Below are 115,343 nucleotides of genomic sequence, written 5' to 3' on the forward strand. Positions count from 1 at the left end.
TGGTCGGCATGTGGCATGCGGGCCTGCCCCAGGTCACCCTCGTGCCGTCGACCGCCACCGACGCCCAGGTCTGGCCGGTCATGTCGGCGGTGGGTACCCGGATCCACGACACCTCGGACGACAACTGCCCGATCCACACCGGCTGGTCGTACGTCGGCGGCAACCACGGCTACAACATCGGCACCCAGATCGCGGTCACCAGCCACGGCAAGACCACCGCCGACCTGGGCTCCCGGTGGACCGACGGAATCCGGATCTTCACCCTGCTCGGCGTGCCGAACGGCAACAGCCTGCTGTTCGGCAACCCGTACACGATCGTCGACGGCGTCGCCCAGGGAGTGCGGGTGCGGCCGGCGGCGGCGCTCACTCACGTCGCCGGGGCGACGAACCGGACCACGGTACCGATCACCTGGTTGACCCCGGACGTACAGATCCGCCCGGCCACCCACTCGCACACCGTGGTCGTCGACCTCGACGGTCGGCCACTGCCCGACGGCCGGTCCGCCGGTGACCAGTTACGGATCCGGGAGTCGTACGTCATCCCCTCGTACCGGGGCATGATCGACACCGCCCAGGCCAACATCGGCACACCGCTCGCCACGATCATGACCCGGATCCCGCCGATGTGTCGGATCGACAACGACTACCGCTGGTCGCCGGGGGGCCTGCTGGTCACCCAGCGGGTGACCGCCATGGACCGGTTCTTCCTGAGTACCGGGGTCACCCAGTGCTCGGCGCTGACCGTCCCGGCGGGCGGCAGCCGCCGGCAGTTCATGCCGAACGTCGAAGTCGCCGGGACACTCAACTGGTCGACCTGGGCGCGGATCGACACGATCACCGCGATCACCGACATCACCCCGGCGAGCCTGCGGGACCCGACGATGCCGGCGACCGGCATGACCCAGTGGGCGGTCAGCGGCGGCGGGGCCCAGCTGTGGGGAATCGCCGCCGGGCTGCTCCCGGTCGACGACGGAGAACCGGCGACCAGGGTGCGGCACACCACGGCGAAGAGCTGGTTCGTCTCGTCCAGTCTGAAGAAGAACTACCCGCAGCTGGTGTGGGGCCGCGAGCTCTGGCCGGGGCAGACGGTCACCGGTACCGCGTACCGCCGCTACCTGGCACCGCCGTCGGCCGCCACCGAGCTGGTCGTCTCCGACGGCGACCACGACTTCGTGATCATCGAACGGGTGGGCACCGTCGCCGCCGCCCGGATGGCCGTGCCGGAACTGTTCCACCGCCGGCTGGTCCCGGTCGGACCGACGAACCTCGCCGTAGCCGAACGGGTCGCGGCCGACGGCATCGCCTACCAGGTACCGGTCTCCCCCGGGTACGGCATCTGGCGGGCGGACCCCGACCAGGCCAGCCCGCAGCCGCTGCCCGGAGCCACCTCCGGGATCGGCAGCTATTTCCTGCCGCTGGCCGGCCCGACCGGCACCACCAGCTGCACCGGCGCGTTCCAGCGGCTGCTGCTGCACCCGATCTACCTGGCCGAGGCCGTCCGGGTCGACCGGGTGTGTGTGGAGGTGACGGCGGCCGGCAGCGGATGGTTGCGGCACGGGGTGTACGCCCACGATCCGACGACCGGCCGACCGGCGGCGCAGGGACCGATCGCCGACTTCGGCGCGCTCGGCGTGGCCACCGCCGGAATCCGGGAGTACGTGCTGGCCGCGCAGGTGACGCTGCCCGCCGGCTGGCACTGGTACGCGGTCGTGTGGCAGGGCTCCGCCACCACCCCGCCCACCCTGCGGACCAGTCAGGTCGGTGGTGCCACGGCGTTGAACATCGGCACCGGCCCGGCGGCGATGACCGGTGACCGGTTCGGCTACGACATGCCCGGCGTGGCCGGTCTGCTCGGACCGGTCACCGTCGTCGGCGTGCACCAGTTCCCGCCGCCGCGGATCGCCTACCGACGGGCCTGATCAGCGGGCCGGAACGCCGTAGATCCGCTTCATCTCCGCGTGCTTGGCGGCGACCGGAAGGTGCCCGATGCCCAGCGACTTGGCCTGCAGCCGGCGCAGGTACTCGTCGGTACTGCGCAGTGGCCGGGCCGGCACCCCCGCAGCCACGGTGTTGTCCGGGATGTCGCGGGTGACGACCGAACCCGCGCCGATGACGCACCGGTTGCCGATGGTCACCCCGGCCAGGATCATCGATCGCATCCCGATGTAGACGTCGTCACCGATGACGATCGGAGCCGTCCAGTCCAGCTCGGGATGCTCCTTGCGGAGGATCAGGGTGCCCCCGTCATGGGTGACGAACTGCACCTCGGAGGTGATGTAGACGTTGTCACCGATCGTGATCAGCCACGGCTCCGAGCCGAACATCGCCCGGTTCACGCCGTAGAACCGCACCCGGCCGGTCAGGTTGACCCCCAACGATCTGACGAACGCCTCAGGGTCACGGCTGGCCGCCAGATGGTCCCGCACCCGCCGGACGATGGTACGAAGACGACTGGACACACCCAGTCCAACGAGCCTGGCGCGGCACCGGTTACGGCGGGTCACCGGCAGAAGTGGCGGGCGTGGTCGAGGACGTTGAGTTCGCGGACCTGCCGCCGCCAGAGCCGGTACCGCCGCCCCGCCGTCACCTTCGCCGCAGCCCGCTCACCCGCCGACCGGACAGCCAGCTCGTTCACCACCTCGGCCAGCGCCGACACGGTCATCGGCCGGACCACCGCCCCGCCGGCACTGGAGATCAACTCGCTGAACGGGGTCCGGTCGGAACAGACGACGGGGCAGCCGGCCGCCAGGCTCTCCAGGATGACGTGTCCGAAGTTCTCGCCCAGGGTCGGGAACAGGAATGCGTCGTACCGGGCGAAGGTTGACAGCACCTCGTCGGCCGGCAACTCGCCGTGGTACCGCACCCGGACGTGGTCGGGCATCGTCGCGATGAGCTGGCCGCAGCGCGCCCAGTACGGCTCGTCCTCGTCGGGCCCGAAGATGTCGAAGTCGACCGGCCGGGTCGCCCGGGCCACCGCTGCCAGCGCCGTGACCAGGTTCTTCATCGGTGAGATCCGGCCGATGAAGACCAGCCGCAACGGACCGTCGTGCGCCACGACCGGTGGCGGCGGACGGTCCGGGATCGGGCACTCGTTGCCGTTGACCATCACCCGGGCCCAGGGCAGGGCCGACGTGATCTGATCCGCCTCCAGCTGGCTGCACGCCTGCCACCGCACGCCGAGGCGCCGCAGCACCGGCGCCCACGCCGTCAGGAAGAGCCGCTTCTTGCCGCCTTTGATGGCCAGCGCGGCGGGGGCCAGTTCGCCGCGTGGGGCGATCATGATCGCCGGTATCCGCAGCAGTCGCAGGGCCACTGCCAGGACCGGGACCACCGAGAACATCGACCACAGGCTGTTGACGTACAGCAGATCGACCGGCCGCGACCGGATTTGCCGCAGCAGCCGCAGCCACTGCCGGGGACGCACCGGGTCGAGATAGAACACCGCGGACCGGGCGTCGCGGTGGACCAGTTCGCCGGACAGCCCCGGGTACCGCTCGGTGGCGTGCAGGTCCCGGTCCCGGGTGACCAGGGTCACGGCAAGGTCGTCGGGCAGGGTGTCCAGGATGAAGCGCAGCGACCGGATCGGGCCGCCGCCACGGAATCCCGGCTCGAACACCGCGGCGGTGGCGAGGATCCGGAAGGTGGTGGTCGCCGCGTCGGCGGTGTTCTGCCGGGTCGCCGGCCCGCCGGCGGCGGGCCGGACTGGGGTCGTCGTTTCACGCACTGTCGGCTCGGCCTTCGATTCGTCCGGCTGCCGCGCTCAGCGACGCAGCCCGGCCCACTCGTGGTGGCGCCGCACGGTGGACAGGATGAAGTCGACGACCCGCCGTGAGGTGTCAGGCACCTGGTAGTCCGCCGGGCAGGGCACCCCGGCCGAGGCGACCTGCTCGACGGTCGCCCGGACCGCTTCCACCACGCCGGCCGGGTCCAGCCCGGTCATGATGATGCCGCCGGCGTCCAACGCCTCCGGCCGTTCGATCGACTCCCGCAGCGTCACCGCCGGGAAGCCCAGGATCGCCGCTTCCTCGCTGATCGTGCCGCTGTCGGACAGCGTGCAGCGGGCGGCGCACTGCAGGCGTACGTAGTCGAACAGCCCGAACGGTTCGTGGAAGGTGATCCGGTCGAGGCTGGTCGGGTCGGTGGCCAGCGCCTCCAGCCGTTTGCGGGTACGTGGATGGGTGGAGACCAGCACCGGCAGCGCCCACTCGTCGCGTACCGCCCGCAGGCAGTCGAGCAGCCGGTGCAGCCGGTCCGGCCGGTCGACGTTCTCCTCCCGATGGGCGCTGACCACGAAGTACCCGCCGGCGGTCAGCCCCAGCTGGTCGAGCACGGTGGACCGGGCGATGTCCTGCCGGTAGTGCTCCAGCACCTCGCGCATCGGTGAGCCGGTGTGCAGGATGCGCCGCGGATGCAGACCCTCGGCGATCAGGTTGCGGCGGGCGTGCTCGCTGTAGACCAGGTTGAAGTCGGAGACGTGGTCGACCAGGCGACGGTTGGTCTCCTCGGGCACGTTCAGGTCGAAGCACCGGTTGCCCGCCTCCATGTGGTAGACCGGCACCCGCATCCGGCGGGCCATCAGGGCGGCGATGGCGCTGTTGGTGTCCCCGAGCACCAGCAGGGCGTCCGGCCGGCAGTCGTCGACGGCTGCCTCGATACCGACCAGCACGCCGCCGAGCACCCTGCCGAGCGACGTGGTGTCCACCTCCAACGACCGGTCCGGCGGGCGCAGCCGCAGCTCGGTGAAGAAGACCTCGGAGAGGAACGGATCCCAGTTCTGCCCGGTGTGTACCAGGACATGGTCGACGGTACGGTCCAGTCGGTCCATCACCCGGGACAGCCGGATGATCTCCGGCCGGGTGCCGACGACCGTCATCACGCGGGTCATGACCGACTCCATTCATTGCCGACTCGGGGCGCACACCTACTACCAGCACAAAAACGGGCAATCTCCGCATACCATAGCGGACCATCGGGGCAACGGTGACGGCCCGGCCGAATCCGAACCGTGGCACCCTGGCCCGTTCGTACTGTCATCCACCTGACAGCAGAACCTGTTGGTCAGAGCGGACCGCCGCTCTCCCAGTTGTTGTCCGACAACCGTCGGGCACATCGAGAGGAGCAGCGGACAATGAGATCCGAATCCGTACGCGGCGCGCGAAGCCGCGTACTCGCCGCTCTGGCGGTCGTGGCGACGGCGGCCTCGCTCGCCGGTACGGCGACGACCCCGGCGGCGGCCCACCCGGGTCCACCCTCGGCCGTCTTCGACCCCGACGAGGTGGGCTGGGCGTCGGTACGGGACATGACCCCGGCCGACTTCCAGGTGCGGTTCGACGAGTACGCCGCCGCCGGTTACCTGGTCGTCGACCTGGACGTGGACGTGGCCGACGACGGACGGCGCATCGGCGCCGCCTTCCAACGCAATCTCGACGGGCGGGGCTGGCTGGTACGCACCAGGCTGACCAAGGCCGAGTTCGACACCGAGTTCGTCAAGTCGGCGGACGACGGGATGCGGCTGGTCGACTTCGAGACCTACGTCGAGGGCGGTGACCGCTACTACGCCGCCGCCTGGGTGCGCAACGTGGAGGGCTACGGCTGGTCGATGAAGTACAACCTGACCGCCGCCGAGTTCACCGCGTACTACACGGAGCAGCGACGCACCCGAATGCCGGTCGACGTCGACATCTATCCGACGGGTGCCGGCACCAGGTACGCGCTCGTCTGGGTGGACAACGCCGAGAACCTGGACTGGCGGCTACTCGGCGGCATCACCCGCACCGAGTACCAGGACGCGGTCGACGCCTACCAGATCGTCTACCGGTCGCTGGTGGTCGACTCGGCGCTCACCACCGTCGGCCAGCGGTACGCCGGCATCTGGGTGGAGAACACCAACCACCGCCGCTGGTGGGTACGCAGCGATCTGACCCGACAGGAGTACGTCAACTGGTGGCACCGGTACGCCGACGAGGGATACCGGGTGATCAACTTCGAGCGGTACGAGACCGCCAAGGGCACCCGGTACGCCGGGGTCTGGCGGCAGAACTCCGACCGGCCGGGCTGGAAGCTGCGCCGGTCGGTGGACAACCTGGTCCAGGGCGAGGCGAACAGTCTCAACATGCCGGGCATCGCCGTGGCGGTGATGCAGGACGGTGAGTTCCGCTACCTGCGCGGGTTCGGGCACGCCAACGTCGACGACGACGTGTGGCTGGACTCCGGGCACGTGCTACGGATCGCATCGGTGTCCAAGGGGATCGGCGGGGTGCTCACCATGCGGGCGGTCGAGGACGGGCAGATCGACCCGGCCGACGACGTCCGAGACCACGTCGCCGGGCTGCCCGCCCACCACGCGTACACGGTCGAGCAGGTGGCCAGCAACCGGGCCTGTGTGCGGCACTACGCGGGCACGGAGGCCGCCGACGGCGCCGACCCGGCCGACGTCGCGCAGTGGCAGGCCGAGGACACCGATCTCAGCACCACCTGGTACGCCAACGCCACCGCGGCCGCGGCCGAGTTCTGGGACTCCGACCTGGTCTGCTCGATCGGTGACGGGCACTACAGCACCCACGGCTACACCATCCTGGGCGCGGCGTTGGAGGGCGCGACCGGCACCCCGGTGGCGGAGCTGACCGAGTCGGAGTTGACCGCCGCGTTCGGCCTGGGCACCCTGCGGCCCGAGGACCTGTCGGACACCTCGGTGCGGCGCAGCACCTTCTACGACGGCGCCAACGACGAGTACGGCGGCGACGAGGTGAGCTGGAAGGTCCTCGGCGGCGGGATGGAGTCCTCAATCGCCGACCTGGCCCGGTTCGGCGACAAGCTGATCGACGGCGAGATCGTCGGCCCGGACTCGCTCGACGCCATGTGGGTCGACACCGGGTGGAGCTACGCGTACGGGTGGTCGATCAGCACCGAGGACGGACACCGACGGATCGGCAAGAACGGCGGCGCCGACGGGTCCACCGCGTACCTGCAGATGTACCCGGACGACGGGATCGTCGTGGCGGTGCTGATGAACCGGGCCGACGGGGTCGCCGGCGAGAACCGGGCCGAGGAGCTGGGTTCCGAGATCGGCACGCTGGTGCTGAACACGCTGCCCTGACCGGTGCCGGATCCCCGGTCCGCGAGATGCCCGAGCGGCGTCCGGCGGGCCGGGGATCCGGCGTCGCCGCCGGTACGCCGAGCGGCCGGTGACCGGCGACTTTCCCTCGATCAACGTTTAGGGTAGCCTCACCTAACATGATCGCGACGGCGTTGCACGGCGACGACCTGGTGCTCGGATACCAGCGCACCACGGTCGTCCACGGCGTGTCCGTCGCCATCCACCCCGGCGTGGTGACCGCCCTGATCGGCCCCAACGGCAGTGGCAAGTCCACCGTGCTGCGCTCGCTCGCCCGACTGCACCGGGCATCGTCCGGCCGGATCCTGCTCGGCCGCGAAAGCGGCGACCTGGAGGACGCGGCACCGCTGTCCGCCCGCGACTTCGCCCGCCGGGTGACCCTGCTGTCCCAGTCCCGACCGCACCCGTCTGGCCTGCGGGTCCGCGACGTCGTCGCCTTCGGGCGCCACCCGCACCGACGCCGGTTCAGCCCGCTCACCGACACCGACCAGGCGATGGTCGACCACGCCATGGAGCTGACCGGGACCACGCCGATGGCCCATCGCGCGGTCGACCAGCTCTCCGGCGGTGAGCTGCAACGGGTGTGGCTGGCCGCCTGCCTCGCCCAGGACACCGGCGTGCTGCTGCTCGACGAGCCGACCAACCATCTCGACCTGCGCTACCAGGTCGAGATCCTCGACCTGGTCCGTGACCTCGCGGACCGGCACCAGACGGCGCTCGGCGTCGTCCTGCACGACCTGAACCAGGCCGCCGGCGTGGCCGACCAGATCGTGCTGCTGAGCCAGGGCCGGGTGCGGGCCGCCGGCCCGGCGGCCGAGGTACTGACCACGGAACACCTCTCCGAGGTCTACGGGTTGCCGATCGACACCACAGTGGACCCGACCACCGGTCTGGTGCGGGTCGAGCCCCGAGGGCGACACCACCGGCGCCACTGAGCGCCCGGTCAACCAACGAGTGAGGAATCTGATGAGAACCCGATCGATGACGGCTGCCCTGGCCGCCGTCCTGTTGATCCCGTCGGCGCTGGCCTCCTGCGGCACCAGCGATCCGCAGACCGCGGACGAGACGCCCACGGCCAACGCCTCCGGTGAATGCGCCGACGACACCACCGTGACCTCTACCGGACCGGTGGAGGTCACCGACGCGCTCGGGCGCACCGTGACGTTGGCCGAGCCGGCGCAGCGGGTGGCCGTGCTGGAATGGCAGCAGATCGAGGACGTCCTCACCCTGTGCCTCACCCCGGTGGCGGTGGCCGACCCGGACGGCTACCGCACCTGGGACACCGCCGAGGAGCTGCCGGACGGCGTCGCCGACGTCGGCCTGCGCGGCGAGCCCAACCTCGACGCGCTGTTCGCCGCCGATCCGGACCTGGTGATCGTCGAGGCCACCGCCGAGGACGACCCGGTCATCGCGCAGCTCGCCGAGTACGACGTCCCGGTGCTGGCCACCCGGGGGGCGGATGCCGCCGACCCGGTCCAGAACATGCTGGACACCTTCGCGATGATCGCCGAGACCCTCGGCCGCTCCGAGCGAGCCGACTTCGTCGCCGACGAGTTCCAGGCCAGCCTGGACGAGGCGAAGCAGCAGATCGCCGGTGCTGATCTCACGGGCACCGAGTTCGTCTACTTCGACGGCTGGGTCCAGGGCGGCAACGTCGCCATCCGGCCGTTCGGCCAGGGATCGCTGGTCGGTGAACTCGGCGAGGCGATCGGCCTGACGAACGCCTGGACCGGCGAGGTCGACCCGGCGTACGGCCTCGGCCAGACCGACATCGAGGGGATGACCACCGTCGGCGACGCCACGCTGTTGTACACCGGCACCACCGACCCCGCCGGCAGCGTCCTGACCGAGCTGGAGAAGAACGAGATCTGGGCATCGCTGCCGGCGGTCGAGCAGGGGCGGGCGTACGCCTTCCCGGCCGGCATCTGGACCTTCGGCGGCCCCCGCTCGGCGCAGCAGGTGCTCGACGCCTACGTCGACGTCCTGGCCAGCTGACCATCGTGAACGACGGTCCACGGGTGCCCACGGGGATCCGTCCGACGCCGGGCGCCGTCGCCACCCGACCGGTTGCGGCGTCCGGTGTGGACCGCCGGGCCGTGGTCGGCGGGTTGGGCACCCTGCTGTCGCTCGGGGTGGCCCTGGTGGTCGCCGCCGGCTGGCACCTGACCCAGGGCACCTCGGGGGTGGGGCTCGCCGACCTGCTCGCGGCGGCGGGCGGCGGGGAGACGGGTGCCGACGAGGCGGTCCGGGAGATCCTGCTCGGCTCCCGGCTCCCACGGCTGGCGGCCGGGATCGCGGTCGGCTTCGCCCTCGGCGTCGCCGGCGCGCTGTTCCAGTCGCTGGCCCGCAACACACTCGCCTCACCGGACACCCTCGCGGTGACCGCGGGGGCGTACTTCGCCGTCAGTGCGGTCGCGGCGTTCGGCCTCGGTGTGCCGCTCTGGGCGTCGGGCGTCGTCGCCTTCGTCGGCGGGCTGCTGGCCGCCGGTCTCGTTCTGGGTCTCGCCGGCGGCGCGGGCAGCTCGACGACTCGTCTCGTCCTGGCCGGCTCCGTCGTCGCGATGGCGTTGCAGTCGGCCACGGCCGCGGTGCTGATCGGCTTCCAGCAGGAGACGACCGGGCTGTTCGCCTGGGGCAGCGGATCGCTGAGCCAGCTCGGGCTGACCGCCTTCGGGCAGGCCGCACCGGTCGTGGTCGGCGCCACGGCGGTGGCCGGGCTGCTGGCCCGCCGACTCGACCTGCTGGGTCTCGGTGACGACACGGCCGGGGCGCTGGGCGTACCGGTCCGGGCGACCCGGGCGGTCGGGACGGTGCTCGCGGTGCTGCTCACCGCGGCGGCGGTGACCCTGGCCGGCCCGATCGGGTTCGTCGGTCTCTGCGCGCCGGCGGTGACCCGGATGTCGGCACGGTTCGTACCGGCGCTGCACCGGCACGCCGTACTGGTGCCGGCGGCGGGTCTGGTCGGCGCGCTGACGGTCGTCCTGGCCGACGGGGTGATCCGCGCCCTGCTCGGCGCGGACCGGGCCGGCCAGGTGCCGACCGGGGTGGCCACCACCCTGGTCGGAGCGGTCCTGCTCATCGTGCTGGCCCGCCGGGTACGCGACTCCGGCCCGAGCCGGCAACCGCCGGGCAGCCGGATGGGGCCCCGGAGTCGCCGCCGGTACTGGACGGTCCTGGCGGTCGTCGGCGTGACCGCCGCCGGCGCCGGGCTGCTCGGCCTGCTCGCCGGCAACACCTGGCTGCTCACCGGCGACATCGCGCTCTGGCTGTCCGGTGAGGGACCGCCCGTCATCCGCTTCGCGCTGGACGAACGGGCACCACGGGTGGCGGCGGCGCTGGCCGCCGGGGGTGCCCTCGCGTTGTCCGGCTCCCTGGTCCAGGCGACCTGCCGCAATCCGCTCGCCGAGCCGGGAATCCTCGGCATCACCGGTGGTGCCGGGCTGGCCGCGGTGATCGTGGTGACCGGCGGCGTCGGCGGCAACGCGACGATGATCGCCGCCGCCACCGGCGGCGCGCTGGCCGCCTTCGGTCTGGTCTACTCCGTGGCCTGGCGAGGCGGGCTGCACACCGACCGGCTGGTCCTGATCGGGGTCGGGGTCTGGTACGCGGCGACCGCCCTGACGACCTATCTGCTGGTGCGGTCGAATCCGTGGGACACGCCGATGATCTACACGTGGCTGTCCGGCACGACGTACGGCCGCAGTTGGACCCAGGTCGTCCCGGTGGTGGTCGCCCTGCTGGTGGCGCTGCCGGTCGCCCTGGCCTCCCGCCGCGAGCTGGACCTGATCGCGATCGACGAGGACACGCCCCGGATCGTCGGTGTCGGTCTGGAACGGATCCGTCTCCTGGTGCTGGCGGTCGCCGCCGTGCTGGCCGCGTTGAGCGTGACCGCGATCGGTGTCGTCGGCTTCGTCGGACTGGTCGCGCCGCACGCCGCCCGGGCGCTCGTCGGCGGCCGGCACGCCCGGATCATCCCGGTCGCGGTGCTGCTCGGTGCGGTCCTGCTCGGACTGGCCGACACCGTGGGCCGTACCGTCGTCGCGCCGGCCCAGCTGCCGGCCGGCCTGGCGGTGGCGTTGATCGGTGCCCCGTACTTCGTCTACCTACTGGCCCGTTCCCGGGCCTGATCCCGGCGGCCCGGGAACGGGTTCGTCCACCACTGTGGTCACGGCTGGTCACCCACGGCGTTCCACACCTTCTGTCGACATTGGCAAAAGTCTGGGATGAACCACCGAAAGATGTAGACACCTCGATCCCAAGTCCGCTAGCCTCCAGATCACCGAGGCATTCGGTTAGGTAACCAAACAGTTTGGCTGCCTCGACCGGACGCCGTCGGGCGGGCACGGCACCCGCCCGACGGCGACAACCTCGCCGGGGCCGTGGCACCCCCCGGAAACACTGGACGCATCCGATCGGCGCGGCGGCGCGCGCCTCCACCTCCGTCGCCCTACTCACCCTGGCCCGCCAGGGCAGTCGTCACCTGTCGGACCCGCCCGGACGTTTCCCGTCACCCACCACCCGCACACCCGGTATCACCACGCACCCGCCTGGTATCACCACGCACCCGCCCGGCGTCGGCCGCCGAGCTCGGTTGCCGGTGAACCGTGACCGCCGCGCCCGTTCCCACTGGTGCAGCTACCACGCGCCCGGATCACCCCAACCTCTGACCGACCATGCGTCAACTCTGTCCGAAACAGACCGTTATGTGATGAAAGGTAGCCGGACATGGCAGTCAACCCTGACGATCGCGGCGGGCCCGTCCGCCCGAGCAGACCGCCGACCAGGCCGAGACGATCGCTGACCGCGCTGGCGGCCGTGCTCGCCATGGTCCTCACCAGTACCTTGGCCGCGGCTCCGGTCAACGCCCGCCCGACCCACGGCGGTCCACCGGAGTACCGGGCCGCCCAGGTGCTGACCTGGACCGCCGGCAACGACGTCACCGCGTACACCTCGGCACCGACCATCGCCGAGCCCGGACCGGCGACGCTGGTCTTCGAGAACAGCGCCGCGACCGGCAACACCAGCGGCATGCAGCACACGCTCACCTTCGAGACCGGGGACCCGACCTACAACCAGGACGTGAACGTCAACATCCTGGCCGACCCGTACGACGCCAACGGCGGCCTGTGGACGGTCGACGTGGTACTCACCTCGGGGACGTACCGGTACTTCTGCGCCATCCCCGGCCACGGCCTGATGAACGGGCTGCTGGTGGTCAGCGACGACAGCACCGAGGACACCACCGCGCCCCAGGTGACCGCGGCACTGTCCGGGCCGCGCGACGACGACGGGGCCTACCTCGGTGCCGCCACCGTCACCCTCACCGCCACCGACGACATGTCCGGTGTCGACACCATCGAACACTCCCTCGACGGCGGCGGGTTCAGCGAGTACACCGCACCGGTCACGGTCAACGAGCCGGGCCAGCACACGGTCGCCTACCGGGCGACCGACATCGCCGGCAACACCTCGGACCCGCAGTCGGTCACCTTCACCGTCGCCCCGCCACCGGACCCGGACACCACCGCACCCACGGTGACCGCGGCCGTGTCCGGCGCACAGAGCGCGGACGGCTCCTACCTCGACACCGCAACGGTCACCGTCACCGCCACCGACGACGACTCCGGGGTCGCCAGTGTCGAGTACTCCCTCGACAGCGGCGCCTACACCGACTACACCGCCCCGGTGACGGTGAACAGCCCGGGTACGCACACGGTCAGCTACCGCGCCACCGACGAAGCCGGCAACACCTCCGACCCCGGATCGGTCACCTTCACCGTGGTCGCCGGCGGCGGCGACCCGCAGTGCCCGGTGCTGGACACCCGCCCGACGGTCTGGCTGGGCACCCGCAACAGCGGGGTGACCAACCGGCAGGTGGGTCCGGGCTGCACCATCAACAACCTGATCGCCAGCGAACGGATCTGGCGTAACCACAACGAGTTCATGCAGCACGTCCGGGCGGTGGTGAAGAACCTGCGCGAACAGGGCGTGATCAGCCAGGCCGAACGGGTCACCCTGATCGACACGGCCAAGCTGTCCGCGGTCGGCAAGTCGGACGCCCACACCGGCTACCAGTCGATCCTCAACCGGTCGGGCGCGTCGTTCGATCAATGGGAACAGGTCGGTGCGGGCGGGTTCACCCGCAACGCCGACGGCTCGGTCACCAGCCGGCCGGTCGCCGGACTCGGCCTGCTCTGGTTCCCGATCCGCAGCTACGGCGACTTCTCGATGAAGCTGCAGTGGCGCGACGACGCACCGGGTGACGCCCGGGCCAACAGCGGCGTCTTCGTCCGGTTCCCCGCCGTGCACCAGCACCCGCAGGAACCCCGGCCGGAATGGGTGGCCATCAAGTACGGCCACGAGGTGCAGATCTTCGACAGCCCGGACGGCGACCGCTACAAGACCGGTTCGGTGTACGGGTTCGACGGCGTCGACGTCGACGCCGCCGGGGTCACCCCGAAGGGCACCTGGAACGACTACGAGATCCGGGTGGTCGGCCAGCACTACTCGATCTTCCGCAACGGGGAGCTGGTCAACGAGTTCGTCAACACCCCTGACCTGGTGTTCGACCCGCCCCGGGCCGACGACCCGGGCGGCGCCGGCCGGCAGCGTACCGAAGGCTACCTCGGCCTGCAGGTGCACGGCGCGGACGACATCGTCAGCTTCCGCAACGTCCGGATCGCCCCGCTGACGCCGTGAACGGACCGGGACCCCGACGGACACCCCACACCCGGCCGGCGATGACCGGCCCGACGGACAGGAACGGACGTTGAACGAGACGACACATCTGAGCACCGACCCGATCGACGAACCAGCCAGACCGGGTGGCCGGCGTGGCAACGGCGTGGGCCGGGCCCTGGTGGTCCTGGCGGTCCTGGCGGTCACCTTCGCCAGCGCCGGCACCGCGTACGCCGTCAACCAGCGCGCCACCGACCCGGTGGCCGCAGCCGCGCCGGCCGACGGCGTGGTGCCCGAGGGCTGCGTGGCACCGGACCGGGAGCTGCAGCTGTACGCCGTGGAGCTGCCCCGCGACCCGGTGACCAACCAGATCCGGCTGGGCTACGGCCTGACCCCGGAGACCGCCTCCTACCCGGGCCCGACGATGGAGATGATTGAAGGCGAGTGCCTGGCGATCACCCTGCACAACCAGGTGACCGCCGAGACGCTGGGGCAGCTGCGGACCGATCCGGAGCACCCGCTCGGCGTCTCGTTGCACGCGCACGGGGTGAAGTACACCCAGGACTCCGACGGAACCGTACACAGTGGCTCCTATGTCGGGCCGGGTGAGTCCCGGACCTACACCTGGTACGCGAAGCCGCGCAGCTCCCGGACCGGATCGCCGGGCACCGCCGGCTACTGGTGGTACCACGACCACGTGGTCGGTGGCCCGCACGGCACCCAGGGCATCGGCTCGGGCCTGTTCGGTGGCCTGGTGGTACGCCGGCAGGGCGACCCCCGGCCGGACCGGACCTACGTCACGGTCTTCGGCGACCGCCAGTCGATCAACCTGCGTCGCGGGGCCGCGACCGACGACTGCGACCTGGACAACCCGGTGCCCGGCCCGGCCTGCTTCGTCGCCAAGGTCGGCGAGCGGGTCGAGTTCATCGTGGTCGGCACCGGCGACGACATGCACACCTGGCACGTGCACGGCCACTCCTGGGCGGACACCCGCACCGGCGTGGTGGCTGGCGACAACAAGGCGATCGTCGACTCCATCCCGGTGATCGACAACAAGACCCTCGGTCCCGGCGATTCGTTCGGCGTGACCATCATCGCCGGCGACTCGGTCGGACCCGGCCACTGGATGCTGCACTGCCACATGCAGTTCCACTCCGACCTGGGCATGGCCACCACCCTGCACGTCCTCGACGAGAACGGACAGATGCCGCCCGGCGGTCACCAGCACCGTGCGGTGCTCGCCCAGTCGGGTGTCGACGTCGGCGGCGAGCCGGCCACCGACATCCAGGCCGGTGCCGGACACGACGGCCACCAGAACTGAACCGTCCCAGCCACCCCACCCCGGCGCATCCCGCGCCGGCCGCCCTAAGGAGCAGGAATGGCCGACAGACGCCATTTCAGATTCCCCCGACTGCGCCACCGATCAGCCGCCGCGGCCGCGGCCGTCACCCTGCTGGCCGGTCTGCTGACCGCGCCGGTCTCCCCCGCCCAGGCCGACCCCACGCCACCCACCTGGGGCAACCGGGTTGTCAACGTGCTGGTCTTCCACGGGCCCGAGGCCGAACAGAGCGACCCGGTCCGCCGGGCCACCAACGTCATCCGACGGCTCGGCAACGAGCACGGCTTCTACGTGCACTCGTCCGACGATCCGAGCGTGTTCAACCCCGACAACCTGGCCCGCTACCGCAGCGTGGTCTTCCTCTCCACCGCCGGTGTCACCCTCGACGACGCGCAGGAGGCGGCGTTCCAGGCGTACGTCAAGGGCGGCGGCGGCTTCGTCGGCGTGCACGACGCGGCGTACGCCCAACCCGGATCGGAATGGTTCACCGGCCTGCTCGGCACCCGGCCGGCACCGACCCTGCCACCGGCGGAGACGGTGGTCGAGGCGAGCGCCAGCGGCAACAACCCGCCGAACGAGACCGCCAGCCACGCGTTCGACCGCGCCACCGGCACCAAGTGGCTGACCCGCTCCCCGACCGGCTGGTTGGCCGGCGAGCTGGCCGAGCCGACCGTGGTCAACCGGTACGCGCTGACCTCGGCCAACGACTTCGCCGGCCGGGATCCCCGGGACTGGACGCTGCAGGGCTCCAACGACGGCGAGAACTGGACCGACCTGGACCGCCGGACCGGGCAGAGCTTCCCGCAGCGGTTCCTCACCCGGCAGTTCGCGTTCGACAACACCGAGGCGTACCGGCACTACCGGCTGGACATCACGGCGAACAGCGGCGAGCCGCTGACCCAGCTCGCCGAACTCTGGCTGATCGGCGCCGACGCCGGTGCGGCCCCGGAGACCCAGGTCCAGCAGGCGAAGGTCGACGTCACCGACCGGAACCACCCGGCGACCCGCGACCTGCCGGTGCACTGGACCCGCGACGACCAGTGGATCAGCTGGGATCCGAGCCCGGTGGGCCGGGTGCACGTCGTGGCCCAGGTCGACGAGACCAGCTACGACGCGGGGCTCAGCGGCAACGGTCCGTTCCACCCGGTCGCCTGGTGCCACGACTACGACGGTGGCCGGTCGTTCTACACCGGGATGGGCCGCACCGAGGCGAGCTGGGCCAAGGACCTGCGGTTCCGCGACCACATCCTCGGCGCGATCCGGTGGACCGCCGGCACGGTACGCGGTGACTGCCAGGCGACGATCGCCGCCAACTACCGGGTCGAGCGGCTCACCGGCGCCAACCAGCAGGGCGAGATGGACCAGATCGGTGAACCGCACGGCCTGACCATCGCGCCGGACGGCACGGTCTTCTACATCGGCCGCGCCGCCTGCGCCTCCGGGGCGATCCCCGACTGGTCCAACCCGGACATCGGCAAGGGCTGCGGCACCATCCACCAGTGGGATCCGCAGACCCGGGAGGTGAAGCTGCTCACCACGCTGGAGGTGATGGGCAACCGGGGCAGCGGCAGCGAGCTGGTCAAGAGCGAGGAGGGTCTGCTGGGCATGACCCTGGACCCGGCGTTCGCCGACAACGGCTGGTTCTACGTCTACTGGATGCCGCACGAGTCGATCGACCGGGAGAACCGGATCGGCCAGCGGACCGTGTCCCGGTTCACCTACGACCACGACACCGCCAGCATCGACCAGGCCACCCGTGAAGACCTGCTCAGCTGGGACACCCAGATCCACAGCTGCTGCCACGCCGGCGGCGGGATGACCTTCGACGACGCGGGCAACCTGTACGTCAGCACCGGTGACGCCAACTCGTCCGGTGGCTCCAGCGGCTACTCCGGCAACAACTGGACCCAGGAGTACGCCGGCACGTCGTTCCAGGACGCCCGGCGTACCGCCGGCAACACCAACAACCTCAACGGCAAGATCCTGCGGATCACGCCGGAGCCGGACGGCACGTACAGCATCCCGGACGGCAACCTGTTCACCGGTGACGAGGAAGGGGGCGGCAAGACCCGCCCGGAGATCTACGTGATGGGGGTACGCAACCCGTCGCGGATCGCCTGGGACCCGGTCAACGACTGGCTGACCGCCGCCTGGGTCGGCCCGGACGCCACCAACCCGGACCCGGAGCTGGGTCCGGCGAAGTACGAACACGCCACGATCATCACCTCCGCCGGCAACCAGGGCTGGCCGTACTGCATGGGTAACCGGCAGCCGTACCGGGACCGCAGCAACACCGACGCGTCGGTGCTGACCGGCTGGTACGACTGCGACAACCCGCGGAACACCTCGCCGCGCAACACCGGTCTGGTGGACCTGCCGCCGGTGCGCGACAACATGATCTGGTACTCGCCGCAGGGCGGCGGGCCGGTCTTCCCGACCCGCACCGACGGCAGCGGGCTGCCGACCTACGAGCCGGGCGAGGAGACCTTCACCCGGCCGTACCTGCGCGGCGGCGGCCAGGCCGTGATGAACGGCCCGACCTACCACCGCTCGCAGGTCGACACCGACAGCGGCGTGGCGTGGCCAGCGTACTGGGACGGCAAGTGGTTCATCGGCGACCAGTCCAACTCCGGCAACCGGGTGGCGGTCACCGTCGACCCGGCGGTGGTGCCCGACCAGGGTGCCCCCACCTACGCGGAGGACCTGCGGGCGATCATCCCCGGTGGTGGCGGCGGCTCCCAGCTGCAGTCCTGGATGGATGCCAAGTTCGGCCCGGACGGCGCGCTCTACCTGCTGGACTACGGCGGCGGCTTCTTCACCCTGCACGGCAACCAGAAGCTGATCCGGATCGTCTATGACGGCGGCGCGCCGACCCCGGGACCGGAGTACGCCTCGGCCCGGGTCCCGGACCCGAGCGACCCGCGTACGGTCACCTTCTCCAGCCACCGGGTGGGCGGGGTGGCCTGGGAGTGGACCTTCGGGGAGGGCAACCGGGTGTCGCACCTGCCGCACCCGACCCACACCTACCGCAAGCACGGGCGGTTCGAGGCGACGGTGAAGGTGACCTACGCCGACGGCGAGGTGGCCGAGCACACCGTCGTGGTCGACACCGGCTGCGACGCACCGGACGCCCGGGAGACGGTCTGGCTGCTGGACACCGACACCGGCGTACCGAATCACGACGCCGGTGCCGGGTGCACGGTCAACGATCTGATCGACGACGAGCGGCAGTGGCCGAACCAGGGCTCCTTCACCAGCCACCTCGACGAGGTGCTGGCGCAGCTCACCGACGCCGAGGTGCTCGACGAGCAGGAGGCGGCGACGTTGCGTACCGCCGGTGCCGACTCCCCCGTCGGCCGGACGGCCGGCTACCGGACGTTGTTCGACGGCACCAGTCATTCGCTGTCCGGCTGGCGGCAGGCCCCCGGCGGCACGTTCAAACTGCTACCGGACGGGTCGATCAGCAGCTCCGGCGGGCTGGGCATGCTCTGGTACGGCGAGGAGGAGTTCGCCGACTATTCGCTGCGGCTGCGGTTCAAGGACGTCTCGCCGGGTGACACCCGGGCCAACAGCGGGGTGTTCGTCCGGTTCCCGGATCCCCGGGTGCCCGTGGACGAGCGTCCGGAGGGCAGCTGCGGCACGGTCGGCTCCGCCCGCAGTTCCCAGGCCTGGGTGGCGATCTTCTGCGGCCACGAGATCCAGCTCTACGACGGGGCAAGCGGGGAGCCGCAGAAGACCGGGTCGATCTACAACTTCCAGCCCAACGACCTGGACCAGGCGCTGCCCGCGCCGAAGGGCGAGTGGAACGACTACGAGATCCGGGTGGTCGGGCAGCACTACACGATCATCCGGAACGGGGTGACGATCAGCGAGTTCGACAACGTGCCGGGCAAGCAGTCGTCCCGGGCCGGTGACCCGCCGACCGATCTGCGCCAGTTCGTCAGCGGATTCATCGGTCTGCAGAACCACGGTAACAGCGACGTGATGGAGTTCCGCGACGTACGACTGCGGACGCTCTGACCGGTGACGTGCCGGGCCCGGACGCATCGTCCGGGCCCGGCACGTCAGGTCGTCGGGGCCCGGCAGGTCAGGTCGTCCGGCCGCCGACCTTCGCCCAGAGTTCGGTGACGACGACCCGCCGCAACGACGGCACCAGCACCGTGTAGCCCGACCAGACCAGGCCGATCGCGGCGCACGAGGCGGCTGTGCGGAGCAGTCCGTCACCGGCCAGTGCCCGACCGACAACGGCCGCCACCGCCACCGCCGGGGCCAGCAGCGACAGCAGCCGGACCAGTTGGCGGAGCAGCTGCAGCGACAACGCCGAGCCGACCAGCATCACGAGGCTGGCGACCGTCGCGGCGACACCGATGGTGACCGGACCCCAGTAGCGCCACATGACCAGGTTGACCACGGCGGCGGCGCCGAACGCCAGCCCGTTGACCACCGCCACCCGCCGGTTTCGGCCCCGGGCGTTGAGCACCTTCACGAAGGTGTATCCGAGCACGTGCGCCCAGATGCCGAGGGAGAAGCCGAGCAGCATGACCGACGTCACGTCCACCGCCCGGTCGTCGAACGCACCGCGGGCATAGAGCAGCGAGGTGATGCCGCGGGCGTTCACCGTCAACGCCACGGACAGCGGGATCGTCACCAGCAGCACCGGGGCGATCAGCCGCTCCAGCCCCGCGACGACCTCGTCGCCGCGCATCCTGGCGAAGGCGGCGAGGCTGGCCAGGCCGAGCGGGGCGGCGATCAGCGCCATCAGCGAGTCAACGACGAACCGGGAGTACTCGGTGGCGGCGACCACCTCGATGCCGAGCAGCGAACCCACCGCCCGCTCGACGGCGATCGACCCCTGCAGCAGCACCGGAAGCAGCAGCAACGGGCGGAGCCGACGCCAGAACATGGTCAACGCCACCTCGTACTGCGCCCGCGACGTCGGCGGCAGCGACCCGTCACCGCCGTCGGCACGCAGATACCCCTTGTGCCGGACCCAGAACGCCCCCCAGAGGAAGAGCACCACGTACGGCACGGTGAAACCCCAGGCGAGCAGGACCACGTCGCCGGTGAGATAGGCGAGCAGCGTCGCGCCGATCAGGCCGACGCTCTGCACGCAGGCGCGCAGGTTGACCAGGCTGACGTCGTCGCAGGCCAGGGCAACCAGCGTGTACAGCGCATACTGCACGTAGAACGGCACCGAGAACGCCGCGATGGTCAGCATCGCAACGGCAAGCGTGGCGGCGGCGGCGTCGAGTCCCGGCCCGAGCAGTGCGATCCACAGCTCTCGCAGCAGCAGCAAGGCGACGACCAGCAGCATCGAAAGTCCACCCAGGATCGTCCGGACCGCACGGTAGAGCGCCAACGCCAGCGCCGGGCTGTCCTGCCGGTAGCGCACGTAGATCGGCAGGAATCCAGCGGACAGCGCGTCGGCGGTGAAGAAGTTGACCGGCACCATGGTCGCGGTCTGCGCGACCCGGTTCGCCCCCACCGCCCGGCCGGCGCCGAACAGCGCCGCCAGCAGCACCTCGCGGACGATGCCGAGGAGCTTCCCCGCTATCCCACCAAGTACGAGACGGAGAAAGGTGCTAGCCACGGCTCGTCGCCAGCCCGGTCACACCAGATCCCGGTAGAGTGACTCGAGCTTTGCGGTCTGTCTGCTCAGGTCGAAGCGGTCCTCGACGAGTGTCCGTCCACCGGTCCCGAGCCGCTGGCACAGGTCCGGATCACCGAGCAGCGCGACCAGACGCTCAGCGAGCGCGGCGGGATCGCGCTCCGGCACCAGGTAGCCGGTGACGCCGTCGACGACGGCCTCAGGGATGCCGCCGTGGCGGGTGCCGACGACGGGTCGACCGGTGGCGGCCGCTTCCAACAGCGCCATGCCGAGCCCTTCCTGGTCTCCGTTGGCCGCCGTCACGCTCGGCAGGCACAACACTCGAGACTGCGCCACCGTGGCCAGTACCTCGGCGTGTGGACGGACCCCGAGGAACCGCGCCGTCTCCGCTACGCCCAGTTCAGTGGCGAGCGCACCCAAGGGCCCACGCAACGGGCCGTCGCCGATGATGACGAGTTCTGCCGCCGGCACGGCTCGGCGCACGACGGCGAAGGCGCGCAGCAGGTCAGCGGTGCCCTTCTTCTCGACCAGCCGGGCGACATGCACGATCCGGGGTGTCTCCGGCAGCGGCACCGGGGTGACGACCTCGGTGTCCACCCCGATCGGAAGCATCAGGGTCCGCTCAGCCGGGTAGCCCCACTCGATCGCGCACCGCTGGATGTGCCCGGATACGCAGATGAACTTCACACCGGTGTCGAACAGTGAGTCCCGCCGGGCCACATAGTTGATCCAGGACGGCTTCCGCGATGCCAGGAGTTGCCTTTTGGTGACGGTCACGTCGAAACCGTGCAGTGTCGTCACCAGCGGCACTCCGAGCGTACGGGCCGTTTGGACACTGTAGACGCCCTCGACGCCGAAGTGTGCGTGCAGAATCCGCACGCCCCGGTCACTGATTTCCTTGACCATCCGGTCGGAGCGGCGGGTCAGCAGGTACGAAAACGTCGCCGCCCGGCCGTGGGTGGCGAGACTGACGACGTCAGCGCCGGCCGGCGCCCGCAGCGCCGGGTCCCGACCGACGAAGACCGGATGGTACGTGCGCATCGCCAGCGCCTGCGCCTGGATGAACGTCTCGGACGGTTGGAACAGCTGGTGGCGCACTATCCCGACGCTCGGCCTGCCGGACACGTCGGACCTCCTCGGGAAGCGGATGGACCAAAAAGCACAGGAGCAGGGCGATCACCGGGATCGTATGGATGTCGCCGAAGACGTCGGTGTTCTCCCCCATTGCCTGGATGCAGACCCAGGCGACGGCCGCACCGGTCCAGGCGACGAACATCGCGTTGCGCGGAGAGCCACCGGCCGCTGCGCGGGCGACGAGCCGGAACTCGGCGACGAGGAACCCGATCGTCGCGGCAAGACCCAGCAGGCCGGTGGACGCCCAGGCCGCCAGCAGGATGTTGTGCGGTGGGAAGGTGCCGTCGTAGATGTGGTTGCGGCGCGCGTAGTCGGCGAAGCCTTCGAACCAGCCACCCCAGCCGAGCCCAAGAAACGGACCGTCCCGGAACGCCTCCACGGCGTACCCCCAGATCTCGGTCCGCTGGCCGAACGCCGTGCGGACCGCGCCGAGGAAGCCGCCGCCATCACCGAGGGTGACCAGTAGCACCGCCGGCACCGCCGTGACACCCACCACGACCAGCAGAAGGCGGCGGGCCCGGACGGTCATCCGGGTCTGCCAGTGGTACGCGACGACCACGGCCAGCGGCAGCAGCACCGCGAGCACCCGGCACGCCTTGGAGCCGGTGAACCAGACCCCCAGGTAGCCGACGAGCCCGCAGATCAGCACGATCCGCTGCCGGGTGACCGACCAGATGGCGAACGCCGCCATCGCGCAGACGCCGAGGAACAGCCCGGCGACGTTGCCGTTGACGAACACGCCACCGGCCTTCGCCGGGTCAAGAACGTTGTTCCGGTTCACGTCGAACAGCCCGGCGACGGTGTTCTGCCCGGCGAAGTATCCCGCGATCCAGCGGAGGTAGGCGTCCTCCACATCGGGGAAGAGCTGAAAGACCGCGACCAGGCCGGACTGCGCGACGACGAACGGCCACAGCAGGTAGTGGGCCCGGTAGAGCAGCCACGGATCCTCCCGGGCCGCGTTGTCCATCAGCACCAGCGTGACCAGGAACTGCACCAGCAGCATGGTCGGCAGCCGCCCGTCCGCCGGCTCCGGTGACCAGGCGAACGCCGCCAACCGGGCCAGCAGCAGCACGAGCACGCTGTGCACCAGGGCGGTGCGCAACAGTCGGCTACCGGGGGTGCGGCACGCCCCGGCGGCGACGACCGGCGCCAGCGCCAGCGCGGCGACCGTCGACAACGGGATGTCGATCGTGCCGGCCGGCAGGAGATACAGCTGCGGTACCGCGAGCGCGAAGACGATCATGACGCCGGTCCGTTGCGGTACCTGCGCCGCAGCGGCCGTGATCCGGTTGCGCATTTTCGGGCCTCGATCGGGGGTCGGAGGAGTCGGAGGAGCCGGTGAATTCGGTCATCCGGCGGCGGTCCGCCGGGCGGTGAGCAGCGCGGCCAGCAGCTGACGCAGCAGCTGACCACGCTCGCCCCAGCCCTGCCGCCCGGCGCTGTCGATCCGTTCGGCGATCACCTCGTCGGTGACCGGGGTCAGCAACCGGCCCAGGTGTTCGGTGAATTCGTCGTCCCCGGCGGTGACGACGTGCGGGTTCGACGCCGCCACCCGGCGCACCGATGGCAGCGCGGTGCTGAGCACCGCGAGGCCGGACGACAGGTACTCGAAGCACTTCAACGGGCTGACGCCGACGGTGTACTCGTTCAGCGCGTACGGGACCAGGCCGACCGCGCAGCTGCCGGCCACCTCGGCGAGCTGCGACGGGGTGAGCAGGCCGACGTGGCGGGCACCGAGCCGTTCGAGCCGGCGCAGCTCGGCGGTGAAGCTGCCGCCACCAGCGGCGAGTGGGCCGGCCAGGATCAGCTCACCGCCCAACTCTCCGACGGCGGCGGCGACCCGCTCCAGCAGCGCGACGTCGAGCTTGGCGGTGGTGAGGTTGCCGGAAAAGATCACCGCCGGTCGACGCTCGACCGCCGGACGGCTGCCCCGCTGGAACACCGTGGTGTCCGCGACGTTCTCCAACAGCTCGATCCGGGAGAAACCGGACGACGCCAGGTGTTCGCGTACCGCGTCACTGGTCGCGATCGCCACCACGCCGGGCCGGGCGGCGAGGTCGCGCTCGCCGTTGGCCACGGCCACCGGGTCGACGCCGGGGAACCTGGCCAGCAGGTCGACACAGTGGTAGACGACCACGTCCGCCGCGTCCTCAAGCCCGTAGGTCACCGGGGCGAACGTCCACAGCACCCGGGGCCGGTCACCGGTGAGCCAGTCCGCCGTCGCCCGGCGCAGGACGGCCCGGTTCAGTCGTCGCGTCGGTGCCCGGTGCACCGGTACCACCAGCGGCGAGACGATCGTGGTGTTCGCCGGCCTCACTCTGGCCGGCTGGCGAGGTACCGGACCGGCCGACGCGCCGAAGGCCCGCCGGGCGCGGCCGACCATCCGGGCGATGTCGTCGGGGCGCAGCGTCGGTCGACGTAGACCGAGCGATTCCACGAAGGTGACCCGCGCACCGACCGCCAACTCCCGGGTGACGTAGTGCTGGTTGGTGGCGACGGCCGAATCCCATTCGGCCGTACCCAGGATCAGCACGCTGACCGCAGATTCTCTCGCACCGCCCGGTGTACTCAGCATCGTCCATCCCAACGAGTCCGCCGGGCAGAGGAATCGACAGTTGCCCGACCCACGGTCGGCCTTCGTCGCACCACGGCCCGCCGACTGCGACAATCGCGCCATGGGTGACAGCGATGAGAGCCTCGACCGCGCCTCGGCGAGCGCGGACTTCCTGGAGTGGAGCTTCTCGCTGAAAGGAGAGAGTTCCCCGTGGTCGGTGGAGCAGAGCATGACCCAGTTGCTCGCCCACGAGAGCGCCGAAGGGATCGGCCTGCCACTCGCCGACGCCGTACCGGCCGACGCCGCGGTCATTCACGAACTTGGCCGGCGGCGGACCCCGACCGCGGTCGCCGCGCTACGCGGTTTCCAGGCGATGAGCACCATCGACACCCAACGGGAACTCGCCCGGCTCAACGCCGACCGGCTCGTCGGGCACGGGCTGCCGGAACCGCCCTGGGCCGGCACCATCGGCCGGGTCGACGTCGACTGCTGCCGGTGGACGCACGACCCGTACGGCGAGACGGCGGTACTGCTCTGCGGCTTCTCCTACGGCGGCGCCGACGAACACGGCATCCTCACCGTGATCGACCAGGCGATCGGCGGTGGACGGATCCGGGAGATCCTGCTCGGCACCCGGGTCGACTCGCTACGGCAGCTGCTCGACCGGACCCACGGGGGCGAGGACGGTTTCGTGACCGAACCGCTCGATCCGGCGCTGGCCCGACGACTGCTCGAGGACGCCGTCGCCACGTCGGACGAGCTGATGGAGAACCCGGAATACAAGCTGCGGCCGATGCCCGACGCGTACCGGAAGATGCGGGCGTTGACGCTGGCCCGGGCCCGCGCGCTCAGTGACGTCGCGGCCCCGCCGGAGCCGTTTCCGACCACCGTGGAGATCGAGCTGCTGAAGCGGGCGTTCCTGGCTTCCGAGGCGGCTGCCGGGTTCCCGACCGACGGCACCGCCAGCCGCGCGGTCGACCTGCTCGTCGAGCAGTTCGTCGAGCAGGCCGCCTGCCATCCACTGCAGCTGGGTCCACGCCGGGTGCTCGCCGTACTCGGCCTGCCGGCGCTCGCCGCCGAAGCCGGTGCCGACCCGGTGGCCGGACCGGTCCTGCCCGACGTCGCCGCGGCCTGGGTCGGCTGGACCGCCACCGAGCGCGGGTTGAGCACCGACGCGCGCGAGCGACTCGCGCGTACGGCGGACCAGGCCTGTGCTCAGCTGCGGTCGGCGATCGCCGGTGGCGACCCGCCGGTCTGACCGCCGGTGCGCCCGCACCGGCGGGTCGTTGACAGAGCACACCGCCGCCATCCAGGATGATCAAATCCGTACTGGTCGATCACTCCTCGCCTACCCGTGGCGGTGCCGCACCGTGCGTCGTCGCGGATCGTTGCGGCCTCCGCCCTGCTCCCACCCGTCGATCAGCGGCACCGCGAGTGAAAGGTCCCCACATGGTCCCCACACCTGCATCCCAGTGGCGACGACAGCTCGCGGCGGCCGTGGCCGCCGCCGGTGCCGTCGTCCTGTTGGCCGGGCCGGCCACCGCCGGGCCGGCCACCGCGCCGTCCGCCGACCGTCCGCAGGTTACCGACCGTGCGCGGATCCAGGCCCCGCTCGAACGGCTGGCCGACGAGCAGGCCAGCGTCGTGGAGGTCGTCGTGACCGACCGCGACGAACTCGACGATCTCGTCGCCACCGGAGTCGACCTGGATCACCACGTGTCGCAGACCGCGGCCGGGATCGTCGTCCACGCCGTCGTCACCCCGACCGAGATCGACGGTCTGCGGGCCGGTGGTTTCCGGATCGGCCAACTGCTGCACGAACCGGCCGACACCCGGGCACGCGTCGCCGAGCGGGAGGCGACGATCGCCGACCACCGCGCCGACAATCAGACGTTCACCGCGCGGGTGCGGCAGGACGCCGCCGTTGCCGACATCAGGATCATCCGGGCCGACTACTACACCTCCGGCACCGACCAGGTGCTGTCGGTAGAAGCGAAGTGGGCCCAGGGACAGAGCTCACCGAGCACGTTGACCGTGTCCCGGGACAGTGGCCCGGGCACCGCCATGGGTTCCGGTGGCACGCAGGTCATCACGCGGTTCGTCGACGCCGGCGTCTACCTCTACCACCGGGGCGCGAGCACGGTCGGCGTCCGGCCAAACCGGATCCAGATCGTCAGCCCGACCGGCGACGTGGCGGTGGCCCAGGTCGAGCAGTGGCTGCCGGTCCCGGACGACTCCCCCGAGGGACCCGGGTACCAGAAGGACTTCGTCACCAGCTATCTCACCCCGACCGAGCTGTACGACCGGATCCAGCGGCTGGCCGACGAGTTTCCCCACCTCGCCGAGGTTGTCGAGCTGCCGTATCGGACCAACGGCTACCGACGCAAGGCGCAGGTCGTGCTGGGTGCCACCACGGCGAACCGGGTCGCCGTCGACTCCCACGCATGGGGCCACCGGGGCGGCAACGACATCACCGTGGAACTGGTCGACCCCGGTGCCGGCGACCGGCCCCTGTCGGTCACCGTCGACGGCAGCGCCATCCGGGTCGAGCTGGGCACCGACGGCGGTGGCGTGGTGGTCAGCACCGCCGCGCAGGTCGCCGCCGCGATCAACGCCTCGGCGGGCGACCTGGTCAGTGCCTACACCTACCGGGGCAGCGCCGGCGACGGCGTTGTCACCCCGGCCCCGGTGACCCCGTTGAGCGACAACCTGACCGCGCCGGCCACCGTCTCCCGCGACCCGCACCCGGTGTACGCGCTGCGGATCGGCAAGTACCGGGACGGCTCGCGCACCGGGGTGCTCGCCTACGCGCAGGAGCACGCCCGCGAATGGGTTCCCCCGCTGGTCGCCATCGAGACCGCCGAACGTCTGCTGCGCAACCACCGTACCGACGAGAACACCAAGCAACTGCTCCGTACGCTGGACATCTGGATCGCGCCGTCGATCAACCCCGACGGCGGCCACTACTCCTTCTACGATTACGGATTCCAGCGCCGCAACATGACGAACCACTGCGCCGCCGGTGGCGCGACCGACGCGCTGGCCCGCAACTCGTGGGGTGTGGACAACAACCGCAACTACACCGAGTACAGCCTCTTCGACGGGTACTCCGGCGCGTCGACCAGCTGCACCAGCGACGTGTACGCCGGCCCGAGCGAACTGTCCGAGCCGGAGAACAAGAACCTGGACTGGCTGGCCAGCCGGCCGAACATCAAGTTCTCGATGAACCTGCACTCGTCGGGGAACTACTTCATGTGGTCGCCGGGTTCGTACGTCACCCCGGGCCGGATCACCGCGCCACGGCCGACCCTGGCGCAGGAGTCGTTCTTCTGGGGCGCGTCGTCGCGGATCCTCACCGCGATCAAGCGGCACCGTAACCTGGCGGTGACCCCGGCCAGGACCGGCCCCATCTCCGACGTGCTCTACTCCGCCGCCGGCAACTCCGGGGACATGCTGTGGTACAGGTACGGCATCTACGCGTGGAACTTCGAAGTCGGCACCTCGTTCCAACCGGCCTGGGACGAGGCACACCAGCAGACCATGGAGTACGCCAACGGCCTCGTCGAGCTGATGCGGGTGGCCCGCGACCACGACAAGGACCGCAGACGGCCGACGAGTGCCTTGGTCACCTCGCCGGGGCCGGACGACACCCTGGTCGACGTCCGGTTCGAGGTCAGCGAACCGGCGGCGGTCTTCTACACGTTGGACGGTAGTCAGCCGACCTTCGGGTCGACGCTCTACGCCGCCGGCGGGGTACGGGAGGGCGGCGAGACCCTGACCGTGCCGTACGGGACGAAGGTCTTCTGGTTCTCGGTGGACGCCGCGGGCAACATCGAGAACAACTACCAGCCGGACACCGACGCCAAGAACTGGCGGCGTGGGTTCGCCATCGTATCCGACAGTTGACCTGCCCGGCCGGCGGCGGTCACCAGCGCTTGCGCCGGTAGTGCCCGTGGTAGCCGTGGTGGCCACTGCCGTAGTGACCGTAGTGGCCGCCCCGGTGCCGGCGGTTGAGCCGGTGGTCGACCTCACGGAGCAGGCTGTCGACGGGCGAGCCGTGCCCCCGCCGCCGGGCGTGCCGGCTCAGCTTCGACGCAAGCATCGACAGCAGGAAACGTTTGATGAAGCTGCTCATCGTAGGCTCCTCCAGCCCTGGGTCCCGACGCCCGCCACGGTAGCTCGTGGTGTCCAGGTCCAGCTGGGCGGAAGCTGACGGTCAGCTGGCAGTACGACGGCCCACCTCCCGGCATGGTGCCGACGTCTGCCATGCTCGCAAGGGTGACCACCGGGTTTCCTACCGGCCGCCGCCTTGGCCGACGTCGCGGCCGGACCCTGCGTACCCTGCTGATCCTCGTCGCCGTCGCGACGGTGCCGGCCGTCGTCGCGCTGGGTGTGGTCGTGGTGCCGTGGCTGCGGGAGCCGGGACCGCGGCCATTGTTCCAGCTCCCGGTCGCCTGTGGCGAGACCTGGCAGCTGGGCACCTACCCCGGCCACGACGACTACGACGTCGACCTGTTCCCGACCGAGGGCGACCCGTGGGGTCGACCGGTGCTCGCCTCCTCCGACGGCGTGGTCACCGTGGCCGGCGTCAACGGCTCGGTAGGCGGTCGGAACCCGCAGGATCCGGACGGCCCCCGGGGCCGTGGTGGCGGTTACTGGGTCAAGATCGACCATGGCGGTCGGTGGGAGACGCAGTACCTGCATCTGCTCGAACCGCCGATGGTCCGGGAGGGTCAGCGGGTGGCGCGCGGCGAACCGATCGGGCTGCTCGGCAGCACCGGCAACTCGGGCGCGCCACACCTGCACTACGAGCAACGGCGCGGCTGGCAGAAGGTGGAGACCTACTTCGACGGCCTGCCGTCGGGCATCACCCACGACGACTACGAGTACACCGTGCGGCTGACCAGCAACAACTGTTGACCCATGCCGCTCGGCAGGCCGGAGTCTCTCGACGTACCCGCTCCGCCCGGCTAACATTTCCGCCGTCTGGATCTGCTGGCGCGATTCACCAGGCACCGACCACACGTACGTACGTCCGTGCAGGAGCCTTCATGCGCCTCAGATACCACTCACCCCGTCCCCCTGCGCGACTGGCCGCCCTCGCCGCGGCCTGCGCGGCCGCGCTGGTGGCCACGATCGCGACCGCCCCGGCCGCGACGGCGGACACCACGGTGCTCGCCAACGACTTCGAATCCGGCTCGTACGCACCGTGGGGCCCTCGCGGTGACGTGACGCTGGCGATCGCCGAGGAAGGTCGGGACAGCGCGAGCAGTCTGTCGGTCACCGACCGTACCGCCGACTGGCAGGGCCCCGCGACCAGCGCGACCGACCTGTTCTCGCCCGGCGTCGCCTACTCGGTCACCGCCTGGGTGAAGCTGCCGGCCGGCACCGACGGCACGGCCGGCGTCCACTTCACCGTCGCCGCCACCCCGGCCGACGGCGGCGACGACACGTACACCTGGATCGGCGACGAGGCCGAGACCACCGCCGACAGCTGGGTGCGGATCGGCGGTGAGTACACCATGCCGGCGGGCCTGGCCTCGGCGACGTTGTACGTCGAAGCCGCCGGGACCACCCCCTTCCTGCTCGACGACGTTCTCGTCACCGGCCCCGACGAGACTCCCGGCGTGGTCACGGTGAGCGCGGTCGACTTCGAGGACGGCACCACCGGCACCTGGTCCGCCAGCGGTGGCCCCACCCTGACCGTCGTGGACACCGAGGACGGCCGGGCGCTGCGGGTCAGCGACCGTGTCGAAGGGTTCGACGGGCTGCAGAGCCCGACCGGAATCTTCACCGCCGGCGTCACCCACACCTTCTCGGCGCGCGTCCGGCTGGCCCCGGACGGGCCGGCGTCGTCCGGATTCCGGTTCGTCATGAAGCCGGACTACGACTGGATCGGCGACACCACGGTCACCGCCGACGACTGGACCACGGTGACCGGCGAGTTCACCGTGCCGGCCGACGCCGACCCGGCCACGTACCAGGTCTACCTGGAGGCCGCCGAGGCCACCGCCACGTACCTGGTCGACGACATCCTGATCACCGCGCCGGACACCGGGCCGGGCGGGCCGCCGCCGGGCACCGTCGTCATCGACAGCGACTTCGAGGACGGCCTCGACGGTTGGGGGCCGCGCGACGGTGGCCCGGGAGCACCGACCGTCGAGTTGACCGACGTCGCGCACGGCGGCGCGACGGCCGCGCTCGTCACCGACCGGGTCAACCAGGGCGCCGGAATCGGGCGGGACGTCACCACCGCGTTCGAGCCGGGCGTCGGCTACGAACTGTCCGGCTGGCTGCGGTTCGCGCAGGGTCAGCCGACCGACGCCATCTGGTTGAGCATCGCCGCCACCACCGCCGACGGCAGCGAGTCGTTCAGCACCCTCGCCCAGTTCGACACGGTCACCGACGACGGGTGGACCGAAGTGACCGCGAGCTTCACCGCGCCGACCTTCACCAGCGCGTTCCTCTACTTCGAGACCAGCTGGCAGGGCGCGGACGTCACCGGCAACACCAGCGACTTCCTGCTCGACGACGTCGTGGTGCGGGTGCCCGAGCCACCGGTCGTCGAGGACCTCACCGGGATCCACGAGACCACCGACTTCCCGGTCGGCGTCGCGATCGACAGCCGGGAGACCGTCGGGTCCGCCGCCGAGCTGCTGACCCGGCACTTCACCAACATCACGCCGGAGAACCACATGAAGCCGGAGGCGTGGTACGACGCGGACCGCAACTTCCGGCCGCACGAGCAGGCGATCGCGATGATGGACTTCGCACAGGCCAACGAGCTCGGCGTGTACGGGCACGTGCTGGTCTGGCACAGCCAGACCCCCGAGTGGATGTTCCAGGACGCCGACGGCGAGCCGTTGAGTTCGTCGGCCGCCGACCAGCAGGTGCTGCGCGACCGGCTGCGCGGGCACATCTTCGCGGTGGCCGAGTCGCTGAGCGACCGGTACGGCCGGTTCGGCTCCGACACCAACCCGCTGAACGCGTTCGACGTGGTCAACGAGGTGGTCAGCGACAGCGGCGAGTACGCCGACGGCCTGCGCCGCAGCGAATGGTACCGGATCCTCGGCGAGGAGTTCATCGACCTGTCGTTCCAGTACGCCGACGAGGCGTTCAACGACGTGTACGCGGTGGCCGACACCGATCCGGTCACCCTGTTCATCAACGACTACAACACCGAGCAGAGCGGCAAGCAGACGCGCTACCACGCGCTCGTCGAGCGGCTGCTCGACCGAGGCGTGCCGCTCGACGGGGTGGGGCACCAGTTTCACGTGTCGCTGTCGACACCGGTCGGCAGCCTCGAGACCACGCTGGAAAGGTTCGCCGGTCTGCCGGTGGTCCAGGCGGTCACCGAGCTCGACGTCACGATCGGGACCCCGGTGACCCAGGCCAACCTGATCGAGCAGGGCTACTTTCTGCGGGACGCGTTCCGGATCTTCCGGGCGTACACTGATGAACTGGCCGTCGTCACCGTGTGGGGGTTGACCGACGGTCGGTCGTGGCGCTCCGACAGCGGCGCCCCGCTGCTGTTCGACGACGGATATCAGGCCAAGCCGGCGTACTACGGCGCGGTCGACGCGGAGCTCCCGGCCCGGCTGCGCACCGCGAACGTCTTCGCCGGCGACGTCGCGTTGTCCGCCGGGGTCACCTCGGATCTCACCTGGCGCAAGCTGCCCCTGCACCCGGTGGAGGAGGCGGCGGGGTTCCAGCTGCGCTGGTCGACAGACCGGCTGACCGCGTACGTCTCGGTCACCGACCCCACCCCGTCGTCGGACGACCGGGTCGAGTTCGTGCTCGACGGCGAGACGTACCCGGTGGCCCGGGACGGATCGGGGGACGTACCGGCGGTGGCGACCGAAGGGGACGGCGGTTACGCCGTCGTCGCGCAGCTGCCGCTGACCGATCCGGCCGAAGGCGGCACCGTTTCCTTCGACGTACGGGTCACCGACGACGACACCACGACCGGCTGGGCCACGGCCGGCACCGTCGGCACCCTCACCCTGGTCGAGGAGCTGTCCTACCTGGAGGTGGTGCGGACGCCGAGCGCTCCGGTCATCGATGGTACGGTCGACGCGGGCTGGTCGCACGCGAACCAGGTCACCACCGCCAAGCAGGTGTCCGGCACCGACGGGGCGGTGGCCACCGTCCGAACCCTGTGGCAGGACCAGACGTTGTACGTGCTGGCCGAGGTGGCCGACCCGGTGGTCGACGTCACCGGCTCCGATCCGTGGACGCAGGACTCGGTGGAGATCTACGTCGACGCCGGCAACGCGAAGAACGGCCCCTACCGCTACGACGACACGCAGATCCGGATCAACGCCGACAACGTCGTCTCGTTCGGCACCGGTGACGAGGCGTTCCAGGCCGGGCGGCTGACCAGCGCGGCGGTGCGCACCGACACGGGCTACACCGTCGAGGCGGCGATCAGTCTGCTCGAGTACGGCGGTCTGGACACCTTCCACGGGCTGGACTTCCAGGTCAATGACGCCGCCGACGGTGCCCGTACGGCGATCCGCAACTGGGCCGAGCAGAACGGTGTCGGCTACCAGACGACCGCGCGGTGGGGGGTCGGCCGGCTGGTCGACGGCACCAATGTCGACGTGACGTTCGAGCCGATCACGCAGTGGGACTCGGACAGCGGTGGCGGGTACTGCACGGAGATCGTCGCGAGCAACGCCACCGATCAGCCGGTCGACTGGCGGGCGGTGGTCGAGCTGCCCGGCGACGTCTACACCGCGTGGAACTTCGAGCGGGAGTCGTTCGGCGACGGAACCTGGCGGATCACCGGCGTGGACTGGAACCGGACGTTGAAGCCGGGTGCCCGGACGTTCAGCGTCGGTTACTGCGCCACCTGGTGACCACCGCCCGGGGGTGCGCCGACGGCCGTCGGCGCACCCCCGGGCGCCACCGGGTCGCCCCGGGTCTGCGTCGGCGGGTGGGTTGCCGGGCCGGGGCATTGCCCGGTCGACCGGACCGGGCATACCATCAGGTCAACCAAGCACTTGCTTGGCGGGTTCTCGGGTTCCGCCCGGGCACCCGCCCGCCCGCCGATCCCCCGGGAGCTCCGATGGCCCGCAGCTACCTCGGTCACGTCCTGCCCGACCGCCTCGACCTCAAGATCGAACCGACCCGTACGGCGCTGCTCGTCGTGGACATGCAGAACGATTTCGTGCACGACGACGGATACTGCGCGAAGGCCTTCGGAACGGCGATGGTGGCCGGCTTCCAGGGCGTGGTCGCGCCGATCGCCCGGCTCGTCGCCGCAGCCCGCAGGGCCGGCGTCGCGGTGCTCTACTGCCGGGTGGTACAGCATCCCGACGGGTCCCTGGCCTCACCGGTCTGGCTCGCCGACAACCTGCGGCACGGCTTCGAACCGCTGCACTGCATGCGGGGCACCTGGGGTTGGGAGATCGTGGACGAGCTCGCCCCGCAGCCGGGCGAGGTGGTGTTCGAGAAGCTGCGGCGCAGCGCATTCGTCGGCACCCAACTGGAGAACCTGCTCCGCAGCCGGGACATCCGCAGCCTGGTGGTGACCGGTGTCGCCGGCACCGGATGTGTCGAGTCCACCGTGCGCGACGCGATCGAACGGGACTACTTCACCGTCGTGCCGGCCGACTGCGTCGCCAACAACAATGCCGAGCTCACCGCCGCCTGCGAACCGGCCTTCCGGGCCCTGCTCGCCCCGGAGGACTGGACCACCAGCGATCAGGTCGTCGCGATCTGGTCCGGCTCCTGACCCCGCACCGGCATGCGAGCACGGCGTCACTGTCGCGGGACGGGGTACCGGTCGGGCTTGATGCCACAGGTGCATCAGGATGCACCTGTGGCATCAAGCCCGGGGAGGGACCTCGGGTCTCCCGGGAGCCGACACCGGCCGGTCAGCCGAATCGGTTCGCGGCGTCGGCCCGCAACCGGGCCTTGTCCGCCTTGCCGCCCGCGCTCAGCGGCAGCTCGGCCAGGGTTACCAGCCGTTCCGGCCACTCGTACTTGGAGACTCCCCGGGCGGCCAGCTCGGCCCGCAGCTCGTCGAGGGTCAGCTCGGCTCCGTCGGTGGTCACCACGTACGCGCAGGCCCGCTCGCCGAGCACCTCGTCGGCGGCCGGCACCACCGCCACCTGGGCGACCCGCTCGCAACCGCCGACCGCCTCCTCGACGGCCAGCACACTGATGTTGTGTCCACCCCGGATGATGAAGTCCGCCACCCGGCCGGTGACCGTCAGATACCCGGCCGGGTCGATCCGCACCAGGTCACCGGTGAGCATCCAGCCCTGCGGGTTGACCAGTTGCCGGTTGGCGTCCGGGTCGTCGTAGTACCCGGGGGTCAGCCCGGGCCCCCGGGCGGCGCACTGCCCGGGCCCGCCGGACGCGGTCACATCGGTGCCGTCGGCGTCGAACAGCCGGACCCGCATCTGCGGGATCACCCGGCCGGCGGTGCCGAGCCGGTGCTCCCGGGAGTCGTCGACCCGGGTCACACTGATCGGTCCGGCCTCGTTGGAGCCGTAGAACTGCAGCACGGCGCAGCCGGTCTCCTCCTCGAACCTCGCCGCCCGCTGGGCCGGCACCCGCTCCCCGCCGGTGAACAGCACCCGCAGCGACGACACGTCCCGCCCGGCGTGCCCACCGGCGTTGAGCATCATCACGAACTGGCTGGTCACCGCAGCGAGCACGGTGACCCGGTGCCGTTCGATCAGCTGCCAGGTCTGCTCCGCGTCGAACTCCTCGGCCAGCACCGTCGGGTAGCCGTACATGGTCGGCACCACGTGCCCGCTCCACTGCCCGAAGCCGTACGGGGCGGGCAGCACACTGGCGAACACCTCGTCCGGACCGAACCGGGCGGCCTCGGCCGCGAGCGGCCCGAAGTACTTGCGGGTGTTCATCGTCTGCATCACACACTTGGGCAGCCCGGTCGTGCCCGACGTGGAGTTGAGGAAGAACAGGTCGTTGGCGCCGAGGCCGCGGCCGGCGAGGGCGGCGGCCGCCGTGGCCACGTCGGGCAGTGGGAGTGGTTCACCGTCGCGCAGCAGGCTGACCTCGCCGGCCGGGGTCAGCCGTACGGCCAGGTGCGCCGGCCGGTCCGGCGCCGGGTCTCCGGCGCGCAGTTCGGCGGCCAGGTCGGCGGCGGCGCGGCCCCGGTGCACCGGCCGGGTGAGCAGCGCGGTCGCCCGGGTACGCCGGATGAGGTGCCGTACCTCGGCCGCGCCGGCCCGGGGGCCGATGCCGACCGTCACCAGGCCGGCCTTCTGCGCCGCGAGGTAGGCGACGTGCACCAGCGCGCCGTTGGTGAGCAGGGTGGCGATCCGCTCCCCCGGCCGCAGGCCGGCCAGCGCGTAGCCGCCGGCCAGCCGGGTGCTCAGCGTGTCGTACGCCGACCAGCTCAGGGTGGCGTCGGTGGCGATGAACGCCGGGTCGTCGGGGCGGGCGGCGGCGTGCCGGGCGACCATCGACGCGATGGTGTCGTCGTCCCAGTGCCCGGCCCGGGTGTACTCGTCGATGGTCGCCCGGTCGAAGACGGCCGGTCCGGTGGCTGCGGTCATGCGTTCTCTCCTGCGGGGTGGCCGGCCGATGCCGGGTCGGGCCACAGCGGCGCGAGCCGCTCGGCGACGGAGTCGAGGGCGGCCAGCCGGTCCGCCCGGGTGGCTGCCGGTGGCAGCCGGGTGAACGGCGCGACGACCAGGTGATTGAGTCCTGCGTCGCGGTACGCCTCGACGGCGGCGACGCTGATCTCGCCGGAGAGCCGGACGTGGTGGGTGAAGTCGTCGTCGGCCCGGCCGAGCTGCTCCCGCAGCGCGGTTATCCGACCGCACAGCCGGGCGGAGGTGGCCAGGTCGACGTCCGGCCCGAACCAGCCGGCGCCGTGCCGGGCCGCCCGACGCAGCGCGGCCCGGCTGTGCCCGCCGACCACCACCGGCACCGACGGTTGCGGCGCGGCACCGAAGTGTACGGTCGGAAAGTCGAAGAACCGCCCGTGGTGGGCGACCGGCCGGCCGGACCAGAGCAGGTCGAGCACCCGCAGCATTTCGTCGGTGCGGGCGCCCCGGGTGCCGAAGTCGGCGCCGAGCGCGGCGAACTCCTCGGCCATCCAGCCGACCCCGACGCCGAGCACCGCCCGGCCGGCGGACAACTGCTGCAGGCTGGCCCAGGCACGGGCGATGTGGAACGGGTCCCTTAGCGGAGCGATCAGCACGCCGGTACCGAGCCGGATCCGGGTGGTCCGGGCGGCCAGGTGGCCGAGCGTCACGGTCACGTCGGCCAACGGGGTGCTCGGCCGGATGCCGGGGTCGCCCGAGGACCGGTACGGGTAGGTCGGTGCGTACTGTGCCGGGGTGATCACGTGGTCGGCCAGCCAGACGGTGTGGAAGCCGAGCTGCTCGGCGTGCACCGCGAGCGGCGCGTACTCGGTGGCCGGCAGGCCGAACAGCTGCAGGTCGAACCGCATCAGCCGGCACCGTCCGTCCGCTCGCGCATGCTCCGGGCGTCGTGGCCGGCCAGCGGATCGTCACCGACCTCCGCGTTGTGTGCGTGCGCCACGTGGTGCAGACCGAACACCGAATCCATCCCGGCGCGCAGACCCATCAGGTCCTCGGCCTGGTTGACCGCCTTCTTGGTCAGCGCCAGACCGAGCCGGGGCATGGTGGCGATCCGGCCGGCCAGCTCCATCGTGTACGCCTCCAGCTCGGCCCGGGGCACCACCCGGTTGACCATGCCGAGGGCCAACGCCCGGTCCGCGTCCACCCGCTCGCCGAGGAAGAGGAACTCCTTGGCGAACCGGGGTCCCATCACCCACGGGTGGGCGAAGTACTCGACGCCGGGGATGCCCATCCGTACCACCGGGTCGGCGAACCGGGCGTCGTCGGCGGCGACGATCAGGTCACAGCACCAGGCGAGCATCAGACCGCCGGCGATGCAGGCGCCCTGCACCATGGCGACGGTCGGTTTGGGCAGTTCCCGCCAGCGCCGGCACATGCCGAGGTAGACCTCGGACTCGCGGGCGAACCGGCTCTCCGCGCCGGCCTTGCCGACGTGGTCCCACCACAGCCCGGCCCGGCGCGGGAAGCTGCGGTCGGCGTCGCGCCCGGGTGTGCCGATGTCGTGCCCGGCCGAGAAGTGCTTGCCGGCACCGGCGAGCACCACCACCCGTACGTCGTCGTCGGCGGCGGCCCGGGAGAAGGCGTCGTCGAGGGCGTAGGTCATCGCGGAGTTCTGCGCGTTGGCGTACCGGGGGCGGTTCATGGTGACCACCGCCACCGGCCCGTCGGTGGCGTACCGGACCACCGCCTCGTCGTCGTGGGCCGTAGCGTCGTCGGCGGCGTCGGTCACGGTCGTCCTCCTTGCTCGGCGGTGGCGGCCGGCAGTCCGATCGCGGTGCCGAGCCGGTCGAGGTGGTGGTCGGTGCCGCCGGCCGCGGCCACGATCGCCCACCCCCGCTTGGCGTACAGGTGCAGGTCGTACTCGACGGTGTAGCCGATCGCGCCGTGGCACTGCAGCGCGGCGCGGGCGGTCTGCTCGGCGGCGTCGGCGGCGAGCAGGTAGCCGGCCGACACGTCGGCCGGGCGGCTGTCGGCACCGGTGGCGGCCGCCCAGCCGGCGGCGAGCACCGCTGGGGCGGCGAGTTCCAGCCCGAGCAGGGCGTCGGCGAGCTGGTGCTGCACCGCCTGGAAGCTGCCGACCGGGGCGCCGAACTGGCGGCGGGTGCCGACGTGCGCGACGGTGAGGTCGAGCATCCGCCGGCCGAGCCCGACCAGCTGGGCCGACGCGGCCAGGGTGGCCCGGTCGGCGGTCAGCGCCAGCAGGTCCGCCGGCACGTCGAGCCGGGTGCCGACGGACGGCCCGACGGCGGGGTCGCCGGTGAGCCGCAACGCGGCCCGGCTGCCGTCCATGGTCGGCACCGGCGTGGTCGCGACCTCGTCCGGCCGGACCAGCCGGGGTCCGTCCGGCGAGGTCAGGAGCAGCAGCAGGTCGGCCCGCTGCCCGTACGGGACCAGGCCGCCCGGCCCGGCGACGGCGATCCGGCAGCGGCCCTCGACGAGCGCGGCGAGCTGCCCGCCGGGGTCGCCGGCCGCGGCCAGCAGCGGGCCGGCGACGGCGGCGGTCTCGGCCACCGGCAGTGGCACCGCCGCGTACCCGGCGGCGGTGAGCAGCGGCGCCAGGTCCACCTCGGTCAGTCCGAGTCCGCCAGCGGACTCGGGCACCATCGCGGCGAGCAAACCCATCTCAGCGAGCGCGGTCCACAGCCGGTCCAGCGGCGCGGGATCCCCGCCGGGCCAGCCGGCGCGGACCACCGCCGGTGGGCATTCGGCGGTGAGCAGGTCGTCAACCGCGTCGCGCAGCGTGGCCTGCTCGTCGGTGAGGGCGAACCGCATGCCGTCTCCTCCTCAGCGTCGGGGCAGGCCGAGCAGCCGCTCGGCGACGATGCCGCGTTGGATCTCGTTGGTGCCGGCGTAGATCGGGCCGGCCAGGGAGAACTGGAAGCCCCGGGTCCAGTCGGCGTCGACCTCGGCGTCCGGGCCGAGCAGGTCGAGGGCGGTACGGTGCAGCGCGATGTCCAGCTCGGACCAGTGGATCTTGTTGAGGCTGGCCGCCGCGCCCGGCGGGTCACCGTCGAGCATCCGGGTCACCTGGGCCAGGGTGAACAGCTGGTAGGCGCGGGCGCCGAGCCAGGCCCGTACCACCTGCTCGCGCAGCCGGCCGGTGAGCCGGTCCGGCCGGTCGCCGGCCAGCTGGACCAGCCGGGCGGCGGCCGCGGTGAACCGGCCCGGCGGGCGCAGGGTGAGGCCCCGTTCGGAGCCGGTGGTGGCCATCGCCACCCGCCAGCCGGCCCCGACCTCGCCGATCACGTCGGCGTCGGGGACGAACACGTCGTCGAGGTAGACGTCGGCGAACCCCTCGTCGCCGTCGAACCGGCCGAATCCCCGCACGGTCACCCCGGGGGCGTCCAGCGGCACCAGGAAGTAGGTCAGCCCCCGGTGCCGCTGCTGCTGCGGGTCGGTGCGGAACAGGCCGAACAGGTGGGTGCAGAACGCGCCCCGGGTGGTCCACGTCTTGTGCCCGGTCAGCCGCCACCCGCCGGCCGCGTCGTCGCGGACCGCCCGGCTGGTCAACGCGGCCAGGTCGCTGCCGGCGCCCGGTTCGGACCAGCCCTGGCACCACAGCTGCTCGGCGGCGGCCATCGCCGGGAGGATCCGGTCCCGCTGCTCGTCGGTGCCGAACTCGAACAGGGTCGGCGCGAGCAGGAAGATGCCGTTCTGGGTGACCCGCTGCGGAGCGCCGGCGGCGGCGTACTCCTCCTCGAAGATCAACCACTGCCAGAGCGAGGCGTCCCGGCCGCCGTAGCGGCGCGGCCAGGAGACCACCGACCAGCCGCCGTCGTGCAGCGTGCGCTCCCACTCCAGGTGGGCGGCGAAGCCGGCCCGGGTGTCACCGGAGGGTAGCGGACGGGCTGGCCGGTGGGCGCGCAGCCAGTCGCGGGCCTCGGCGCGGAACTGTTCGTCGGCGGGGTCCGGACGCAGGTCCATCGGTCAGCCCTCCTGGCCGGGGTCGGCTGCCGGGCCAGCACCGTGATGCCGGGCCGGCCCGGGGGCGGGCCGGTCGCCGAAGCCGTCGCGGACCCGGTGCGCGACACCGGACAGGTTCAACTCGAAGGTGAAGCCCTGCTCGTAGCGGTAGCTGCGTTTGACGTCCCACGGGTCGATGCCGTTGAGCGACTCCTTCGCCGCCCGGATCACCGCCGGGTCCTTGGCGGCGATCTGCCGGGCGACCTCCAGCGCGGCGGACCGCAGCGCGGCGGCGGGGACCACGCGCAGCACCGAGCCGTAGGCGTGCAGCTCGGCGGCGGTGGCGGTGGCGGAGGTGTAGAGCATCGCCCGGGCCCGGTGCTGCGGCACCAGCCGGGACAGGTGGGTGGCGGCGCCGAGCGCGCCCCGGTCCACCTCGGGCAGCCCGAACGTGGCGTCGTCGCTGGCGATGACGATGTCGGCGTTGCCCACCAGACCGATGCCACCGCCGAGGCAGAAGCCGTGGACGGCGGCGACCACCGGCACCGGGCAGTCGTAGACGGCGGCGAACGCCGCGAAGCAGCCCCGGTTGGCGCCGATCAGCGCGTCGTTGCCGGGGTCGGCCTGGATCTGCTTGATGTCGACGCCGGCGTTGAAGCCACGGCCCTGCGCCCGCAGCACCACGACCCGGGTGGCCGGGTCGGCGCCGGCGGCGGTGACCGCCTCGGCGAGGCGGTACCAGCCGGCGACCGGCAGGGCGTTGACGGGCGGCCGGTCGACCACGATCTCGGTCACTCCGTCGGTGCCGGTGGTCGCGACGACCATCGCACTGTCCGCTGTGGATGTCATGACTGGGTCCTCACGGGTGTTGGCTGCTGACCGAGAGCACCTCGCCCACCAGGTACGAGGCGTAGTCGCTGGCCAGGAAGACGATCACGTTGGCCACCTCCCAGGGTTCGGCGGCCCGGCCGAACGCCTCCCGGTCGGCCAGCGCGGCCAGCAGGGCGTCGTCGGTGACCTTGGCCAGGTTGGCGTGCATGGCGAGGCTCGGCGCGACGGCGTTCACCCGGACCCCGGCCTCGGCGGCCTCGACGGCGCTGCACCGGGTCAGCGCCATCACCCCGGCCTTCGCCGCGGCGTAGTGTGCCTGACCCTGCTGGGCCCGCCAGCCGAGTACGGAGGCGTTGTTGACGATCACGCCGCTGCCGCGCGGCATCATGTGCCGCAGCGCGGCGCGGGTGCACCGGAAGGTGCCGGTGAGGGTGACGTCCAGCACCCGGTGCCACTGGTCGTCGGTCATCTCGGTGATCCGGGCGGTACCGCCCAGGCCGGCGTTGTTGACCAGCACGTCGAGCTGGCCGTAGCCGGCGACGACCTGGTCGATCATGGCCTGGACCTGGGATTCGACGGTCACGTCGCAGACGACGGCGAGGGGTTCGACACCGGTGGCGGCGGCGAGCTCGGCGGCGGTCGCCCGCAGCCGGGTCTCGTGCCGGTCGCTGATCGCCACCCGGGCGCCCTCCTCGGCGCAGCGTCGGGCGGTCGCCGCGCCGATGCCGGTGCCGGCGGCGGCGGTGACCAGCACGGTCCGGCCGGCGAGCAGGCCGTGCCCGGCCGGCGGGTCAACGGTCGCCATCGGCTCGTCCCTCCTGCAGTCCGTCCAGCACCGCCGTCGCCTCGGTGACGATCCGGTCGATCAGTTCGGCGCAGCTGGGCAGGTCGTCGATCAGCCCGGTCACCTGCCCGGTCGCCATCACCCCGAGGTCGGCCCGGCCGTCGACCATCGCGGCGCGCAGCAGCATCGGGGTGTTCGCGGCGAGCAGCACCTGGCCCCAGGTCAGCTCCCGGTTGCGGCGCATCGCCCGACCTTCGGCGAGCAGGTGCCGCCACGGGGTTCCGGTGAGGTGCCGGAACCGGGCGGCGCTGCGTACCGAGCGGACCAGCCGGCGTGCCGGCCCGGCGCGTTCCAGCCGGTCGATGAAGTCGGTGCGCAGCACCCGCTGTGGTACGCCGTCGAGCGCCCGGGTGACCACGGTCCCGTCCAGCCCGGCGTCGAGGTAGCGCCGCAGTACCTGCGGGCTGACCGTGCTGTCGCTGGTGAGCAGGAACCGGGTGCCCATCGCCACCCCGGCCGCGCCGTAGGCGAGGGCGGCGACCAGACCCCGGCCGTCGAAGAACCCGCCGGCACCGATCACCGGAATGTCGACGGCGTCGGCCACCTGCGGCAGCAGCAGACTGGTCGGGACGGCACCGGTGTGGCCGCCGCCCTCGGCGCCCTGCACGATGACCGCGTCGGCACCCCAGGCGGCCACCTTCTCGGCGTGCCGGCGGGCACCGACCGACGGCACCACCCGTACCCCGGCGTCGCGCAGCCGGGCGATCAGCTCCGGCTTCGGGGCCAGGGCGAACGAGGCGACCCGGACGTTCTCCCGGATCAGCAGATCGATCCGCTGCGCGGCGTCGGCGGCGTCGGCCCGCACGTTCACCCCGAACGGCCGCGTGGTGTTCCGCCGGATCTCGGCTATCGCGGCGGCCAGGTCGGGCAGGTCGAGGGTGGCGCCGGCGAGGATGCCCAGCCCGCCGGCCTCGGCGGTGGCGGCGACCAGCCGGGGGCCGGAGACGAAGCCCATGCCGGTCTGCACGATCGGGTAGCGCACCCCGAACAGCTCGCAGATCGGGGTGCGCAGCGCCGGATGGGTCCGGGCCGGGCCGGCGGCCGGCCGCTCCGGGCGGTCGGTCATCGCCGTACCTCCGTGTCGCGGTGCCCGGCCGGGTCGATGACGGTACGGATGAGGCTCAGCTCCTGCGCCGTCGGCAGCCGGGTCTGCGGCACCTCCCCGCCGGTCCACAGCTCGAACCCGGTCGCCTCGTGGACCTGTTCGACGGTGACGCCGGGATGCGTCGACACCAGTCGCATCCGGTGGTCCGGGCCGGCGAAGTCGAAGACCCCGAGGTCGCTCACCACCCGACACAACTGGTGGAAGCGGGCCGCGGACGGTCCGGCCGACGCGGCCCGGTCGTAGCCGATGCCGCAGACCAGGTCGACCTGTTCGACGAAGGTCCGGCGGCTGTGCCGGGGCACCCAGTAGCTGCACGGGTGGCTGACCGTGTTGCCCGGTGCGCCCCGCACCCCGAGCAGGGCCACCTTCGGCCGGTGGAAGTCGCCGATCGCCGAGATGTTGATGTTGCCGTACCGGTCGATCTGGCCCGGTCCCATCATCACGTGCCGGCGGCCGGACCAGATCAGCTCGAAGATCTGCCGGAACGGCAGGGCCCCCTCGGTCTGTGTCGGGGATCCGCCGACCGGCCAGGTGCCCACGCCGAGTGCGGCCTCACCGTCGGTGAGCAGCAGATCCGGGGAGAAGGTGGCCCTGGCCAGCCGGGCGCCGATCGTCGGCACCAGTCCGATCGGGCTGGCCAGGATCTCCCCGTCGCCGCGCCACGCCTCGGCGCAGGCGACCACACACACCTCGGCGCGGGTCGGTTCGGCCGGTGCGCTCACCGGGCCACCTCCGTCCACTCGTTGCGGTCGGCGACGGCCCGCTGGTAGCCGGCCTCGTCGGTGTCGAGGTAGCGGTCCCGGAACGCGGCCCACCGCTCGGTGCCGGCCGCCGCGGCGTACTCCCGCTGGAAGGGTTCGTCGCGCGGGTAGTCCGGGTCGCACGAGGTGAAGTGGGCCCCGCGCGCGGCCGGGACCACGCCGCGGACCTGGTGGCGGCGCACCAGCACCGCCGACGCCGGGGTGAGCTGCTCGGTCGGCACGACCTGTTCGCAGGAGACGTAGGCGCGGTCGGCGGCCGCGCAGTACAGGTCGTCGAAGTATGGGTCGGGCCCGAGGCAGAGGGCGTTGCCGTGGACGTCGGCACGGTGCAGGTGGACCAGGGCGGCGTCCAGCCGCAGCGCGGGCACGGCGAGCAGTTCCTCGTCGTCGTACGGCGAGCGCACGGTCCGCAGGTCCGGGTTGATCCGCATCAGGTCGGAGCCGAGTCCGACCCGGGTGGGCAGGAACGGCAGCCGGCAGGCGGCGGCGTACAGGCCGAGGTAGAGCATGCCCTCGTCGTATTCGACGGCCTCGACGGCGCCGGCCTGGCGGGCGGCCCGGAAGTGCGGCTCCAGCGGGATCGAGTCGAGCGAGACGAAGCCGTACACCAGCCGGCGGACCTTGCCGGCGGCGAGCAGCAGGCCGGCGTCCGGGCCTCCGTAGGTGACGACGGTCAGGTCGTCGAGGTCCGACCGCAGGATCGCCCGGACCAGGGACATCGGCTTGCGGCGCGAGCCCCAGCCGCCGATGCCGATGGTCATGCCGGAGCGCAGTTCGCTCACCACCTGCTCGGCGGTCATCCGTTTGTCGGTCATCGCCACCTACTCGATCCTGGCTGGTCACGGGTGCGGGTACGCCGGAACCGGCGCACCCGCAATGTACCAAGCGCTTGATTGGTTGGCCAGCCCGGGTTCAGCTCGCCCGCTCGATCACCATCGCCATCCCCTGCCCCCCGGCGGCGCACATGGTGACCAGCCCGAACTGCCGGTCACGTTCGCGCAGCGCCCGGATCAGGGTGGTGGTGATCCGGGCACCGGTCATCCCGAACGGGTGACCCACCGCGATCGCCCCGCCGTTGACGTTCACCCGGTCGGGATCGATGCCGAGCAGCCGCACGCAGGGCAGCACCTGGGCGGCGAAGGCCTCGTTGATCTCCACCAGGTCGATGTCACCGATGGTCAGCCCGGCGTGCCCCAGCGCCCGCCGGGTCGCCTCCACCGGGCCGAGGCCCATGATCTCCGGACTGATCGCGGAGACGCCGGTGGCCACGATCCGGGCCAGCGGGGTGACGTCCAGTTCGGCGGCCCGGGCGGCGCTCATCACCACCAGGGCGGCGGCGCCGTCGTTGAGCGGGCAGCAGTTCCCGGCGGTGACCGTGCCGTCCGGGCGGAACACCGGCTTGAGCGCGGCCACCGACGCCAACCGCACCCCGGGGCGGGGGCCGTCGTCGCGGTCGACGACGGTGCCGTCCGGCAACGTCACCGGGGTGATGTCGCGGGCGTAGAAGCCGTCGGCGATCGCCTGCTCGGCCAGGTTCTGGCTGCGCACCGCGAACTCGTCCTGGTCGGCCCGGCTCACCCCGTAGACCTGCGCGACGTTCTCGGCGGTCTCCCCCATCGCGATGTACGGATCCGGCAACGCCCCGGTGTCCCGGGGGTCCTGCCACCGTCCACCGTCGCCGGCGGCGCGCGCCGCGCTGCGGGCACCGGCGGCCGCGTACCGCTCGTTACGAGTCCCCGGCAGATTGTCCGACTTGCCGGCGTCGTACCGGGAGACCATCTCCACGCCGGCGGAGATGAAGACGTCGCCCTCCCCGGCCTTGATCGCATGGAAGGCCATCCGGGTGGTCTGCACCGACGAGGCGCAGTAGCGCTGCACGGTGGTGCCAGGGGTGCCGTCCAGGCCCAACCCGACGGCGACCATCCGGGCCAGGTTGTGGCCGTGTTCGCCGGCCGGCTGGGCGCAACCGAGCAGGACGTCCTGCACCTGCGCCGGGTCCAGGGCGGGCACCTGCGCCAGCGCGGCCCGAGTGATGTCCACGGCGAGGTCGTCGGGGCGCAGCGTGGCGAGCGAGCCCTTGCGCGCCCGGCCGATCGGCGAGCGGGCGGCGGCGACGATAACGGCCTGCGGGGTGGCGGAGTCTCGGGGCGACATGGCGGGCAGCGTACCCTAACAAGCGCTTGGTACGCCATGGTCGGTATGACCGCAGCCAGCCAACCGGCTGTCGTTCTGCTGACCAGAAACGCCGGTCGACGCAGATTCTTCTGAACAGAAGCGGGGTTAGCGTCGGGCAACCTCGGCCGGCCCCGCGTCCGCAGACCGGTCCCGCCCACACCCACCAGGAGGCACGTTGACGGCCAGCGACGGGCAGACCGATGAGTTCATCGTGGTCGGTGGCGGCATCGGCGGGCTCGGCACCGCTCTCGCCCTGGCCCGCGCCGGGCGGCAGGTCCGGGTGTTGGAACGGGCCGCCGCCTTCGGCGAGGTCGGTGCCGGCATCCAGCTCGCCCCCAACGCCACCCGGCTGCTACGCGAATGGGGCCTGCTCGACCGGTTGATCGCCGCCGGGCTGGCGCCCCGGCACCTGGTCCTCGCCGACGCCCGCACCGGCCGGGAACTGAACCGGCTCGACCTCACCGGGCCGTTCACCGAGCGTTACCTGGCCCCGTACGTCGTCGCGCACCGCCGTGACCTGCTCGACCTGCTGCTCGCCGGGGCCGCCGAGGCCGGCGCGGTACTCGAACCCGACCGCGAGGTGACCGCGATCCGGCCCGGCCCGGACGCCGTCGAGATCGACTGCGCCGGCGGGCAGCGCTACCGCGCCCGAGGGGTCGTCGCCGCCGACGGCCTGCATTCCCGGTTCCGCGCCCTGGTCAGCGACGACGAGCCGGAATGCAGCGGCTACGTCGCCTACCGGGGCGCGATCCCGATCGAACAGGCCAGCCGGACCGCCGACCTGTCCGAGGTGGTCGCCTTCATCGGCCCCGGGATGCACTTCGTGCAGTACGCCCTGCGCGGCGGCAGCTACTACAACCAGGTCGCGGTGTTCCGCAGCGAACGGTACCGGCAGGGCGACCCGGACTGGGGCGGCCCGACTGAGCTGCAGGAGGCGTTCTCCCGGGCCTGCCCGCACGTGCGGACCGCCGTCCAGGCGATCCGGACCGACCAGCGGTGGCCGATGTACGACCGGACGCCGATCGACGACTGGGTGCACGGCGGCCGGGTCGCCCTGCTCGGCGACGCCGCCCATCCGATGCTGCAGTACCTGGCCCAGGGCGCCTGCCAGGCGCTGGAGGACGCCGCCGCGCTCGCCGCCGCCGTCACCCGGCACCTGCCCGCCGGGCCGATCAACGCCGACGCGCCGGTCCACCTCGCGCTGCGGGAGTTCGTCCGCGAACGGGCCCCCCGCACCGCCCGGGTGCAGCGCAACGCCCGCACCTGGGGCGACATCTGGCACGTCGACGGCGTCGCCGCGGCGTTGCGCGACGACGCGCTGGCCCACCGTGGACCCACCGACTACCGGTCCACCGACTGGCTCTTCGGCCACACCGCCGCCCAGCGCGGCTCCTCCCCCACCGCGAACCCCACCGCGAACCTGGCGCCGGACGCGCCGACCGCCACCCCGACGACGAGCCGAGACGAGGCGCGATGATCCCCGACCCCGGACGCGACTGGCGTCTGCTGATCGACGGTCGGCTGGTCCCGGCCGGCGACGGCGGGGCGACCCCGACCCGGTCACCGGCCACCGGCGCGGTGCTCGGCCGGGCACCCGCCGCCACCGTCGCCGACGTCGACCGGGCCGTACGGGCGGCACACGCCGCGCAACCGCAGTGGGCGGCCACCCCGCCCCGGCAACGGGCCGCCGTACTACGGTCGATGGCCGACGTGCTGCGCGCACACCGCGCCGAACTCGGTCACCTCGACGCGGCCGACGGCGGCAACCCGGTCACCGCGATGACCACCGACGTCGACCTCGCCGCCGAGCTGCTGGACCGGTTCGCCGACTGGGCCGACCAGCTGGGCGGCCGGACCCTGCCCGGCGGCGACGACCATCTGCACTACACCACCCGACGGCCGTACGGCGTGGTCGCCCGGATCGTGCCGTACAACCATCCGGTCATGTTCGCCGCCTCCCGGGTCGCGGCGCCGCTGCTGGCCGGCAACTCGGTGGTGCTCAAGGCCCCCGACCAGACACCGCTGTCCGCGCTGCGCTTCGGTGAGCTGGTCGCCGACCTGCTGCCGGCCGGGGTGCTGGCGGTGCTGACCGGCGACGGCGCCACCGTCGGGCCGGCGCTGGTCGGCCACCGGCTGGTGCGGCGGATCGCGTTCACCGGCAGCACCGGTACCGGCCAGGCGGTGCTGCGCACCGCCGCCGCGCACGGCGTCAAACAGGTGTCGTTGGAGCTGGGCGGCAAGAACCCGATGGTGATCCTGGCCGACGCCGACGTGGCCGCCGCCAGCGCCGGCGCGGTCGCCGGGATGAACTTCCACTGGACCGGCGGGCAGTCCTGCGGCTCCACTTCCCGGCTGCTGGTGCACCGCTCGCTCGTCGACGAGGTGGTCGAGCGGGTGGTGGCCGGCACCCGCGCGGTGCGGGTCGGGGATCCGCTGGACCCGGCCACCGAGATGGGCACCATGGTCTCGGCCGCCCACCGGGACCGGATCGCCGGCTTCCTGCGCCAGGGTCGCGACACCGGGCTGACCGTGGCCACCGGCGGTGGCCTGCCGGACGGGCCCGGCGCGTACGTGGAGCCGACCGTCTTCGTCGACGTGCCGCCGGACAACCCGCTGGCCCGCGAGGAGATCTTCGGGCCGGTGCTCTGCGTCACCCCGTTCGACGACGAGCGGGAGGCGCTGCGGATGGTCAACGACTCGCCGTACGGCCTGACCGCAAGCGTCTGGACCGGCGACGTCGGTCGGGCGCACCGCTGGGCCCGGTCGGTCGACGCCGGCTACGTGTGGATCAACACCGCGTCCCGGCACTTCGCCGGCCTGCCGTTCGGCGGGGTCAAGGACTCCGGCCTCGGCAGCGAGGAGAGCGTCGAGGAACTGCACTCGTTCACCCAGCCCAAGTCGGTCACCGTCCACCTGGGACCGACGAACGACCCACGAGGAGGCGACCGTGGCGACCACTGACCACCCGGCCGACACCTACGACGGCATCATCATCGGGGCCGGCCAGCACGGCCTGATCCTCGGCACCTACCTGGCCCGGGCCGGTCTGCGGGTGCTCCTGGTCGAGCGGCGGCTGCGCCACGGCGGCGGGCTGAGCACCGAGGAACGGACCCTGCCCGGCTTCCAGCACAACCTGCACTCGATCAACCACTTCAGCGTCACCTCGACGCCGTGGTTCCGTGACCTGGGGCTGTCCGCCCGGGTGCGCTATCTGACCCCACGGTACGAGTTCGCCCAGCCGCACCGCGACGGCAGCGCGCTGGTCTTCTCCCGCGACCTCGACGAGACGCTGGCCAGCATCGGCCGGTTCAGCAAGGCCGACGCCGACACGTTCCGGGAGTGGAACGCCAAGGCGGAGGAGATGACCCAGCGGATCTTCCTGCGCGAACGGTTCAGTGAGCCGCTGAGCCCGGCCGACCGCGACGAGCTGCTCGGCCGTACCGCGTTGGGCCGTGACTTCCTGGAGCTGACCCGACGGCAACCCGGCGAGGTGGTCGAGGAGCTGTTCACCGACGAGCGGGTCAAGGTGCTGTTCCTGTTCAAGCTGTCACTGTTCGGCACCGTGCTGCACGAGACGCTCGGCACGCACAGCCCGCTCGGCTCGCTGATCCGCGCCTTCGACCTGACCACCGGTTACGAGCTGTGCGCCGGCGGCAGTTGGAATCTGGCCCGCGGGCTGATGGAGGAGTTCATCGCCGCCGGCGGACACTTCGTCAACCAGGCGCACGTCGAGCGGATCGTCGTCGAGGGCGGTCGGGCCACCGGCATCGAACTCGCCGACGGGCGCTCGATGCGGGCCCGGCAGTTCGTGGCCAGCACGCTGGACCTGCACCAGACCCTGGAGACGCTGGTCGGCCGCGACCAACTGCCCGCCGACTACCTGGCCCGGCTGGACAAGTTCCACTACACCGGCTGGACGTTGTTCGGCCTGCACCTGGCGCTCGACGAGCCCCCGGCGTACACCTCGGCGGCCTTCGACCCGCACGTGAACGGGGCGCTGAAGTACAACATCGGCTCGGAGACCATCGCCAGTCTGATGGCCGCGCACGACGACGTGGACAACGGCCGGGTGCCGACCAACGTCCAGTTCGGTGCCGGGGCGCTGAGCGTGCTCGACCCGAGCCAGGCGCCGCCGGGCAAGCACACCGCGTACGCCTGGCACGTGGTGCCGTGGGCGCCCGACGGCGACCACGAGAACCTGCGCCGGATGCAGGGCGACATGGCCGCGTCGATCATGGACAGGTGGCGGGAGTACGCGCCCAACCTGACCGACGCCACCGTGCTGGGCTCGTACACCTACACCGCCTACGAGTACGCGCAGGAACTGATCAACATGCGGCACGGCGACATCTTCATGGGGGCGCTCAGCGCCGACCAGGTGCTGCACAACCACTTCGGCTACCGCACCCCGCTGCCGAACCTCTACCTGGCCGGCTCAGCCTGCCACCCCAACGGGGCGATCAGCGGCGGCGCCGGGTACATCGCCGCCGGGGTGATCGCCCGCGACCTGGGTGTCGAGCCGTGGTGGCAACCGATGGACGCCCGTACCGAACTGTCCCGGCTCGGCGATGGCTGACCGGCTGGCCGGCCGGGTGGCCATCGTCACCGGCGGCGGACAAGGGCTCGGCCGGGCCTTCGCGCACCGGCTGGCGGCCGACGGGGCGCGGGTGGTGGTGGCCGACCGCAACACCGAGGCGGCTGGTGCCGTCGCCGCCGAGATCGGCGACGGCGCGCTCGCCGTCGAGGTCGACGTCGCCGACCCGGACAGCGTGGCGGCGATGGTCCGGCGCGGCACCGACGCGTTCGGTGGGATCGACGTCCTGGTCAACAACGCGGCGATCTTCTCGACCCTGGCGATGCGGCCGTTCGACCAGATCGACCCGGCCGAGTGGGACCAGGTGATGGCGGTCAACGTCCGTGGCCCGTTCCTGTGCACCCGGGCGGTCGCGCCGGTGATGCGCCGGGCCGGCTACGGCAAGGTGGTCAACATCTCGTCGGCCACCGTGTGGATCGGCCGACCGCACTACCTGCACTACGTGACCTCCAAGGCGGCGCTGATCGGGATGACCCGGGCGCTGGCCACCGAGCTGGGCCCGGCCGGAGTACGGGTCAACGCGGTCACCCCGGGCGCCACCCGGACCGAGATCCCGCGGGCCACCGTCACCCCGGAGCAGGAGGCGGCAATCGTCGCCGGCCAGGCGATCAAACGGCGGCAGGTGCCGGACGACCTGGTCGGCGTGGTCGCCTTCCTGGCCGGGCCGGACAGCGACTTCATCACCGGACAGACGGTCAACGTCGACGGCGGCGCGGCGTTCCACTGAGGATGCCCACGTCGCTGCGAGGATTGGAGGCACCATGGCGCACCGGCTGCCGATCAGCCTGGCCTGCTGGGACTACGACCGCACCCGGGCACTGCGGGAGGGCACGGTACGGCCGACCGGCGTGGACCTGACCTACCTGTCGCTGCCGCCCGAGGAGACCTTCTTCCGGATGCTGCGCTGGCAGGAGTTCGACGTCGCGGAGATGTCCCTGTCGTCGTACGTGCTGTCGCTGTTCGCCGACGAACCGCCGTTCGTGGCGATCCCGGTCTTCCCGTCCCGGGTGTTCCGGCACGGCTCGATCTACCTGGCGCCGTCGTCGCCGGTCCGCGACCCGGCCGAGCTGGCCGGCCGTACGGTCGGGATCCCCGAGTACCAGATGACCGCCGCCGTGTGGATCCGCGGCATCCTGGCCGAACACCACGGGCTGCCGGTCGACGGGGTCAGCTACCGCACCGGCGGTCTGCACCACGCCGGCCGGCAGGAGAAGCTGCGGCTGGACCTGCCGGACCGGTTCGACGTACGGCCGATCGGCGCGGGCGAGACGCTCGACGGGCTGTTGCGCAGCGGCGCGATCGACGCCCTGTACACCGCCCGGGCACCCCGGTCGTTCGTGCCGGCCGCCGGCCCGGACCGGGTCCGTCGGCTGTTCGCCGACCCCTCCGCCGCCGAACGGGCGTACCTGCGGGCCACCGGCGTCTTCCCGATCATGCACGCGGTGGTGTTGCGCCGCGACGTCTACCAGCGGCACCGGTGGCTGGCCCGGGCGCTGCTGGACGCGTTCACCGAGGCCAAGGACCAGGTCTACGCCGAACTGCGGGAGGTGACCGCGTTGAAGGTCAGCCTGCCGTGGGTGGTGCCGGCAGCCGAGGAGGCGGCGGCGCTGCTGGGCGACGACTTCTGGCCGTACGGCGTCGAACCCAACCGGACGGTGCTGGAGACGTTTCTGCGCTACTCGCACGAGCAGGGCCTGGCCCGGCGGCGGCTGGACCCGGCGGAGCTGTTCGCCCCGGAGACCCTCGCCGACACCCTGGTCTGAACCCGACACCCGACACACCCTGGGCTCAGTCCGGGCCGGCTAGGACACGGCGGACCGGCGCAGCAGGGCCCGCAGGGCCGGCTCCTCCACCGGCCGGGACAGGCCGAACCCCTGCCCGAACTCGCAGCCCATCGCGGTCAACTCGGCCCGCTGGTCGTCGTTCTCGATCCCCTCGGCCACCGTGCTGAGCCGCAGCCCCCGGCTCATCGCCAGGATCGCCTGGACCACCGGCAGGCAGGTCGGATCCTCGGCGCCGATCTGGCCCACGAACATCTTGTCGATCTTCAACTCGTCGATCGGATATCGGTGCAGGTGGCCGAGGGAGCTGAATCCGGTGCCGAAGTCGTCCAGGGCGATCCGGACGCCGAGTCGACGCAGCGCGGACAGCTGCGACTCGATCGCGTCGTGCTCGGTGGCCAGGACGCTCTCGGTCATCTCCAAGGTCAGCGTGGCCGGCGGCAGACCGGAGCGTTCCAACGCGGCCAGCACGTCCGCGACCACGTCGCCCAGCATGAACTGGCGCACGCTGACATTGACGTTGATCTGCAACGGTCGGCCACTGAGTCGCTGCCATCCGGCACCGGTGACACAGGCCTCGCCGAGGATCCAGCGGCCGAGTGGCACGATCAGGCCACTGCCCTCGACCAGCGGGATGAACTGGTCCGGCCGGACCATGCCGCGCTGCGGGTGACGCCACCGGACCAGCGCCTCCACTCCGCGTACCGCGCCGTCGGACAGCGCGTGGATCGGCTGGTAGTGCAGGACGAACTCGCGCCGCGACAGCGCGTCCTGCGCCTCCACCTGCAGGCGTACCCGGTCGACCGCAGCCTGGTGCAGTTCGGTGCGGTACCGCACCCGACGGGCCCGGGGCGCAGCCTTGGCGATCTGCAACGCGATGTCGGCCTCGCGCATCAGCCGGTCGGCGTCGGCGTCGCCGTCGCTGACCGCGATGCCGACCCGGGCGGCGATCAGCCGCAGGTGGCCGGCCGCCTCGATCGGCCGGTCGAAGACCGCCAACAGGTCGTCGGCGATCCGCTCGGTGTCGCGGGCGGCGGCCCGCTCGGCGGTCAGCAGCACCGCGAACTCGTCACCGCCGAGGGCGGCCAGCAGGTCGGTGGCCGCCAACCGGCGCCGCAGCAGGCCGGCGACCGCGACCAGCAGTTCGTCACCGGCCTGGTGGCCGAGAGCGTCGTTGACCACCTTGAACGAGTCGATGTCGAGCAGCAGCAACGCGACATCGGTGGTGCTGCCGAGCGCCACGGCCAGCCGTTCCCGCAGCAGGGCCCGGTTGGCCAGGCCGGTCAGCGGATCGTGGTACGCCTGATGGCGCAGCCGCTCGGTGAGCCGTACCCGCTCGGTGACGTCACGGACGGCGAACAACAGCCCGCGTACGTTCGGATCGTGCAGCAGGTTCTGCCCGCTGATCTCGACCGTGGCGGGCTGGTCGGCGTCCGGGGCCGTGACCCGGCACTGCAGGGTCGCCGCCGCACCGGAGTCGACGAGCAGCCGGGCGAGCCAGGCGTCGGCCGCCGGCCGGTCCGGCGGGACGATCCAGGACAGCAGCCGGTCACCGGGTAGCCCGTCGGCGAGCCGGAACACGTCCGCCGCCGCCGGACTCAGGTAGCTGACCGTGGTGTCCCGGTCGGTCAGCACGATCACGTCGCGCGACGACCGGACGACCGCCTCGAACCGGGCCGCCGTACCGGCCTCGAACCGGCGGACCGCGAGCAGCACCAGGCGCAGCGCCAACGACGACAGCAGCAGGCCGGGTCCGTACTGGCCGAGCTGCACCTCAGCCAGGGTGCCGCCAGCGGCGAGCACGCCGGTGGTCATCGCAGCGAGGGTGAACCCGACCGAGAGCAACGCCGCGGGCAGCCCACCGTAGAGCGCGCGCAGCGCGGTGCCGACGAACAGCACCCCACCGGCCGGCAGCGCCCCGACCGCCCAGATCACCACACCGACAGCGGCGGCGGCCACCAGATCGTGGGCGATCGTCGGCCGTTCCCGCCGGTACAGCCGCACGGCGAGCACCGCCAGGACGGCGACGGCGGGTAGCACCGGCCAGGACCGGCTCGGCTCGACCACCGGCGAAATCAGCCACTGTGGAATCACAGTGGCCAGGCAGGCCAGCAGGAAGGCCAGGAAGGCCCGGCGCACCACCGGCAGTAACGGCTGGTTCGCCCCGACCTTCACCCAGGAGCGCAGCGCGGTCGACCACTGCCGGCGGCGTCCAGAGGCCATGTCCGCCAGACTACGGCCTGCGATCATGGCCTGGGGGGCCGACACTCCAGCGTTCGGTGTCCCTGGTGGACTGTTTGGTGGATACCGCGGGCCGGGCTGCCGGTGTTAACGACCAGTTCGTCACAACAAGTTGGACCGGTGAAATCCGCCATCGACCGGGATCATCGCCCCGGACAGGTACGACGAGTCCTCCGAACACAAAAAAGCGATGGCCGCGGCGAACTCGTCGTACCCGCCGACCCGGCCCAGGTGCACCGCCCGGTCGAGATGCTGCTGGCGGTCCGGGGTCCGGTTGGGAAACGGCGCGTTGCCGACGACGATCCCGTTCGACGAGATCCCGCGGGACCCGTACTCCTTGGCGATCGAGGCGACCAGGGCACCCATTCCGGCCTTGGCGGCGGCGTAGGCCGCACCGTTGACCTGGCCGTTGGTGCCGGAGATCGAGCCGATGCCGACGATGTGCCCGCGCTCGGCGGCCAGCATGCCGGGCAGTACGGCCCGGGCGCAGAGGAACGCCGAGGTGAGGTTCAACGCGAGGAATCCGCTCCAGTCCTCGAGGCTGGCGTCGGCCACCGCCGCCCAGGCGGCTCCGGGCAGTGCTCCACCGGCGTTGTTGACCAGGATGTCGACCGGGCCGTACCGGTCGGCCACCTCGGCGACCAGGTCGGCCACCTGGTCGGCCGAGGTGACGTCGGCCCGACCGGCGACCGCCCGGCCGGGCAGGTCGGCGGCGGCCGCCCGGGTCTCGGCGATGCCGTCGGGATTGATGTCGTTGACGACGACCGTCGCTGACTCGGCGGCGAACCGCAGCGCGGTGGCCCGGCCGATCCCCCGGCCGGCGCCGGTGACCAGAGCAACCTTTCCGGTGAATCTCCCGGGCATCGCGTCAGCCTTTCTGAAACAGGGGGTTGCGGGCGTTTTCGCTGATCACGACCATGGTGGCGAAGCGCCAGCCGACGTCGGGCTCACGTCGCATGCCGAACAGGTAGGCACCTTCGTGCTCGCCCCGGCGAAACTGCGGGCCGTCGCCGCTGGTCGCGACGAGGCTGTACACGGCGGCGACCGAGGCGGTCCGGCCGTCATCGGCGACCCGGATCACCGGAGGGTGGATGAGGTGACGCAGCTCGTAGGAGTTGATCACGTCGGCGGACGGTGGCCCGTCGGCGTCACCGGAGCGGGGCAGGACCGGGCGGAAGTACAGCTCGCGGAGCTTCTCCTTGCCTTTGACGGTCTCGTTCAGGGTGCCGCGCAACTGCCGCTCGAAGTCCTCGGTGTAGTACTCCAGCAGGTCGTCCCAGCGGCGCCGGTCGCACAGCCAGCCGTAGAGCATCACCAGGTCGGCGATCCGGCGGTGGTCCTCGGCAAGGGCCACCCGCTGCTCGACCGTCTCCGGGGTCCGCTCGGGCAGTTGGACCACGGCGATCAGTTCGTCGAGTTCGTCGTCAGTCATCGGGTCTCCACGTTTCAGGCAGGTAACGGGGTCTCGCTCAAAGTACCAAGCGCTTGTTAGGCTGGCAACGTGCGATCCGATGAACCGGCTCCGTTGCTCGCCGTCGAGAACCTCGCCACGAGCTTCTCGACGCCGCGCGGTGTGCTGCGCGCCGTCGACGGGGTCTCCTTCACCCTCGCGCCCAGCGAGGCGCTCGGCGTCGTCGGCGAATCCGGATCCGGCAAATCGGTGCTGGTCCGCACCGTCATGAACATCCTGCCCCGGCAGGCGCAGGTCGCGGCGGAAAGTCGGATCCTGTTCGAGGGCCAGGAGGTACGCGACCGACGAGGCGCCGCCGCCCGACACTTCTGGGGCGCGGAGGTGGCCATGGTGTTCCAGGATCCGATGACGTCGCTCAACCCGGTCCGCACCATCGGTCGGCAACTCACCGAGCCGATGCGTCACCACCTCGGGCTCAGCAGACGGGCCGCCGACACCCGTGCCGCCGAACTACTCGCCGAGGTCGGCATCAGCGAGCCGGTCCGACGGCTGAGGCAGTACCCGCACGAACTCTCCGGCGGCATGCGGCAACGCGTCATGATCGGCATCGCGCTGTCCTGCTCGCCCAAGCTGCTCATCGCCGACGAGCCGACCACCGCGCTGGACGTGACCGTGCAGAAGGAGATCCTCGACCTGCTCGCCCGGCTGCGTACCGAGCTGCGGATGGCGATGATCCTGATCAGTCACGATCTGGCCGTGGTGTCCGGCCGCACCGACCGGACGATGGTCATGTACGCCGGCCGGGTGGCCGAGATCGGTCCGACCGCCGAGCTGTTCCGGCACACCCGGCACCCGTACACGGCGGCCCTGCTGCGCTCGACCCCCCGGATCGACCAGCCCAGCCACACCCCGCTGGAGGTGATCGCCGGCGGCGCCCCCGACCTGGTGCACCCGCCGCCCGGCTGCCGCTTCGCCCCCCGCTGTCGGCAGGCCCGGCCCCGGTGTCAGCAGGAGGACCCGGCGCTGGCCGACGAACCCGGGCACCGGTACGCCTGCTTCTACCCGGTCGGCACCGAGGCCGGCGACCGCGCGCTCGCCGAGAACCTCGCCGACGGCCGGACCGGGGCCGGACTGGACCTCGCACCGGTCCGCACCGACCGGTCCACCCTCGACGGGGCGGTGAACTGATGGCCGGCACCGGCAAGGCGCACCTGCGCGACACCGACGACGTGGTGCTGCGGGTCGAGGACCTGACCGTACGGTTCCCGGCCGGCCGGGGACGCAGCGTGCAGGCGGTCTCCGGGATCAGCCTCGACGCCCGGGTCCGGGAGACCGTCGGCCTGGTCGGTGAGTCGGGCTGCGGAAAGTCCACCACCGGCCGGGCGATCCTGCAGCTGCCCCCGCCGACCAGTGGATCGGTCCGGTTCGACGGCACCGAGTTGACGGCGCTGCGCGGCGAGCGGCTGCGCCGCACCCGCACCCGACTCCAGATGATCTTCCAGGACCCGATCTCGTCGCTCAACCCCCGCCGTACCGTCCGGGACATCGTCGCCGAAGGTCTGCGGATCTGGCACCGCGAGGGCGGTCCCGCCGCCCGGCGGCGGGTGGACGAGGTCCTCGACGCCGTCGGGCTGGACCCCCGGCTGGTCGGCGACCGACGACCGCACGAACTGTCCGGCGGGCAGTGCCAGCGGGTCTGCATCGCCCGCGCGCTGGTGCTGGAACCGGCCGTGGTGCTCTGCGACGAACCGGTCAGCGCGCTGGACGTCTCGGTGCAGGCCCAGATCCTCAACCTGCTGGAGGAGATGAAACAGCGGTACGGCCTGACGCTGCTGTTCGTCGCCCACGATCTGGCGGTGGTGAAGCGGGTCAGCGACCGAATCGTGGTGATGTACCTGGGCAAGATCTGCGAGGTCGCATCGCCGGATGTGCTGTTCGCCCGTCCCGCCCACCCGTACACGGCGCTGCTGCTGCGCTCGATCCCGGAGCTGGACGACGGCTCCCCGGCACCGGCCCGCACCAGCGGTGAGCTGCCGTCGGCACTCGACCCGCCGAGCGGCTGCCGGTTCCGCACCCGGTGTCCCCGCGCGGCGGATGTCTGCGCCCGCACCGAGCCGCAGCTGCGCCAGACCGGCCCGGACCAGTACGTCGCCTGCCACTTCCCGCAGGACGCGCCGGCCGACGGACCCACCGCCGGCCGGTCGCGGCCGTGACGGCCGGGTCAGTCCGCGGCGGCCGGCGCGACAAGCAACTCGTCGCGGCGCATCCAGTCCAGCACGTGTTCCCGACGGCTGATCAGCCAGCGGCCGTCGACCCGGACCAGTTCGTCGAGGTAGCGCAGACCCCGGGTGCGCATCCGGGGGCCAGTGGCCGGCCGGTCGATCAGGTGGGCCTGGGCGTAGGTCTGCGCCACCGCACGGTCGCCGGTCACCTCGGCGAAGTGGTTGCCGATGAAGTGCATCGACGCCCGCAGGTCGACGATCTCCAGGGGGAACCGAACCGGCGACCGGCCGGTGAAGAACGCCATGATCCGGTCGATCCCGCCGGCCACCCGTACTCCTTCGTAGATTCCCTCCACGTCGTCGGTGAAGCAGCCACGCAGCCGGTCCCAGTCCCGGCTGTCGATCGCCATGAAGTACCGGTTCACCACATCGGCGATGGCCAGCCGGTCGGCGGTCAGCGTTTCCATGACCCGATCTCCCGTTCCTGAGTCGACGGTGCCGCGCAACCGCGGCACCCAATCGAAAGGTGTGCATGATGTCCGGATACGCCGATGACCGAGCGGCCATCGTCGAATTGCTGAACCGGTACGCGCAGTGCTGCGACCGGCGTGAGTTCGAGGCGGTCGGCGGCTGCTTCACCGACGACGCCCAGGCCGAGTACTCCGGCAAGCGGTTGCCGCGCGGGGTGCGCCACATCGTCGCGCACATGGCGCCGCTGGCCCGACTGGCCGCCAGCCAGCACGTGGTCGGCTCGGCCACCATCGAGGTCGACGGCGACTCGGCGGTCGCCAGCTCGTACACGGTGGCCCACCTGGTCCGGCCGGTGCCGGACGGGCACGAGGTGGTGCACCGGGGACTGCACTACGCCGACCGGCTGGTCCGCACCGGCGACGGCTGGCGGATCAGTGAACGGGTGCACCAGGTGCTGTGGAGCACCAGCTCGCCGACCACCTGGCCGGTGCCCCGGTTCACCACCGCCGCCCAGCCGGCCGACTGACCGGCCGTCGCAGGCGGATCCGGGGGTGCAGACAGATCCGGGTGGGTCCGGCATCGCCGGGCTCACCCGGACGCCGTCAGGTCGTCGAAGGCGTCCCCGAGGCGGTCGACCGCGGCCACCAGACCCGCCGGGCCCAGCATGCTGAACGACAGGCGCAGGTGCCGGGGGTAGCCGTCGGCCAGCGAGAACTCGTTACCCGGGACCACCGAGACGGCCCGCCGCATCGCCGCGCGGGCCAGGGCCAACGCGTCGATCCCCGGGGTCTGGACGCTGGCCCAGACGAACATCCCGCCGTCCGGCATCGGGGTGGCCAGCCGACCGGCCAGCCGGTCGGCCACCGCCCCGGTCAGGGCTTCGGCCCGCACCCGGTACAGGTCCCGCAGCCCGGCCAGGTGCCCGGCGAACCAGTCCGGATCGGCCAGCAGCTCGACGAGCAGCCGTTGGCTCAACGCGGCGGAGTTCAGGTCGGTCGCCTGCTTGGCCACCGCCAGCGCCCGGTGCAGCCACCTCGGTGCGGCCAGGTAGCCGACCCGCAGCCCGGGTGCCACCAGCTTGGAGAAGCTGCCGAGGTAGACCACCTGCTCGGCGGCGTCGGCGGCGACCGGCGGCAGGTCGGCCCCGGCGAACCGCAGCTGACCGTACGGGTCGTCCTCGACGATGAGGAAGCCGTACCGGGCCGCGAGCTGCGCCAGTCGGGTACGCCGTCGCGCGGTGAGGGTGCGTCCGCTCGGGTTGGAGAAGTTCGGCACCAGGTAGCACAGCTTCGGCCGTAACCCGGCCCGTAGCCGCCCGGCCAGCAGCTCGGTGTCCATCCCGTCGTCGTCGACCGGCGCCTCGACGATCCTCGGCTGGTAGCCGGCCAACGCCCGCAGCGCCCCGACGTAGGCCGGCGACTCGACCACCGCCACGTCACCGGGGTCCAGCAGCACCTTGCCGATCAGGTCGAGCGCCTGTTGCGAACCGGTGGTGACCAGCAACCGCCCGGTCGGGTCGGGCAGCCGCAGCCGGCCGGCCAAATCGGCACCGACCAGGTCGAGCAGCTCCGGGTCGCCCTCGGTGGCCGAGTACTGCAGGGCGGCGCCGGCGGCGCCGGCCAGCGCCCGCTCGGCCGCCTCGGCCACCGCCCGCGCCGGGAACGCCTCGGCCGGCGGCAGCCCGCCGCCGAGCGACAGCAGCGTCGGCCCGGGTACGTCACCGGCGGACGGCCGGGCCGCCGCCGCGACCAGCTCCCGCAGCTTCGACGGGCGCATCCCGGCGGTACGGGCGGCGAACTCGGGTCGGGACGTCATCGCATTCCTTCCGTTGACGCTGGTCGGCGTCACCCCATCGACCAGCCGCCGTTGGCCCGAATCAGCTGCCCGGTGACGAACCGGGCGGCGTCGGAGACCAGGTAGAGCACCAGCAACGCCTGGTCCTGCGGCTCCCCGACGATGTTCAGCGGCGAGCGGGCCGCCATGCCGGCCAGCCACTGGCTGCGCCGCTCCTCGTCGACGGTGCCGTCGGCGGCGGTGAAGTTGCGGGCACTGAAATTGGTCAGGGTGGCGCCGGGCGCGATCGCGTTGACCCGTACCCCTTTCGGGCCGAGCTCCAGGGCGAGGGTCCGGGTCATCCCGACGACGGCGAGTTTGCCGAGGTGGTACAGCCCGTAGCCGGCGGCGGGCAGGTCGGCGGCGGTCGACGAGATGTTGACGATGGCCCCGTGGCCCTGGCGGGTCATCACCGTCGCGGCGGCCTGGCAGCCGTACAGCACGCCCTTGACGCTGATCGCGAACTCGGCGTCGAGGTCCGCCCCGGTGACCTCGGTCAACTCACGAACCAGGGACGGCACACCGGCGATGTTGCACTGGATGTCGAGGCCGCCGTACCGCTCGACGGCGGCGGTGGCCAGGGCGTCCAGGTCGGCCCGACGGCTGACGTCGGTGTACTGGAAGCTGGCCCGTCCGCCGGCGGCGGTGATGTCGGCGACGGTCGCCGCGCCGCGTTCGGCGTCGATGTCGGCGACCACCACGGCGGCGCCGGACCGGGCGAGGGTCTGTGCGACCGCCTGGCCGATTCCGCTGCCGGCGCCGGTGACCGCGGCGACGCGGCCGTCCAGCCGGAACGCCGACTCGTCCATCCGCATGACGTACCTCCTGCTGCTCGGGTCGAGGGCGGCCCGGTTCCGGACGTTGCCGTCAGACCTGGGAGTCCCGGGGATCCCAGCGGGCCCGGGCACGTTCCCCGACGATGTTCAGGCTGAAGACGGTGAGGAACATGAACACGCCAGGGATCAGCGGTACGTGCGGGTGCCGGCGCAGCTCCCGCAGACCACCCTCGGCGATCATGTTTCCCCAGGACGGGGCGGGCTGCTGCAGCCCGAGGCCGAGGAAGGCCAGCGATCCTTCCGCGACGATCAGCACGGCGGCGACGATGAAGGCGTACGAGACCAGCGGCAGTGCCACGTTGGGCAGCAGTTCGCGGATCAGGATCCGGGTGTGCCGGGCGCCCATCGCCCGGCTGGCGGTGACGAACTCCCGTTGGGCGAACAGCAGCGTGTTGGCCCGGGCCAGCCGGATCATCGTCGGGATGCCGACCACGGCCAGGGCCAGACCGCTCTTGAGTACCGCCTCCGGCACGGTCCGGGGCGGGCCGAGCACCGCGGCGAAGGCGATCAGCAGGACGAGGGCGGGGATCACCAGGGCGGCGTCGGCGAAGACGCCGATCACCACGTCCACCCAGCCACGGAAGTAGCCGGCGACCATACCGACCGCACCGCCGATCAACAGGCTGACCAGCACGGTGCAGCCGACGGTCAGCAGGCTCACCCGGGCTCCGTAGATGGACCGGGCCAGCAGGTCGAGACCGAAGCCGTTGGTGCCCAGCGGGTTGGCCGAGAACAGGTCGGGTCGGGCGTAGCCGGCGATCCCGATCGTCTGGGTGGTGTCGTCGGCGTTGCCCAGCGGCAGCAGGTCGGCGAGCAGGGCGCAGCCGGTGAGGACGACCAGCCAGCCGAGGCTGAACCAGAAGGCGAGGTCGATCCGACGGCGTCGGGTACGGCTGGGCTCAGGCATGCCGCCTCCGGATCCGTGGGTCCAGATAGCCGTACAGCACGTCGACGGTGAGGTTCAGTAGCAGGTAGATGACCGCGATCAGCAGGACGCCGCCCTGCACCAGCTTGTAGTCGTTGCTCTGCGCGGCGTTGATGATCACGTTGCCCACCCCGGGCAGCACGAAGACCGCCTCGACGATGATGGTGCCGCCGAGCAGCCGGCCGGCGCTCACCCCGGCCAGGGTGATCAGCGAGAACGACGAGGGGCGCAGCGCCTCCCGGAGCATGATGTGCCAGCCGGGCATGCCCTTGGCCTTCGCGGCCAGGATGAAGTCCTCCTGCAGGGTGGCGACCAGGTCGCCGCGCAGCAGCCGGGCGAAGACCGGGGCCTCGGCCAACGCCAGGGTGAGCGCGGGCAGGAAGGCGTGCCACAGGTTCTGGCCCAGACCGTCGTCGGACGGCCGGGACCACTGTCCGAGTGGGAACCAGTCCAGGTGGATGGCGAACACCAGCAGCAGGAGCAGGCCGACCAGGAACGGCGGGACCGAGATGACGCCGATGGTGCCGGCCGAGATCCACCGGTCGACCAGCCCACCGGCCCGGTACGCCGACCACATCGCCAACGGGACGGCGATCAGCAGGGCCAGCACGATGGCCATCGCGGCGAGCTGCAGGTTCACCGGGAACGCCCGCAGCAGCCGGTCGGAGACGTTCTCGATCGGCGGGACCAGGTTCTGGCCGAGGTCGCCACGCAGCACACCGCCGAGCCATTCGAGGTAGCGCTGCACGGGCGGCTGGTCCAGCCCCATCTCGGTCCGGATCCGCTGGTAGTCGGCGGGCGTACCGGTGTTGCCGAGCACCTGCGCGGCGGGGTCACCCGGCCCCAGCTGGAGCAGGACGAAGGTGCCCACGCTGACCAGGAACAGCACCGGGACGAGCAGGGCCAGTTTGACGGCCACCGTCCGTAGCATCAGTGCTCCTCCTCTCGTCGTCGCCGGGTCACACCAGCGGGGCCGGGCCGCCGTCGACCTCGATGGTCTGGCCGGTCAGGTACGACGCCGCGTCGCTGGCCAGCCACCGGATCGCCGCGGCGATCTCGGCGGGGTCGCCGATCCGGCCGAGGACCGCGATCCGGCCCATCGCGTCGATCTCGGCGGCGCTGCGGTTGCGCTCCATCAACGGGGTACGGACCGGTCCGGGTGCGACGCAGTTGACCCGGACCCCGGCGGGACCGTGGTCGATGGCCAGCGCCCGGGTCAGTCCGACCACCCCGGCCTTGGCGGCGCAGTACGCCGGGTTGGCGCGCATGCCGCGCAGTCCGGCCCCGGACGAGACGTTGACGATGGCCCCGCCGACCGCCGTCAGCTGCGGCAGCGCGGCCCGGCACATCAGGTAGACCGAGGTGAGGTTGAGCGACAGCCAGCGGTCCCACTCGGCGAGGTCGATGTCGAGCACAGTACGGCCGGGCCGGCTGCCGCCCACCACGTTGATCAACGCGTCCAGCCGCCCGTACCGGGTGGTGGCCGCGTCGACCGCCGTGGCCGCGCCGGCCTCGGTGGTCGCGTCGGCGACCACGGTCGTCACGCGGTCGGCACCGGCCGGGTCGGCACCGGTCAGGTCGGCGGCGGTCAGGTCGGCGGCGGTCGCTGCCAGCCCGGCCGCGTCGACGTCGGCCAGCACCAGCCGGTGTCCGGCCTCGGCGAACGACCGTGCGGTGGCCGCCCCGATTCCGTGGGCGGCCGCGGTGATCAGGGCCACCGGGGGTGCCGGGGTGGCGCCGGCAGCGCCGGCACCACCCCGCCCGGTGACCCGCGCCGACGGGTCAGCGGCGTCGGTCGCGGATCGTCCGGTCATCCTCGCGTCGCCCGACCGAGCAGCACCACGGTGTTGACGCTCTGCAGCACGTCGCCGACCTCGTCGGAGATCAGCACGACCTCCGGCTGGGCGGTCAGTGCGAGGAACGGCACGTCCTCGGCGTACGCCCGGGCGATGGTGCTGATCGCGGCCTTCACCTCGGCCTCGCTGCCGGCGCCCCGCCCGGCGGCGATCGCCTCGTCGACGGTGGGATTGACGTAGCCGGAGAAGTTGCCGCCGCCGGTGGTGACGTAGGTCGAGTTGAAGTCGCGGTTGAGGGCGAAGAACGGCTCGGCGTCGGAGATCGACGAGCCGAAGCAGGCCAGGTCGAAGTCCTTGCGCACGATGACCGCCGAGGTGTTCGCGGCGATCTCCTGCTGGTCGGTGAGGTCGACCTGCATGCCGGCCGCCTCCAGCATGCCCTGCACGGCGGTCCCCCAGGTCGGCAGGCCGGTGTGGCAGCTGACCCGGATGCGCCCGTCCCAGCCGTCGGCCTTGGCCTGCTCGACCAGGTCGCGGGCCCGCTCGATGTCGTAGGCCGGTCCTTCGACACCGTCGTACCAACGGGACTCTTCGGAGATCAGGGCGCTGGACATGAAGCCGGCGCCGCCGTACACCCGCTGTTTGAGCGTCTCCAGGTCGATGGCGGCGGCCACCGCCTGCCGGACCCGCTTGTCGGCGGTGGGTGCGGTGGACTCCAGTTCGGTGCCGTCCGGCTGGCCCTCGCACCGCGGTGCCGGTTCACCTTCCTGGCAGGTGATCGGGAATCCGTTGTTCATGATCAGGGTGTCGTTGGCGGAGTACTGGACCCGGATGCCCTCGGCACCGTCCGCCTCGGCGTCCGCGATCGCCCCGGCGTCACGCAGGAAGGCCAGGTCGACGCTGCCGGCGCGGAACGCCTCGTAGGTCTGCGGCCCGTCACCGGCGTGGATGAACCGCACCCCGTCCAGCGGGATGTCGCCGCCCCAGTAGTCGGGGTTGCGGGTGAGGGTCAGCGACTCGTCGGGGCGGAACTCGTCGAAGACGAACGGCCCGGCACCGGCACCCTGCGGGTTGGTGCCGAACGCGTCGCCCTGGGCGGCCACCGCAGCCGGGTTGACCACCATGCCGGGGGTCCCGGCGAGGGCGAACGGGAAGTTGTTCCACGGGAAGGCGAGGGTGAACACCACCGTCAGGTCGTCGGGGGTGGCGTAGTCGGTGATCGGCGCGACCAGCGAGCTGGCGTTGGACCGTGCCTCGGTGTGCCGTTGCATGTTCGCCACGACGGCCGCCGAGTCGTACGGCGCGCCGTCGCTGAAGGTGATCCCGGACCGCAAGGTGAGGGTCCACTGGGTGAAGTCGTCGTTGGGGGTCAGCGACTCGGCGGTCTGCGGCTCGAAGGCCCCGCTGGCCGGGTCGTACCGCATGATCGTGTCGTAGAGCGCCGCGAGTTCCGCGCCGCCGGAGTTGCCGGTGCCGGCCACCTGGACCGGGTCGAGTGACTGGGTGGCGGACCAGGTGGCCATGGTGATCGTGCCGCCGGTCTCGTTGGTGTCGTTGTCGTCGCCGCAGGCGGCGACGGTGGCGAGCAGCAGCCCGGCCACCGCGACGCGGGCGGGCGCCCCGTTCCACTTGTATTTCCGACCAGTTGCCATCTGCTTCTCCTGGTAGCCGTGAAGCCCGAGGCTTTGTGAATGCCATGTAAACTAGCTGCGTACCGGCCACCAATCAAGCGCTCGCTTGGAGATTGTTACCCGAGCTCGACCTGGGGCGACCAGCCCGGCACCGGCACCCGTCGCACCAAGCGCTTGATTGACTCTGCTATGCTGGCGCCCGCCCGTTGCACCGCAGACCCGAAAGAGGCACCGTGGCAGAGTCGCTGGATCGACGACAGCAGATCATCGCCTGCGCGGCGGCCTTCTTCGCCAGTCGCGGCGTGGCCGCCACCACGGTCCGGCAGATCGCCGACGAGGTAGGCATCCTGTCCGGCAGCCTGTACCACCATTTCGACTCGAAGGAAGCGATCATCGAGGCGATCCTCGGCCCCTACCTGGAGGATCTGCGCCACCGGTACGCCGAGGTGCTGGCCGGAGAGAACGACCCGGCGACCCGGCTGCGCGAGCTGGTCCGCGCGTCGCTGGACACCGCCGCGGCGCACCCGCACGCCACCGAGATCTACCAGAACGACGTCAACTACCTGCGTGGCCTGGCCCGGTTCCACTACCTCAAGGACGTCGCCCGCGAGGTGCAGAGCGCCTGGCTCGGGGTGATCGAAGCGGGCGTCAGCAGCGGAGCGTTCCGCCCCGACATCGACACCCGGGTGTTCTACCGCTTCATCCGCGACGCGGTCTGGCTGTCGGTCCGGTGGTTCCATCCGAGCCCCGACAATCCCACCAGCCGGCTCGCCGACCAGTGCACCGCGATCTTCCTCGACGGCCTGGCCGCGCGCCCGACCGATGCGGACACCTCGACCCCGGCGGCCCCACCAGCCGCGATCGACGCGGTCGATGGGGCGGCACCGGCACCGGCCGGCTGACCGGCCGGTAGCCGGCCGGCTGCTCATCCGGCGGCCAACGAGCGACCGCTCAGGTATCCGTACGTCATCCCGGCGGCGAGCGTCGCGCCGGCACCCGGATAGCCCGGTCCGAACGGGCTGGCCGCCACGTTCCCGCAGGCGTACAGCCCGCCGATCAGCCCACCGTCGACGTCCCGCACCTGGCCGTGCTCGTCGCAGAGCGGGCCGCCCTTGGTGCCCAGACAGCCCAGGTGCAGCCGTACCGCGTAGTAGGGACCGTCACCGAGCGGACGCAGATTGCGGTGCGGGGTCACCGTCGGATCGCCCCGGTACCGGTCGTACACGGTCGTGCCCCGACCGAACTGCGGATCCCGGCCCTGCGCGGCGTGCCGGTTGAACTCGGCGACTTGCTCGGCCAACCCGTCCGGGTCGATGCCGACCGCGCCGGCCAGCTCCGCCAGGGTCGGTGCCGTCGCCATCCACCCCGGGGTCGGCGCGTCCGGGGTCGCCGTGGCGACCGAGTACGACGACCGGAACCGGTCGTCGAACACCAGCCAGCAGGGCAGGTTGGCGTACTCGTAGCGGATCGGGTCGAACGTGGCCATCGCCTTGCCGAGGTCGTTGTAGTTCATCGCCTCGTTGGAGAACCGCCGGCCGTGCCGGTTGACGATGATCCCGCCGGGCAGCGCCCGCAGACCTGACGTGGGCCGGAACAGCGGCGCGCCGTCGTAGGTGTCGCCGACCGCGTACACCATCGGCCCCCACCAGGCCTCGTTCATGTTGCCGAGCGCGGCACCGACCTCCATCACCATGCGCAACCCGTCACCGGCGTTCGCCGGCGGGCTGGCCGGTGCGTCCATCGGTACGCCGAGGAACTGCCCGACCATCGCCGGGTCCCACTCGAACCCGCCGGAGGCGAGCACCACACCCCGCTGCGCGACGATCTCCACCTCGCCGTCGCCGGTGGCCACGGTGATCCCGGCGACCCGTCCGCCGGTGCGCCGCAGCCGGACCGCCCGGGTGTCGGTGTGCACCGTGGCACCGAGCCGCAGGCAGCCGTACAGCAGCTCACCGACCAGGGCGGCACCCATGCCGACCACGCCCTTCGCGGTGCGTTCGGCGATCAGCGCCCAGTCCCACCGGTCCAGGGTGTCCATCCCCCACTGATCCAGTTCGAGCTTGGTCACCGGCACCGTCGAATGCGTCGGCCGCAGCTTGCCGCGCAGCTCGCCGAGGACGGTCGCGTCGAACAGGTCGCTCTGCAGGGTGCGCCCGCCCGGATGCGCCCCGGGCAACTCGGGCTGGTAGTCGGGGTGCTCCAGGTTCGGGGTGAAGCGCAGCCCGGTGCGCGCCACCACCAGGTCCAGCATCGGGTTGACCTGGTCGACGAAGGCCTCGATGACCCGGTCCGGGACCCGGTTTAGGGCGAGCCGTCGCAGGTAGGTCAGCGCGTCGTCGCGGCTGTCCGGCACGCCCGCCTCGGCCAGCCAGCGGTTCGCCGGCGCCCAGATGGAGCCGCCGGAGACCACGGTCGTGCCGCCGATCACCGGCGCCTTCTCCAGGATGGTGACCTGCAGGCCGGCCGCCGCGGCGGTCAACGCGGCGGTCAGCCCGGCGGCGCCGGTGCCGACCACCACCACATCGGTACGGCGTGGCAACTCGTGCATGGCTCGTCTGCTCCCCTCGTCAGGCGCTGGCCCGCCGGGCTTCGAGTGCCTGGCGGATGTTGCGCAGGAAGTCCTCGGCGGTCGGCTCCACCATCGGCCCCATCAACAGCTCGACCATCGGGGCCATCGGCCCGCCCGGGGTGAGCTGCAGATGGAAACGCAGCCGGGATCGGCCGGTCCGGGGCGGCCCGGCCGATGTCGGCCTGCCCGACACGTGATCGCTCGCCTCGGGAGGGTTGGCCGCCGCCGGCGGGTTGGCCGCCGAACCGGCCGACGGGTGGGTCGCCCGGCGGCGGTTCAACCAGCGCAGCAGGCGACCTGCCACGGCGAACCTGATCCGGCGCAACAGGCCGGGTCGGCTCTGCTCGTCGCCTCGCTCGGGCCGTCGCTGGTCTCCCGAGGTTGCGGAACCGTCAGCCGGGAAAACGTCAGCCGAGGAACCGTCGGCCGGGCCGGCCGCGGTGGCGTCGCCCGGTCCCGACGGCACGTCGATCGGCTCGATGTCGAAGCTGCCCTGCCCGGTGATCCGTTCGGTCAGCCCGGTGATGGTGAACTCCGCCCGCCGGCCCGGCTCCCAGACGGTGATGTCGGCCTGCAGGTCCACCTCACGGGCGAGGACCCCGACGTCACCGCGCAGCGTCCAGATCGACCGCCGGTCGTCGACCAGGTCCAGCTTCTGAAAACCGACCAGGAAGTGCGCCCAGTTCGGGATCACCTCGACGAACGACCACACCTCGTCGACGCCGACGTCGATGTCCAGGGTGTAGCTCGCCTCAATCATGATCGGGCCGACCCGGCAGGATGGAGATCGGCTGCTGCCGCATGCTCCAGGTGAATTCGATGTCGATCGCGCCGGCCGGGCACTCCACCCGGCAGACGTCGCAGTAGCTGCACTCGTCCGGGTAGCGGACCATCTCCGCCACGCCCCGGTCGATGTGCAGGATGTCGCCCGGACAGACGTCCTGGCAGATCCCGCAGAGCGTGCAGAGGTTCTCATTGATCCGTGGTGCCATGCCTATCCCACCTTTCCGGCGAGCCGTGCTCCCCGCTCACCGACCAGTTCCACGACCGACCGGTTCTCCAGTTGCGCCGCACGCCAGGACGGGGTCGGCACGGTGTGCTCCAGCACCGGCTGCTCGCCGTCGTGTCCGGCGAGGATCGACACGCCGAGCCACCGCTGGTCGTCGGCGCCCGGCCGGTCGGTGCGGTAGTGACCCATCAGGAAGCTGAACCGGCTCTCGTCGCGCTCCAGCGCGACGGCGGTCATCATCTCGTCGAACAGCCGCAGGTCGAACGCCTCATGGGCGCGCATCAGCTCGTGGCCGTTGCCGGCGTGGACCTCGCCGGCCGCCGCCGCGTACCCGCGCAGGTACTCGGCGGCCTGCCGCAGCCCGATCTCGTTGCGGTCCATCCCCACGTACTTGGTCATCAGGTCCTGCAGCTGGTGCTCGTACTCGCGCCAGCCGATCCCGCTGGTCCGGTTCAGCGGTGCCAGGGTCCGCCGACGTTCGGCGGCCACCGCCGAGGCGTCCAGCATGGGCGCGGCGGCGGACCGGGCGAACTCGGCGGCGGTACGGCCGATGACGTACCCGCTGGCCAGTGAGCCGGCCAGGGCGTACGCCGGGGTGGCCAGGTCACCGGCGGCGAACAGGCCGGGGACCCGGGTCTGCCCGTCCGCGCCGACCACCACGCCCTTGGGCGATCCGGTGGCCGACCAGGCGCCGTTGAACAGTTCGAACTCGACCGGGTGCCGGGACAGGTCGATGCCGGACTGCTCCAGGAACTCCAGGAACAGCGGGGCGTCGTAGGAGATGTAGTCGCTGATCGCGGCGATCTCGGCGGGCGGCAGGTGGGTGCAGTCGATGTACACCGGACCACGGCCGGCGAGCACCTCACCGGCCGCCTTACCGACGATGCCGAAGCCGAACCGCCGCTCCCCCTCGACGTCCGGCAGGTCGGCGATGAGCTGACCGTTGCCGTTGACCAGCCGGCCACCGGCCTCCAGCAGGTTGCCCATCGCGCCGGTGGCGAAGCCACGCGGGAAGAGGAAGGTCCCGAGGAACTCGATGTTGGCGGCCACCGCGCCGGCCCGGGCGGCGAGGGCGAACCCGGTGGTGGCGTGGTAGGGCCGGTGGTAGGTGTGGAACGCGTCGCGGCGGGGCGAGTTGAAGATGACCCGTTCGGCGTTGCCGGTGGCGACGATCACCGCGCCGGCGCGGAAGGTCAGGAACTCGCAGGACCGGATGTCGAAGCCGGTCGCGCCGACCGCCCGGCCGGTGTCGTCGAGCTGCACGCTGGTGGCGTGCACCCCGCCGATGATCCGGACCCGGTCGGTGGCCGCCGCCCGCTCGGCCAGCCGGGGCTTGATGTCGGCGCCGTCGAACTTGAGCACGATCGGACCGGGCGTCCACATCCGGCCGACCCGCTCGTAGTCGCCGTCGGCGTTGCGCAGCGGCACGCCGGACTCCTCCAGGAACCGGCAGACCGCCGGCAGCGGTTCGATGCCCAGCGGCCGGGCCACCTCCATGTCGACCAGCCCGAGGGCTATGTCGCAGTACCACTCAGCAAAGACCTCCGGGGTGTCCCAGGGCTCGCCGAGATCCAGGTAGGTGGTGAGGAAGGCCAGTCCCCGGCCGGCGTCGCCGGAGCGCCGTACCGACCTGGTCTTGTCGACCAGGACCACCGAGGCGCCCGCCTCTGCGGCCCGCACGGCCGCCACGCAGCCGGCGATTCCCCCACCGATGACGAGTACGTCGGACTCGATCACGTTGCCGTCCACCGGTGCCTCCCTCCTATCGTCGGTGACTCGCCGTAACCGGCGGCCACCAGAAATCGATCATGTCATCGTGCCTGGTCAGCGGGGTCCGACGAGCGGACCGGGTCATATCCACGGCGGCGGTGGCGCGACCACGGCACCGGCCGGGCGGACCGTCAAACGGTCGGCCGGCACTCGCCCGATCAGCCAGCCGAGCAGCTGCCAACCGGCTCCGGACAGCTCCACCGGCCGGACCGGTGCGGTATCACCGGACCCGGCCGCACCGGTGGTCGGCACGCCTCCCATGCCGGTGGTCGGCATGCTTGCCGGGCCGGTCCGCCAGACCCGCGACCGGTCGGTCGCCCGCAGCTCGACCGCCGGGCCGGTACCACGGCCGGTGAAGGCGGCGGTCACCTCGTCCAGCAGCGCGTCGATGAGCGGACCGGGCAGATCGGCCAGGGTGCCGCCGAGGTCGAGGTCGGCCTGGTGCACCCAGACCTCCCGGACCCGCAGCCAGAGCACCTGGTCGGCGGGGACCTCGCGGCCCTGACCGGTACGGACGGTGGCCGACCAGGCGTCGTCGGGCATGACCCGGACGGCGTCGGCGAGCCGACCCGCCGCACCGGCCAGGTCGGCGCGCAGCTCGTCGGCGCCGCGCCCGGCGCCGGCGTCGATGTCCGCGCCGCGCTGGGCGGCGCTGGCGTACATCGGGGTCGGCACCCCGGTCCGCGCCCAGGTCAACAGGTTCACCAGGGCGTCGGCGTTGCGGGCCAGGTGGGTGACCAGGTGGGCGCGGGTCCAGCCGGGCAGCCGGCTCGGTGCCGCCGCGTCGGCGTCGGTGAGCTGGTCGACCAGTTCCCGGCACCGCTGTTCCCCGGCGGTCAGCCAGCTCATGGTGGCGTCGGAGCCCGCGCCGGTCACGGTCGCTCCGCCCGGCAGGTGTTGCGGCATTCGCCGACCCCACCGATCCGGGTGACCAGCACGTCACCGTCGGCCAGGTACCGGGGTGGTTTACGGGCGTGGCCCACGCCGCCGGGCGTCCCGGTGGCGATCACGTCGCCGGGCCGCAGGGTGCAGATGGTGGACAGGTACGCCACCAGTGCGGGCGGGTCGAAGACCAGTTCAGTGCTGTCGGAACTCTGCACCACCTCGCCGTTGACCAGGCATTCGACGCTGAGCCCGGCGTCGAGGTCGAGGTCGTCCGGGGTGACCAGACAGGGTCCGAGCGGGGTGGTCGCCTCGAACGTCTTGCCGGCCAGCCACTGCGGGGTGCGGTACTGCCAGTCCCGGGCGGTGACGTCGTTGAGCACGGTGTACCCGGCGATCGCGGCGGCGGCCTGCTCGGGGTCGGCGTGCCGGACCGTGGTGCCGACGACGACCGCGAGTTCGGCCTCCCAGTCCATCGCCGTCGAGGCGGCTGGCAGCACGACCGGGTCGGTGGCCCCGATCAGCGCCGGCGGGTACTTGGCGAAGATCGTCGGATATTCCGGGAGCTGGCGGCCCATCTCCAGGATGTGCCGGCGGTAGTTCAGCCCGACACAGATGATCTTCTCCGGTCGGCTGACCAGCGGAGCGTGGTCGAGTCCGTCGACCGGGTGCCGGGTGCCGTCGGCGGTGGCGGCGCGCTGCGCCCAACCAGGATCGGTGAGCAGCTCGCCGAGGTCGGCGGCGCCGACCTCGATTGCCGCGTCGGCGTCGACCCGGACCGCGGCGGTCCGGTCGCCGGTACGGATGGTGGCCAGCCTCACGCCGGATCACCCACCTGGTGCCGGTCCAGGTGCAGGGCCTGGTAGCTGGGTGCGTCACTGAACCGGAACAGGTCGGCGCCGTCCGGTGACCGCAGGCTCACCGGGCACCAGGACGGTACGGCGAACAAATCGCCGGTGCCGACCTGGTGTTCCCGGCCGTCGAGCAGCACGGTGGCCTGCCCGCTGAAGACCTGCCACACCGAGGAGCCGACCTCCCGGCGGGTCGCCGTGGCGGCACCGGCGGCCAGCCGGTGCATCTCCAGGCGCATCGTCGCCAGGGCGTCGCGGCCGGTGGTCGGGTTGACGAACCGTACCGCCGCGTGGCCTGGCTCGACGAGCGCCGGATGTCCTTCGTCGGCGAGCTCCAGCTGCGCGGTGAGCGCGGCGTCGGTGTGTGCCCAGCGGTACGCCGGCAGCGGCGAGTGGACGGTGTCCGCCCCGGCCGACAGCGGGCGCAGCCCGGGGTGGGCCCAGAGCCGTTCGCCCCGCGAGGCGGCCGGGGTCGACGTGTCGGTGAGCTGGTCCGGGCCGAACTCGAAGAACCCGGCGTCGAGTTGAGCGTTCAACGGGATGTCCAGTCCGTCCAGCCAGACCATCGCGGTGTCGGCGGTGTTGTGGTGTTCGTGCCAGGCCCAGCCCGGGGTCAGCAGCAGGTCGCCCCGGCGCATGGCGACCGGGTCGCCGTCGACCACCGTCCAGACGCCTTCCCCGTCGAGCACGAAGCGGAACGCGTTCTGGCTGTGCCGGTGGGCCGGGGCGACCTCGCGGGGCCCGAGGTACTGCACCGCCGCCCAGAGGGTGGCGGTGGCGAACGGGTCGCCGGGCAGGCCGGGGTTGGCCAGGGCGATGGCCCGTCGTTCGCCGCCACGGCCGACCGGGACGAGGTCACCGGCGCGGGCGGCGAGCGGCAGCAGCCGGTCCCACGGCCAGACGTGGGGCACCGCCCGGGGCGTCGGGGCGACCGGCATCAGACCGTCCCGTACGGTCCACAGCGGTTTGAGTCCAGCGGCGTCGAAGTCGGTGTAGAGCTGCTGCAGAGCGCGGTCCTGCACCGTGCCGGCAGCGGCCTCGGAGTCCAGGTCAACCATGTCGCCAGGTTAGGAACCTTCTTTACGACGGAATGATCACGTGGTCATAATTCTCGGGTGCAGAACGCCGTGCCGTACCCCATCGAGTCCGTCGACAACGCCCTGCGCCTGATCCTGCTGCTGCGGGAGCGGTCCCGGCTCGGCGTGGCCGAGGCCGCCCGCCACCTCGGGGTGGCGCCGTCCACCGCGCACCGGCTGCTCGGCATGTTGAAGCATCACGGCTTCGCCGTCCAGGACGGCCGGCGGGCGTACCTGCCCGGCCCGGTCTTCGCCGACCTGGGGCTGCTCGCCGGCCGGTCGGGCCCGGACCTGCGTACCGTGGTGCGGCCGCATCTGGAGCGGCTCAGCGGTGAGCTGCAGGAGACAGTGCACCTGGCGGTGCTGCAGGGCACCGCGGTCCGGTTCCTCGACGGGGTGGAGGCCACCCACGGTCTGCGGGTCGGTTCCCGGGCCGGGATGTCGATGCCGGCGCACTGCACCTCCGGGGGCAAGGTGCTGCTCGCCCAGCTCAGCCCGGCGGAGCTGGAGGTGCTCTATCCCCGAGGGCTGCCGGCGGTGTACGGCCCCGCGGTCGAGGATCTCGCCACCCTGCGTCGCCAGTTGACCACCGCACGCCGTCTCGGCTACGCGGTGAACCGCGAGGAGAGCGAGCGGGGCATTACCGGGATCGGGGTCTGCCTGCGCGACACGACGGGCCGGGTGCGCGGCGCGCTGGCGGCCGGGATGCCCACCGCGCGTTGCCCGAACACCCGGATCCCCGAGGTCGCGGCGGCGCTGCGAACCGCCGCCGGGCTGATCGCCGCCGAGCTGGGCGGGCACTGACCCCGGCATCGGGCTGCAACATCGGCGCAACATGCCGTTGACGAAGCAAGCGCTTTGTTGGTAGCTTCCTCGCCTACTCTCGCCGGCGCCGTGCCGTGCCGCACCGCTGGTAGAGCAACTGCCGCCTACCGAAGGTGGGACCGAAAAGTGAGATCCCTACACCGCACACTCGCGCCGTTGCTGGCGTTGTCCCTGCTGCCGCTCGCCGCTTGCAGCACCAGTTCCGATACCGACTCCGACACCACCGACGACAACGCCACCGCCGCGCCCGGCTGCCCGCCGGCGACGTCCAGCACGGTGGCCCACGACCCGACCGCGATCCTCAAGTACGGCAGCGTGCCGGCCAGCTCGCTCGACCCGATCCGGATGGTCGAGGCCAACGAGATCACCGTGCTGCAGACGATCTTCGACCCGCTGGTCAAGCTCGACGCCAACGACCAACCCATCCCTGGACTGGCCACCGAGTGGAGCGTCGTCGAGGACAACGTCATGGAGTTCAAGCTCCGCGACGGCGTCGTCTTCTCCGACGGCACCCCGTTCGACGCCGAGGCGGTGCGGTTCAACATCGACCGGGCGATGAACGACGAGGAATCGAACATCAAGGGCGACCTGGCCAACGTCCAGGCCGTCGAGGTGGTCGACGACCTCACCGTACGGTTCGAGCTGGATCCGCCGAACCCGGCCGCCTTCCCGATCGTCCTGTCCGACCGGCCCGGGCTGATGGCCTCGCCCACCGCCGTACAGGCCGCCGGCTCCTCGACGGCGTTCAGCGACGCCCCGGTCGGCGCCGGCCCGTACGCCGTCGAGGGCCCCTGGTACGCCCGGGAGAAGGTCAGTGTCCGGGCCTGGGACGGCTACTGGAACGCGCAGGAGCGGCTGCTCGGCGGGATCGACTTCATCGAGACCTCCACCGACGCCAGCCTCGGCGCGCTGCAGGCCGGTGACCTGGACGTGCAGTACATCGAGGACGACAAGGTCGCTGCGGCCTGCGCCGACGACCGGCTGCGGGTGATGTCCTCGTCGACCAACGAGGTCCGCGCGCTGCTGATCAACCAGGCGATGGAGCCGTTCGACGATGTGCGGGTCCGGCAGGCCCTGCAGTACGCCCTGAACCGCGAGGCGATCACCGAGGCGCTGACCGACGGCCGGTCCGAGGCGGCCACCCAGTGGTTCCCGGAGGGATCGGTGCCGTACTCGCCCGAGTTGGCCGACGCCTACCCGTACGACCCGGACCGGGCCCGGGAGTTGCTGGCCGAGGCCGGCTACCCGGACGGGGTGACCTTCACCGCCGAGATCGGTGGCACCTTCACCGCGTACGTCCGGATGGGTGAGCTGGTGCAGGCGCAGCTGGAGCAGGCCGGGTTCACCATGGACCTGCAGCTGATCGACCCGGCGCAGATGCTGGCCCGGCTGTACGGCACCGCCGACTCGCCGCCGCAGATCGCCGCCGCGCCGCTGGCCATGGCACCGGCCCGGTCACCGTCCAGCCGGTTCCGGGAACGGTTCTTCGAGGACGGCCGGTACAACCCGTCCGGCGAGACCATCCCCGGCCTGCGGGACCTGGTCGTCCAGGCGGACGCCGCGGTCGACCCCGACGAGCGGGCCGACCTGCTGCGCCAGGCGGCCACCCTGGTCTCCGAGGAGGCCGCCGCCGGCGTGCCGCTGTTCTTCGTCGCCGGGCACACCGCGATGGGTGCCCACGTCGGCGGGGTGCAGCGCGGCTCCACCCGGTCGAACATGATCTTCGACGGGTTGTACATCACCGAGGGCCGGGTGCCGGTCGGCTGACCACCCGGACCGCCTCGCGCGGGCGGACGCTCCAGCGGCGCCGTGGGATCCGTCGGACGGATCCCACGGCGCCGTGGCGTGCCGGGTGCCGCCGGCCGGCCAGCAGGAACCACCCCCGCTCGGCGGTGTGCGGATGTGGGTGGATCGAGCGACGGTGGCCGGTCAGGCCAGCGCGCCGCCGTCGGCGCGCAGCACGCTGCCGGCGACGAACGACGCGTCCGGCGAGGCCAGGAACGCGATGGTACGGGCGATCTCAGCCGGTTCGGCCCGCCGACCGGTCGGCCGCACCGGGGCCGGGGCCGGGCCGGTGGCCGCACCGCCGGTTGAGGCGGCATCGCCGCCGGCCAGCGCGGCCCGCATCCCGTCGGCCAGCCGGGTCCGCACCGCCCCGGGGCAGAGCACGTTGATCCGTACCCCGGCCGGGCCGTACTCGGCGGCCAGCGAGCGCATCAGCGCGATCAGCCCGCCCTTGGACGCCGCGTACACCGCGGCTGCCGGACCAGCCGCGCAGCCCGGCCACCGAGGAGACCGCCACGACGGTGCCGCCGGTGGCCACCAGGTGCGGCATCGCGGCCTGGGCCAGCAGGAACGGCGCCCGCAGATTGACGTCGAGCACCCAGTCCCACTCGGCGACGGTGACCGCGTCGGACGGTCCGGCCTGACCCACCCCGGCGACCAGGGCGAGCACGTCGATCCGGCCGTACCGGCGCAGGCAGGTCTCGACGACGGTGGCCGCCGCCGCAGGGTCGGCCAGGTCGGCGGTGAGCGTCCCGACCTGGCCGCCGCCGGCTCCCACCTGCTCGCGCAGCGCGGCCAGACCGTCGGGGTCGACGTCCACCCCGAGTACGGTGTCGCCGAGCGCGGCGAAATGCTCGGCGGTGGCCCGGCCGATGCCGGCGGCGGCCCCGGTGACCACCGCCACCCGTGGCTCAGCCATCCAGCACCGCCCGCAGCACGGCGAACGCCTGCGCGGTCGCGGTCCGACCAGTGTCCAACTGGTGCCACTGGGTGAAGAAGCCGTGCACCACACCGGGATGGCTGGCCAGGGTAACCGCGACCCCGGTGGCCCGCAGCCGGGCCGCGTACGCCTCGTTCTCGCTGCGCAGCGGGCAGTGCTCGGCGGTGACCAGGTAGGTCGGCGGCAGGCCGGCCAGGTCGGCGGCAGGCCGGCCAGGTCGCCGGCCCGCAGCGGGCAGGCCGCCGGCTGGTCCGGGTCGGCGTCGCCCAGGTACTGGTGCCAGTACCAGCGCAGGTGGTCGACGGTGACCGCGTACCCGTGGCCGTTGCTGCGGTAGGAGTCGGTGTCGAACCGGTGGTCGAGCATCGGGTAGACCAGCAGCTGGTACGCCAGGGCCGGACCGCCGCGCGCGACGGCGAGCTGGGCGGTGACCGCGGCGAGGTTGCCGCCGGCGCTGTCGCCAGCCACCGCGATCCGCGCCGGGTCGACACCCAGCGCGGCGGCGTTGCCGGCGGTCCAGGCGGTCGCGGCGTACGCGTCCTCGGCGGCGGCCGGGAACCGGTGTTCGGGGGCGAGCCGGTAGTCGACCGACACCACCACCGCGCCGCTGTCGCGGGCCATCAGCCGGCACAGCCCGTCGTGGGTGTCCAGCGAGCAGAACGTGAAGCCGCCGCCGTGGCAGAACACCACCGCCGGCCGCGGCCGCCCGGTCAGCGCCGGGTGGTAGACCCGTACCCGGGGACCGGCCGGACCGGCACGGTGCTCGGCGACCCGGTGCACCGGCGGACCGGGCGGCGGGTTGCCCGGGCGGGTGGCGAGGATCCGCCGCGCCTCGGCGGCGTCGTGCACCTTGGTGCCGAGCGCCGGCATCCGCCGGGCCGCCGCGACCACTGCGGCGGCGGACTGCGGATCGAGTGCCATGGGTCAGACCACCGGGTCACTGGTCGGCGTCGGGTCGGGTGCCGGGTACGGGTCGGGTGCCGGGTCGTCGAAGCGCAGGCCGGGATAGCCGGCCGCGGCGATCTCGTCGCACCGCCGCCGGTAGCTGCGCGGCCCGTCGGCCCACACCTGGCGCAGCGACCGCCCGCCCGGCCCCGGATATCCATGCGGGTCAGCGCTCCGGTCATCGCGTCGTAGCCGGTGGCGAAGACGACCGCGTCGGCCGGGTACTCCCGGCGGCTGGTCCGCACCCCGCCCGGGGTCAGCTCGACGATCGGCTCGGACCGTACGTCGACCAGGTCGACGTCGGCGCGGTTGAAGGTCTCGAAGTACCCGGTGTCGCGGCAGATCCGCTTCGTCCCGATCGGATGCCCCTGCGGGCAGAGCAGTTCGGCGGTGGCCGGGTCGGTCAGCGTGGCCCGGATCTTCTCCCGGACGAAGTCGGCCACCGCGCGATTGGCGTCGGCGTCGGTCAGCACGTCGGTGAACGCGGTCAGGAAGGACACCTCACCGTCGCGCCAGCGCTGCTCCAGTTCGGCCCGGCGGACCTGCTCGGGGACCTGCAGCACGCCCTTGCCGGTCCGCCGGTGCAGCGCCCGCGGGTTCTCCCGCATCGTCGCCCGGATCTGCGGATACCGGGCCTTGACGTCGGCCTGCTCGCCGGGCAGCAGCGGCCGGTTGCGGGCTGGCAGGCTGAAGTTGGCGGTCCGTTGGAAGACCGTCAGGTGTGCCGCCTGCTCGGCGATCGGCGGGATCACCTGGATGCCGGACGAGCCGGTGCCGACGACCGCGACCCGCTGGCCGGTGAAGTCGACCTCGTGGTGCGGCCACTGTCCGGTGTGGTAGATCGGGCCGGTGAAGTCGCGCTGGCCGGGCCAGTCCGGGGTGCGGGCGGCGGACAGGCAGCCGATGGCGGTGATCAGGAACCGGCCGACGAAGGTACGCCCGCTCTCGGCGCGCAGCCGCCACAGCCCGGCACGATCGTCGAAGTCGGCGGTCCGGATCCGGGTGTCAAGGTGATGTCGCGGCGCAGGTCAAACCGGTCGGCGACGTGGTCGGCGTAGCGCAGGATCTCCGGCTGAGCGGCGAACCGCTCGGTCCACTGCCACTCCTGCTGCAGCGGCTCAGAGAACGAGTAGGAGTACTCCAGGCTCGCCACGTCGCAGCGGGCCCCGGGTTGACATCCTCGCCGCCCTAAACGGCGGCGATTCCAGCCACGCCGCGCGTGACACGCGCAGTGTTCTGGTGGGTTACCGTTTCACCGCGCGGTGCCGGGACGGGTCCCGGTCCTACCCGCGCTCCACGGTCGTTGAAGTCCGCCTGCCCGGCGGCCTTGATGTTGATCGCGGCGTTGACGTCCCGGTCGTGGAGACCGCCACACGGACAGACCCACGACCGCACGTTCAACGCCATCCGCTCGTTGATCCGGCCGCAGTCCGAGCACATCCGGGTGGACGGGAGCCACCGGTCCACCCGGGCGAACGTGCGTCCGGACCTCGCCGCCTTGTACTCCAGCATGGCGACGAACGACGACCATCCGGCGTCGTGGACGGACTTCGCCAGCCGGGTCCGGCCGAGACCGACGACACACAGGTCCTCGACGTACACCGCTTGATTCTCACGGATGATCGTCGTGGACAGCTTGTGCTGCCAGTCCCGCCGGGTGTCGGCCACCCGGGCGTGCGCCCTGGCGACCTTCACGACGGCCTTCCCACGGCGGTTGCTGCCCCGCTGTTTACGCGACAGGGCCTGCTGCAGCCGTTTGAGCTTGCGGGCCGCGCGGCGCAGGAACCTGGGCGCGGCCACCTTCGTGCCGTCCGACATGACCGCGAAGTGCGTCAGCCCCAGATCGATCCCCACCTCAGCATCGGTCGGCGGCAGCGGCTCGTCCTCGCTGGTCCGCACGACGAACGAGGCGAAATACCGTCCGGCGGCGTCCCGGATGACCGTCACGGACGACGGGTCCAACGGCAAAGACCGGGACCAGCGGACCGTGAGGTCGCCGATCCTCGGCAGCCGCAGACGGCCGTTGTCCAGCACCGTGAACCGGGAATTGCGGGTGAAGCGGATGGCCTGCCGGTTGTCCTTACGGGACCGGAACCTCGGCGGGGCCACCTTCGCACCCTTGCGTCTGCCTGAGATCGAGGCGAAGAAGGTGCGGTACGCGGTGTTCAGGTCCGCGAGTGCCTGCTGCAACACCACCGCCGACACCTCACCCAGCCACGCCCGCTCCGGTGTCGTCTTGGCCCGCGTGATGACCCGCTTCGACAGCTCGGCGTCCGAGATGTACGGCAGGCCCTGCTCGTAGGCGGTCTGCCGTGCACGCAGCCCGTCGTTGAACACCACCCGGGCGCATCCGAACGCCCGGGCCAGCGCGATCTGCTGGCCGGGTGTCGGATAGACCCGGAACTGGTACCGGAGCTGCACGAACCACACGATATCATATTGGTCTATGGCAGAACTCGAAGGTATCTGTACCGGCAGGCACCGTGTTTTCGCGATGCATGTTCACTTGGTTTTCGTGACGAAGTTCCGGCACCCGGTGTTCGCCGACCGGCACCTACCCGCATGGAAGCCATCATGCGGGACGTGTGCACGGACTTCGAGGCCGAGCTGGTCGAGTTCAACGGCGGCCACAACCATGTCCACCTGCTGGTCGACCACCCACCCAAAGTCGCCGTGGCCCGCCTGGTCAACTCACTCAAGGGCGTCCCGTCGCGCCGCCCGCGGCAGGAGTTCCCCGACCTGGTGCAGCGCTACTACCGGGCCAACAAGCTCTGGTCGGGCTCGTACTTCGCCGGCTCCGTCGGCGGCGCGCCACTGAGCATCGTGACGCAGCACATCGAGCAGGAAAACCGTCCAGGTTAGAGCACTGCTCGGGCCCTGGCGGCCCTCCCAGCGCGGGCCTTCACCCCCGGGCCTGAAGGCCGGAGCACTGACCCGCATTCCGGTAGCGGTTCCAGTACCAGGTGCCGCCGACGCCACCGGCAGCCTCGACCGCGTGCACGGTGAAGCCGAGCGCGCGCAGCTGGTGGATCAGATACATGCCGGCGAACCCGGCTCCGACGACCAGCACGTGTACCGGTCCGCCGTACCGGCGGGATCGTCGACCGCGGTGTCCGTCGTCATCCCGACCGACGCTAGCCAACCGAGCGCTTGTTCGTCAACGCGGCTGCCTGCGACGATACGCGGGCCGATGCCCGTCCGGGCACCGGTCGGCGCGGGTCGGCACCACCGAGGCGTTGACGAACAAGCGCTCGTTAGGTAGGTTGCCCGGACAGTCAGATGCTGGTCAGCCAGCGTTCCGGCGGCCAAAGGATCACCCACGAATGGTCACCCTCGTCCTCCGGCGCCTCCTGTCGGCGATCCCGCTCCTGCTGATCGTCTCGCTGGGCGCGTTCTCCCTGGTCGCGTTGCTTCCCGGCGACCAGGCGATGGCGATCGCCGGCGAACACGCCACCCCGGAGCAGCTGGCCGCGCTGCGCCAACAGCTACGCCTCGACGACCCCTTCCTGGTCCGCTACGCGCACTGGCTCGGCGGCATCCTGCAGGGCGACCTCGGCGACTCGCTGGTCACCGGCCGGGCGATCAGCGACGAGATCCTGCGCCGCGCACCGCTGACCGCGAGCATCGCCCTGGGCACCCTCGTCGTGGTGCTGCTGATCGGCGTACCGACCGGCATCCTGCAGGGCGTCTACGCCGGCCGCGTCGTCGACCGGCTCGGCCTGCTCGGCAGCGCCGCCGGCCTGGCCGTGCCGAACTTCTGGCTGGCCACCATGCTGATCACCATCTTCGCGGTGCAACTGCGTTGGCTGCCGGCCACCGGTTACACCCCGCTCAGCGAGGGCGTGCTGCCCTGGGCCCAGCACCTGATCATGCCGTCGATCACCCTCGGCGTGTTCACCGCCGCCGAAATGGCCCGCCAGCTGCGCACCGGCTTCCTCCACGCGTACGCCCAGCCCTACATCCGGACCGCCTGGTCCAAGGGGCTGCCGGCGCGCACGGTGATCGGCAAACACGCGCTGAAGAACGCGGCGGCGCCGGCGATCACCGTGCTCGGCATCCGCCTCGGCCACCTGCTGTCCGGCGCGGTGATCGTCGAGTCCATCTTCGGCATGCCGGGGCTCGGCAAGTTCGCCATCGACGCCATCCTCAACCGGGACTTCACCGTCGTACAGGCTGTCGTCCTGGTCTCCGCGGTGGTCGTGCTCACCGCGAACCTGCTCGTCGACATCGCCTACGGACTCCTCAACCCGAAGGTGCGGATCTCTTGAGCCGACCAGTGAGCACCGACGACACCGCGTCCACCGCCGCCCCCTCCGAGACCGGTGCCGGGCCGGAGCCGGACGGACTCGACCGCCGTGACCGCGGCGACACCCTCGTCGCCCGGATCCGCAGTCAGCCGATGACCGTGGTCGCTCTCGGCTACCTGGTGCTGCTCAGCCTGTTGGCGGTCGCCGCACCGCTGGTCAGCCCGTACGACCCGTACGCCCCCGATTTCCGGGCGATCCTCGACCCGCCGTCGGCCGCGCACTGGCTCGGCACCGACGACCTCGGTCGGGACATGCTCAGCCGGCTGCTGTACGCCTCCCGGTCCTCCCTGCTGGCCTGCCTGCAGGCGGTCGGGCTCGGCCTGTTCGGCGGAGTCCTGCTCGGCGTGACCGCCGGCTACTTCGGCGGCTGGGTGGACCGGCTGGTGATGACGCTGATCGACGCCGTGCTCAGCGTCCCCGGCCTGCTGCTGGCGATGTCCATCGTGGGCGTGCTCGGGCCCGGGCTGCGCAACGCCATGTTCGCCCTCGCGGTCATCTTCGTGCCGATCTTCGCCCGGCTGAGCCGCATCCAGGCGCTGGCGGTACGCGAGGAGACCTACCTGGAGGCGGCCCGCTCGATCGGGGTCTCCCACCTGCGGTCGGTGCTGCGGCACGTGCTGCCCAACATCGCCGGTCCACTGGTCGTCCAGGTCTTCATCACGATGGCCGTGGCGATCGTCGCCGAAGGCGCGATGAGCTACCTCGGGCTCAGCATCCAGCCGCCCGAGGCGAGCTGGGGGAATCTGCTGCAACGGGCGTTCTCGTCGGTCGCCTCGGCACCCTGGTTGATCTTCATCCCCGGCCTGACCATCACCCTGACGGTCGTCGCCTTCCAGGTGCTCGGCGACGGACTCAGCCAGGCCCTGTCCGGCGGGCACCCGCAGAAAGCAGGCCGCAGATGAGCGCCGCCACCACGACGACCCGCCCGCTGCTGGAGGTCGACGGCCTGACCGTCAGCGTCGGATCCGGACGGGACACGGTGCACCTGGTCGAACAGGTCGACCTGAGCGTCGCCGGCGGCGAGACCCTCGGCCTGGTCGGCGAGAGCGGCTCCGGCAAGAGCATCACCTGTCTCGCCCTGGCCGGACTGCTGCCGCCCGGCGCCCGGATCACCGGCGGTTCGATCCGCTTCGCCGGGCAGGAGCTCACCGGCCGCTCCCCCGCCGAGCTGACCCGGTTCCGCGGCAACCGGGTCGGCATGGTCTTCCAGGAGGCGTTGAGCAGTCTGAACCCGGCGTTCACCGTCGGCAACCAGATCGTCGAGAGCCTGCTGCGACACACCAGTATGAACCGCCGGCAGGCCCGGGCCCGCGCGGTGGAGCTGCTCGACCTGGTCCGGATCCCGGACCCGCAGCAGCGGGTGGCCAGCTATCCGCACGAGCTGTCCGGCGGGATGGCCCAACGGGCGCTGATCGCGATGGCCATCGCCGGCGAACCGGAGCTGCTGATCGCCGACGAACCGACGACCGCCCTGGACGTGACGGTCCAGCTGCAGATCCTGCAGCTGCTCGGCGATCTGCGTGACGCGCTTGGGATGTCGTTGCTGCTGGTGTCGCACGATCTCGGCGTCATCGCCACGATGGCGCAACGGCTCAGCGTCATGTACGCCGGACAGGTCGTCGAGTCCGGTCCGGTCCGCGACGTCTTCGCCGCGCCACGGCATCCGTACACCTCGGCGCTGATCTCGTCCAGCGCGGAGGTCGCCGAGAAGGCCACCCGGCTGCCGGTCATCCCCGGCCAGGTGCCCCGCCCGGGCCACTTCCCCGCCGCCGGCTGCCGGTTCGCCAACCGGTGCGCCCACGCCCAGCCGCACTGGACCCAGACCGACCCGCCGTGGACGGTGCTGGACGGTGGCGACCGGGGCACCCGGTGCGGCCGGCACGATGAACTCGAACTGCCCGGTACCGGCCCGGCACCGGCCACCGGCGCCGAGGACCCGGCGGCGGGCGAGGACGTGGCCGCGACCGAGGCAGCCGGCGAGGCGGCCGGCACCGGCGGTCCGACCGACGACGGCGACCACGGCGACGCCGGGGACGGGGCCGCCGGGGACGGGGCCGTGCTGCGGCTGCGCGGCCTCGGCAAGCAGTTCCCGGTGCGGCGCGGAGCGCTCGGTCTGCGTCGGGTGGTGGTGCACGCGGTCGACGGCGTCAACCTGACGGTGGCCCGTGGCCGGACGCTCGGCCTGGTCGGCGAGAGCGGCTCCGGCAAGTCGACCGTCGGCCGGCTCGCCCTGCGGCTGATCGAACCCACCAGCGGGGAGGTCTCCTTCCTCGGTCGGGACCTCGCCGCGATGAGCCGGGGCGAGCTGCGGTCACACCGACGCGGCATGCAGATGGTGTTCCAGGACCCGTACGCCTCGCTGGACCCGTCGATGACGGTCGGGCAGAGCATCGCCGAACCGCTGGTGGTGCACTCCCGGTTCACCCCGGCCGAGCGCCGCCGCCGGATCGGCCAGCTGCTGGAACGGGTCGGCCTGGACCCGGCGCTGGCCCGCCGGTCGCCGCGGGCGCTCTCCGGCGGCCAGCGACAGCGCATCTCGTTCGCCCGCGCGCTGGCGCTCGAACCCCAACTGATCATCTGCGATGAACCGGTGAGCGCGCTGGACGTCTCCACCCGGTCGCAGATCGTCAACCTGGTCCAGGACATCCAGGACGCCGAGGGCATCGCCTTCCTGTTCATCGCCCACGACCTCGCGCTGGTCCACCATGTCAGCCACGAGCTGGCGGTGATGTACCTGGGGCGGGTGGTGGAGAGCGGTCCCGCCAGCCGGGTGTACAGCCACCCCGCACACCCGTACACCCGGGCGTTGCTGGCTTCGATGCTGACCCCGGCCAGTCACGGGCTCGCCGGCCGGAGCACCCCGACCGGGGAGATCCCCAGCCCGATCGACCCGCCATCGGGTTGCCGGTTCCGCACCCGCTGCCCGCACGCGATGCCGGTGTGCGCCGAGGTGACCCCCCAGCCGGTGCCGGTCGCCGGCGGTGGCTGGTCCGCCTGTCACCTCACTGGCTGAGCCGACGGACGCACCGGCTGGGGCCGGGCCGCCGCCGCGCCCGGAGTCACCGCGGCCGCCGGGCCGCTTCCTCGCCGGCGACCAGGCCGAAGACCGCCGCCTCGAGCAACCCGCCCGCGTAGCCGGCGCGCGGGCCGCCGTGCAACCCGCCCATGGTCGCGCCGGCCGCGTACAGCCCGCCGATCGGCTGGCCGGCGGCGTCGCACAGCCGGGCCCGGCCGTCGACCCGCAGCCCGCCGAGGGCGAACGTCACCCCGGCCACCAGCGGCACCGCCCGCAGCGGCGGTACGGCCAACCGCAGCCGGCCGGTGCGCGGCGGCACCGCGTCCTCCGGCGCCGCCAGCAGCTGCGCCACCGTGGCGGACAGCCCGGCCGGGTCGATGCCGGCTCGAGCGGCCAGGTCCGCCGGACCGGTTCCGGTCAGCACGGTCGCGCCGCAGTCGAGCAGGTACGGGTTGGGTGCCGGGTCGCCGATCCGGCCCTCGGTGCGCCACCCGTCGTCGTCGACGATCAACCAGCACCCGTCGGGTGCCGGGCCGTGGGCCACCGCGTTGGTCGTGGTCACCCCGTGATGGCTCTCGTCGACCAGCCGCCGACCGTCCGGGCCGACGACGATCCCGACCGCCGCCAACGGATCCAGGATCGGGTACGGCCACAGTCGACTGTCCTGTCTCGCCTCACGGACCAGCAGGTGGCCGTAGAACCCGGCATCGGGGATCAGCGCCGCGCCGGCCGAGCGGCCCATCCGCAGGCCGTCGCCGGTCGCGGTGCCGGCGCCGCGCAGCAGCACCCGGTCGGTACCCAGCAGATCACGGCGCAGGCCCGGGTCGGCCTGGAACCCGCCGTCGGCGAGGACCACGGCCCGGCTGGTGATCCACCCGGTGGCACCGCCCGGCAGGTCCAGCCCGACCTGCCAGGCCGCACCGGGCGCGGGCCGCAGCCGTCGAGCCCGGGCCGGCTGACGCAGGGTGCCGCCGGCGGCGGTGAACTCGTCGGCGAGCCCGCGCAGGAAGGTCCAGACGCCGAAGTTGGCGTACCGCCGGCCGGGCTCGGTACGGCGCACCGGGGCGAACACCCGCGCCCGGTGCGCGGCGTCGCCGTCGGTGACCAGCCGGGCACCGTGCTCGACGAGCCAGTCCAGGGTGGGCCGCAGGCGTTCGCTCCAGGTGCGCAGCACCGCCTCGTCGGCCCGGCCGTCGGTCAACTCCCGCACCTGATCCCGCAACTGCTCCGGCGGGGTTTCCGGATCGCGCAGCGCGGCGTGCAGGGCGCCGCCGGACAGCACCGAGTTGCCCCAGCCGGGGCGCCGACGGGACCGTTCGACGACGACCACCGACGCGCCGGCCTGCTGGGCGCAGACCGCGGCGCACCAGCCGGCCAGGCCGGCACCGACCACCAGTACGTCGACCGGCGGTTCGCCACTATCGCCGGTCGGCGGCGGCCAGTGCGTATCCAAACCGGGCTCCTTCCAGCACGGCGTGCGTCAGCCGACGGGGCGCCAACGCGTCGCCGACCACCTGACATTCGACGTTCGGCGGTAGCGCGGCCGGCAGGCCGTCGTCGGCAGTCCGGCCGTGCGCGAGAACCACCGCGCCGGCGTCGAGGGTCGACCGGTGCCCGGTGAACAACTGCTCCACCTCGACGACCCCGCCGGACCACCGGTGCACCCTGGTCGCCGGGGCGAACCCCACCGCCCGGCCGTACAGCCGACGCAGCACCGCCGGCCGGGTCCGCTGATCGAGGTCGGGTCCGATGTCGACGCATTCGGTGCACACCTGGACCGGCCAGCCCTCCCCGGCCAGCAGGTCGGCGGCGAGTAGCGGCTCCAGATGCCGCTCGGCGCCGCCGACCACCAGCACCGGCACGCCCGGCGTCGGTCGGCGACCGGCCAGCAGATCCATCGTGGTCAGTACCGGTCGGTCGACGGGGAAGCCGACCGGGCCTGGCCGGGCACCGGTGGCCAGCACCACCAGGTCCGCGCCGAGCAGATCAGGATGGTCGGCGGTGGCGGTGGTGCCGGTCCGCAGGACCACCCGCCCGCCGGCGGGAGACGGCCGGTCCAGCAGCGGGGCCAGCCGCCGCTCGAGCCGGTGCAGCAGCGGCGCCCAGTCGGCGAGCAGCGGCGTGCCGACCAGGTGGCGCAGTGCCCCGCCGACCGCGTCGGCTGCCTCGATCAGGGTCACCTCGGCTCCGGCCGCTGCGGCACCGGCCGCCACCTCCACCCCGGCCGGCCCGGCGCCGACGACGGTGATCCGTCGGCGGGCACGCCGGTGGTGGACGGGGGCCGGCCCGCCGGCCGGCGAATCGACTGGCCGTGGACCGGGCTGCGGTGGGTCTGGCGGCAGCGGGTCGAACTCGGCTTCCCGGCCGGCGGCCGGGTTCGCCGGGCAGGAGAACGGCACCCGTACGCACTCGTTGCAGGCGACGCAGCGGACGATCCCGGCGTCGTCCCCGCTGACCGCGCGCTGGGGGAAGGTGGGGTCCGCGATCAGCGCCCGGGCCAGTCCTACCAGGTCGGCCGCGCCGTCGGCGACCAGGCCACGGGCGATCGCCGGGTCGGTGATCCGGCCGGAGACCAGGACCGGCACGTCGACCACGGCGCGGACCTGGCGGGCGGTCGCCGCCGCCGGCGCCGGTGGCACCAGCCAGGATCCGGTGTACGCGGTAACCGGCCGGCCGTCGCGCAGCCCGTCGTGGTTGCCCAGCGACAGGTTGACGTAGTCGACGAGATCGGCGATCCCGGTGGCGATTGCGGTCACCCCGGCGGCGTCGATCCCGCCCGGCACCTCCTCGCCGGCGGTGAGTCGGACACCGAGCAGCGACCGGTCCCCCAGCTCGGCGCGCACCGCGCGCAGGATCCGGCGGATCAGCCGCAGCCGGCCGGCCGGGGAGCCGCCGTACCGGTCGGTGCGCCGGTTGTAGTGCGGGGACAGGAACCGGTTCAGCAGGTACCCGTGGCCGGCGTGCAGTTCGACGCCGTCGAACCCGGCGGCGACGATCGCCGTGGCGGTGGCGAGGTAGCCGGTCACCAGGTCGTCGATCTCGGCGGCGGTGAGCGCGTGCGGGACGGCTCCGGTGTCGTCGCCCCGTACCTGCGACGGAGCAAGGGCCGGCTGGAAGTTGTCCCAGCCGCGCTCCGCGCCGGGGTGGTGGATCTGGCCGACGGCGAGCGCCCCGCCGCCGTGCGCCGCGTCCGCCAGCCCGACCAGGTGCTCGTGCGCCGCCGCGAGCAGCACCTGGCGGTGCCGGGGGTCGCGGACGTGGAACGAGACCGCGTCGGGGTCGACGTAGCCGTCCGGGTCACCGGGGCAGGCCTCCAGCGGGTAGACCGGGTTGGCGTACACCCCCTGGCCGGCCGGCAGCACGATCATCGCCACCCCGCCGGCGGCGCGCTCGGCCACGTAGCGCCGCAGCCGCCGGGGTGGCAGTCGGCCGAGGTGCGGGGTCATCACCATCCGGTTGCGCAACCGGTGCCGGCCGACGGTCAGCGGTGTGGCCAGCGGGTCACCGCCCGGCCGGCCGGTCATGCCGGCAGCAGCGTCTGCAGCGCGACGCCCAGCCCGCCGTCGACGGCGATCACCTGGCCGGTGACGTAGCGGGCGGCGTCGCCGAGCAGGAAGACCACGACCGGGGCGATGTCCGTCGCGGACCCGGTGCGACCAAGCGGTACGGCGCCACCGCGGCGCTGCGCGGCCTGCGGGTCGCGGCTGCTGGCCGAGAAGTTGGTGCCGCTGACGATGCCCGGTGCGACCGCGTTCGCCCGGATGCCGTCCGGACCCCATTCCAGCGCCATCTGCCGGGTCAGGGCGATCACCGCTGCCTTGGCGGCGTTGTAGGCGCCGGCGCCGGGTGCGACGTGGATGCCGCACAGCGACGAGATGTTGACGATCGCGCCGCCCGACGCCATCGCGGGCAGGGCGGTCTGGCTGCAGTAGAGCGCGCTGGCGCAGTCGATCCGCATGATCGCGTCCCAGTCGTCCGGGCTGACCGACCGCAGTGCTCCGCCGCGTACCACACCGACGTTGTTGACCAGGCCGGTGAGCCGGCCGAGCCGGTCGACGGCGGCGGCCACGACGGCTGCGGCGGCCCGTGGGTCGGCCACGTCCCCGGCGACGGGGTAGGCGGTGCCGCCGGCGGCGACGACCGTGTCGGCGGCGGCCTGGGCGGCGGCCGGATCGAGGTCGTTGACGGCGACCGCCGCGCCGGCCGCCGCGACCTGCCGGGCGGTCTCCGCCCCGATCCCCGATCCGGCGCCGGTGACCAGCACCGCTCCGCCCGCCAGTGTTGTCATCCCGACCTCTTTTCTCCGCCGCCCGACGGTCCGCCGGGCGAGCTCATTCGTCGATGGCCAGCAGTACGTTCTTGACCCGGCTGAACTCCAGCAGTCCGGCGAGCCCGCCGACCTTGCCGTAGCCGCTCTGTTTCACCCCGCCGAACGGCGCGAACGGCCCGGCGGGGGCGCCGGCCCCGTTGACCCCGACGTTGCCGACGGCCAGCGCCGAGGCGACCCGCATCGCCCGGTCGACGTCGCGGGTGTGCACGTAGCCGGCAAGCCCGTACCGGCTGGCGTTGGCCGCCTCGACCGCCTCGGCTTCGCCGTCGAACCGGCAGACCGACAGCACCGGGCCGAAGATCTCCTCGGTGGCGAGTTCACTGTGCGGGTCGACGTCGGAGAAGACGGTTGGGGCGACGTAGTAGCCGTCGGCCAGGTCGCCGCCGAGCCGGTGCCCGCCGAGCACCAGGTCACCGGTGTTGTTCTCCCGGGCCCGGCCGATGGTCCCGACAACCCGCTCGCAGGCGGCCGCGTCGATCAGCGGTCCCATCCGGGCCGCCGGGTCGAACGGATCGCCGACGGTGACCGCCCGCAGGCCGTCCAGCAGCCGGCCGAGCACCTCGTCGTACACGTCGTCGTGGACGAACATCCGGGTCGGGATGGTGCAGCCCTGGCCGCTGTTGGCGGTGATCAGCAGCGCGAACCGGCAGGCCCGGTCGAGATCGGCGTCCGGGAAGACCAGCGATGCGCTCTTGCCGCCGAGTTCCAGCAGCAGCGGCTTGAGCGTCGGAGCGGCCGCCGCCTGGATCCGGGCAGCCGTCGCCGGACCGCCGACGAACCCGATCTTGTCCACCTCGGGGTGGCGGACCAGGGCGTCGCCGACCGCCGGGCCGCCGGGCAGGACGTTGACCACGCCGGGCGGCAGTCCGGCCTCGGCGCAGAGTCGACCGAACCGCAACGCCGCGAACGGCGCCTGCTCCGGTGGTTTGACGATCACCGTGCATCCGGCGGCCAGGGCCGGGGCGACGGTGGTCTGGATGTTGGCCAGCGGATGGTTCCAGGTGAGGATCGCGCCGACCACGCCGACCGGCTCCAGCAGGGTCAGGTCCAACGCTCCGGGCATCCGCAGCGCGTCGCCGGCGGCCTTGTCCAGCCAGCCGGCGTAGTAGTCGAAGAAGGTCTGACCGGTGGTGTAGCGGCCGTACGACAGGGCCGCCGGAGTGCCGACCTCGAGCGCGTTGATCGCGGCGAGGTCGGCGGCGTTGGCCCGAATCAGGTCGCCGAGGCGGGACAGCACCTGGCGACGCCGGTCGGTGGGCCAGCTGCGCCAGCCGGGGGCGGCAGCCCGGGCGGCGGCGACCGCCTCGTCGACCTCGACGGTCCCGGCCAGGGCGAAGCTCTGCTGGACACGGCCGGTGCCCGGGTCGACGTGGTCGCGTCGACCGCCGGTGCCGGTGTCGCGCCACCGTCCGTCGATCAGAATGCCGGGGCGTAGCAGGCTGGTCGGGTCCGCCGGTCGGTTGATCACCGTCATCGACGGCCACCGGGGGCCCGGATCGGCGTCGGGTCGGCTGACAGCATCACGATCACCTCACAAGCGCTTGCTTGGTGATCGACACTACCGCATCCCGTGCCGCCGCGAAACCCGTGGTCAGTCCACCGGCCGGTACGCCGTCACGCCGCCCGTCCGGTGCGACACCACCCGACCCTGCTCGGCCAGCAGGTCCAGATGCACCGCCGTCTCGTTGACCGCCAGCATCCGGTGGTACGGCGGCAGATCGTCGAGCGTGCGGCGACGTCGCGTCCAGGGCAGGGTCCGCGCCACCTGGTACGCGGTCCGCGCGCCGGCACCGACCGCAACCACCATCTCGGCCAACCGGTCCCGGTGATGGGCCAGCAGTTCGTCCACCCGTCGATGGACGCTGTCGCCCACCGGCCCGTGCGCCGGCAGCAGCAGCGCGTCCGGCAACGCACGTACCGCCCGCAGCGACTCCAGGTAACGGCCCAGCGGGCGGTGCGCCGCCACCGCCTCGAAGCCGACCGACGGGGTGATGCCCGGCAACACGTGGTCACCGGCGAAGAGCAGCCCGGCCTGCGGGTCGCGGAAGACGTAGTGCCCGGCGGTATGGCCCGGGGTCGGCAACGCCCGCAACCGGCGGCCGGACAACGCCACCTCGCGCTCACCGGACAGCCACTCGTCCGGCGGTTGCCAGTCGAGTTCCGGCTGCTCCGCGTCGGCGGTCAGCCGCTGCACCTGGTCGGCGAGGTCGGCGGCACCGGCGGCACACAACTGGGCCAGTGGGGCGGCGTACGGCTCGTCGGTGCCGGCCGCCATGAACTCCAGGCTGGGCCGCTCGCCCACCCCGAGCGCGATCGGCACCCCGGTCTCCCGCCGGATCGCAACCGCCTGCGAATAGTGGTCCTGGTGGATGTGAGTGACCAGGAAACGGCGGATCGCGGCGAGGTCGTGCCCACGGTCACCGAGCGCCGCATCGAGGGCCTTGCGGGCGGCCGGCACCGCCCAACCGGCGTCGACCAGCACCAGCCCGGCGTCGTCCTCGATCGCGTAGACGTTGACCGCCCGCAGCGCGTCGTCGGGCATCGGCAGCGGAATCCGGTACACCCCGTCCGCGACCGGGTGCGCCCCGGGCGTCATCCAGTCCGACACCGCCGCCATCGGGCACCCCCTCGTGCTGACCAACCAGCCACCGACCATACCGGTCGCTTGCTTGGCTGCCGGTGGTACCGCTCACCCGTCGCCGGTGATCGTCCACACATCAAGCCAACACGGTGGATCAGTAGCCGCGCCACGCCGCCCGGCTGTAGGCGAGCACCCGGGGGTCCAGCAGCGTCGACGGTTCGACCGGCACCGGGCCCCGGTCCGGTGGAAAGATCTGCGCCGCCCGCAGCACCTCGGGCGCCAGGAAGCGCAGCGCGGGCGCCTCCGCCGGCACCTGCGGCGTCGGCACCGGGCCGGCTCCCTCGCCGTCGGCGACCGCGAGCAGGAAACCCCAGTCGCCGAACGACGGAACATCGACGTGGTACGGCCGGGTCGTCCAGCCCGCCTGCCGCACCGACGCCTCGATGCACCAGAAGGCACGTGGCGCGAAGTACGGGGACCCGGCCTGCACCACCATCCTGCCCTGCGGACCGAGGGCCTGCCGGAGGAGCGAGTAGAACTCCACCGAGTAGAGCTTCGCCGTAGCGGTCTGGTCCGGGTCCGGCAGATCGACGACGACCGCGTCGAACACGCCTGGTGCTCCGCGCAGCCAGGCGAACGCGTCGGCGTGCACCAGGCGTACCCGCGGATCGTCGAAGGCCGAATTGTTGAGCGCCCGAATGTCCGGCTCGGCCCGGGCCAACGCGACCACCGCCGGGTCCAGCTCGACGACCGTCACCGAGGTGACGTCCGGGTAGCGCAGCACCTCGCGTAGCGCCAGCCCGTCCCCCCCGCCGAGCAGCAGCACCCGGTCGCGCCGCCCAGACAGCGCCGGATGGACCAACGCCTCGTGGTAGCGGTACTCGTCCACCGAGCTGAACTGCAGATCCCCGTCGAGGTACAGCCGCAGGTCGGAGCCGTCGGCGACCGGCGACACCGCCCGGGTAAGGACAATCTCCTGGTATCGGCTGCGTTCGGCGTGCACCACCGGATCCCGGTAGAGCTGCTGCCGCGCGGTCACCTCGAAGTCCACCGCGACCAGGTAGGCACCGGCCAGCGTCGCCATCACCACCGTGGCGGCGAGCGCGACACCGGCCCGGCCCCGTCGGCCGAGATCGCCCCGGAAGACCGTGCCGACCAGCAGGATTCCGGCCAGCGCGTTCACCGCGCCGACCAGCAACGCCCCTCGCAGTTGGCCGAAGAACGGGATCAGCAGGAACGGAAAGGCCAGGCCGCCGAGCAGGGCACCGACGTAGTCGGCCGCGAACAGGTCGGCGACCGCGCTGCCGGCCGCCTGCGCCCGGATCCGCTGCAGCAGCACCATCAGCAGCGGAATCTCCGCCCCGATCAGCAGCCCCAGCACGAACGCGGTCGCCACCAGCGCGGGCGCATAGAGGTCCAGCCAGGCGAAGGCGGCGTACAGGCCCAGCACCGACAACCCGCCGAGCAGCGCCAGGGTGAGCTCGACCGCGGCGAAGGCGACCACCGCGCGGTGCTGCAGCGGCTTGGCCGCCAACGCGCCGACGCCCATCGCGAAGACCATCACGCCCAGCACGATCGACGCCTGGCCGACCGTGTCACCGATCAGGTAGCTGCCGAGGGCGACCAGCGCCAGCTCGTACACCAGGCCGCAGGCCGCGCAGACGAAGACCGCGGCCAGCACCGCCGGCCGGGCCAGCCGGGCGTACCGGCGGCCGGTGCCGGCACCGTCGCCCGGCGCCGGCACCGCTACCGCCGACATCAACTGACCGCCGACATCAACTGATCGCCGCCGCCACGATGGCGCCGGTGGCAAGGTGAATGGTCGCGCTGACCCAGACCGCCGGGTGCGGCTCCCGGTCCACCAGGATTTCCCCGAGGCGGCCCGGCGTGACCGCGTCCAGCAGCACGAACGACACCGCCATCACCAGCAGGCCGAGCAGCCCGTACCCGGCGGTGCCGACCAGGCCGGTGACGAAGCTGTTCTCCCCGGCGGCGATCGCCGCGACGACGATGGTGCCCACCGCGAGCAAGTTCGAGGCGAGCAGCACGGTCGCGTTGCGGTTGCGCTGCGCCCAGATGAGTTCGTGCAGCTTGCCGGGGGTGACCAGGTCGACCAGCAGGTAGCCGAGCGCCATCAGGACCAGCCCGACCCCGGCGTACGCCAGGGTGAGCAGCAGATCGACGAACAGAGTGCGGAACATGTGCCAACTCCAGGTGGTGGGATGGGGGTGGTTACTTGCCGGTGCCGGGACCGCCGCCCCGGATCGTGCTGCCGCGCTGCCAGTTCCACGAGTTGCCGACGACGGAGCGGTACCGGGGGTACGCGGTCGTCATGCGTTCCAGCAGGATCAGCGAGCCGGCGGCGATCGGCAGGATGACCACCGAGTCGTCGCCGTAGCGCAGGTAGTAGCGGTCACCGACGGTGTACTCGTCGGCCGGGCTGAACGCCCGGGTGAGCTGCTGCGCCACCTGGCGCGGTGGCAGATCGGAGCGGTACCCCTCGGCGTCGGAGCCGATGTCGTCGACCACCGAACGGGCATAGCTGCGCTCGACGTAGCCGCGGGCGGAGAAAGTGCCGACGGCCAGCCCGCAGCACGACACGATCACGCCCACCAGAGCGAGGACCACGCCACCGACGATCCATTTGCGGGAAGTCACCGTACTGTCACCACCGTCTCGGTCTCGACCAACTCGGCTGTCTGCGGGTACGCATGCCAGGTGCGCCAACTGATCCGCGCACCATCGATCCGGGCGTGCAGCGCGGTGAGTGCGTCCGGGCTGCCCGGAAAGACGCCGACCAGGGCGTGCGGGTCACCGGTCAGCTGCCGGCGGAGGCGGTCGGCCCGCCCGGCGAGTTCGCCGGCCGACAGCCGAAGCGCCCGCGCGGCGAACCGGTAGCCGTCATCGGCGTCCACCACCGCCGGCAGGTCGGGCGGGTGACCGGGCAGGCAGGCGAGTGTCTCGACCAGGTCATGGCCGGCGGTACGCAGCACGACCTGATGCGAGGCCCCGAGCAACCGCAGGCGCAGCAGCCCTGCCGGCTGCGAACCGGTCGGCCGCGAACCGGAGCGGGCGCCACCGCCGGCACCCGGCAGGGGCAGCTCGAGCACGTGCAGGGCGGGTCGCTCGGCCAGACCGAGCGCGAAGCTGAGCTCCGCCGCGCTGGTGTCGACGTACGGTGCGTCCAGGGCGACCAGCATGTCAGGCCTTCCCGACGGTCGGTGCCTGACCAGCGGACGGGTAGATCATCACCTCGGCGCGGTGCAGCACCTCGCCGAAGCCGACCTCCCAGCGGCCCGAGTCGCCGAAACCTTCGAAGGACAGCCGGGCGTTGTCCGGGGCGGTGTAGTCGAAGTAGCGCACGTAGCCGCTGGGGGTCAGCCCGGTCGCCCCGACGCTGGTGAACCGGGCCTGGCCGGACTCGTCGAGCCGGTAACGGCGCCCAGCGACGTCCACCACCGCCGGGCCGGGCTGCAGGTGTTGCAGGTCAGGCCCGGCCGCCCGCCACAACACCAGCTCCAGGTCGGGATCGGACTCGACGGAGAGCCACAGCTTGTCGCCCCGCGCGTCGTCGAGGAAGTGCTCGCTCCAGGTCCAGCTGCCCTCGGCGAAGTGCAGGCTGCCGCGGACCGCGTACGACTGTGCCCGGATCTCCACGATGTCACCGGGGCCGAGGCGACGCGGATCGCCACGCAACGCGTCGGTGTCACCGGTGTGGAACGGGTCGACCGGTCCCCCACCGGGCCTCTTCCGAGAGCCACCGGCCCGGGTCCGGGTATGCCACACGGCGATCGCCACCACCACACCAGCCGTCGCGATCAGGCATCCCAGCCCGGTCACCAGGTAAGCAATGGTCCCGTTCATCATCGCCGCGTCCTCCGTACGTCGCACCGGTCGACGACCGTAACAAGTGCGCGCACGTCACTCGCAGCTAGCGCGACTAAGTGACGGGTCAGCGACGGAACGCAGCGACTTTCACCGCAGATGTGTGTCGAACCAGCCGGCGGCGTCGGCGGCGACCCGGTCCAGCGCGCCCGGCTCGGCGAACAGGTGACCGGCGCCCGGCACCACCCGCAGGTCGTGCGGTGCCCGCAGGGCGGCCGCAGCCGCCGCGTTGAGCTCCGCGACCTGCGGATCAAGCTCCCCAACCAGCAGCAGGGTCGGTGCCCGTACCTCGGCCAGGACATTGCCGGCCAGGTCGGGCCGGCCGCCCCGCGACACAACGGCACCGACCCGTTCCGGCCGGGCGGCGGCGGCACTCAGCGCCGCCGCCGCGCCGGTACTGGCGCCGAACAGTCCCACCGGCAGGCCGTCGAGTTCCGGCTGCTCGACGGCCCAGTCCACCACCGCGGTCAACCGCCGGCTGAGCAGGGCGATGTCGAAGCGCAGTTGGGCGGTGGTCGCGTCGATCTGCTCCTCCTCCTTGGTCAGCAGATCGGCCAGGACGGTCGCGAGGCCGGTCGCGTGCAGCCGGCCGGCCACCGTACGGTTGCGTGGACTGAGCCGGGAGCTGCCGCTGCCGTGGGCGAACAGCACCACCGCCCGGGTGCGGGCGGGCACCATCACGTCCGCGTCTAGCGCGACGTCGACGGCGGGGACGCGGGTCGCAGTGTCCTGAGCCACCGGGGCCGGGTACCCGGCCGACGACCGGTCATGCCTGCGGCCTGACGCTCGGCCGTGAGCCGGATCGCCCTGGTTGCCGGGGTCCAGCTCACCCGGTCACCGGACCGACCGGGTGGCCGACCGGTACGCGACGAGCAGCGCCCGCGCCTTGAGCATCGTCTCGGCGTACTCGTCGGCCGGGTCGGAGTCCAGCACGATGGCACCGCCGGTGCCGATGGTGACCCCGTCGCCGGTCAGCACCGCAGTACGGATCACGATGCTGAAGTCGGCACCGCCGCCGAGACCGAAGTAGCCGAGGGCACCGGAGTAGATCCCCCGGGCCCGCTGCTCCAACCGGTCGATGATCTCCATGGTGCGCAGCTTCGGCGCACCGGTCATCGACCCGCCGGGGAAACACGACCGTACGCAGTCGACCGCGCCGGTCGACGGACGCAGCCGCCCTTCGACCGTGGACACCAGCTGGTGCAGGGTCGGGTAGGTCTCGGTGGCCAGGAACCGGGGGACGCGCACCGAGCCGACCTCGCAGACCCGGCCGAGATCGTTGCGGAGCAGGTCGACGATCATCAGGTTCTCGGCCCGGGTCTTGGCTGAGCTGGCCAGCGTACGACGTAGCCGGTCGTCCTCGTCGGCGTCGTCCGCACGGGCCGAGGTGCCCTTCACCGGGCTACTGTCGACCCGGCCGTCCGGGCGGATGCGCAGGAACCGCTCCGGGGAGGAGCTGGCCACGGCGACGTCGCCCAGCCGCAGGTACGCGGCGTAAGGCGCGGGGTTGATCCGACGCAGCGTCCGGTAGTAGGCCAGCGGATCCGCGACCGGCGGTAGCCACAACTGGTTGGTCAGGCAGATCTCGTAGCTCTCGCCGCGTCGCAGCTGGGTGCGGGCCGCGTCGACGTCGGCGAGGTAGCGGCTGCGGTCGCGGGCGGGCGTCACCCAGCGCCACAGGTCCGTCCCGGCGTCCGGTGCCGACGGCTTGTCGGACGGCCCGGGCCGCACCGACGACGGCACCGCGCGCAGCCGGGTCGCCGTCGCCGCCAGCCAGTCCCGGGCAGCGTGCTGCCCGACGTCGTCGATGCTCAGCGCCACCAGGTAGGTGCGCCGGTGCAGGTGGTCGACGGCGACCAGCCGGTCGGCGAAGATCCAGACCGCGTCGGGGGTGTCGGCCCGGCGGGCGGTGGTGGGCGCACAGTCGGCCTTCATCTCGTAGCCGAGATAGCCGACGTAGCCGCCGGCGAAGTCGAACGGCAGCCCAGCTGGGGGCAGCCGCCGCCGCGCCAACCGCTGGCGCAGCACGTCGAGTATGCCGCCGGTCTCCTGCCCGACGGGACGGTCCGGCCGGCGCACCTCGACCCGGCCACTGCCGATCCGGTAGCTGAGCACCTCGGCCAGCGGTCCGTCGGCGTCACCGAGGAAGGAGAACCGGGAACGCCCGGCCGCGACGTCGGCGCCGTCGAGCCAGTACGCGTACCGTGCGTCGGCGTACAGATCCTGGAAGACCGCCTCGGTGTCGATCTCCGCGTCGAGGACCGTCACGTCGCGCCGCCAGCCCGGGCCGGAGGCCGCAGGATCGGGGGCCGCAGGGTCAGGTGCCGGCTGCCGGGTTGTCACCGGTGCGGGGGCGGCACGGCGCGGCCCGGCCGCCACCGGACGGGCGGTGGCGGCGGCGGACCCGGCGGCCCGGGCCAGGGCCAGGAAGTTGCCGACCAGCTGGGCGCCGTGTTCGCTGGCGATCGACTCCGGATGGAACTGCACGCCCCAACGGGGCAACCGACGGTGCGTCAACGCCATCACCGTGCCGTCGGCGGCCCACGCGCTCACCATGAGGTCCGCCGGCACCGGCTCAGCCACCCGCAGCGAGTGGTACCGGACCGCCGCGAAACCCTGAGGTATGCCGGCGAACAGTCCGGCACCGGTGTGCCGCACCCGGTCGATCAGTCCGTGCCGGGCCCGCCGCTGGTCGACCCGCGCGCCAGCGTGCAACGCGATCGCCTGGTGACCGAGGCACACCCCGAGCACCGGCAGGTCGCGACGGCGGTCGAGCAGTTCCCACCCCCAGCCCAGGTCGGTCACCCGGTGCGGCCGACCTGGGCCGGGCGAGATCACCACGCACTGCGCGGCAAGCCGGTCGACGGCGGCAAGCCGGGGGTCGTCGTTGGCCAGCACGGTCGGCTCGCTGCCGGCGACCGCCGCGAGCAGCTGGAAGAGGTTGTACGTGTAGGAGTCGTAGTTGTCGACCAGCAGGATCCGCACCCGCTACCTCCCACCGCGTCACGGCACCGGCCGATTGTCCACCATCGGCCGGGAGCTTGTGGCGCGGTAGCCGACCTCCGCCGGCCCTAGCCCGGACCGGCATGGCTCACCCGTCGGCCCCGGGGGTGGTGTCACCGACTAGTCGTTCGACGGTCGCCGGCGCGTACACCCGGGCGCGGCCGACCAGCGCGACGATCAGTGGAGCGAGAACCGCGGCGAGGCCGAGGACCGCGGCCTGTTGTGCCTCGGTGAGCGGCAGACCGAACGCGGTCACCACGCCCAGCAGCGCGGTGACCGCGGCGGTGATGCCGCCCACCGACCACAGCGGTTCGGAACTGCCCGGATTGGGGGTGACGGTCACGGGAAACCTCCTGGTCGAGCGGACACCACGAAGACGCGGGACCGGGCCGGGAGGTTGACCCAATTGGTCGACGGGGCCGGACGCTCGCCAGGCGGCTCCAGGACGGTGTCCGGCCAAGAGCCGGGGGGGTACCGAACCGCGCTTACCGGATGAGTTACCCGACGCGGGCCATTCCGCCGTAGCCGAGCTGCCGGGACGGGGTCTGTGCGTCCACGTCGAGACCCGGGTCCGGCCGCCAGTCCGCCATCAGGGTCACACCGGGCTCGACCAGCTCCATGCCGTCGAACCAAGAGGTGATGGTGGCCTTGTCCCGGACGTAGAGGTTCGCGCCGACGCCGGCCTGGTAGGCGGCGACCATCCGGTCCACCTGCCCGCGGGTCTCCTCGTCGGCCGTGTCCGCGCTGAGGTGCGACATCGCGATGTAGCTGCCCGGTGCCAGCGCGTCCCGGTAGGCCGCGACGAGCCCGGCCGGATCCTCGTCGTCCTGAACGAAGACGAGCAGCCCGCCGAGGACGATGCCCACCGGCTGCGACAGGTCGATCAGCTCGCGGACCGCCGGGTGCGACCACACCTGGTCGGGGTACTTACCGTCGACCTCGGCCATCGCCACCAGCGGCTCCGTGGCGAGGATGTCCTCACCGTGGACGACAGCCGAGTGGTCGTTGTCCACATAGACCACCCGGGCCTGGGCGTCGAGGGCGTGCGCCACCTCGTGCGTGTTGCCGACCGTCGGCAGTCCTGAGGCGATGTCGATGAACTGCCGCACGCCCTGGCCGACCAGGTAGCGCACCGAACGGCGCAGCCAGTCCCGGTTGCTCCGGGCGAGCAGGTCGACGCTGGGCAGCATCAGCTTGATGCGTTCGGCCCGTTCGCGATCGATCGCGAAGTTGTAGAGTCCACCGAGGTAATAGTCGTAGATCCGGGCGATGTTGGCATTTTCCACATCGGCTCGCACATCGCCCGATTGTCCGATAGTTGCCGTCATTTTAACGAACCTCCAGCAAGATGACGGACACACCGGACAGGCGCGTCCGCGAACACGAACGGTGGCACGGCAACTATAAATGGGATCATCGAGTCCAGACAGTGCCACGGGATGATTGCACTGGTGCACAGCGACGAGATCCATCGGGCCATTTCCGGGTTTCCCAGTCCGTATCACATGTCAGCTGGCCCGGGCCGACGGCGGCCCGACCACTGCCCGGCGTCGATTTTCCGGTCCGCCACCCGCCAACGAACTACCATCACCGCAGGTGAGCAGGCGCACACTGACGGGTCCGGGTTGGTTCGGCCGGACGCAGGCACGGCAAGGCCGCTGCGGAGGCAGGCATGGACGAGACCCGGCCGGCGCGCGGCGGGCTGCGCTCGGTCCGTCCCGGCGCCCGGGTCGACCGGCTGGAGATCTTCTTCGACCTGGTCTTCGTCTTCGCGTTCTACAACATCGCCCGGGTGACCGCCGGCGAGCTCACCGGCCAGGGTCTCGTCGCCGGGATGCTCATCCTGGCGCTGCTGTGGTGGGCGTGGTGTTCACACCTGATGCTCGCCAACCGAATCCGGCTCGGGGAGGGCATCGCCCCGCTGGTGATGTTCGCGGCGATGGCAGCGGTCTTCACCGCCGCGCTGACCATCCCGCAGGCGTTCACCGACAAGCCGAGCGGCCTGCCCGGTCCGCTGCTGATGGCCGGCTGCTACCTGGTCGTCCGGGGCCTGCACCTGCTGCTGTACGGGCTGGCCCCGGACGACGGCCGGGCCGGTGGTCCCCGGCTGGGTCGGCTGGCGGTCCCTCCGCTGCTCGCCACCGCGCTGCTGGTCGGCGCCGGTGTGGTGCCGTACCTGGGTCTGTCGTCGAACGTCGTGTTCGCGCTGCAGGTCGGCTGTTGGCTGGCCGCTCTGACGGTCGAGTACGCCGCCGGATACCTGCTGGCCACCTGGGGATGGGCGGTGCGGGCGGCCAGCCACTGGGTGGAGCGGTTCGAGCTCATCCTGATGATCGCGCTGGGCGAACTGATCGTGTCGGTCGGCGTCGGTAGCGATCTGATCGCCCGGCCGGTCACCTGGCCGGCGGTGGCCGGCGCGACCTTCGCGGTGGCGGTCGCCGCCGCCCTGTGGTGGTCACACTTCGACCTGGTCGCGCCGGCCGCGCTGCAGGCGTTCCACGCCACCGACGAGGCCCGGTCCCGCGCGGCGCTGGCCCGCGACGCGTACGTCTACCTGCACCAGCCGATGATCGCCGGGCTGATCCTGACCGCGCTCGGCATGGAGGAGGCATTGCATCATCTGGGCACCGCCGGGGTCGACCTGTCCACCCCGGCCGCGGCTCCGACCATGCCGTTGGCCTACGGCGGGGCGGCGTTGTTCTTCGTCGCCCAGGTGGGGTTCCAGGCCCGGATGCTCGGCACGGTCACCGTCACCCGGGTCGCGGTCGTCGTCGTGCTGGTCGGGCTCGCTCCGGTCGCCGCCCGGTCGCCGGCGCTGGCCGGCACCGCGCTGCTGGCCGTGGTGTGCGTCGGCCTGGTCCTGGCCGAGATGGTGCTGCTGCGGAAGTCCCGCCGGCGGCTGCGGGAGGCGACGATGCACGAACGGTTGACCCACGAGGCCCGCGAGTCGGCGTGGCGGCAGCGCCGGTACCACTGACCGGCCGGCGCAGGACCGGTCAGCGGGGGTCGCCGGCGGCGAGCACCAGCAGCAGCTCGAACCGTCGGTCCGGGTCGTCCAGGTCGTCGCCGAGCAGCGTCCGCAGCCGCTTGAGCCGGTAGCTGACGGTCTGCGGATGGACGAACAGCTCGGCGGCGACCGCCGACCGGGACCCCCAGTGCCGCAGCCAGCTGTGCAGCGTACGCAGCAGTCCGTCGCGCTGGGTGGGTGGCAGCGCGCCGAAGGGCGCCAGCCGGCGGCCGGTCAGCACCGCCAGCGCGTCGGGGTGGCCGTGCAGCGCCAGCACGGTGAGGTGGTCCTCGGCGAAGACGGCGGTGCGGTCGACGGGACCGCCCTGGTCGGCTCCGCCGGTCCGGGCGACGGTCGCCGCGAGTTCGGCAAGTCGTACCGCCTGGGGCACCTGCGGCCACGGCAACGCCGGGCCCACCGTGGCCCGCCAGCCGTGCAGCGCGTCGGCCAGCACCGGTCGGGTGGCCCGGGGGCCGGCGCGCAGCAGCAGTACGGCGTCGCGGCCCCGGTCGACCACGATGCCGTCGGTACCGAACCGGAACCGTGCGTCGCGGGCCTGCCGGGCCGGCAGCACGACCGGCAGCACGGTGGCCAGGTCCCGCCAGCCGGCCCGGGCGGCGGCCGCCGCCACGGTGGCGGCACCGGCTCCGCCGACCAGCAGCAGTTCGCCCAGCTGCCGGCGGGCCCGGTCGCCCTCGCCGGACTGTTCGCGCAGCTGGCGGGCGAACCCGTCGGTGCCGGCCGCAGCCAGCTCGTCGACGAAACCGGTGACCGCGTCGGCGCAGTCGGCGAGGGCCTCGGCGTCGACCGGGCGCACCGTGGCGAGCGCCTGACCGACCTGACGCAGCAACAGTCGGCCGGCCACCCGCAGGGCGGCGAGCAGCGCCTGGGGGCCACGGTCCTCGCGGGCCTCGGCCGCGCCGAGCGCGACGAAGACCTCCCGTACCCGGGGCGGCAATGCCGGCTCGGTGGTGCCGACCAGGTCCAGAAAACGCTGGAGGGCGACGTCGACCGCAGTCCGGACGTCGGCCCGGAACTTCGGGTCGTCGATGCCGACGAACTCAGGGGTCAGCTCGGTCACCGCGGCGGCCACGGTGTCGACCACCGCCGCCAGCCGGGGCCGCATCGCCGGGGCCAGCTCGGCGGGCAGCCGCTGCCAGGGGGTGACGGTCACTGGGCGGGCTCGCACTCCGCCACTCTGTCACGTGATGACAATTTAGTGAGAATCCGACCCAGGGGAACGGGTCGTTGAGGGCGCACGCTGCCTGAATTTGTCACGTGGTGACAATCCGGTCGCTGTTTTCCGCTGCCGGCGGGACGGTGTCCCAGCGCCGGCCGGCGGCGAGGATAGGTTTCTCGCCGCGTACCCCCGGAGGACCGGAGGACCCGCCATGGACCACCACACTTCCCGCAGGCACGTCGTCGACATGTGTCGAACCATGCTGGACCGGGGCTATCTGAAGGCCACCGAGGGCAACGTGTCGGTCCGGGTTCCGGGGCACCGGCTGTACGCCGTCACGCCGAGCAACTACGACTACGACCGGATGCGGATCGAGGACATCTGCCTGGTCGACTTCGACGGTACGCACATACCCGACGGCACCGGTAGTGACCTCGCGCCGTCGATCGAGGCCGGGATGCACGCCAACATCTACCGGCAGCGGCCCGACGTCAACGCGATCGTGCACACCCACCAGCCGTACGCCTCGGCCCTGGCGTTCCTGCGCCGTCCGATCCCGGCGCTCACCGACGAGCAGGTGCGTTTCCTCGGCCGCCAGGTGGCGATCGTCGACTACGCCCCGTCCGGCACCGGGATGCTGGCCCGCAACGTGCAGAAGAAGGTGGTTAGCGGCGACAACGCGTTCATCATCGCCAACCATGGCGTCGTCGCGCTGGGCACCGACCCGGACCGCGCGGTGTTCAACATGGCCCTGCTGGAGAAGGTGTCGATCGCCTATCTCCTGGCGTTGACCAGCGAAACCGGCAAGGTCTACACCATCCCGACCGCGATCCGGGAGGTCGCGTTCACCAAGCTGCGCGCCGACGAGAAGCGGATCGCCGCGCAGCTCACCGAGGCGGTCCCGCCGGTGCGGGTGCCCGCCGACGAGCAACTGCCCAGCGCGGACGCGGTGGCGGCCGAGATCGCCGCCGCCGGGCCACCGGTCGCCGACACCACCACCGCTCAGACCCCGGGCAGCGAGTCCGCGCGACTCGGCTACGCGATAACCGAGTACCTGGACGTCGACGACACGATGCGCCGGCTCAAGGCCCTGGTCGCCCAGCCGGTACGCGGGCTGCGCCACGACGCGATGCTCGACGTGCTCGGCTACTTCAACGACCGGTGCCGGGCCAGCAAGGAGATCACCGACCGGGCGAAGAAGCGCATCCCGGGCGGGGTACAGCACAACCTGGCCTTCAACTACCCGTTCCCGTTGGCGATCGACGCGGCCGACGGCGCCTACCTGACCGACCGCGACGGCAACACCTACATCGACTTCCTGCAGGCCGGTGGCCCGACGATCCTGGGCAGCAACTACGGCCCGGTCAACGAGCAGGTCGCCGCGGTGGTCAAGGAGTCGGGGCCGGTGACCGGGCTGTTCCACGAGTACGAGCTGAAGCTCGCCGAGATCATCCACCGGTACCTGCCGCACATCGAGATGTACCGGTCGCTCGGCTCCGGCACCGAGGCGGTGATGGCGGCGGTCCGGGGTGCCCGCGCCTTCACCGGCAAACACATGGTGATCAAGGTCGGCGGCGCGTACCACGGCTGGTCCGACACGATGGTGTACGGGCTGCGGGTGCCCGGCACGTACCGGATGAACGCCAAGGGCATCCCGTTCGGCGCCACCGCCAACACCCGGGAGGCGTTCCCGCACGATCTCGGGGCGTTGCGCCGCAAACTGATCGAGAACCGGGTCCGCGGCGGCACCGCTGCGGTGATCGTCGAACCACTCGGCCCGGAGTCCGGCACCCGCCCGGTGCCACGTGACTTCAACGCCAGGGTCCGCGCGTTGTGCGACGAGTTCGGCGCGCTGCTGATCTTCGACGAGGTGGTCACCGGGTTCCGGGTCGGCCTCGGCGGAGCGGCCGGCTACTTCGGCGTCACCCCCGACCTGACCGTGTTCGGCAAGGCGGTCTCCGGCGGCTACCCGATGGCCGGCGGCGTCGGCGGGCGGGCCGACGTGATGGCCGTCTTCGGTGCCGGGCTAGACGGGCGCGGCGGGACGCACATCCAGGTCGGCGGCACCCTGTCGGCGAACCCGCTGTCCTGTGCGGCCGGCTATTTCGCGATCGCCGAGATGGCCCGGACCAACGCCCCGGTGATCGCCGGCCGGGCCGGGGACCGGCTCACCCGGGGACTGCAGCGGCTGATCGACCGGTACGGTCTGCCGTACGTGGCCTACAACCAGGGGTCGATCGTGCATCTGGAGTGCAGTGGCGTCATGCTGCTCGACATGCGCAACCCGATCAAGCTGCTCCGGGAGAACAAGTCCCGCAAGCGGCTGATGGAGCAGATGGGTGCGGCGTACACGGCGCATGGCGTCATCACCCTGGCCGGCTCCCGGATGTACACCTCGATGGCCGACACCGACGAGGTGATCGACACCGCGCTGGACCGGTTCGACCGGGTGTTCGCGCAGGTGGAAGGGGTCTGACCCGGTGTCGGCCGTCCCACCGCAGGTGCTGGCGATCGACCTGGGCACCTCGGGGATGAAGGCCGCGCTGGTCGCCGCCGACGGTACGGTGACCGGCTGGGCGCAGCGCCCGGTGCCGCTGCTGGTGCTGCCCGGCGGCGGCGCCGAACAGGACCCGCAGGCCTGGTGGACGGCGCTCGGCGAAGTGGTCGCCGACCTCGGCCGGGCCCACCCGGAGCACCTGCGCGCGGTCACCACCGTCTGCTCGTCCACCCAGGGCGAGGGGACCATCGCGGTGGACGCCGCCGGGGCGCCACTGACCCGCTGCATCACCTGGTTGGACATGCGCGGCGCGGCGCACCTGCGGCGGCAGTTCGGCGGCTTCCCGGCGTACGGCGGGATGGCGGTCCGCCGGATCGTGCGCTGGCTGCGGCTGACCGGCGGGATGCCCTCCACCACCGGCAAGGACCCGGCCGCGCACATGCTGCTGGTCCGCGACACCATGCCCGAGGTGTACGCGCGGACCGCGACCTTCCTCAACGCGCTGGACTGGATCAACCTCAAGCTGACCGGCCGTACGGTGGCCACGGTCGACTCGATCCTCACCTCCTGGGTGACGGACAACCGCCGACCCGACCGGGTCCGCTACTCTCCCGCCCTGGTCGCCGACTGCGGCATCGACGCGGACAAACTGCCGCCGATCGTGGCCTGCACCGAGGTGATCGGCACGCTGCACCCGGACGCCGCCGCCCACCTCGGTCTGCCGCCGACCGTCCAGGTGGTGGCCGGGGCGATCGACACCACGGCGGCGGCGATCGGTGCCGGCACCACCGCCGACGACGACCCGCACCTGTACCTGGGCACCTCGTCGTGGATCGCGGCGCACGTGCGCCGCAAGAAGACCGACCCGGTCGCGCAGATCGCCGCCGTGCCGTGCGCGATCGGCGACCGGTACCTGATGACCGCGCTGCAGGCCACCGCCGGGGCGAACCTGACCTGGCTGAAGGACAAGATCGTCGAGTACGACGACCCGCTGGTCGGCGCCGGCCGCCTCGCCACCGACGAGACGTCGATCTTCGACGCGTTCGACGCGATCCTGCCGACCGTGCCGGCCGGCGCCAACGGGGTGCTCTACCTGCCGTGGCTGTACGGCGAACGCGCGCCGGTCGACGATCCGGACCTGCGTGCCGCGTTCGTCAACATCTCGCTCGACACCAACCGGTCCGATCTGCTGCGGGCCGTCTTCGAAGGCGTCGCGTTGAACACCCGGTGGCTGTCGGCGGCGGTCGACCGGTTCCTCGGCACCCCGGTGACCTCGTTGACCGTCACCGGTGGCGGTGCCCGGTCGACGGCCTGGTGCCAGATCTTCGCCGACGTGCTCGGCGTCGAGGTGCGTCGGGACCCGGACCCGGTCGCGGTCAACGCCCGTGGCGCCGGCTGGATCGGCGCGGTCGGCACCGGGCAGCTGACGTTCGGGCAGATCCCGGCGTTGCTGCGGAGCGACCAGGTGTTCGCCCCGACGGCGGCGCACCGCGTCCGCTACGACGAACTCTTCGACGTCTACCGGGAGCTGCACCGCCGACTCGCCCCGGTGTACCGGCGGATGCCCGGTGGTGCACATCGGACCGATCAGCGAAGATAGCGGCATGGCCCGATCCGTTTCCGCCGCCCGGCACGCAGTCGTCATCGGTGGCAGTCTCGCCGGGCTGTGCGCGGCCCGCGCACTCGCCGACCACGTCGACCGGGTGACCGTGGTCGACCGGGACCGGTTCCCCGACGCGCCGCAGGTCCGCGCCGGCGTCCCGCAGGCGCACCACCTGCACGTGCTGATCACCGCCGGGCAGCGTGCGCTCGATCAGCTCTTCCCCGGCCTGATCGCCGAACTGCACGCCGCCGGCGCGGTTCGGGTCGACGCGCCGACCGACGTCCTGTACCTGGCGCCGACCGGGTGGCGGGAACGGTTCCCGGCGACCCACCAGCTGGTCGGGACCAGCCGGGAGCTGCTCGACTGGGCGGTCCGCCAACGGCTGGCCGCCGATCCACGGATCCGGTTCGAGCCGTCCCATGACGTGATCGGGCTACTCGGCGCCGACGGCCGCGACGCGGTCACCGGCGTACGGATGCGTCCCCGCGCGGCGGGTGCCGCCGACCGGAGCCTGCCGGCCGACCTGGTGGTGGACGCCAGCGGCCGCGGCTCGCACGCGCCGGACTGGTTGGCCGAGCTCGGCTACGGCCGCCCCGACGAGACCCGGGTCGACGCCGGGCTCGGCTACGCGAGTCGGCGCTACCTGCTGCCGCCGGGGGCCAGTGCCGGGTGGAAGAACATCGTGGTGATGCCGCAGCCGCCCCGGTCTGGTCGGGGCGGGGTGATCTATCCGATCGAGAACGGACGGTGGATGGTGACCCTCGGCGGCCTGGGCGGCGACCACCCGCCGACCGACGAGGCCGGTTTCCTGGAGTTCGCCCGTGGGCTGCGCAGCCCGCTGATCCACCAGGCGATCCGCGACGCCACGCCCGACTCACCGATCCACGGGTTCCGCAACACCGCGAACCATCGCCGCCGATACGAGACGATGCCACGCTGGCCGGACGGGTTCGCGGTGGTCGGCGACGCCTCGTGCACCTTCAACCCGGTCTACGGCCAGGGGATGGCCGTGGCCGCCCGGACGGCGGTGGTGCTGGCCGAGCAGCTGCGCGACAGCGGTGGCACGCTGGGCCGCGCGGCGCAGGCCCGGGTGGCCGGCTGCAGCGAGACCGCCTGGCTGATCGCCACCGGCGCCGACCTGCGGTACCCGACGACCGTCGGGCCACGACCGCGGCGCGGCGGTGTGCTGTCCCGCTGGTACCTGGACCGGGCGGCCGACGTCGCCAACCGCGATCCGTACGTGCAGCGCGTCCTGACCGACGTGTTCCACCTGGTCGCACCGTTGTCTGCGGTGGTCCGCCCGGCCGTCGCGCTGCGGGTGCTGCGCGGTCGGCCCGGCCCGCAGCTGGTCGCACCGCCGTCGAGCTGACGCTGCCGACGCGGATGAGACTCCTACAGAGCCGGTGGGCGGTGCCGGCGACGGTACTGGTGTGGCTGGTCACCCGGGCCGCGCTGATGGCGGTCTACGCACAACTCGTTCCCGGGTTGGACGCCGGTGAGGTGTTCGCCGACGTCGACCTGTACCGACGGTGGAGCGGGCAGCTGCGCGACGGCCGGGTGCCGGGCGCCGACCCGATGTGGCAGTATCCGCCGGGCGCGGCGGCGTTGTTCGTCGCGGTCGGCTGGGTCGCCGAGTCGACGCGGACCGGCTACACCACGGTCTTCGTCCTGTTCGCCCTCGGCGCGGACCTGGTGGTCCTGCTGGCCCTGATCCGGCTGTCCCGGGGCGGAAACCGGATCGCCGGCGCGCTGTGCTGGGCGCTCGCCGTACCGCTGCTGAGCCTGCTGACCTACGCCCGGTACGACATCTTCGTCACCGCGCCGGCGGTGGTCGCGCTGGCCGCCACGGTCCGCCGGCCGGCGCTGGCCGGTGCGACGCTGGCGGTCGGTGCGCTGGCCAAGGTCTGGCCGGCGATGTTGCTGATCACCGCTCGGCCGCTGCGCGGGCTGCGCCCCATGTCGATCGGCTTCGTGACCGCGACGGCCGTGCTGGGCGCCGTGCTGACCGTCTCATATGCCGGCGCCTGGTCCGGCTTCTCGGACAACCAGGTGGACCGTGGGCTCCAGGTCGAGTCGGTCGCCGCCACCCCGCTGGTCCTGGCCCGGGTCGCCGATCCGGCGATCGTGGTGCAGTACAGCTACGGCGCGATGGAGTTCATCCACCCGGTCGCCACCTCGGTCTCCGCCGTGCTGCCCGCTGCGACCCTCGCCGGTCTGGGTCTGCTCGGCTGGTGGTGGCTGTTCCGGGGGCGCCGGATCGACTGGACCCCGACGGTCGGCTTCGACCTGGCGCTGCTGGCCGTCGGGGTGGCGGTGGTCACCAGCCGGGTGCTCTCCCCGCAGTATCTGCTCTGGCTGCTCGGGCTGGCCGCGGTCTGTCTGACCCGCCGGGACACCACCCAACGGGCACCGGCCGTGCTGATCGTCGGGGCGACCGTACTGACCAGCGCCTACTTTCCGTGGTTCTATCCCGATGTGATCGGCACGCCAAGCTGGCCGGGGGCCGTGCTGCTGGCCGCCCGCAACGCGGTCCTGGTCGCCGCCATCGTGATCGGTCTGCACCGGTTGCTGGTCGGGCACCGGGTCGTTCCGCAGGCGACCCCGGCGGCGGTCGGCTACCGGCAGCCGGTCGGCGGAACCGGCGGCCTTGGCAGAATCCGGTCATCCAGTTAGGTTAGGCTCACCTCATCGACGAAGGGAGTGGCATGGGCCTCGACCACACGACGGATGCCGGCGCCGCACGCCACCGGGTGGTGCTGACCGACCGGGTGCAGATCGACGATCTCGCAAAGGTGTACCGCCAGGTGCACGCCAAGGACCTGCACCTGACCGATCACACCGAGCCGTCGGTGGAGCAACGGCTGGAGTGGACGGCGCAGGCACCCGGATTCGCCGCCACCGTCGGCTACGTCGGCGACCAACTGGCCGGAACGGTGATGGGCTGTCCGCTGCCACCGGAGACACTCTGGTGGCGCGACCTGCGGTCGGCCGCCGACCCGGACCTCGCCCGGGAGTGGCCGGGCCGGACCTTCGCCGTCTGTGAGGCGTTCGTGCTGCCCGAGTTCCAACGTCAGCAGGTCGGCGTGGCGTTGTTCTCCCAGTTGCTGGCCAGCCGAACCGAGGAACGGGCCTCACTGGCGGTCGCCGATTCCAACTCCCGGGTGCTGCGCAGCATGCGGGTGCTGGGCTGGCAGCACGTCGGCGACCTGGTGCCCTTCCCCGGCTGGCGCCAGCACGCCATGTTCGTCCGACCGTTGCCCTGGTGATCCGGTCGGTTCCGGGAACGGCTCCGGGCCGGTCGCCGGCCGGTACCGGTGCTGGTGGCGGACGCCGACGGCGACTCCGGCGAGGATCAGCACGATCGCGGCCACCGCGACCGCCGGGTAGCCGACCCGGGCCGCCGCCGTCAGGCCGAGCGCCGCGGCCAGGTAGGAACAGACCAGCCCGAACGACGACAGCACCGTGAAGTCGGTACCCCCGGTGCCCGGCCGGGAGTAGTCCATGTTCACCGTGTACAGCGCGACGTTCGCCACCGTGTACGCGGCCATGAAGCAGCACAACGCGACCTTGGTGAAACCGCCGGCGGCCCGGCCGGTGAGCATCGGCAGCAGCAGCGCCGTGGCGACGGCCAGCGACCCGCCACCGACCACCAGCACCCCGGCCCGGCCGATCCGGTCGACCAGGCCGCCGGCCACCAGCCCGGCGACGACGGCCGGGACGCTGGTGACGATCCCGGTGACGAAACCGATCCGCTGCAACGACCAGCCGGCGTCGACCAGGGCCGGCGACACCAGTCCGTACGCCGCACCGGCTCCCATGTAGAGCAGCGGCACCACGCCGAGGGCCCAGCGGCGGCAGCCGGGCTGGCCGAGGACGGACAGCAGCGCGCCGTACGCCTGACGCGCCCCGGCCGGCCGGGCGATCCGCTCGGGCTCGCGGAACCGCCACACCACCAGCAGACCGGTCGCGGTGAGCGCGGCGAGCAGGCCGACCGCCGCCTGCCAGCCGAACCGGTCGTAGACCACCACGCAGACGCCGCCGCCCAGAATGTTGCCGACGTAGCTCGCCGACACCTGGATCCCGTTTCCGGTGCCCCGGACCGAGTCGGCCAGCATCCGCACCGCGATCGCGTCAGCGGCGATGTCCTGGGTGGCGGACAGGAACACGAACAGCGCGCAGATCAGCACGATCGGGCCGATCCGCCCGGTCGCCGGGTCGGCGGCGAGCAGGGCCAGCAGGGCCAGCACCATGCCGCTCTGCAGCACCAGCAGCCAGGAGCGGTAGTGGCCGCCACGCCGTGGGCCGTACCGGTCCAGGATCGGCGCCCAGAGGAACTTGACCGGCCAGATCAGGCCGATCAGGTTGAGCAGCGCGAGAGTGTCCAGCGAGGTGCCGCCGGACCGCAGGATGCTGGCCAGCCCGACGGTGATGAACCCGAATCCCAGGTACTGGGTGACGTACAGCGCGGTCAGGATCGACATGGTCCGCCCGCGGGCGGCGACGGCAGCGGTCATCCGGCCGCCCTCCCGCCGACGCCGAACGGCCACCCCGGAATCCACCTGGTGGGACGCAGGTCACAAGCGTCCGCTCGGCCTCCGCTGGCGGCATGAATCCGCTGGTCACGACGCACGACAGCGGTCCCGCCGAGGGGCATGGGACGCGCCCGCCGGCCCCGTGCCCCGTGGAGAAGGGGTCCTGCCCAGTTCCGTTTCACCGGCCCTCCCAGTAGCCTCGCCTAAGTTAGGTTAGGTTACCCTTATGGAGGCGGTGTTGGAGAGACCAATGTACCCGCATCTGTTCGGCCGGCACACCGTGGACGCCTACGTGTCCAGCATCGACCGGACCGCGGCGGTCCTCGCCGACCGTGTACGGGCGGTCCGCCAGCCGTACTCCGGCGACGCCGTGGCACCACTGCAGGCCAAGGTCGACAGCGTCGACCTGGACGCACCGCTCGGCACCACCGACGCCGCACTGGACGAGGTCGCCGGCCTGTATCTGGACCACGCGGTGTGGTTCCACGAACCCACCTACCTGGCCCACCTGAACTGCCCGGTGGCGATTCCCGCGCTCAACGCCGAACTGCTGCTCGCCGCCGTCAACACCTCGGTCGACACCTGGGACCAGAGCACCACCGGCACGCTGATCGAGCGGCGGCTGATCGCCTGGACGGCCGAGCGGATCGGATTCGGTCCGACCGCCGACGGCGTCTTCACCAGCGGCGGCACCCAGTCGAACCTGCACGGCCTGCTACTGGCCCGGGAGGACCGTTTGGTCCGCGCCGACGCCGACCGGGCCACGATGCTGCCCCGGCTGCGGGTCCTGGCCACGGCGGAGAGCCACTTCAGCGTCAGCAAGTCCGCCGGTCTACTCGGACTCGCCGCCGACGCGGTCGTCCCGGTCGCCACCGACGGCACCGGCCGGATGGACCCGGTGGCGCTCGACGCCGAGATCGATCGGCTGCTCGACCAGGACCTGGTGCCGATGGCGGTCGTCGCCACCGCCGGCACCACCGACCGCGGCTGCGTCGACCCGCTCGCCGCGATCGGCACCATCTGCCGCGACCGGGCGGTGTGGCTGCACGTCGACGCGGCGTACGGCTGTGGTCTGCTGATCTCCACCCGCCACCGGCACCTGCTCGACGGCATCGCCGCCGCCGACTCGGTCACCGTCGACTTCCACAAGAGCTTCTTCCAACCGATCAGCTCCAGCGCCATCATCGTCCGGAACGCGCCGACCATGCGGCGGGTCGCGGTGCACGCCGACTACCTGAACCCGCGAACGGCGACCGTGCCGAACCAGGTCGACAAGAGCCTGCAGACCACCCGCCGGCTGGACGCCCTGAAGTTGTGGATGACATTGCGGGCGATCGGCGCCGACCAGCTCGGCGAGATGTTCGACCAGGTCGTCTACCTGGCCCAGCAGGCCTACGGTCTGCTCCGCGAAAGCGACGACTTCGAGCTGGTCATGCGACCGGTGCTGAGCACCGTGCTGTTCCGGTACCGACCTGACTGGCTACCGGTGGAGGACTGCGACCGGCTGCTGCCCCGGCTGCGGGCTCGGCTGTTCGCCGACGGCGCCGCGATCATCGCCGGCACCGTCGTCGACGGGCACTACTGGCTCAAGTTCACGCTGCTCAACCCGAACACCACCGTCGACGACCTGCGTACCGTGATCGAGCTGATCCGCCGCACCGGCCAGGAGCTGCTCGACGCCGAATGGGATCCGGCGCTGATCGCCCCGGAGCCGGTCACCCCGGAGGTGTGCGCCAATGCGAACGTATGACTTCGTCGCCGTCGGGCTCGGGCCGTTCAACCTCGGCCTGGCCTGCCTGACCGCGCCGGTCGACGACCTGGACGGGGTGTTCCTGGAGCAGCGCGACGAGTTCGCCTGGCACCCCGGGCTGATGATCGAGGGAGTCACCATCCAGGTACCGTTCCTGGCCGACCTGGTGACAATGGCCGACCCGACGTCGCCGTACTCGTTCCTCAACTATCTGAAGCAGACCGGCCGGCTCTACCGCTTCTACATCCGGGAGAACTTCTACCCGCTACGCGCCGAGTACGACGCGTACTGCCGCTGGGCGGCCGCCCAGCTGCCCAACGTCCGGTTCGGCAGCCGGGTCGACCGGGTCGAGCACGACGCCGCGACCGGCGACTACCTGGTACGGGTCACCGAGGCCGGCACCGGGGCGACGACGACGCTGCGGACCCGGCGGCTGGTGCTCGGCATCGGTACCGTGCCGTACCGCCCGGCGGTGGTCCGGGACCTGCCCGGCCCGGCCGTGCACAGCGCCGACTACCTGCCGGACAAGGCCCGGCTGCAGAGCCTCGGGTCGGTCACCGTGGTCGGCAGCGGGCAGAGCGCCGCGGAGATCTACCTCGACCTGCTGGAGGAGATCGACACCCACGGCTACCAGCTCAACTGGGTCACCCGGTCGCCCCGGTTCTTCCCGATGGAGTACACCAAGCTCACCCTGGAGATGACCTCACCGGAGTACGTCCGCTACTTCCACGGGCTGCCGGCGGCCAGCCGGGACCGGCTCAACCGGGACCAGCGCAGCCTCTACAAGGGCATCAGCGGCGACCTGGTGGACACCATCTTCGACACGCTGTACCGCAAGGACGTCGCCGGCCCGGTGCCGACCACCCTGCTCACCGGGACCGCGTTGACCGGCGCCGACTGGGACCCCGACACCGGACGGTACCGGCTCGCCCTGCACCACCAGGAGCAGGACCGCGATTTCACCATGGACACCGACGGCCTGGTGCTCGCCACCGGCTACCGGCCGGCCGTGCCGGCGTTCCTGGACCCGGTCCGTGACCGAATCCGGTGGGACGAGCGGGGCCGGTTCGACGTGGCGCTCGGCTACACCGTCGACCACGGCGACCGGGAGATCTTCGTGCAGAACGCCGAGGAGCACACCCACAGCCTCACCGCACCCGACCTGGGCATGGGCCCCTACCGCAACTCGGTGATCATCGCCAACATGCTCGGCCGCGAGGTCTACCCGATCGAGCGCAAGATCGCCTTTCAGCACTTCGGCGCACCGTCGGACAGCAACACACCGTCGGCACCGGCGGCCGCTACCGGTCCGGTGGCCACGCAGCGGCAGGAGGCGCTCATCCGGTGACCGCCGCCACGACGACCATGTTCACCATCGACGACCCGCTCGGCCGGATGACCGTCGAACCGCTCGACGTCGCCGGTCACGCCGACCTGCTGCACGCCTGGATCACCCACCCCCGGTCGGTGTTCTGGGGGATGCCCGACGCCGACCTCGACACCGTACGGCGCGAGTACCAGCGCATCGACGCCAACCCGCACCATCACGCGTGGCTCGGCCGACTCGACGGCGTACCGCTGTTCCTCACCGAGACCTACGAACCCGCACACAGCGAACTCGC

The 115,343-nt window shown here is 72.1% G+C and carries 93 protein-coding genes and 4 pseudogenes (2 of these 97 running past the window's edge); 37 read left to right on the top strand and 60 right to left on the bottom strand.

The features are described from left to right. Nucleotides 1–1,919, top strand: partial view of a hypothetical protein gene (locus tag O7629_RS13680; protein WP_278169564.1) — the 3' portion only. 109 nt of this gene lie to the left of the window's left edge; 1,919 of the gene's 2,028 nt are visible here — the last part of the coding sequence; the start codon falls outside the window, past its left edge; it ends in the stop codon at nucleotides 1,917–1,919. Here O7629_RS13680 and O7629_RS13685 read toward each other — a convergent pair whose 3' ends face one another. From O7629_RS13685 to wecB, 3 genes are all read right to left on the bottom strand, one after another. Continuing rightward, entirely contained in the window at nucleotides 1,920–2,426 is a 507-nt protein-coding gene (locus O7629_RS13685) for an acyltransferase (protein ID WP_278169565.1), read from the bottom strand. It lies immediately after the preceding gene. 74 nt (nucleotides 2,427–2,500) lie between these two features. Further along, complete coding sequence (locus tag O7629_RS13690; protein WP_278169566.1) at nucleotides 2,501–3,724, bottom strand: glycosyltransferase family 4 protein; 1,224 nt, start codon at nucleotides 3,722–3,724, stop codon at nucleotides 2,501–2,503. A gap of 36 nt (nucleotides 3,725–3,760) precedes the next feature. Continuing rightward, nucleotides 3,761–4,885, bottom strand: coding sequence for a UDP-N-acetylglucosamine 2-epimerase (non-hydrolyzing) (gene wecB / locus O7629_RS13695; RefSeq protein ID WP_278169567.1), 1,125 nt, complete (start codon nucleotides 4,883–4,885; stop codon nucleotides 3,761–3,763). A gap of 243 nt (nucleotides 4,886–5,128) precedes the next feature. Here wecB and O7629_RS13700 point away from each other — a divergent pair, with 243 nt between their 5' ends. The 7 genes from O7629_RS13700 (at nucleotide 5,129) to O7629_RS13730 (ending at nucleotide 19,151) form a co-directional block, all read left to right on the top strand. Next, nucleotides 5,129–7,096 carry a serine hydrolase gene (locus O7629_RS13700; protein WP_278169568.1) on the top strand — a complete coding sequence of 656 codons (1,968 nt, stop codon included), beginning with the start codon at nucleotides 5,129–5,131 and terminating at the stop codon, nucleotides 7,094–7,096. 137 nt (nucleotides 7,097–7,233) lie between these two features. After that, a complete protein-coding gene (locus tag O7629_RS13705) occupies nucleotides 7,234–8,049 on the top strand; it encodes an ABC transporter ATP-binding protein (protein ID WP_278169569.1) in 816 nt (271 codons plus the stop codon). 31 nt (nucleotides 8,050–8,080) lie between these two features. Then, the gene (locus O7629_RS13710; protein ID WP_278169571.1) at nucleotides 8,081–9,109 is read left to right on the top strand and encodes an iron-siderophore ABC transporter substrate-binding protein; all 1,029 of its coding nucleotides are present in this window, start codon (nucleotides 8,081–8,083) and stop codon (nucleotides 9,107–9,109) included. A 23-nt stretch (nucleotides 9,110–9,132) separates the two neighbouring features. Beyond that, nucleotides 9,133–11,241: an iron ABC transporter permease gene (locus O7629_RS13715; protein WP_278169572.1), complete on the top strand. Its 2,109-nt coding sequence runs from the start codon at nucleotides 9,133–9,135 to the stop codon at nucleotides 11,239–11,241. Between the two features lie 598 nt (nucleotides 11,242–11,839). After that, nucleotides 11,840–13,813, top strand: a complete 1,974-nt coding sequence (locus tag O7629_RS13720; RefSeq protein ID WP_278169573.1) for a family 16 glycoside hydrolase — start codon at nucleotides 11,840–11,842, stop codon at nucleotides 13,811–13,813. A gap of 70 nt (nucleotides 13,814–13,883) precedes the next feature. Further along, a complete protein-coding gene (locus O7629_RS13725) occupies nucleotides 13,884–15,113 on the top strand; it encodes a multicopper oxidase domain-containing protein (RefSeq protein WP_278169575.1) in 1,230 nt (409 codons plus the stop codon). 57 nt (nucleotides 15,114–15,170) lie between these two features. Next, nucleotides 15,171–19,151, top strand: coding sequence for a ThuA domain-containing protein (locus O7629_RS13730; protein WP_278169577.1), 3,981 nt, complete (start codon nucleotides 15,171–15,173; stop codon nucleotides 19,149–19,151). Nucleotides 19,152–19,218: 67 nt separating this feature from the next. On the opposite strand, the gene O7629_RS13735 is transcribed toward O7629_RS13730, so the two are convergent. From O7629_RS13735 to O7629_RS13750, 4 genes are read right to left on the bottom strand one after another with little or no spacing between them, the layout of a single operon-like run. Then, on the bottom strand, nucleotides 19,219–20,721 hold the full coding sequence (locus O7629_RS13735; RefSeq protein WP_278169579.1) for a lipid II flippase MurJ: 1,503 nt from the start codon (nucleotides 20,719–20,721) through the stop codon (nucleotides 19,219–19,221). Nucleotides 20,722–20,739: 18 nt separating this feature from the next. Then, on the bottom strand, nucleotides 20,740–21,780 hold the full coding sequence (locus tag O7629_RS13740; RefSeq protein ID WP_278169580.1) for a glycosyltransferase: 1,041 nt from the start codon (nucleotides 21,778–21,780) through the stop codon (nucleotides 20,740–20,742). Next, nucleotides 21,716–23,170, bottom strand: a complete 1,455-nt coding sequence (locus O7629_RS13745) for an O-antigen ligase family protein (RefSeq protein ID WP_278169581.1) — start codon at nucleotides 23,168–23,170, stop codon at nucleotides 21,716–21,718. Before O7629_RS13745 ends, O7629_RS13740 begins: the two co-directional genes overlap by 65 nt. A 51-nt stretch (nucleotides 23,171–23,221) precedes the next feature. After that, on the bottom strand, nucleotides 23,222–24,448 hold the full coding sequence (locus tag O7629_RS13750) for a glycosyltransferase (RefSeq protein ID WP_278169582.1): 1,227 nt from the start codon (nucleotides 24,446–24,448) through the stop codon (nucleotides 23,222–23,224). Between the two features lie 100 nt (nucleotides 24,449–24,548). On the opposite strand from O7629_RS13750, the gene O7629_RS13755 reads away from it, so the two are divergent. Then, entirely contained in the window at nucleotides 24,549–25,685 is a 1,137-nt protein-coding gene (locus tag O7629_RS13755; RefSeq protein WP_278169583.1) for a hypothetical protein, read from the top strand. A 191-nt stretch (nucleotides 25,686–25,876) separates the two neighbouring features. Further along, on the top strand, nucleotides 25,877–28,333 hold the full coding sequence (locus O7629_RS13760; protein ID WP_278169585.1) for a M14 family metallopeptidase: 2,457 nt from the start codon (nucleotides 25,877–25,879) through the stop codon (nucleotides 28,331–28,333). Between the two features lie 19 nt (nucleotides 28,334–28,352). Here the strand turns inward: O7629_RS13760 and O7629_RS13765 are convergent, their stop codons facing one another. Beyond that, nucleotides 28,353–28,562, bottom strand: coding sequence for a hypothetical protein (locus tag O7629_RS13765; protein ID WP_278169587.1), 210 nt, complete (start codon nucleotides 28,560–28,562; stop codon nucleotides 28,353–28,355). 143 nt (nucleotides 28,563–28,705) lie between these two features. Between O7629_RS13765 and O7629_RS13770 the strand changes: the two genes are divergently transcribed. The 3 genes from O7629_RS13770 to O7629_RS13780 all read left to right on the top strand — a co-directional run bounded on the left by O7629_RS13770 (nucleotide 28,706) and on the right by O7629_RS13780 (nucleotide 34,166). After that, nucleotides 28,706–29,347 (top strand): M23 family metallopeptidase, encoded by a 642-nt coding sequence (locus O7629_RS13770; protein ID WP_278169588.1) that lies wholly within the window; start codon nucleotides 28,706–28,708, stop codon nucleotides 29,345–29,347. A 131-nt stretch (nucleotides 29,348–29,478) separates the two neighbouring features. Beyond that, entirely contained in the window at nucleotides 29,479–33,288 is a 3,810-nt protein-coding gene (locus tag O7629_RS13775; RefSeq protein WP_278169590.1) for an endo-1,4-beta-xylanase, read from the top strand. A gap of 209 nt (nucleotides 33,289–33,497) precedes the next feature. Beyond that, a complete protein-coding gene (locus O7629_RS13780; RefSeq protein WP_278169592.1) occupies nucleotides 33,498–34,166 on the top strand; it encodes an isochorismatase family cysteine hydrolase in 669 nt (222 codons plus the stop codon). 142 nt (nucleotides 34,167–34,308) lie between these two features. On the opposite strand, the gene O7629_RS13785 is transcribed toward O7629_RS13780, so the two are convergent. The 11 genes from O7629_RS13785 to O7629_RS13835 all read right to left on the bottom strand — a co-directional run bounded on the left by O7629_RS13785 (nucleotide 34,309) and on the right by O7629_RS13835 (nucleotide 45,616). Next, complete coding sequence (locus O7629_RS13785) at nucleotides 34,309–35,964, bottom strand: class I adenylate-forming enzyme family protein (RefSeq protein WP_278169593.1); 1,656 nt, start codon at nucleotides 35,962–35,964, stop codon at nucleotides 34,309–34,311. Continuing rightward, a complete protein-coding gene (locus O7629_RS13790) occupies nucleotides 35,961–36,866 on the bottom strand; it encodes a TIGR03619 family F420-dependent LLM class oxidoreductase (protein ID WP_278169594.1) in 906 nt (301 codons plus the stop codon). The genes O7629_RS13785 and O7629_RS13790 overlap by 4 nt, the downstream gene beginning before the upstream one ends. Next, nucleotides 36,866–37,747 carry an enoyl-CoA hydratase gene (locus O7629_RS13795; protein ID WP_278169595.1) on the bottom strand — a complete coding sequence of 294 codons (882 nt, stop codon included), beginning with the start codon at nucleotides 37,745–37,747 and terminating at the stop codon, nucleotides 36,866–36,868. The genes O7629_RS13790 and O7629_RS13795 overlap by 1 nt, the downstream gene beginning before the upstream one ends. Then, nucleotides 37,744–38,790 (bottom strand): acyl-CoA dehydrogenase family protein, encoded by a 1,047-nt coding sequence (locus O7629_RS13800; RefSeq protein WP_278169596.1) that lies wholly within the window; start codon nucleotides 38,788–38,790, stop codon nucleotides 37,744–37,746. Before O7629_RS13800 ends, O7629_RS13795 begins: the two co-directional genes overlap by 4 nt. 12 nt (nucleotides 38,791–38,802) lie before the next feature. Continuing rightward, complete coding sequence (locus O7629_RS13805; protein ID WP_278169597.1) at nucleotides 38,803–39,942, bottom strand: acyl-CoA dehydrogenase family protein; 1,140 nt, start codon at nucleotides 39,940–39,942, stop codon at nucleotides 38,803–38,805. Between the two features lie 3 nt (nucleotides 39,943–39,945). After that, nucleotides 39,946–40,770: an enoyl-CoA hydratase family protein gene (locus tag O7629_RS13810; protein WP_278169599.1), complete on the bottom strand. Its 825-nt coding sequence runs from the start codon at nucleotides 40,768–40,770 to the stop codon at nucleotides 39,946–39,948. Between the two features lie 10 nt (nucleotides 40,771–40,780). Beyond that, nucleotides 40,781–41,557: an SDR family oxidoreductase gene (locus O7629_RS13815; RefSeq protein ID WP_278169601.1), complete on the bottom strand. Its 777-nt coding sequence runs from the start codon at nucleotides 41,555–41,557 to the stop codon at nucleotides 40,781–40,783. Beyond that, nucleotides 41,544–42,662, bottom strand: coding sequence for a nitronate monooxygenase (locus tag O7629_RS13820; protein ID WP_278169603.1), 1,119 nt, complete (start codon nucleotides 42,660–42,662; stop codon nucleotides 41,544–41,546). Before O7629_RS13820 ends, O7629_RS13815 begins: the two co-directional genes overlap by 14 nt. Beyond that, nucleotides 42,659–43,423, bottom strand: a complete 765-nt coding sequence (locus O7629_RS13825; RefSeq protein WP_278169604.1) for a CoA-transferase — start codon at nucleotides 43,421–43,423, stop codon at nucleotides 42,659–42,661. The genes O7629_RS13820 and O7629_RS13825 overlap by 4 nt, the downstream gene beginning before the upstream one ends. After that, on the bottom strand, nucleotides 43,420–44,277 hold the full coding sequence (locus O7629_RS13830) for a CoA-transferase (protein ID WP_278169605.1): 858 nt from the start codon (nucleotides 44,275–44,277) through the stop codon (nucleotides 43,420–43,422). The genes O7629_RS13825 and O7629_RS13830 overlap by 4 nt, the downstream gene beginning before the upstream one ends. 97 nt (nucleotides 44,278–44,374) lie before the next feature. After that, a complete protein-coding gene (locus O7629_RS13835; RefSeq protein WP_278169606.1) occupies nucleotides 44,375–45,616 on the bottom strand; it encodes an acetyl-CoA C-acetyltransferase in 1,242 nt (413 codons plus the stop codon). Between the two features lie 196 nt (nucleotides 45,617–45,812). On the opposite strand from O7629_RS13835, the gene O7629_RS13840 reads away from it, so the two are divergent. Genes O7629_RS13840 through O7629_RS13860 form a run of 5 tightly spaced genes read left to right on the top strand, consistent with a single transcriptional unit; the run spans nucleotide 45,813 to nucleotide 51,994 of the window. Then, the gene (locus O7629_RS13840) at nucleotides 45,813–47,114 is read left to right on the top strand and encodes an FAD-dependent monooxygenase (RefSeq protein ID WP_278169608.1); all 1,302 of its coding nucleotides are present in this window, start codon (nucleotides 45,813–45,815) and stop codon (nucleotides 47,112–47,114) included. Then, on the top strand, nucleotides 47,111–48,598 hold the full coding sequence (locus tag O7629_RS13845) for an aldehyde dehydrogenase family protein (RefSeq protein ID WP_278169609.1): 1,488 nt from the start codon (nucleotides 47,111–47,113) through the stop codon (nucleotides 48,596–48,598). The genes O7629_RS13840 and O7629_RS13845 overlap by 4 nt, the downstream gene beginning before the upstream one ends. Further along, nucleotides 48,585–50,213 carry an NAD(P)/FAD-dependent oxidoreductase gene (locus O7629_RS13850; protein WP_278169610.1) on the top strand — a complete coding sequence of 543 codons (1,629 nt, stop codon included), beginning with the start codon at nucleotides 48,585–48,587 and terminating at the stop codon, nucleotides 50,211–50,213. The genes O7629_RS13845 and O7629_RS13850 overlap by 14 nt, the downstream gene beginning before the upstream one ends. Then, complete coding sequence (locus O7629_RS13855; RefSeq protein WP_278169611.1) at nucleotides 50,206–50,958, top strand: 3-oxoacyl-ACP reductase family protein; 753 nt, start codon at nucleotides 50,206–50,208, stop codon at nucleotides 50,956–50,958. Before O7629_RS13850 ends, O7629_RS13855 begins: the two co-directional genes overlap by 8 nt. Nucleotides 50,959–50,992: 34 nt before the next feature. Further along, nucleotides 50,993–51,994, top strand: a complete 1,002-nt coding sequence (locus O7629_RS13860) for a hypothetical protein (RefSeq protein WP_278169613.1) — start codon at nucleotides 50,993–50,995, stop codon at nucleotides 51,992–51,994. A gap of 39 nt (nucleotides 51,995–52,033) precedes the next feature. Here the strand turns inward: O7629_RS13860 and O7629_RS13865 are convergent, their stop codons facing one another. The 3 genes from O7629_RS13865 to O7629_RS13875 all read right to left on the bottom strand — a co-directional run bounded on the left by O7629_RS13865 (nucleotide 52,034) and on the right by O7629_RS13875 (nucleotide 55,685). After that, nucleotides 52,034–54,235, bottom strand: a complete 2,202-nt coding sequence (locus O7629_RS13865; RefSeq protein WP_278169614.1) for a GGDEF domain-containing phosphodiesterase — start codon at nucleotides 54,233–54,235, stop codon at nucleotides 52,034–52,036. Nucleotides 54,236–54,355: 120 nt separating this feature from the next. Continuing rightward, nucleotides 54,356–55,117, bottom strand: a complete 762-nt coding sequence (locus tag O7629_RS13870; RefSeq protein WP_278169615.1) for an SDR family oxidoreductase — start codon at nucleotides 55,115–55,117, stop codon at nucleotides 54,356–54,358. 4 nt (nucleotides 55,118–55,121) lie between these two features. After that, on the bottom strand, nucleotides 55,122–55,685 hold the full coding sequence (locus O7629_RS13875) for a nuclear transport factor 2 family protein (protein WP_278169618.1): 564 nt from the start codon (nucleotides 55,683–55,685) through the stop codon (nucleotides 55,122–55,124). A gap of 69 nt (nucleotides 55,686–55,754) precedes the next feature. Between O7629_RS13875 and O7629_RS13880 the strand changes: the two genes are divergently transcribed. Continuing rightward, nucleotides 55,755–56,852 (top strand): ABC transporter ATP-binding protein, encoded by a 1,098-nt coding sequence (locus O7629_RS13880; protein ID WP_278169620.1) that lies wholly within the window; start codon nucleotides 55,755–55,757, stop codon nucleotides 56,850–56,852. Next, nucleotides 56,852–57,877: an ABC transporter ATP-binding protein gene (locus O7629_RS13885; RefSeq protein ID WP_278169622.1), complete on the top strand. Its 1,026-nt coding sequence runs from the start codon at nucleotides 56,852–56,854 to the stop codon at nucleotides 57,875–57,877. The genes O7629_RS13880 and O7629_RS13885 overlap by 1 nt, the downstream gene beginning before the upstream one ends. A gap of 8 nt (nucleotides 57,878–57,885) precedes the next feature. Here O7629_RS13885 and O7629_RS13890 read toward each other — a convergent pair whose 3' ends face one another. Continuing rightward, nucleotides 57,886–58,353 (bottom strand): nuclear transport factor 2 family protein, encoded by a 468-nt coding sequence (locus O7629_RS13890; RefSeq protein ID WP_123602221.1) that lies wholly within the window; start codon nucleotides 58,351–58,353, stop codon nucleotides 57,886–57,888. A 68-nt stretch (nucleotides 58,354–58,421) separates the two neighbouring features. Here O7629_RS13890 and O7629_RS13895 point away from each other — a divergent pair, with 68 nt between their 5' ends. Further along, nucleotides 58,422–58,883 (top strand): nuclear transport factor 2 family protein, encoded by a 462-nt coding sequence (locus O7629_RS13895; RefSeq protein WP_278169624.1) that lies wholly within the window; start codon nucleotides 58,422–58,424, stop codon nucleotides 58,881–58,883. Between the two features lie 62 nt (nucleotides 58,884–58,945). Here the strand turns inward: O7629_RS13895 and O7629_RS13900 are convergent, their stop codons facing one another. Genes O7629_RS13900 through O7629_RS13925 form a run of 6 tightly spaced genes read right to left on the bottom strand, consistent with a single transcriptional unit; the run spans nucleotide 58,946 to nucleotide 65,399 of the window. Next, nucleotides 58,946–60,172 (bottom strand): PLP-dependent aminotransferase family protein, encoded by a 1,227-nt coding sequence (locus O7629_RS13900; protein ID WP_278169625.1) that lies wholly within the window; start codon nucleotides 60,170–60,172, stop codon nucleotides 58,946–58,948. Nucleotides 60,173–60,201: 29 nt separating this feature from the next. Then, nucleotides 60,202–61,005, bottom strand: coding sequence for an SDR family oxidoreductase (locus O7629_RS13905; protein WP_278169626.1), 804 nt, complete (start codon nucleotides 61,003–61,005; stop codon nucleotides 60,202–60,204). Between the two features lie 52 nt (nucleotides 61,006–61,057). After that, nucleotides 61,058–61,933 carry an ABC transporter permease gene (locus O7629_RS13910; protein WP_278169627.1) on the bottom strand — a complete coding sequence of 292 codons (876 nt, stop codon included), beginning with the start codon at nucleotides 61,931–61,933 and terminating at the stop codon, nucleotides 61,058–61,060. Continuing rightward, nucleotides 61,926–62,882 carry an ABC transporter permease gene (locus tag O7629_RS13915; protein ID WP_278169628.1) on the bottom strand — a complete coding sequence of 319 codons (957 nt, stop codon included), beginning with the start codon at nucleotides 62,880–62,882 and terminating at the stop codon, nucleotides 61,926–61,928. The genes O7629_RS13910 and O7629_RS13915 overlap by 8 nt, the downstream gene beginning before the upstream one ends. Before the next feature lie 28 nt (nucleotides 62,883–62,910). Then, on the bottom strand, nucleotides 62,911–63,765 hold the full coding sequence (locus tag O7629_RS13920; protein ID WP_278169629.1) for an SDR family oxidoreductase: 855 nt from the start codon (nucleotides 63,763–63,765) through the stop codon (nucleotides 62,911–62,913). Next, complete coding sequence (locus tag O7629_RS13925; protein ID WP_278169630.1) at nucleotides 63,762–65,399, bottom strand: ABC transporter substrate-binding protein; 1,638 nt, start codon at nucleotides 65,397–65,399, stop codon at nucleotides 63,762–63,764. The genes O7629_RS13920 and O7629_RS13925 overlap by 4 nt, the downstream gene beginning before the upstream one ends. 212 nt (nucleotides 65,400–65,611) lie before the next feature. On the opposite strand from O7629_RS13925, the gene O7629_RS13930 reads away from it, so the two are divergent. Continuing rightward, nucleotides 65,612–66,280: a TetR/AcrR family transcriptional regulator gene (locus tag O7629_RS13930; RefSeq protein ID WP_278169632.1), complete on the top strand. Its 669-nt coding sequence runs from the start codon at nucleotides 65,612–65,614 to the stop codon at nucleotides 66,278–66,280. Nucleotides 66,281–66,303: 23 nt separating this feature from the next. Here O7629_RS13930 and O7629_RS13935 read toward each other — a convergent pair whose 3' ends face one another. From O7629_RS13935 to O7629_RS13965, 7 genes are all read right to left on the bottom strand, one after another. Beyond that, nucleotides 66,304–67,926 carry an FAD-dependent oxidoreductase gene (locus O7629_RS13935; RefSeq protein WP_278169634.1) on the bottom strand — a complete coding sequence of 541 codons (1,623 nt, stop codon included), beginning with the start codon at nucleotides 67,924–67,926 and terminating at the stop codon, nucleotides 66,304–66,306. 19 nt (nucleotides 67,927–67,945) lie between these two features. Beyond that, nucleotides 67,946–68,707 (bottom strand): hypothetical protein, encoded by a 762-nt coding sequence (locus O7629_RS13940; RefSeq protein ID WP_278169635.1) that lies wholly within the window; start codon nucleotides 68,705–68,707, stop codon nucleotides 67,946–67,948. After that, complete coding sequence (locus O7629_RS13945; protein ID WP_123602230.1) at nucleotides 68,700–68,939, bottom strand: 4Fe-4S binding protein; 240 nt, start codon at nucleotides 68,937–68,939, stop codon at nucleotides 68,700–68,702. Before O7629_RS13945 ends, O7629_RS13940 begins: the two co-directional genes overlap by 8 nt. Before the next feature lie 2 nt (nucleotides 68,940–68,941). Further along, nucleotides 68,942–70,705: an FAD-dependent oxidoreductase gene (locus O7629_RS13950; RefSeq protein WP_278169638.1), complete on the bottom strand. Its 1,764-nt coding sequence runs from the start codon at nucleotides 70,703–70,705 to the stop codon at nucleotides 68,942–68,944. A gap of 102 nt (nucleotides 70,706–70,807) precedes the next feature. Then, nucleotides 70,808–71,602, bottom strand: coding sequence for a maleylpyruvate isomerase N-terminal domain-containing protein (locus O7629_RS13955; RefSeq protein ID WP_278169640.1), 795 nt, complete (start codon nucleotides 71,600–71,602; stop codon nucleotides 70,808–70,810). Next, entirely contained in the window at nucleotides 71,599–72,429 is an 831-nt protein-coding gene (locus O7629_RS13960) for a fumarylacetoacetate hydrolase family protein (RefSeq protein WP_278169641.1), read from the bottom strand. The genes O7629_RS13955 and O7629_RS13960 overlap by 4 nt, the downstream gene beginning before the upstream one ends. Beyond that, on the bottom strand, nucleotides 72,426–73,517 hold the full coding sequence (locus O7629_RS13965; RefSeq protein WP_278169642.1) for a cupin domain-containing protein: 1,092 nt from the start codon (nucleotides 73,515–73,517) through the stop codon (nucleotides 72,426–72,428). Before O7629_RS13965 ends, O7629_RS13960 begins: the two co-directional genes overlap by 4 nt. A 57-nt stretch (nucleotides 73,518–73,574) precedes the next feature. Between O7629_RS13965 and O7629_RS13970 the strand changes: the two genes are divergently transcribed. Together O7629_RS13970 and O7629_RS13975 are read left to right on the top strand one after the other, a co-directional pair. Then, nucleotides 73,575–74,339 (top strand): IclR family transcriptional regulator, encoded by a 765-nt coding sequence (locus O7629_RS13970; protein WP_278169643.1) that lies wholly within the window; start codon nucleotides 73,575–73,577, stop codon nucleotides 74,337–74,339. Nucleotides 74,340–74,516: 177 nt separating this feature from the next. After that, on the top strand, nucleotides 74,517–76,127 hold the full coding sequence (locus O7629_RS13975; RefSeq protein ID WP_278169645.1) for an ABC transporter substrate-binding protein: 1,611 nt from the start codon (nucleotides 74,517–74,519) through the stop codon (nucleotides 76,125–76,127). A gap of 162 nt (nucleotides 76,128–76,289) precedes the next feature. On the opposite strand, the gene O7629_RS13980 is transcribed toward O7629_RS13975, so the two are convergent. The 7 genes and pseudogenes from O7629_RS13980 to O7629_RS14010 form a co-directional block, all read right to left on the bottom strand. Further along, a complete protein-coding gene (locus O7629_RS13980) occupies nucleotides 76,290–76,577 on the bottom strand; it encodes an SDR family oxidoreductase (RefSeq protein WP_278169646.1) in 288 nt (95 codons plus the stop codon). 52 nt (nucleotides 76,578–76,629) lie between these two features. Next, nucleotides 76,630–77,064, bottom strand: a pseudogene (locus O7629_RS13985) (SDR family oxidoreductase); the annotation flags it as partial. Next, nucleotides 77,057–77,374, bottom strand: coding sequence for an alpha/beta hydrolase fold domain-containing protein (locus O7629_RS13990; RefSeq protein WP_278174519.1), 318 nt, complete (start codon nucleotides 77,372–77,374; stop codon nucleotides 77,057–77,059). The pseudogene O7629_RS13985 and the gene O7629_RS13990, both read right to left, overlap by 8 nt. After that, a pseudogene (locus O7629_RS13995) lies at nucleotides 77,338–77,865 on the bottom strand (alpha/beta hydrolase); the annotation flags it as partial. The gene O7629_RS13990 and the pseudogene O7629_RS13995, both read right to left, overlap by 37 nt. Next, a complete protein-coding gene (locus O7629_RS14000) occupies nucleotides 77,796–78,782 on the bottom strand; it encodes a hypothetical protein (RefSeq protein ID WP_278169647.1) in 987 nt (328 codons plus the stop codon). The pseudogene O7629_RS13995 and the gene O7629_RS14000, both read right to left, overlap by 70 nt. A gap of 161 nt (nucleotides 78,783–78,943) precedes the next feature. After that, nucleotides 78,944–79,183, bottom strand: coding sequence for a hypothetical protein (locus tag O7629_RS14005; RefSeq protein WP_278169649.1), 240 nt, complete (start codon nucleotides 79,181–79,183; stop codon nucleotides 78,944–78,946). 35 nt (nucleotides 79,184–79,218) lie between these two features. After that, on the bottom strand, nucleotides 79,219–80,451 hold the full coding sequence (locus tag O7629_RS14010; protein WP_278169650.1) for a transposase: 1,233 nt from the start codon (nucleotides 80,449–80,451) through the stop codon (nucleotides 79,219–79,221). A 25-nt stretch (nucleotides 80,452–80,476) separates the two neighbouring features. Here O7629_RS14010 and tnpA point away from each other — a divergent pair. Continuing rightward, nucleotides 80,477–80,892: pseudogene (tnpA, locus tag O7629_RS14015) on the top strand (IS200/IS605 family transposase). A gap of 40 nt (nucleotides 80,893–80,932) precedes the next feature. Here tnpA and O7629_RS14020 read toward each other — a convergent pair. Beyond that, nucleotides 80,933–81,100: an NAD(P)-binding protein gene (locus tag O7629_RS14020; RefSeq protein WP_278169651.1), complete on the bottom strand. Its 168-nt coding sequence runs from the start codon at nucleotides 81,098–81,100 to the stop codon at nucleotides 80,933–80,935. A gap of 253 nt (nucleotides 81,101–81,353) precedes the next feature. Here O7629_RS14020 and O7629_RS14025 point away from each other — a divergent pair, with 253 nt between their 5' ends. From O7629_RS14025 to O7629_RS14035, 3 genes are read left to right on the top strand one after another with little or no spacing between them, the layout of a single operon-like run. Further along, nucleotides 81,354–82,298, top strand: a complete 945-nt coding sequence (locus tag O7629_RS14025) for an ABC transporter permease (protein ID WP_278169652.1) — start codon at nucleotides 81,354–81,356, stop codon at nucleotides 82,296–82,298. Next, nucleotides 82,295–83,239 carry an ABC transporter permease gene (locus O7629_RS14030; RefSeq protein WP_278169653.1) on the top strand — a complete coding sequence of 315 codons (945 nt, stop codon included), beginning with the start codon at nucleotides 82,295–82,297 and terminating at the stop codon, nucleotides 83,237–83,239. Before O7629_RS14025 ends, O7629_RS14030 begins: the two co-directional genes overlap by 4 nt. Then, a complete protein-coding gene (locus tag O7629_RS14035; RefSeq protein ID WP_278169655.1) occupies nucleotides 83,236–85,350 on the top strand; it encodes a dipeptide ABC transporter ATP-binding protein in 2,115 nt (704 codons plus the stop codon). The genes O7629_RS14030 and O7629_RS14035 overlap by 4 nt, the downstream gene beginning before the upstream one ends. Before the next feature lie 46 nt (nucleotides 85,351–85,396). Here O7629_RS14035 and O7629_RS14040 read toward each other — a convergent pair whose 3' ends face one another. The 14 genes from O7629_RS14040 to O7629_RS14105 form a co-directional block, all read right to left on the bottom strand. Further along, a complete protein-coding gene (locus O7629_RS14040) occupies nucleotides 85,397–86,806 on the bottom strand; it encodes an FAD-dependent oxidoreductase (protein WP_278169657.1) in 1,410 nt (469 codons plus the stop codon). Next, complete coding sequence (locus tag O7629_RS14045) at nucleotides 86,772–88,877, bottom strand: FAD-dependent oxidoreductase (RefSeq protein ID WP_278169658.1); 2,106 nt, start codon at nucleotides 88,875–88,877, stop codon at nucleotides 86,772–86,774. Before O7629_RS14045 ends, O7629_RS14040 begins: the two co-directional genes overlap by 35 nt. Beyond that, nucleotides 88,874–89,641, bottom strand: a complete 768-nt coding sequence (locus O7629_RS14050) for an SDR family oxidoreductase (protein WP_278169659.1) — start codon at nucleotides 89,639–89,641, stop codon at nucleotides 88,874–88,876. The genes O7629_RS14045 and O7629_RS14050 overlap by 4 nt, the downstream gene beginning before the upstream one ends. A 43-nt stretch (nucleotides 89,642–89,684) precedes the next feature. After that, nucleotides 89,685–91,157 carry an aldehyde dehydrogenase family protein gene (locus O7629_RS14055; protein WP_278169660.1) on the bottom strand — a complete coding sequence of 491 codons (1,473 nt, stop codon included), beginning with the start codon at nucleotides 91,155–91,157 and terminating at the stop codon, nucleotides 89,685–89,687. Between the two features lie 117 nt (nucleotides 91,158–91,274). Further along, the gene (locus O7629_RS14060) at nucleotides 91,275–92,300 is read right to left on the bottom strand and encodes an MBL fold metallo-hydrolase (protein WP_278169662.1); all 1,026 of its coding nucleotides are present in this window, start codon (nucleotides 92,298–92,300) and stop codon (nucleotides 91,275–91,277) included. A 118-nt stretch (nucleotides 92,301–92,418) separates the two neighbouring features. After that, entirely contained in the window at nucleotides 92,419–94,023 is a 1,605-nt protein-coding gene (locus tag O7629_RS14065) for a polyamine aminopropyltransferase (RefSeq protein ID WP_278169664.1), read from the bottom strand. A 16-nt stretch (nucleotides 94,024–94,039) separates the two neighbouring features. After that, nucleotides 94,040–94,465, bottom strand: a complete 426-nt coding sequence (locus O7629_RS14070; RefSeq protein WP_278169665.1) for a DUF350 domain-containing protein — start codon at nucleotides 94,463–94,465, stop codon at nucleotides 94,040–94,042. 31 nt (nucleotides 94,466–94,496) lie between these two features. Then, nucleotides 94,497–94,922, bottom strand: a complete 426-nt coding sequence (locus tag O7629_RS14075; protein WP_278169667.1) for a DUF4247 domain-containing protein — start codon at nucleotides 94,920–94,922, stop codon at nucleotides 94,497–94,499. Next, nucleotides 94,919–95,464, bottom strand: a complete 546-nt coding sequence (locus O7629_RS14080) for a DUF2617 family protein (protein ID WP_278169668.1) — start codon at nucleotides 95,462–95,464, stop codon at nucleotides 94,919–94,921. Before O7629_RS14080 ends, O7629_RS14075 begins: the two co-directional genes overlap by 4 nt. A 1-nt stretch (nucleotide 95,465) precedes the next feature. Continuing rightward, the gene (locus O7629_RS14085) at nucleotides 95,466–96,128 is read right to left on the bottom strand and encodes a DUF4178 domain-containing protein (RefSeq protein ID WP_278174520.1); all 663 of its coding nucleotides are present in this window, start codon (nucleotides 96,126–96,128) and stop codon (nucleotides 95,466–95,468) included. Between the two features lie 111 nt (nucleotides 96,129–96,239). Beyond that, a complete protein-coding gene (locus O7629_RS14090; protein WP_278174521.1) occupies nucleotides 96,240–96,827 on the bottom strand; it encodes a dienelactone hydrolase family protein in 588 nt (195 codons plus the stop codon). 156 nt (nucleotides 96,828–96,983) lie between these two features. Continuing rightward, complete coding sequence (gene pabB, locus O7629_RS14095) at nucleotides 96,984–99,134, bottom strand: aminodeoxychorismate synthase component I (protein WP_278169669.1); 2,151 nt, start codon at nucleotides 99,132–99,134, stop codon at nucleotides 96,984–96,986. A gap of 106 nt (nucleotides 99,135–99,240) precedes the next feature. Next, nucleotides 99,241–99,495: a hypothetical protein gene (locus O7629_RS14100; protein ID WP_278169671.1), complete on the bottom strand. Its 255-nt coding sequence runs from the start codon at nucleotides 99,493–99,495 to the stop codon at nucleotides 99,241–99,243. 154 nt (nucleotides 99,496–99,649) lie between these two features. Further along, nucleotides 99,650–100,450, bottom strand: a complete 801-nt coding sequence (locus O7629_RS14105; protein ID WP_278169673.1) for an SAM-dependent methyltransferase — start codon at nucleotides 100,448–100,450, stop codon at nucleotides 99,650–99,652. Between the two features lie 374 nt (nucleotides 100,451–100,824). Between O7629_RS14105 and O7629_RS14110 the strand changes: the two genes are divergently transcribed. Then, a complete protein-coding gene (locus O7629_RS14110) occupies nucleotides 100,825–102,129 on the top strand; it encodes a low temperature requirement protein A (protein ID WP_278169675.1) in 1,305 nt (434 codons plus the stop codon). Between the two features lie 19 nt (nucleotides 102,130–102,148). Here O7629_RS14110 and O7629_RS14115 read toward each other — a convergent pair whose 3' ends face one another. Continuing rightward, entirely contained in the window at nucleotides 102,149–103,348 is a 1,200-nt protein-coding gene (locus O7629_RS14115) for a helix-turn-helix domain-containing protein (RefSeq protein WP_278169677.1), read from the bottom strand. Between the two features lie 202 nt (nucleotides 103,349–103,550). On the opposite strand from O7629_RS14115, the gene O7629_RS14120 reads away from it, so the two are divergent. From O7629_RS14120 to O7629_RS14140, 5 genes and pseudogenes are all read left to right on the top strand, one after another. Continuing rightward, complete coding sequence (locus tag O7629_RS14120; RefSeq protein WP_278169679.1) at nucleotides 103,551–105,815, top strand: aminotransferase class III-fold pyridoxal phosphate-dependent enzyme; 2,265 nt, start codon at nucleotides 103,551–103,553, stop codon at nucleotides 105,813–105,815. A 4-nt stretch (nucleotides 105,816–105,819) separates the two neighbouring features. Then, a complete protein-coding gene (locus O7629_RS14125) occupies nucleotides 105,820–107,436 on the top strand; it encodes an FGGY-family carbohydrate kinase (protein ID WP_278169681.1) in 1,617 nt (538 codons plus the stop codon). A 4-nt stretch (nucleotides 107,437–107,440) separates the two neighbouring features. Then, nucleotides 107,441–108,808: an FAD-dependent monooxygenase gene (locus O7629_RS14130; protein WP_278169683.1), complete on the top strand. Its 1,368-nt coding sequence runs from the start codon at nucleotides 107,441–107,443 to the stop codon at nucleotides 108,806–108,808. Nucleotides 108,809–108,822: 14 nt separating this feature from the next. Beyond that, nucleotides 108,823–110,112: a glycosyltransferase family 87 protein gene (locus O7629_RS14135; RefSeq protein WP_278169684.1), complete on the top strand. Its 1,290-nt coding sequence runs from the start codon at nucleotides 108,823–108,825 to the stop codon at nucleotides 110,110–110,112. Nucleotides 110,113–110,144: 32 nt separating this feature from the next. Further along, nucleotides 110,145–110,567: pseudogene (locus O7629_RS14140) on the top strand (N-acetyltransferase); the annotation flags it as partial. 3 nt (nucleotides 110,568–110,570) lie between these two features. On the opposite strand, the gene O7629_RS14145 reads toward O7629_RS14140, so the two are convergent. After that, nucleotides 110,571–111,953: an MFS transporter gene (locus tag O7629_RS14145; protein WP_278169686.1), complete on the bottom strand. Its 1,383-nt coding sequence runs from the start codon at nucleotides 111,951–111,953 to the stop codon at nucleotides 110,571–110,573. Nucleotides 111,954–112,221: 268 nt separating this feature from the next. Here O7629_RS14145 and O7629_RS14150 point away from each other — a divergent pair, with 268 nt between their 5' ends. The 3 genes in view from O7629_RS14150 to O7629_RS14160 are tightly spaced (at most 47 nt apart) and all read left to right on the top strand, a layout consistent with a single transcriptional unit that may run on beyond the window. Then, nucleotides 112,222–113,721 (top strand): aspartate aminotransferase family protein, encoded by a 1,500-nt coding sequence (locus tag O7629_RS14150; RefSeq protein ID WP_278169688.1) that lies wholly within the window; start codon nucleotides 112,222–112,224, stop codon nucleotides 113,719–113,721. Next, nucleotides 113,708–115,069 carry a SidA/IucD/PvdA family monooxygenase gene (locus O7629_RS14155; RefSeq protein ID WP_278169691.1) on the top strand — a complete coding sequence of 454 codons (1,362 nt, stop codon included), beginning with the start codon at nucleotides 113,708–113,710 and terminating at the stop codon, nucleotides 115,067–115,069. Before O7629_RS14150 ends, O7629_RS14155 begins: the two co-directional genes overlap by 14 nt. Before the next feature lie 47 nt (nucleotides 115,070–115,116). Next, a protein-coding gene (locus O7629_RS14160) for a GNAT family N-acetyltransferase (RefSeq protein WP_278174522.1) crosses the window boundary here: on the top strand, nucleotides 115,117–115,343 show its beginning. 2,107 nt of this gene lie beyond the right edge of the window; 227 of the gene's 2,334 nt are visible here — the first part of the coding sequence; the start codon lies at nucleotides 115,117–115,119; its stop codon lies beyond the right edge, outside the window.

The sequence above is a fragment of the Solwaraspora sp. WMMD792 genome (assembly GCF_029626105.1).
Taxonomy (GTDB): domain Bacteria; phylum Actinomycetota; class Actinomycetes; order Mycobacteriales; family Micromonosporaceae; genus Micromonospora_E.

Coding starts and splice junctions, on each gene's coding strand:
- wecB (WP_278169567.1), bottom strand. CDS start 4,885: ATGACCCGCGTGATGACGGTCGTCGGCACCCGGCCGGAGATCATCCGG.
- O7629_RS13700 (WP_278169568.1), top strand. CDS start 5,129: ATGAGATCCGAATCCGTACGCGGCGCGCGAAGCCGCGTACTCGCCGCT.
- O7629_RS13705 (WP_278169569.1), top strand. CDS start 7,234: ATGATCGCGACGGCGTTGCACGGCGACGACCTGGTGCTCGGATACCAG.
- O7629_RS13710 (WP_278169571.1), top strand. CDS start 8,081: ATGAGAACCCGATCGATGACGGCTGCCCTGGCCGCCGTCCTGTTGATC.
- O7629_RS13720 (WP_278169573.1), top strand. CDS start 11,840: ATGGCAGTCAACCCTGACGATCGCGGCGGGCCCGTCCGCCCGAGCAGA.
- O7629_RS13730 (WP_278169577.1), top strand. CDS start 15,171: ATGGCCGACAGACGCCATTTCAGATTCCCCCGACTGCGCCACCGATCA.
- O7629_RS13740 (WP_278169580.1), bottom strand. CDS start 21,780: ATGCGCACGTACCATCCGGTCTTCGTCGGTCGGGACCCGGCGCTGCGG.
- O7629_RS13745 (WP_278169581.1), bottom strand. CDS start 23,170: ATGCGCAACCGGATCACGGCCGCTGCGGCGCAGGTACCGCAACGGACC.
- O7629_RS13750 (WP_278169582.1), bottom strand. CDS start 24,448: ATGCTGAGTACACCGGGCGGTGCGAGAGAATCTGCGGTCAGCGTGCTG.
- O7629_RS13755 (WP_278169583.1), top strand. CDS start 24,549: ATGGGTGACAGCGATGAGAGCCTCGACCGCGCCTCGGCGAGCGCGGAC.
- O7629_RS13760 (WP_278169585.1), top strand. CDS start 25,877: ATGGTCCCCACACCTGCATCCCAGTGGCGACGACAGCTCGCGGCGGCC.
- O7629_RS13765 (WP_278169587.1), bottom strand. CDS start 28,562: ATGAGCAGCTTCATCAAACGTTTCCTGCTGTCGATGCTTGCGTCGAAG.
- O7629_RS13775 (WP_278169590.1), top strand. CDS start 29,479: ATGCGCCTCAGATACCACTCACCCCGTCCCCCTGCGCGACTGGCCGCC.
- O7629_RS13780 (WP_278169592.1), top strand. CDS start 33,498: ATGGCCCGCAGCTACCTCGGTCACGTCCTGCCCGACCGCCTCGACCTC.
- O7629_RS13785 (WP_278169593.1), bottom strand. CDS start 35,964: ATGACCGCAGCCACCGGACCGGCCGTCTTCGACCGGGCGACCATCGAC.
- O7629_RS13790 (WP_278169594.1), bottom strand. CDS start 36,866: ATGCGGTTCGACCTGCAGCTGTTCGGCCTGCCGGCCACCGAGTACGCG.
- O7629_RS13800 (WP_278169596.1), bottom strand. CDS start 38,790: ATGCGGTTCGCCCTCACCGACGAGCAGGCCACGCTGCGCGACGCGGTT.
- O7629_RS13805 (WP_278169597.1), bottom strand. CDS start 39,942: ATGGACCTGCGTCCGGACCCCGCCGACGAACAGTTCCGCGCCGAGGCC.
- O7629_RS13810 (WP_278169599.1), bottom strand. CDS start 40,770: ATGACATCCACAGCGGACAGTGCGATGGTCGTCGCGACCACCGGCACC.
- O7629_RS13815 (WP_278169601.1), bottom strand. CDS start 41,557: ATGGCGACCGTTGACCCGCCGGCCGGGCACGGCCTGCTCGCCGGCCGG.
- O7629_RS13820 (WP_278169603.1), bottom strand. CDS start 42,662: ATGACCGACCGCCCGGAGCGGCCGGCCGCCGGCCCGGCCCGGACCCAT.
- O7629_RS13830 (WP_278169605.1), bottom strand. CDS start 44,277: ATGACCGACAAACGGATGACCGCCGAGCAGGTGGTGAGCGAACTGCGC.
- O7629_RS13835 (WP_278169606.1), bottom strand. CDS start 45,616: ATGTCGCCCCGAGACTCCGCCACCCCGCAGGCCGTTATCGTCGCCGCC.
- O7629_RS13845 (WP_278169609.1), top strand. CDS start 47,111: ATGATCCCCGACCCCGGACGCGACTGGCGTCTGCTGATCGACGGTCGG.
- O7629_RS13855 (WP_278169611.1), top strand. CDS start 50,206: ATGGCTGACCGGCTGGCCGGCCGGGTGGCCATCGTCACCGGCGGCGGA.
- O7629_RS13860 (WP_278169613.1), top strand. CDS start 50,993: ATGGCGCACCGGCTGCCGATCAGCCTGGCCTGCTGGGACTACGACCGC.
- O7629_RS13865 (WP_278169614.1), bottom strand. CDS start 54,235: ATGGCCTCTGGACGCCGCCGGCAGTGGTCGACCGCGCTGCGCTCCTGG.
- O7629_RS13870 (WP_278169615.1), bottom strand. CDS start 55,117: ATGCCCGGGAGATTCACCGGAAAGGTTGCTCTGGTCACCGGCGCCGGC.
- O7629_RS13875 (WP_278169618.1), bottom strand. CDS start 55,685: ATGACTGACGACGAACTCGACGAACTGATCGCCGTGGTCCAACTGCCC.
- O7629_RS13885 (WP_278169622.1), top strand. CDS start 56,852: ATGGCCGGCACCGGCAAGGCGCACCTGCGCGACACCGACGACGTGGTG.
- O7629_RS13890 (WP_123602221.1), bottom strand. CDS start 58,353: ATGGAAACGCTGACCGCCGACCGGCTGGCCATCGCCGATGTGGTGAAC.
- O7629_RS13895 (WP_278169624.1), top strand. CDS start 58,422: ATGTCCGGATACGCCGATGACCGAGCGGCCATCGTCGAATTGCTGAAC.
- O7629_RS13900 (WP_278169625.1), bottom strand. CDS start 60,172: ATGACGTCCCGACCCGAGTTCGCCGCCCGTACCGCCGGGATGCGCCCG.
- O7629_RS13905 (WP_278169626.1), bottom strand. CDS start 61,005: ATGCGGATGGACGAGTCGGCGTTCCGGCTGGACGGCCGCGTCGCCGCG.
- O7629_RS13910 (WP_278169627.1), bottom strand. CDS start 61,933: ATGCCTGAGCCCAGCCGTACCCGACGCCGTCGGATCGACCTCGCCTTC.
- O7629_RS13915 (WP_278169628.1), bottom strand. CDS start 62,882: ATGCTACGGACGGTGGCCGTCAAACTGGCCCTGCTCGTCCCGGTGCTG.
- O7629_RS13920 (WP_278169629.1), bottom strand. CDS start 63,765: ATGACCGGACGATCCGCGACCGACGCCGCTGACCCGTCGGCGCGGGTC.
- O7629_RS13925 (WP_278169630.1), bottom strand. CDS start 65,399: ATGGCAACTGGTCGGAAATACAAGTGGAACGGGGCGCCCGCCCGCGTC.
- O7629_RS13935 (WP_278169634.1), bottom strand. CDS start 67,926: ATGCACGAGTTGCCACGCCGTACCGATGTGGTGGTGGTCGGCACCGGC.
- O7629_RS13940 (WP_278169635.1), bottom strand. CDS start 68,707: ATGATTGAGGCGAGCTACACCCTGGACATCGACGTCGGCGTCGACGAG.
- O7629_RS13945 (WP_123602230.1), bottom strand. CDS start 68,939: ATGGCACCACGGATCAATGAGAACCTCTGCACGCTCTGCGGGATCTGC.
- O7629_RS13965 (WP_278169642.1), bottom strand. CDS start 73,517: ATGGTTGACCTGGACTCCGAGGCCGCTGCCGGCACGGTGCAGGACCGC.
- O7629_RS13980 (WP_278169646.1), bottom strand. CDS start 76,577: ATGCGCTCGCTGGCCGCCGAGTACGGCCCGGCCGGGGTACGGATCAAC.
- O7629_RS14025 (WP_278169652.1), top strand. CDS start 81,354: ATGGTCACCCTCGTCCTCCGGCGCCTCCTGTCGGCGATCCCGCTCCTG.
- O7629_RS14035 (WP_278169655.1), top strand. CDS start 83,236: ATGAGCGCCGCCACCACGACGACCCGCCCGCTGCTGGAGGTCGACGGC.
- O7629_RS14045 (WP_278169658.1), bottom strand. CDS start 88,877: ATGACCGGCCGGCCGGGCGGTGACCCGCTGGCCACACCGCTGACCGTC.
- O7629_RS14050 (WP_278169659.1), bottom strand. CDS start 89,641: ATGACAACACTGGCGGGCGGAGCGGTGCTGGTCACCGGCGCCGGATCG.
- O7629_RS14055 (WP_278169660.1), bottom strand. CDS start 91,157: ATGACGGTGATCAACCGACCGGCGGACCCGACCAGCCTGCTACGCCCC.
- O7629_RS14060 (WP_278169662.1), bottom strand. CDS start 92,300: ATGGCGGCGGTGTCGGACTGGATGACGCCCGGGGCGCACCCGGTCGCG.
- O7629_RS14065 (WP_278169664.1), bottom strand. CDS start 94,023: ATGTCGGCGGTAGCGGTGCCGGCGCCGGGCGACGGTGCCGGCACCGGC.
- O7629_RS14070 (WP_278169665.1), bottom strand. CDS start 94,465: ATGTTCCGCACTCTGTTCGTCGATCTGCTGCTCACCCTGGCGTACGCC.
- O7629_RS14080 (WP_278169668.1), bottom strand. CDS start 95,464: ATGCTGGTCGCCCTGGACGCACCGTACGTCGACACCAGCGCGGCGGAG.
- O7629_RS14085 (WP_278174520.1), bottom strand. CDS start 96,128: ATGAACGGGACCATTGCTTACCTGGTGACCGGGCTGGGATGCCTGATC.
- O7629_RS14090 (WP_278174521.1), bottom strand. CDS start 96,827: ATGGTGCCCGCCCGCACCCGGGCGGTGGTGCTGTTCGCCCACGGCAGC.
- O7629_RS14110 (WP_278169675.1), top strand. CDS start 100,825: ATGGACGAGACCCGGCCGGCGCGCGGCGGGCTGCGCTCGGTCCGTCCC.
- O7629_RS14120 (WP_278169679.1), top strand. CDS start 103,551: ATGGACCACCACACTTCCCGCAGGCACGTCGTCGACATGTGTCGAACC.
- O7629_RS14130 (WP_278169683.1), top strand. CDS start 107,441: ATGGCCCGATCCGTTTCCGCCGCCCGGCACGCAGTCGTCATCGGTGGC.
- O7629_RS14135 (WP_278169684.1), top strand. CDS start 108,823: ATGAGACTCCTACAGAGCCGGTGGGCGGTGCCGGCGACGGTACTGGTG.
- O7629_RS14145 (WP_278169686.1), bottom strand. CDS start 111,953: ATGACCGCTGCCGTCGCCGCCCGCGGGCGGACCATGTCGATCCTGACC.
- O7629_RS14150 (WP_278169688.1), top strand. CDS start 112,222: ATGTACCCGCATCTGTTCGGCCGGCACACCGTGGACGCCTACGTGTCC.
- O7629_RS14155 (WP_278169691.1), top strand. CDS start 113,708: ATGCGAACGTATGACTTCGTCGCCGTCGGGCTCGGGCCGTTCAACCTC.